We start from the raw sequence: 105,137 nt of genomic DNA, 5'->3' as shown, positions 1-105,137 counted from the left end.
ACTTCCTCGCAGCCGTTCTGCTCGCCGCCACCCGTCTATGGGCTAGGTTTGAGTCCACTACCTAGAGCCTTGAGGCCTGTTTCTTCCGAATTTGGATTGGCAGGTTCCGCGGCTTGCGCATACATTCGCGCACATATTTGAACTCGATATTTTGACAGCACTTGAAGATGGATCGACGCACATTTGTTCTCGCGGCCGGCGCCGTGCCGCTCTGGCTTTCGCAGGCTCTTGCGCAAACCTCCCGTCCCGCGATCGGTTTGCTGGCCAGTGGCTCGCCCGAGACCTTCGCCACCGTCGTCACCGGATTTCGCGAGGGGCTGAGCGCCGCCGGGCTGGCCGAGGGGCGCAATGTCGCGATCGAGTATCGCTGGGCGCAGGGTCAGTTCGATCGCTTGCCCTCGCTTGCCGCGGAGCTCGTCCAGCACCAGGTCGGCGTCATCGTCACGATGGGCGGCAATGTCTCGGCGCTCGCGGCCAAGCGGGCAACGTCCGCCATCCCGATCGTCTTCCTGACCGCGGATGACCCGGTGTCCTCGGGCCTGGTGGACAGCTTGAGCAGGCCTGGCGGCAACGTCACGGGGGTGACCTGGCTTGCGGCCGAACTCGGCGCAAAGAACCTGGAGCTGGCGAGCGAATTGTTGCCGAATGCCGCGACCATCGGTGTCCTCGTCAACCCCAACCGTCCGACCGCAGAGGCTCAGCTCGAAAGCGCCAGAAGCGCGGCCAAGGCGATCGGCAAGACCGTGCTCGCGTTCAAGGCGGGCAACCGGGACGACATCGACAAGGTGTTCGCGGATATCGGGCCGGCGCACGTCGATGCGCTGTTCGTCACGGTTGACCCGGTCTTCATCGTCAATCGCGTTCAGATCATCGAGTCCGCCGCAAAGCAGCGGGTGCCGACGCTGTATTTTCAACGCGAGTTCGTCGATCTGGGTGGCCTGCTGAGCTACGGCGCCAGCGCGCAGGACGCCTCGCGCCTCGTCGGAGGCTATGCGGCACGGATCCTGAAGGGCGCCAGGCCGGCCGATCTTCCCGTTCAGCGCTCGACCAAGATCGAGACCATCGTCAATCTCAGGACGGCCAGAGCCCTCGGCATCACGATTCCTCCGACCCTGCTGGCTCGCGCCGACGAGGTCATCGACTAGGCGGTCGGCCCCGCCACCGGTCCGGCAGACGCGGCATACAGTCCCTGTTCATCCCATGGAGGTGATCGAAATGGTGGCCTACGTGATTTTCGACGTCGAGATCAGCGACCCCCAGCAGTATCAGAGCTTCATGGTGGGCGTGAAACCCGCGCTGGAGGCGGCGGGAGCGCGATACCTGGCGCGCGGCGGGGCTCACAAGGTCTATGAGGGAGATTGGAATCCCCGCAGGATCGTCCTTTTGGAATTCCCGTCGGTTGCCGCCTGGGAAGGGTTTTACAAAGGCGCCACCTATCAGGGCCTGAAATCCATCCGGGACGCCTGCAGTTCCGCCCGGCTGGTCAGCGTGGAAGGCCTTTAGCCGAACCTCCTGGCGGGGCGGCGGGCCGGCCTGACCGCCGACATCCAAGCGAAGGTCGGATCACCGCGCACGTTGCCTGTCCTTGACCGTTCCGTTACAGTTTTATGACACGGTGCAGGCTTCCGGCTGCACCGGACGCTTAGCCGCCCTCTTTCCACCCTTGGGCCGGCCAGACGGCTAGGCATTACATTGTGCCGGACCAGCTGTTGCGTGTCGTCGATGGCGTCCGCGCCCAATCCAGGTCCTTCTGCCACCACCGCCGTGCTGGCGAGCGTCGCCGCGCTCGGCATCTGGCGGCTGCTTGCCGTCGCCGCGCCGCATCTGGCCGCGCTCGCGCTGATGTACCAGACCGAGACCGATTTCGGCTCGCGGCTCTCCTTTGCGCTCGCCTGGGGCATCCTCAACTTCTTCTGGATCACGCTGCTGCGGCGGCCGGCGCTGTCGGGCGCGCTGTCGCTGACCATGGTCGTGGTGCTGGTGCTGCTGTCGCGGCTCAAGCACGACGTCGTCCAGATGACGGTCAACTTCATCGACCTGATGATGATCGACCGCGACACCGTGGCGTTCCTGTTCACGATCTTCCCGAATTTGCGCTGGTCGGTCATCCTGGCCGGCCTCGTCACGCTGCCGCTGATGTATGCGCTGTGGTGGCTCGATCCGTTCCGCATCCGTCGCCTGCCTGCGTTCGCCTGCAAGCTGGCCTGCCTTGCCGCGCTGGTCGGCTATTCGCTCTATCATCCGGACGAAGCCTGGCGCGGCTATTACGACGATGGCTATTTGTCGAAATTCTTCCGCTCCGGCGTCAGCTCGGTCTCCGACTTCGTGCAATACGGCTTCATGGAATCGGCCGCCGCGAGCAACGAGCGGCTCAACGTGCCGCTGGTCGATTCCTGCCATCCTGCCGGACGCCGGCCGAACATCATCATGATCCATGATGAATCGAGCTTCGACATTCGCGCCGCTGATGGCATCAAGGTGCCGCAAGGCTATGGCAGCCATTTCAAGTCCTGGGACGGCAAGCAGCGCACGTTCCTGGCCGAGAGCAATGGCGGGCCGAGCTGGTTCACCGAGTACAACGTGTTGGCGGGGCTCTCCTCGCGCTCGTTCGGCCGCTTCGCCTATTTCGTGACCCGCATCGCCTCCAATCGCGTCGAGCGCGGGCTGCCGCTGGCGCTGCGCCGTTGCGGCTACGACACGATGTCGCTCTATCCCGCCTATGGCGGCTTCATGGCCGCCCGCAGCTTCCAGATGACGACGGGCATCGAGCGCTTTTTCGACTCCAAGGATCTCCACGCCAAGGACGTCGAGCCCGACAGCTTCTTCTACGGCAAGGCGCTGCAGCTGATGGGCCAGCAGCCGCCCAACAAGCCGCTGTTCACCTTCATCTATCTCGGTGCCAATCATTTCCCCTGGGAGACGCGCTTCCGCCCCGAGCTGCTGCCGAACTGGCGCGCGCCGGGCAACGTTGCGTCCATCGACGAATATCTGCGCCGGCAGGCGATGAGCGCCGAGCAGTACAAGGCGTTCGTCGCGGGCCTCAAGAAGACCTTTCCCGGCGAGCCCTTCCTGATCGTGCGTTATGGCGATCATCAGCCGGAATTTGCGCCCGCCATCCTCGAGCCCGGGCTCGACGAAGGCGCCATCGGCAAGAAGCTCGACGCCTACGATCCCCGCCTCTACGCGACCTATTACGCGATCGATGCCGTCAATTTCGAGCCGGTGAAGAGCGACGCCGTGATGGACACGATCGACGGCCCCTATCTGCCGCTGGTGATCCAGGAGGCCGCCGGCATCCCGCTCGACCCCTCCTTCGCCGAGCAGAAGGAGATCATGCTCCGCTGCAAGGGCATCTTCTACGGCTGCAAGGACGGCGCCGAAGCGCGCCGGCTGAACCGCCTGCTGATCGAGGCCGGGATGATCCGGGGACTGTAGACTCTCGCCTGGATCGCGGGCCGTCATTCCGAGATGCTTACCAAGCGGCGAAAAGCCGTAGGGTGGGCAAAGCGAAGCGCGCCCACCAATTCTTAAGACGTGGGCACGGCGCTTACGCGCCTTTGCCCACTCTACGAAATCCCGGCTACGAATCCCGACCTACCGCGCGCCCACCTTCTCCCACAGCCATCTCGCCACCGCATCCGGCGACGAGTTCGCGTCATTGCCGCTGGCGCGCAAATTCGCCTCGCGCATGGTGGCGATGTCGATCTTGCCGAGCAGCGGCCGGAGCGCCGCCTTGAGCCGCTCGTCACCGGCGCGTTTCGGCGCCAGCAGCAGGATCGCATCGTAGGGCGGGATCGCATGTTTGGGGTCGTCGAGTGCGACGAGGTCGTATTTCGCGATCAGGCCGTCGCTGGTATAGCCGGCGATGACGTCGACCTCGCCGCTGGCAACAGCTGCATACATGAAGTCCGGCTGCATCTGGCGCTGGGCGCGGAACGAGAGCCCATAGGCCTTTTGCAGCGCCGCCCATTCGGGGCGCGAGAAGAATTCGTAGTCGCCGGCAATCGACATCGTCGAGGCATGTGCGGCGAGATCGGCAATGGTGCGGATGCCGAGCGCCTCGGCCTTCTTCTTCGGCATCACCAGCGCATAGGCGTTCTCGAAGCCGAGCTCGCCGAGCAGGGTGATGTCATCCTTGGCCAGCGCGGTCTTCAGCTCCGCGACCAGCTCGGCGCGCGGCTTGATGTCGGTGCGATGCAGCTGGTTGGCCCAGAGCGTGCCGGAGTAATCGACATAGAGATCGATGTCGCCGGCCTTCAACGCCCCAAAGATCACGCTTGAGCCGAGGCCCGAGCGCGCCGTCGCGGACAGGCCCGCCGCCTGGAGGCGGTCCCTCATCAGCGCCGACAGCACATATTGCTCGGCAAACGTCTTGGCCCCGACGACATAGCCCTGCGACGAGCGCCCCATCGTCGGCACCAGTGTTGCCGCGACCAGCGCCGCGATGCCGATCGCGCCGAGCCCGGTGCGCAAGCGGCTGCGCTGGCGCAGGCCGCTCTCGATCAGGCCGAGCAGCTGGTCGACGGCGAGCGCGAGCAAAGCCGAAGCAAAGCAGCCGAACAGCACGAACACCCAGTTCTGGGTCTGCAATCCCGCGAAGATGTAATTGCCGAGGCTGGTCTGCCCGATCGGCGTCGACAGCGTCGCGGTGCCGATCACCCACACCGCGGCGGTGCGGATGCCCGCCATCATCACCGGCAGCGCCAGCGGCAGCTCGACCATCACCAGCGACTGCCGCGGCGTCATGCCGACGCCCTTCGCAGCCTCGATCAGCGCGGGATCGATGCCGTTCAGCCCGGTGATGCCGTTGCGCAGCACCGGCAGCATCGAATAGAGCGCCAGCGCCAGCATCGCCGGCAGGAAGCCGAACGCCGAGAACGATACGCCGAACCAGGCCAGCGTCACGGATGCGGCGAGCAGCAGCAGCGGATAGAACAGCGCGAGCAGCGCCAGACCGGGCACAGTCTGTACGGTGCTGGCGATCGCGAGCAGGATGGTGCGCGGCGCCGGGCGGTTGCGCGTCAGGATCGCCAGCGGCAGGCTGATGGCGAGACCGAGCGCGAGCGCGGCGAGGCTCACCCGCACATGATTGCCGAGATAATCGGGCAGATGCGTGAGCGCCTCGCCCCAGCGCGGATCGGCAAGGAAGTTCATGCCGCACCGCCCGTCGGCAGCAGCGCGTTCAACCGCTCGACCTGGCGGCGCGGTGTGCGCAACAGCTCGAGCACGTAGGAATCGGTGCTGTTCGAGAGCTCGGCGGGCGTGCCCTGCGCGAGCAGCTGTCCGCCGCGCATCACCGCTATGCGGTCGGCGAGGAGGATCGCCTCCGTCATGTCGTGTGTGATCATCACGGTGGTCAGGCCGAGCCTGCGATGCAGCGCGCGATAGTCGTCGCCAAGCGCGTCGCGGGTGAGGGGGTCGAGCGCGCCGAACGGCTCGTCCATCAGCACGATGCGCGGCTTCGCGGCCAGCGCGCGCGCCACGCCAACACGTTGGCGTTGGCCGCCGGAGAGCGCCTCCGGCAAGCGATCGCGATGCTCGGCGCGGTCGAGTTGCACCAGCGCCAGCAATTCATCCACACGCGCTGTGATGTCCGCAGCCGGCGCGCCCAGCAGTCTCGGCGTGATCCCGATATTGTCGGCGACGCTTAAGTGAGGAAACAATCCGCCGCTCTGGAACACGTAGCCGATCCGCCGGCGCAGCGCGACCGGATCGACATTCTGCACGTCCTCGCCGTCAACCGTGATGCTGCCGCCGTCGGCCTCGATCAGCCGGTTGGCGAGCCGCAGCAGCGTCGTCTTGCCCGAGCCCGAGCCGCCGACGATGGCCACGAACTCGCCCTCGGCCACGTCGAGCGACACGTCATTGACGGCCCGCAGCGAGCCGAAGCTCTTGGTGACGTGGGCATAGCCAATCATCGGCCTGGACGGCATCGGGCAGGGGCTCGCTTCGCTGCCCCGCCCGTGGAGGGAGGGGATCACCAGGCCATGCGTAGCACGCTTGGCCGGTTGATTGAACTTGGCCGCGCGAGCGGCTAAGGCATCAGGCGAAATTCGGAGGAAGCAGATGTCGACGCCCACGGCAGTGGCGCTGGAGGATGCCAAGGTCGCGTTCCGACTCGGGGACGGGCGGGTCTATACGGCGGTTGAGAAGGCCCATCTTGCGGTTGCCCAGGGCGAGTTCGTCGCCATTGTCGGCCCCACCGGCTGCGGAAAATCGACGCTGCTCAACGTCGCGGCCGGGCTGCTGAAGCCGGCCGCCGGCAGCGTCAGCATCTTCGACCGGCCGCTGGCGGGGCTGAACCGGGAGGCCGGCTATTTGTTCCAGGCCGACGCGCTGTTCCCGTGGAAGACCGCGCTCGACAACGTCGCGATCGGGCTCGAGATCAAGGGCACGCCGCGCAGTGAAGCGCTGCCCCGGGCGCAGCAATGGCTGACCTCGGTCGGCCTCGGTGCCTTCGCGAACCGCTACCCTCACATGCTCTCGGGCGGCCAGCGCAAGCGCGTGGCGCTGGCGCAGGTGCTGATCCGCGATCCGAAAATCCTCCTGATGGACGAGCCGTTCGGGCCGCTCGATGCGCAGACGCGCCAGGTGATGGGCAATCTGCTGCTCGACCTCTGGAGCGCCGACCGCAAGGCGGTGCTGTTCGTGACCCATGATCTGGAAGAGGCGATCGCGCTCGCCGATCGCGTCGTGATCATGTCGGCGGGCCCGTCCTCGCGCATCATCGGCGACTGGCGGGTGAGCCTGCCGCGACCGCGCGACATCTTCGAGGTGCGGCTCGACAAGCAGTTCCACGAGCTCCATCGCGAGATCTGGGGCGTGCTCAAGGACGAGGTGATGAAGGGCTACGCGCAATCCACCCAAGCGGCGGAGGCGGTCTGATGTCGCGCCCGACGCTGTTTGCGCTGCAAGCGCTGGTCGCGGTCGTCTGCATCGTGCTCTGGCAGGTGCTGACGACCGTCCCCGTATTCGGCAAGATCCTGCTGCCGCCGTTCTTCTTCTCCAACCCGCTCGACGTGTTCAGCCAGATCGTGAAATGGTTCTCGTCCGGCGTGATCTGGAAACATCTCGGCATCACGCTGGTGGAATCGATCCTGGCCTTCGTGATCGGGTCGCTCGGCGGCGTTCTCGTGGGCTTCTGGTTCGCGCGCCAGCCGCTGGTCGCCGCGGTGTTCGACCCTTACGTCAAGATGGTCAACGCGCTGCCGCGCGTGGTGCTGGCGCCGATCTTCGCGCTGTGGCTCGGCCTCGGTATCTGGTCCAAGGTCGCGCTCGGCGTGACGCTGGTGTTCTTCATCGTCTTCTTCAACGTCTATCAGGGCGTCAAGGAGGTCAGCCGCACCGTGCTCGACAACGGCCGCATGCTCGGCATGAGCGAGCGGCAGCTGATGCAGCACGTCTATTGGCCCTCGGCGCTGTCGTGGATGTTCTCCTCGCTCCACACATCGGTCGGCTTCGCCGTGGTCGGCGCCGTCGTCGGCGAATATCTGGGATCGGCCGCGGGGCTCGGCTATCTCATCCAGCAGGCCGAGGGCATGTTCGACGTCGCCGGCGTGTTCGCCGGCATGTTCGTGCTGTCGGCCTTCGTCATCCTGATCGACTATGGTGTCACGCTGGTCGAGCGACGGCTGCTGGTCTGGCGGCCGACCGCGTCGGACGGGCGAGGATAGTCGAATAGGGGCCCGCGCACCGGCGCGAGCCCGTTTTCCGAAGGCTCAATCCAGCAGCTTGGTGTCGTCGGGCGCCTGCGGCGGTGTCTTGATCGCAATCGCCTTGACCTGTCCGCTGATCGGCTTGGTGCCGCCATGCGGCGTGCCTTTCGGAATGATGACGAGGTCGCCCGGCTTCACGGTGACCTCCTTGTCGCCGAGCCAGATCGTGCCGGTACCGTCCAGGATGTACTGGATCTCGTTGGTGTTGGGATGCATGTGCTTGGGCACATTGCCGACCTGGATCGAGATGGTGGCACCGTCGGCGCTGGCGAACATTTTCGAGCGGTAGCCGACATTGTTGGCGGCTCCGAGGGCCTCGCCCTCCATCTCGCCGGTGTGGATGATCTGCGCGGTGATGTTCTCGGCGGCCAGCGCCGGCCGGAGTAGCTGGTTGGCGCCGCATCCGGCGGCGAAGGCGGCGGCGATCGACAGCCCGGCAACAAGGCGATTCATGGATGATCCTCCCCATCGATAATTATTGTTGTCTGGGCATGCTATTGCGTCGAATGGCCGATGACCAGTGCCTCCGGCAGCGCTTCTCAAGCCAGCCATGCTGCTCTATGGTGCCGCCGGCCGAACGGAGGAGACCAATGAAGAACACGATTGCCAGGCTCGCCGGTGCGCTGCTCGCACTGACGCTCACCACCGGATTTGCCGCGGCGCAAAGCAAGGTTACCATCGCGGTCGGCGGCGGCTCCTGCCTGTGCTATCTGCCGACGGTGCTGGCCAAGCAGCTCGGCGAATACGAGAAGGCGGGCCTCAATGTCGAGCTGGTCGACCTCAAGGGCGGCTCGGACGCGCTGAAAGCCGTGCTCGGCGGCAGCGCCGACGTCGTCTCCGGCTATTTCGACCATTGCGTCAATCTGGCCGCCAAGAAGCAGGAGCTGCAGTCCTTCGTGGTCTATGACCGCTATCCCGGCCTCGTGCTGGTGGTCGCGCCCTCGCGCACCAACGACATCAAGTCGGTCAAGGACCTTGCCGGCAAGAAGGTCGGCGTCAGCGCGCCCGGTTCCTCCACCGACTTCTTCCTGAAATACATGCTGAAGAAGAACGGCGTCGATCCCACCAGCGCCGCCGTGATCGGCGTCGGCCTCGGCGCTACCGCGGTCGCCGCGATGGAGCAGGGCCAGATCGATGCCGCCGTGATGCTCGATCCCTCCGTCACCGTGCTGCAGGGCAGCCACAAGGATTTGCGCATCCTCTCCGACACCCGCACCCAGAAGGACACGCTCGAGACCTTCGGCGGCGAATATCCGGGCGGCGCGCTGTATTCGACGGCGGCCTGGGTTGCCAAGCACGAGAAGGAGACGCAGGCGCTGACCAACGCGATCCTCGCCACGCTCGCCTGGATCCATTCGCATTCGCCTGAGGAGATCATGGCGAAGATGCCGGAGGAGACGGTCGGCAAGAACAAGGAGCTCTATCTCGCCGCGCTGAAGAACACGATCCCGATGTACTCGGAGACCGGCAAGATGGACCCGAAGGGCGCGGACGCCGTGCTCGCCGTGTTCAGCATCGGCTCGCCCGAAGTGGCCAACGCCAAGATCGACGTCAGCAAGACCTTCACCAACGCATTCGTCGAGCAGGCCAAGAAGACGACGGGGAACGCCAAATAGCAGACGCAAAGGCGTGATAATCGTCGTCTCATGACATCACCGATCATTCATCGCGTCACGACGCTCGATCTTGCCGTGCGGCCGCTCGTCTGGCCGTTCGCCGAGGAGCGTCGCGACGAGATCGCGGCGCACTTCGCCGAGAAGCAGCGCGAGCGTCCGAAGATCTGGAACGGCCGCGTCCTGCTCGGGCGGGATCCCGTGTTCACGGGCGGCCATTTTTCGTCGACCTATTTCGTGACCGATTTCGCAAGCTTCCTCGCCTGGCGCGACTGGGGCTTTCCCGGCCCCGCCGTGTTCAACGGCTTCGGCATGGGCGCGCTGCGCACGTCCGACGGCGCCTTTGTGATGGGCGAGATGGCGGCGCACACCGCCAACGCGGGCCGCATCTATTTCCCCTCGGGCACGCCTGATCTCGACGACGTCAGGGATGGCACGCTCGACATTCCCGGCAGCGTCGTCCGCGAACTCGAGGAGGAGACCGGCCTGACGGCGGCGGATTTTCAGGCCGAGCCGGATTGGCACTGCATCGTCAGCGGTCCCACGATTGCGATGATGCAGGTGCTCAACCTGGATATGTCCGGCGAGGAGGCGCGCGCCCGGATCGAGGCCAATCTCGCCCGCGAGGATGAGCCCGAATTGTCGGCCATCCATCTCGTGCGCGGGACGAGTGATCTCAGGCCGACCATGCCGCGATTTGTCACGGCCTTCGTCGAGCAGCAGTTCGCCTCGCGCTGATGCGCAAGGCTTGACATCCCTGCGCTCTGCCCATGTGATGGGGGCAAGCAAGATCAAGACGAATGCAATGCACAATCGTCCAGGGGAGGTTTTGATGCGCCTGCGCATGGCTGCCCGTTTGCTACGTGGGCTGTTGGTCGCGATATCGGCGACGGGCTTGGCGGTGTCCGCCAAAGCCCAGGACAGACCTCAGGACAAGAAGATCAAGATCGGTGTCGTCTTTGATTTGACCGGGCCTCTGGCCGGCGGCGGCTCCGAGCTCAACTATGTCGGCACCAAGATCATCCTCGACCATTTCGCCAAGACCGGCGTCGAGGGCTACAAGATCGAGGCGGTCTATGCCGACGCGCAAAGCAAGCCCGACATCGCCATCAACGAATCCGTGCGCCTGCTCGAGCAGGAGAAGGTCGACATGGTGCTCGGCTTCTTCTCCTCGGCGCAATGCGTGCCGGTCGCCGCCCGCGTCGAGCAGCTCAAGAAGTTCATGTGGATGACGACCTGCATCTCGTCCGCCGTGTTCAACGAGAAGGGCTACAAATACGTCTTCCGCCCGCAGGCCAGCGGCGACCAGTTCGGCATGATGACGATGGACTTCATCGCGCAGAACGCCAAGGAGAAGTTCGGCAAGGAACCGAAGGATCTGCGCGTCGCCATCATCCACGAGGACGGCGCCTATGGCGTCGACGTCTCCAAGGGCAACGAGGCCGGCGCCAAGAAGGCCGGCTTCAACGTCGTGCTGAAGGAAGGCTATTCGGCGACTGCGCCCGACCTCTCCGCGCTGGTGACCAAGCTCAAGCGCGCCAAGCCCGACGTCATCTTCCACACCGGCTACAATCCGGACATCACGCTGCTGCTGCGTCAGGCCCGCGAGCAGGGCCTGAAGTTCGGTGCGCTGATGGGGCATGGCGCAGGCTATGGCGTCTATGAGAAGCTGAAGGAAGGCATGGGGGCCGACGCCACCTACATCTTCAACACCGACCCGATCTCGATCTGGCTCGCCAACCAGAAGACCATGGATTCGAAGCTCGCGCCCGTCATCAAGATGGTCGGGGAGGAATTCGACAAGATCAAGCCGGGCGTTGCCATCCGCTCCGCCCATGTCGGCATCGGCGCGTCCAATACCTATGTGTTCATGGCGGATGTGCTGCCGCGGGCGATCAAGAAATATGGCGGCGTCGATCCCGAGGCGCTGCGCAAGGCGGCGCTCGACACCGACATCCCCGAAGGCGGCACCATGCTCGGCTTCGGCGTGAAGTTCTACGGCGAGGGCACGCCCATGGCCGGGCAGAACGAGCGCTCGTTCCCCGTCGTGATCCAGTATCTCGAGGACAAGTCCCATGTGGTGTGGCCGAAGAGCCAGGCGCAGCGCGAGGCCGTGCTGCCGCTGCCGAAAGGCACCACCTACAGCAACCAGTAGCGGCGGGGGGCCCTGGTGCTGGAGGTCAGCGGGCTGGTGAAGCGGTTCGGCGGCTTCACCGCCGTCAACAACGTGTCGTTTCGGGTCGACCAGGGCGAGATCCTCGGCCTGATCGGCCCCAACGGCTCCGGCAAGAGCACGATCTTCAACATGCTCTCAGGCACGCTGGCGCCGACGTCGGGCTCGATCCTTTTCGGCGGCGCCGAGATCGCGGGCCTTGCGCCGCACCGGATCATCAACAGCGGCATCGGCCGCACCTTCCAGATACCGCGCCCGTTCCGCCGGCTGACCATTTTCGAGAACGTCGCGCTGGCCGGCTTCTACGGCCAGGGCCGCCATAGCCGCGTCAAGGCCGAGGAAGCGGCCGAGCGCTCGCTCGCCATGGTCGGCCTGCCGACCGATCGCCACGCCAGCGTCGATGGCCTCGGCGCGGCCGGGCTGAAGAAGCTCGAGCTCGCCAAGGCGCTTGCGACCGCACCGAAGCTGCTGCTCGCCGACGAGAGCCTCGGCGGCCTCGACGAAGCGGAGATGGGCCAGGCCGCCGACATGCTGCGCAACATCCGCGACGAGCTCGGCATCACCATCATCTGGGTCGAGCACATCATGGGCGTCTTGATGCGCGTCGTCGACCGCGTCATGGTGCTCGACCACGGCGAGAAGATTTCGGAAGGCCTGCCGAGCGCGGTCGCGGGCGATCCGCGCGTGATCGAGGTCTATCTCGGCACCGACGCCGAGACCACGCAGGCCGCGGCCGCCGAAGCGCGCCGCCGCGCGGGAGGCGCCTGATGCTGGAGCTTCGCGGCGTCAATGCCGGATACGGCACCTTCCCGGCACTGTTCGACGTCAATCTCGACGTCAAGGCCGGCGAAGCCGTCGGCGTGATCGGCCCCAACGGCGCCGGCAAGACCACCCTGATGCGCGTCATCTCCGGCCTGATCCGTCCCTCGCGCGGCTTGATCCGGATGGAGGGCACGGACGTCGTGGCAACGCCACCGCACAAGATCGTCAGCCTCGGCATCGCGCATGTACCGGAGAACCGGCGGCTGTTTCCGCAGCTCTCGGTCGACGACAATCTCAAGATGGGCGCCTTCATGAAGGAGGCGCGCGGTCAATACGCCGAGCGGCGCGAGGTCGTGTTCGACCTGTTTCCGCGCCTGAAGGAGCGGCGCCACCAGATGGCCGGCACCATGTCCGGCGGTGAGCAGCAGATGTGCGCGATCGGCCGCGCGCTGATGTCCAGTCCAAAGCTGCTGCTGCTCGACGAGCCCTCGGCCGGGCTCGCGCCGGTCGTGGTGCAGCAGGTGTTCGAGCTGGTGAGGCGGATTCGCGCCAGCGGGCTGACCGTGCTGATCGTCGAGCAGAATGTGCAGCAGGTGCTGAAAGTGGTCGACCGCGCCTATCTGATCGAGGCCGGCACGATCAGGGCGTCCGGCACCTCGGCCGACATGCTGGCGAGCGACACGGTCAGGGAAGCTTATCTCGGGGTGTGATGTTCATGCAGGCGTTCCTCGACATTTTCGACATCTACCTGCTGGAGGCCGTGATCAACGGCATCCTGCTCGGCGGTGTGCTGGCGCTGCTCGCGCTCGGGCTCAACCTGATCTTCGGCGTCATCGACGTCACCTGGATCTGCTACGCCGAGCTCGTGATGATCGGCATGTACGCCATGTATTTCATGGTGCAGGTTTACGGCCTCAGCTATTTCGTCGCCGCTCCCTTCACCATTCTGCTGGTCGCCGTGCTCGGCGCGGCGCTGCACTACCTCGTGATCGCGCCGCTCCTGACCGCGCCGCCGATCAACCAGTTGCTGGCGACCGGCGGCGTGCTGTTCGTGCTGCAGAGCTTCGCCACCGTCGCCTTCGGCATCGATTTCCGCAATCTCGGCATCCGCCTGCCGGTGCTGGCCTTCGGCGACATGAACTTCAGCTACGCGCGCCTGCTCTCGTTCCTGGCCGCGCTGGTCGGCATGGTCGCGGTCTATCTGTTCATGACGCGCACCTTCACGGGCACCGCGATCCGCGCCATCTCGCAGGACCGCCAGATCATGGCGCTGATGGGCGTCGACACCAGGCGGATCTACCTCATCACGTCAGCCATTGGCGGCGGGCTGGCTGGGCTCGCCGCGTGCTTGCTGGTGCTGCAGTATGACGTGCACCCCTTCGTCGGCCTCTCCTTCGGGCCGATCACCTTCCTGATCTGCGTGCTGGGTGGCCTCGGTAACTTCATCGGCGGCTTCATCGCCGCCTTCGTGTTCGCCGAGATCATCTCGCTCGGCGGCCTGTTCTCGGACCTCGAATGGGGCTACGTGCTGGCCTTTGCCTTCTTCATCGTCATGATGTTCATCCGGCCCGCGGGCCTGTTCGCGAGGCGCCGATGATCGGGCAGGGAAGGCTTGCGGCTTGGGGAATCGGGCTGGCGGCGCTGGTCGCGCTGCCGTTTCTGTATCGCGATCCCTATCATCTCCACATCCTCGTGCTGATCCTGATCTGGTCGTTCGCCTACACGTCCTGGTCGATGATGGGGCGGTTCGGCCTCGTCTCGCTCGGCCATGGCGGCTTCATGGGGATCGGCGCCTATGTCACCGCACTCTTGTGGAATCATCTGGGCCTCTCGCCCTGGATCGGCATTCCCATCAGCATGGCCGCGGCCGGCGTGCTGGCACTGATCGTCGGCTATCCCTGCTTCCGCTTCCGCATCACCGGGCATTATTTCGTGCTGGTGACGCTGGCGCTGTCGGGCATCGTGCTCCAGGTCATCACCGCGACGCGCGACTACACCGGCGGCTCGCTCGGCTACACGCCGAACCGTGCCTCCGGCAACAAGCTGCTGGCGCTGCAATTCGACGACAAGACCACCTGGTATCTGATTGCGCTCGGCGTCTGGCTGTTCGGCATCGTGGTCTGGCACTGGGTCGACCGCAGCATGGCCCGCTACGCGCTGGAGGCGATCTCGGAGGACGAGGATGCGGCGGCGGCCGCCGGCGTCGACGTCACCGCGGAGAAGCTGAAGATCACGCTGCTCAGCGCGCTGATGACGGCGCTCGCTGGCGCGATCTACTGCCAGTACCAGATGTTCATCACGCCCGACACGGTCAGCGGCATCGCGGTGTCGCTGCAGATGGTGTTCGCGGCCATCGTCGGCGGCCTGTTCGTCTCGCTGGGGCCGACCTTCGGCGCCATCATCACCATTCTGCTGGCCGAGACCCTGCGCATCGGCTTCGGCACCAAGGCGGTCGGCTGGGATAATCTCGTCTACGGGGTATTGCTCGTGCTTTTCATCATATTCCTTCCCAAGGGTATCCTTGGTAGCTTGCTCGACCGATTGAAGCCGCAACCCAAGGTGCCCCGCGCTCATGAGCAAGAAGCCGTCCAAATCGCTCGCCCAGGAGCTTGATCGCTACATCACGCCGTTCCGCCATGACGGGTCGGGCAAGTTCCACCTCAAGGACCACAAGACCAACGAGAAGGGCGATCTCGACAAGGAGAAGGCGCAGGAACTGCTCGACGCCAACAAGAAGCGGTTGATCGAGTTTCAGGAGAAGCTGTATGCCCAGGACCGCTGGTCGCTCCTGATCGTGTTCCAGGCCATGGATGCCGGCGGCAAGGACAGCGCCATCAAGGCGATCTTCGAGGGCATCAATCCGCAGGGCTGCGAGGTGACCGCCTTCAAGGCGCCGAGCAAGACCGAGCTCGACCACGATTTCCTCTGGCGGCACGCCGTGGCGCTGCCCGAACGCGGCCATATCGGCATCTTCAATCGCTCGCATTACGAGGAATGCCTCGTCACGCGCGTTCATCCGCAGCTTCTCGCCAATGAGAAGCTGCCGTCAAGGCTCGTCACCAAGAACATCTGGAAGGAGCGGTTCGAGGACATCGCCGCCTGGGAGCGCTACCTCTGCCGCAACGGCACCGTGGTGCTGAAATTCTTCCTCAACGTCTCCAGGGAAGAGCAGCGCCAACGCTTCCTCGATCGTCTCGAGGAGCCGGCCAAGCAGTGGAAATTCTCGATGGACGACATCAAGGAGCGCGCGCTGTGGCCGCGTTATCAGGCCGTCTACCAGGACATCGTCCGGCACACCGCGACGGCGCACGCGCCGTGGTACGTCGTGCCGGCCGACCACAAATGGTTCGCCCGCGTCGTGATCGGCTCGGTGATCAATGCGGCGCTCGAGAAGCTCGACCTGCGCTTTCCCCGTGCCGACAAGACCTCGCTGCGGGAGTTCGACGAGGTCCGCAAGGCGCTGGAGAAGGAAGGGAAGGGAAAGCGCTAAGGCGCCACGCTTTCCGATCCCGTAGGTCCCGTAGGGTGGGCAAAGGCGCGTCAGCGCCGTGCCCACGTCTTTTGACGTCGTGGGCACGCTTCGCTTTGCCCACCCTACGCGTTCCAGTGCAAGCCGCTAGTACCCGCGCGCCCACCAGTAGCAGAAGCGCTCCACATTGGCGGGAAGGGCGGTCTCGTAATTCCCCCATTTCTCGTATTTCGGCAGCTTCAACTCCTTCATCGCAGTGTCGAAGCACTTGCCGCTATCGGCGGCCTTCTTCACCTCGGCGGAGAGATCCTCCATGTAGGCGATGTGGTCCTCGACGTCTTTCTTGGTGCCGAAGCGGCCGCCGGCATAGGGATGGCCGGGGATCATCCGCTCCCAGTCGAGCGAGGCCAGCTTCTTCAGCGACGCGATATATTCCAGCGGCGAGGCGTTATCGGGGATGTTGCGGAATTGGACCTGCTCGATCGGCGCGAAATCGACCACGAAGACGATCTTCTCCTTCGGCAGCCGCATCACCAGCGAATTGTCGGAATGGTTGCGGCCGACATAGTTCAGCTCCAGCGTGGTGCCGCCGAGCGTGATGCTCTTCTTGTCGTCCACCACCTGATCCGGCATCACCACGTCGGCAAGCAGGGATTTCTGCTTCTTCAGTTCGAGGAAACGCTCCTTGGCTCGCCGATGCGCGACGAAGGTGGCGCCGAGATCCTTGAAGGGCTGGCCGCCTGCGATGTGGTCGTAATGATGGTGGCTGTAGACGACGTATTTGATCGGCTTGTCGGTGACGGCCTTGATCGCGTCGATATAGGGCTTTGCGGGACGCAAATAGGAGATCGGATCGGTCGCGATCACACCCTGCGGTGTCACGATGAAGATCGACTGATGGCCGCCATAGCGGAAGAGGTAGACGTCGTCGGTGCCGTCGACCTTCTTCGTCGAAGTTTGCGGCGGGCTTTGTGCGGCGGCGGATCCGAGTCCGGCCGCGAACGCGGCGAGCATGGTGAGGCAAATCGATATCTTCATGTCTGACTTTCTGGAAATGAACGCGGGCGGGAGAGGGCCATCCTCGCCATCACAAACGCTGGCGGGAAGAGATTATTCCGCTGCATTGAGTCGCAGGCCAGTCAGCTTGTCATGGCATGGCGCCCGCGCGCAGCAGCCTCACGGAACCTGTGGGTCCAATTGTGATCGCCGACCTGATTGATCCCGCTTGACAGTTTTGTGTCACAGGAGGAGCATGTTCGTGGTCGCCAACAAGCGACGCGCAACGTCCACCTCATGAGCAAGGGGAGGTCTATGACACCACCTCCGCAAACCCAGCCGCGTTAAGTGCGATGGAGCTCGTTCGGACTATCGCATAGCGGCAGAAACCGCGAACGGCACGCCGGGTACAGGTTTAGAGGGCCCCATCAGTGTGGCATGGCCCCTACCTGCCCGGCGCTGTATTTTGCATCACATCGATCGTGTCGGACGGCCGTGATGAGGCCGCCGCGCCGATGGCATTTTGACATCTCCGTTTCCTCCTCCTTCCTCCACACCGTCGTTCCGGGCCAATGCCCGGAACGACGGACGGGATCGCGTGTCGCTCGCATTGACGACCTCAGCGCACGCCTCGTCCTTCGAGACGCGCGCATGGGCGCGCTCCTCACGATGAGGCTCATCGGCTTGGTGCTTGCTTGAAACTGGCTGCCGAGCGCTCCGTCCTCATCCAGAGGAGCCCGCGAAAGCGGGCGTCTCGAAGGATGGCCGCAGCAAGATCGCGGGCAACGGGGCTTCGATCTCGCGGTTCCCCATCTTCGCGTTGCGGCAAATGCCAAGAGAATGTCGTCCCGGAGGCCAACTTCCGACACAGGCTCGGGGCGAATAACGGCCATCCGACATGACGCATGCGCTTCGGCGGTGTCTCGACGCCGCTGGCGCATGCAATTTTATTTCAGGGAATCCTCGTGTCGCATAAGCTTGCCTCGGCCTTCCTCGCCGCTCTCTTCCTCGCAATCTCGTCTCTCTCCGGCGTCCGCGCCGAGCCGGCCCGGCCGGCGACGAACAATGCTGCTGCGTTGTCGCCTGATGAAGCCAGGCGTGCGCTGGAGACGCTCCAGGACGACAAGAAGCGCGCGCAGATGATCGATACGTTGCGCGCGATCGCCAATGCATCCGGTCCGCAGCAGAATGCGCCGCCCGCGCCCGAACAGAAGTCGCCGATCCCGCTCGCGGCCGACGGTCTCGGTGCGCAGCTCCTGCTCACGGTGTCGGAGGAGATCGGCGAGATCTCGAGCGAGATTGCCAGCGTGGCGCGGACCATCACGCATTTCCCGGCGTTCTACTACTGGATCGTGCGGACCGCGAACGATCCGGCGGCCTATAACCTCCTGATCGAGATCGCCTGGAAGCTAGCATTGGTGGTCGGTTGCGCGCTCGCGGCCGAATGGGTGCTGTTCCGCCTGATTCGTCGCCCCGTTGCGTTCCTGGAGGGACGCGTGCCGCAAGCCGCGCACCTGCCGGCGCAGGTGTTGCCGATTGCCGATCCGCCGTCGTCGGTTGCCGACGTCACCCCCGCGCCCGAGTTGAGCAAGCGCCGCCACAGCCTCGCGCGCGTCTGGCAGGTCATGCTGCGGCTGCCCTACGTGCTCGGCCGTCTCGTCCTCGAACTGCTTCCCGTGCTTCTCTTCGTGGGTGTCGCGACGGCGCTGCTCGGCACGGAGATCGGCCAGCCCACCACCGTTCGCCTCGTCATCCTTGCGGTCGTCAACGCCTATGCGTTCTCGCGCGGGCTCATTTGCGTGGTTCGGGCGCTGGCGGGACCGTTCGGGCTGTTTCCGGTCCGCGCCGAGACCGCGGCCTATATCGAGATCTGGGCGCGTCGCATCGTCGGCGTCGGCGTCACCGGCATCGCCTTCGCCAATGTGGCGCTGCTGCTCGGCCTGCACCGCGCCGGCTATGCCGCGTTGCTGCGCATGGTGATGCTGGTCGTGCACCTCTTCGTCGTCGTCATCATCCTGCAATGCCGCCGTCAGGTGGCCGACGCCATCCGCGCACCCGCCGAGCGGCAGGGCATCGCAGCACGTTTGCGCAACCGCATCGCGGGCGTCTGGCATTATCTTGCCATTGCGCTCGATCTTGCGCTGTGGGCGGTGTGGGCGCTCAATATCCGCAACGGCTATTCGCTGCTGCTGCAATATTTCGTCGGCACCATCGCCGTCGCCCTGATCACGCGCGTCGCCATCATGGTGACGCTGAGCCTGATCGATCGCGGCTTCCGCATCAGGCCGGAGATCCTCCAGCGCTTTCCGGGCCTCGAGATCCGTGCCAACCGCTATCTGCCGCTGCTGCGCAAGATCGTCTCCGGCGTGATCGCCTTCATCGGCTTCGTGGCCGTGCTCGAGGTCTGGGGCGTGGATGCCATCGTCTGGTTCTATGGCGGCCAGATCGGCAGCCGGTTGATCTCGGCCGTGGTGACCATCGGCCTCGCCGTGTTCATCGCAGCGGCGATCTGGGAAGCCAGCAATGCGCTCTTGGACCGCCAGATCAACACACTGTCGCGCGACGGGCACTATGCCCGCGCCGCGCGCCTGCGCACCTTCCAGCCGATGCTGCGCACCGCGCTGCTCTGCCTGATCGCCACCGTCGTCGGCCTCACTGCGCTCAGCGAGATCGGCGTCAATGTCGCGCCGCTGCTCGCAGGTGCCGGAATCGTCGGCATCGCCATCGGCTTCGGCTCGCAGAAGCTGGTGCAGGATCTCATCACCGGGCTTTTCTTGCTGCTGGAGAACACCGTGCAGGTCGGCGATAATGTCAGCGTGTCGGGACTGTCGGGCGTGGTCGAGAACGTTTCCATTCGAACGATACGTCTGCGCGCGGGCGACGGCGCCGTGCACATCGTGCCGTTCAGCGCGGTCACGACCATCACCAATGCCAGCCGCGGCGCCGGCAACGCCTCGGTCAGCGTCAACGTCGCCTACAAGGAAGACACCGACCGCGCCGGCCAGATCCTCAAGGACATCGTCGAGGAGATGCGCCGCGAGCCGGAATTCCGCGCGCTGATCCGCGGCGACCTCGATCTCTGGGGCATCGACAAGGTCGACGGCGCGATGGTGTCGATCGTCGGCCAGATCCGCTGCACCGAGACCGGGCGCTGGCCGGTGCAGCGCGAGTTCAACCGCCGCATGAAGCTGCGCTTCCAGCAGCACGGCATCAATGTCGCCTCCGCAACCCAGACCATCCTGATGCATATCGCGCCGCCGGCCGATGGCGCCGCTAACCTGACGCCGCGGCGCGCGGCCGGATAAAGGTCAACTTACCGCTTGCCTCGGCCCGTCCGGCAGCATTCACTCACTCGCCAGCCCGCTGACGACATGCGGGCGCAATAAAGGGTGGGAGAGGCTGATGCGGGGGCTGTGGGCCGTGTTGCGCGGTCATGTAATCATCACTTGCGCGTTGCTTGGATGGGCGGCTTCGGCTGCGCCCGGCAATGCCCAGTCGTTTCCCTCGCGCCCCATCACCCTCGTCGTACCGTTCGCCGCGGGCGGTCCGACCGATACGCTGGCGCGGATCCTCTCCGAGCGGATCGCCGCCGAGCTGCACGCCACGGTCGTGGTCGAGAACGTGGCGGGCGCATCCGGCAGCATCGCGGGCGCGCGCGTGGCACGCGCGACGCCCGATGGTACCACGATCACGATCGGCCATTGGGGTACGCACGTGCTGAACGGCGCGATCTTCAAGCTGCCTTATGACGTCGTCACCGATTTCGAGCCTGTCGCGATGATCGCGATGGGCACGCAGCTCATCGTCGGCCGTAAGTCGCTCGAGGCGAACAATCTGAAGGAGATGATCGCCTGGCTGAAGGCCAATCCCGGCAAGGCCACCGCCGGGACGGCCGGCGCCGGCACGGGCGCGCATGTCGCCGGCGTCTTCTTCAGGGACAAGACCGGTACCGATTTCCAGTTCGTGCCTTATCGCGGTGCAGGGCCCGCGATGATCGATCTCGTTGCCGGCCAGATCGACATCATGTTCGACCAGGCGTCGAACTCGCTGCCGCACGTCAAGAGCGGAGCGATCAAGGCCTTCGCCGTGACCTCGCCGACGCGGCTTGCGTCAGCACCCGACGTTCCAACCGTCGATGAAGCGGGTTTGCCGGGACTTTATATTTCCTATTGGCACGGCATCTGGGCACCGAAGAACACGCCGAAGGAGATCGTCGCCAGGATCAACGCGGCGATCGTCGCCGTGCTTGCCGATGCGGCAGTCAAGCAGCGCTTTGCCGAACTGGGGCAAGAGATACCACCGCCCGACCAGCAGACACCCGCAGCGCTCGCCGCTTTCCAGAAGGCCGAGACCGACAAATGGTGGCCGATCGTGAAGGCGGCCAACATCAAGCCGGAATAGCTCGCGGCGTCAACCTTTGCGGCTCACGCAACTGCCAGTCGTTCGCGGCAATTTCGCTGCGGTGCGAGATCACAATCGACCCCTCAGTGTCTACGTCCTTGATCTCGATGGAGCGCTGGCCGACAATGCGCGCGGTTCAATGTGAAGCTTCTTTGGGGGAATTCGTGAATAGACCTGCCCGGGTCGTTGCCCAATCGACCTCGTCCAATCCGCCGCAAGGCATGGCGCTGCTGCGCGATCCCTTGCTCAACAAGGGCACCGCCTTCACGGAATCCGAGCGCGCCGCCCTCGGCCTGCGGGGCCTGCTGCCGCCTTGCGTGCTGACGATGGAGACGCAGGCTCAGCGCGTCCTCACCAATCTGCGCACGCTGCCCACGGATCTGGAAAAATATGTCGCGCTGAATGCGCTGCATGATCGCAACGAGGCGCTGTTCTTCCGCGTCGTCGTCGACAATATCGACGAGATCCAGCCGATCATCTACACGCCGACGGTCGGGCTCGCCTGCCAGAAATACGGCCTGATCTTCCAGCGGCCGCGTGGCATGTTCATCTCCTCGCGCGACCGCGGCCAGATCGCCGAGCTTCTGAAGAACTGGCCCTATCAGGCCAAGCTGATCGTCGTCACCGACGGCGAGCGCATTCTGGGACTTGGCGATCTCGGTGCCAACGGCATGGGTATTCCCGTCGGCAAGCTGTCGCTCTATTCGGCCTGCGCCGGCGTGCATCCGGAAGCGTGCCTGCCTGTTGTTCTCGACGTCGGCACCAACAACGAAGAACTCTTGAACGATCCCTATTATCTCGGCCTGCGCGAGCGGCGGCTCACGGGCGAAGCCTATGACAGCTTCGTCGACGAGTTCATGACGGCCGCGCGAAAGACCTTTCCGGGCGTGCTGATCCAGTTCGAGGATTTCGCCAATCATTCGGCGTTCAAGCTGCTGCATAAATACCGGGATGACGCCTGCGTCTTCAACGACGACATTCAGGGCACCGCGGCGGTGGCGCTCGCCGGCCTGTTCTCGGCGCTGCGTGTGAACGGCGGCAAGCTGAAGGATCAGAAGATCCTGTTCCTGGGCGCAGGCGAGGCGGCGACCGGCATCGCCGATCTTGTGGTGTCGGCGATGATGGCGGAGGGCGCGAGCGAGGCCGAGGCGCTCCGTCGCAACTGGCTGGTGGACTCCCGTGGCCTCGTCGTCGGCGGCCGCAACGGCCTCTCCGGCCACAAGCTGCGCTATGCGCACACCGGTCAGGCGCCGATCTCCGACTTCCTCACCGCGATCAAGACGCTGAAGCCGACGGCGATCATCGGCGTCGCCGCGGTCGGCGGCGCCTTCACACCCGAGGTGCTCAAGGCGATGGCCGAGCTCAACGAGCAGCCGATCGTGTTCGCGCTCTCCAATCCGACCTCGAAGGCCGAATGCTCGGCGGAAGATGCCTATCGCTACACCGAGGGACGCGCGCTGTTCGCCTGCGGCAGCCCGTATGATCCGGTGACGCTGAACGGGCGCAGCTTCGTGCCGCGCCAGGGCAACAACTCCTACATCTTTCCGGGCGTCGGCCTCGGCGTCATCGCCAGCGGCTCGAAGCTGGTGACGGACGAGATGTTCATGGCGGCCGCGCATACGCTGGCCGATTGCGTCGGCAAGGACGACCTCGCGCAGGGCAGTCTCTATCCGGCGCTGCCGCGCATCCGCGAGGTCTCGGTCCGCATCGCCGCGGCCGTCGCCGACGTCGCCTTCCAGCGCGGCCTCGCCGACGGACCGGCGCCCAACGACGTCAAGGCTCTGGTCCAGTCCCAGATGTACGAGCCGCATTACTGACATTGCTGAGAACAGAGATCGTCGCGGCCCGGCGATCGCATGGACCCGAGCGCGCGCCTCGTCCTTCGAGACGGTCGCTTCGCGGCCTCCTCGGGGTGAGGCTGAGCGGCATCGGTACGCGTTGACTCGAGTGCCGCGCACCCGGTCCTCATCCTGAGGGCCCGCCAACGGCGGGCGTCTCGAAGGATGGCCGCGGGGGAGGGCGCTCCCATATGCGATTGCCTCGCGCGCCCCCATATGCGACAGTCTGTAGCGTTACAAGAAGAACTCAAGTCGCAAGGTCAGATGCCATGGACGATCGCTTGCCCGAACTGGGCGACCTCGAGCACGAGGTCATGCAATTGGTTTGGGCCCATGGTCCCGTCACGGCCGAGATCGTGCGTGAACGTCTGTCGCGGCGGCTGAAGGAATCGACGGTCCGCACGGTGCTGCGCCGGCTCGAGGAAAAGGGCTATGCTCGCCATACCGTGGACGGCCGCACCTATGTCTACCACGCCGCCGAAGAGCGCGCGAAGGTGGCAGCCAAGGCGGTGCAGCGCATCGTCGACTGGTTCTGCAACGGCTCGCTCGAGGAGGTCCTCGTCGGCATGGTGGACAACAAGATGCTCGACCAGCAGCAATTGCGCTCGCTGGCCGACCAGGTTGCCAAGGCGAAGAAAGCGAGGGGAGTGAAGAAAGAATGATCGCAACTCTGGCGGAGGCGGCACTGCGCTCCCTTGTGCTGGGAGGCGTCGTCTGGTTCGGTCTCAACCTGTTTCGCGTGCGCAATCCGCACGTTCACATGACGGCCTGGGTCGTCGTGCTGCTGGCATCGCTGGCGATGCCCTTCGTGATGCATTGGCCGACGCTCACGATCAGCCGTCTGCCTGTGCCGGTCTCCGTGCCGGATGATGTCCTGCCGGCGGACCTTTCGATGCTGGAGACGCCGCAGTCCGCGCCGCTGGTCGCGCCCGGCATCGATGCCGCGCCGCATTTTGCCAGGCGCGGGCTGTCGATCCATTGGTGGCAGGTCGCCACCATCGTCTATGCCGGCGTCGCCGGCCTGCTGCTGCTGCGGCTCGCGATCGGTCTGTGTCTGACCTGGCGACTGGCGCGGGCGGCAAAGCCGGTCAAGGGCGTCGGAATGACCGGCGCCGACGTGCGCGTCAGCCGCGACATCGGCGGTCCCGTCACCTTCGGCTCGACCATTCTGGTGCCGCCGCAATTCTTCGGCTGGGACGCCAAGAAGCGCCTCGCGGTGCTCGCGCATGAGGGCGCGCATGTCGCCAATCACGATTTCTACGTCCTCCTGCTGGCATCGCTCAACCGCGCGGTGTTCTGGTTCAGCCCGTTCTCGTGGTGGCAGCTCGCGCGCCTTGCCGAGCTCGCCGAGATCATCAGCGACGCCGAGGCGATCGAGGTCATCGACGACCGGCTGTCCTACGCGGAAATCCTGCTCGATTTCGCCGGCACGGTGAAGCCGAGGCCGGTCGAGCTCGCGATGGCGCGCGCCTCGACCGTGCGTGCCCGCATCGAGCGCATCATCGCGGCGGCCGCCATTCCCGTCGCTGTCAGCTGGCGCAAGCGGGTCTGGATCGTCGCGGCGATCGTCCCGGCCGTCATCATTTCCGCCGGCATGATCGCTTATCGCGCGCCGGAGATTGCACCTGTCGCCGCGGATGCCGGGGAGGTGCCGGTCCAGCACTACCGGCCGTTCGTCAATTTCTACGCCATGGGTCCTGCCTCCGTGTTCGCCATCTTCCGCGAGGGCGACGACCTCTACGGCCAGCTCACCGGCCAGCGCCGTCTGCCGCTGACGGTCGCAAAGGACGGGACGGCATCCTACGCGGCCCCCTCGGGCGAGATCACGTTTACGCTCGATGCGGAGCGGCAGTCCTCGGAGTTGAGGCTGCGCATGAACGGCCGCGACATCCGCGCTGTTCGTGTCGCGGAGATGCCGGCGCCGGCTGCGGAGTCCGCGCCGCTCGATCAGTATGTCGGCTGGTACAGGCTGGCGCCGAACCGCGTGCTCACCGTGCGCCGCGACGGCGACCGTCTCTCGTTGCAGGAGACCGGCCAGGACGCCATGCAGGTGCTCGCCGAGGGCGCCGACACCTTCTCGTTCCGGGGCGATCATCTGGTGATCTTCCTGCGCGACGAGCAGGCGAAAGTGTCGCGCGTGCTGGTTCAGAGCGCGGTCTTCGGCGCTCGCCTTGCCGCCCGCGTTGACCCGGCGGTGGCCCAGGCGGTCGAGGCGGATTTCGCGCGCCGCCTGGCGACGGTTTCCGACAGGTTCAGGGAGCAGGTGCCGGCGGCCGGCAGCAAGGAGATGATCCTGCTCGGCATCGAGGGTTTGCGCCGCGGCACGCCGGATTACGATCGCATGAGCGCGCCGCTCGCGGCCAAGGTCCACCGTTATCTCGGCGAGATGCAAGCGACGTTCGTGGCGCTCGGCGGCGTGCAATCGATCTTCTTCCGCGGCGTCGGCCCCGGCGGTTACGACATCTACGGCGCGAAGTTCGAGAACGGCACGGCGGAGTTTCGCCTGATGATCGAGCCGGATGGGAAGGCCGGCGACGTGCTGTTCCGGGCCGACGGCAATGAAGAGCTCGGCGGCATCGTGCCTTGCGCGGATGAGGCGAGCGTTCGCGGCCGCGCCGGCACCTCGCCGATCCGGATCATGCTCTACAACGAGATGGGCGGCGACATCCAGGTCTACAATCTCGATGCGGACGGCAACCGCAAGACGCAGATCGTCAGGCCGAACATGACCTGGGCCACCACGACCACCGTGAACAATCCCTGGATGATCGCCGACAAGTCGGGACGCTGTCTGGAGATCGTGATGCCGGGCCGGCAGACCCGCTTCCACAATGTCGAGGCCTCGAATATCGGTGCGCATCCCGGTCGCGCCGCGCGCCGCGCCGTTCCGATCGCCAATGGCGAGGAGATGCTGCGCCGCTATATCGAGGGCGTCGGCAAGGGGCAGCCGGACTACGAGCGCATGACGCCGGAGGTGGCCGACATCACGCGTCAGCAATTGCCGTTCGACCAGGCCATCCTGGCGCGGCTCGGCGCGCTGCGTGCGGTCTCCTTCCGCGGCGTCACCGCGCTCGACAGCGACATCTACATCGCCCAGTTCGCCAACGGCTCGGCGGAATGGCGCATCGGCGTCAGGAACGACACGATCACGAAGATCGCGCTCGGGCCGAATTTCTAGCGACGCCGGAGATGTCGCAATCGGCCCTTGTCGGCCTCCGTCTTGAGTGTTACGATGCGTAGCATTACAACTCGTAGCCTAGAGCCGGGCATCCGCCATGAGCAACTCCGCAAGGGCCGACGCCGTGCTGGCGCTTCATCGCTTCGGGATGGGGCCGCGGCCGGGATCGATGGCCGCCCTCGGCAGCGACCCGCGCGGCGCGCTGATCGCCGAGCTCGACCGGCCGCTCGGCTTGACCGCCGCCGCCAGCCTTCCCGCCAGCGCGAAGGCCTATCGCACCGTGGCCGATGCCAACGCCCGGCGCACCGCGCGCGCCAAGCAGGCGCAGCAGCAGGCCAAGAAGCAGCAGATCGCCTCGGCTGCCGCGCCTGATCAGGCCGAGGCGCGGCCTGAGGGGCAGGCGCAGGGCTATGCGCAGGAAAAGGATGCGGCCGAGATGGCGGCGAAGCAGGCCGCCGACGCCATTCCCGATCCCGGCCGCCCGATCTATCTGCAGGAAGCCAAGCTGCGCACGGAAGCCGCGCTTTCCGCCGATCTCGGCTTTGCCGAGCGGCTGGTGTGGTTCTGGTCCAATCATTTCTGCATCTCGGCCAACAAGATCCAGAGCATGTCCGGCGCTTACGAGCGCGAGGCGGTTCGCGCCAACGTGCTCGGCCGCTTCGTCGATCTCCTGCTGGCCGTCGAGGGCCATCCGGCCATGCTGTTCTATCTCGACAATCTGGAATCGATGGGCGCGAACTCGACGGCCGGCATCAACCGCAACCGCGGCCTCAACGAGAACATCGCGCGCGAGATCATGGAGCTGCATACGCTCGGCGTGCGCACCGGCTACACCCAGGACGACGTCATCAGCTTCGCCAACGTCATGACCGGTTGGACGCTGGTGCCGCCGGGCGCCGATCCGCAGCATGGCGGCGAGTTCACCTTCAATCCGCGGCTGCACGAGCCCGGCGGCCAGACCGTGCTCGGCAAGCGTTACGAGCAGGAGGATGTCGAGCAGGGCCGTGCCGTGCTGCGCGATCTCGCCGCGCATCCGGCGACCGCGACCCATGTCGCGACCAGGCTCGCGCGCCACTTCGTCGCCGACGAGCCGCCGCCGGCGCTGGTCGAGCGGATGGCGAAGAGCTTTCGCGAAACCGATGGCGATCTCAAGCAGGTCGCGGTCGCGATGGTGTCGTCGGACGAGGCCTGGCGCGCACCGCCGGCAAAGCTCAAGCGTCCGAGCGAATGGGTCGTCGGCATGGTGCGCGCGACCGGCATCACGCAGGTCGATCCGGTGCTCTACACCGGCGGCCAGCAGCTGCTTGGCGAGCCGCTGTGGCGTCCGTCCGCGCCCAAGGGTTATCCGGATGACGAGGCGAGCTGGATCGACGGCGTCGGCCGGCGACTCGACGTCGCCAACAATTTCGCCGAGCGCGTCAGCGGCATGGCCGATCCGCAAGCCATCATCGAGGATGTCTTCGCATCCGAGATCGCGGGCGAGGTGAAGCAGGCGGTCGGCCGCGCCGAGAGCCGCCAGCAGGCGCTGGCGCTGCTGTTCATGTCGGCGGATTTCCAGAGGAGGTGAGCATGGGCATCGTCAATCACCTGCCGACGCGGCGCGAGCTTCTGGCCGGCGCCGGCGCGCTGTTCGCGTGGAGCCAGATGCCGCGGATCGCGCGTGCCGAGGGACGCGATCCGCGCCTGCTCGTCATCGTGCTGCGCGGCGCGCTCGACGGCCTCGGCGCCGTCGCGCCGGTCGGCGATCCCGACTGGATCTCGCTGCGCGGCGATCGCGCGCTGCTGCTGGACGGCAAGCCACGGGCTCTGCCGCTCGATGCCTTCTTCGCCCTCAACCCGGCGATGCCGAACCTGCATCGGCTCTACAAGAGCGGCAAGGCCGCGATCGTCCATGCTGCGGCGACGCCCTATCGCGAGCGTTCGCATTTCGACGGCCAGGACGTGCTGGAGAGCGGCTTCACGAGGCCCGGCGCGACCGCCTCGGGCTGGCTCAACCGTGCGCTGCTCGCCATGGAAGGGGACGGCCGCGTCGATCCGCGCGGCAGCCGCGCGCTCGGCATCGGCTCGGTGACGCCGCTGGTGGTGCGCGGCTCCGCGCCCGTGATGACATGGGTGCCGCAAAAGCTGTTGCCGGCGAGCGAGGACACGCAGCGCCGTCTGCTCGATCTCTATCAGCACACCGACCCGAAGCTCGCGACCGTGCTCCAGGCGCGCATCAAGCTCGCTTCGCTCAGCGCGGGACCTGGCACGGGCGAAGCGATGTCCGATGACCCGACGTTGGCGCCGCCCGGCATCGCGCGCGTGCGCGCCTACTTCGCCGAAGCCGCCGGCACCGCCGCGCGCTATCTCGCCAAACAGGACGGTCCGCGCGTCGGCGCCATGGGCTTTGTCGGCTGGGACACGCACATCGCCGAAGGCGCAGCCTCGGGCCAGCTCTACAATCTGCTCGGCGCGCTCGACGGCGCCTTCGCCGCGATCGAGAGCAACATAGGCGAAGCCTGGAAGGAGGCCGTCGTGGCCGTCGTCACCGAATTCGGTCGCACTGCGCGCATCAACGGCACGCAGGGCACCGATCACGGTACCGGCACGGTCGCGTTCCTGATCGGCGGCGGGCTCGCCGGCGGCCGCGTCATCGCGGACTGGCCGGGATTGAAGCCGGCGCAGCTGCTCGACGATCGCGACCTCAGGCCGACCACGGATCTGCGCGCCGTGCTGAAGGGGCTGCTCAGGGATCATCTGCGCGTCGAGGAGAACGTGCTGGCTGACGCGGTCTTCCCGGGCAGCGCCGACGTCAAGCCGATGGCAGGTCTCCTCGCCTGACCGCACGGCCCTCCGCAACCGGACCGGGTTCATGATGTGCACGCCGACACAAGTGGAGCTCGACTTTCTCGCCGGCCTGAAAACCGGCTGGTGGCGGCTGTATCGGCGCGAGCTTGCGCGGCTGCTCAAGGGCGAGGCTGACACCAACGAGCCTCAGCCTGATCCGCGCCCGGTCGCGTGGCGGGTCGTCTCCGGCTGATCTTCGCCGCCGCTGTCCCGATTCAGGACGCATCACTGTGGTGGAATCGTCACAGCTGACGCGAAACGGCGGCGGCCCCACGCCTGCTTTTGTTCCGACAAGGTTTGGCCCTCATTGCCCACCGAAAATCCGCCCCAGTTCGGAAGGGGCGTACCATGTCTTGCATTGCACGTACCGAAACTGCCCGGATTTCCCCCGCAGCCGCATCCCGGCTGCTGCTCGCCATCATCGCTGCCGCCTCGCTCGCCGCCTGCGCGCAATCGCCGGTCGGCCGCCAGAAGGCGGATCTCGCAACGACCAGCCGGCAGGCCGCGGTCGAGCGGCCGCATCGGGTGGCGGCGCTGCATCCAAGGCCGATCAGCCGGGCGCGCGCTCCCGAGGCGACGGGCGAGGCCAGGCAAGCCTCGCATGGCCTCGCCAGTTTCTATTCGGACACGGAGACGGCGAGCGGCGAGAAATTCGACCGCAACGAGCTGACCGCGGCGCATCCGAGCCTGCCGTTCGGCACCAAGCTGCGCGTCACCGACGTATCCTCGGGCCGCTTCGTCACCGTCAGGGTCAACGACCGCGGGCCCTTCGTCCGCGGCCGCGTGGTGGATATCTCGCCCTCCGCAGCCGAGGCGCTCGGCATGGTCGACAAGGGCATCACCAATGTCCGGCTCGACGTCGTGCAATGAAATGGAGACATCGCGTTCGGCTCGCCGCTTAACCGGCTGTTAGCGGCTTCTCAAGCACCATGCATGTCCAAACAATTTGGGGCTGTCGGGGAGGCGGGCGCTTGAACACGATCCAGTATCTCGAAGATCAGGCTGCGCGCGCCGAACGGCTCGCCAAACGGATCACGGATACGCTGACGATCGAAAGGCTCCTCGCCTTCGCCGACGAGCGCCGCCGCGAGATCGAGGTCATCGCCGGCAAATATCGCCGCGCATAACGCTTCCAAACCATGCTCTGAACGCATTCGTCCTTTCCGCAACACGCGGAACTTCTTTGCCTCTCCTGCGTCATCTGGGCAGTGGAGAAAGAGGAGGACACCATGGGTTTCGGACGAGGTGCTTTGCTTTGGCTGCTTGGCGTGCCGCTGCCGATCGTTCTGCTGCTGGCGCTGTTCTGGCACCATTGAGGTGACCGCACCACATGAAAAGCGCCGCAACAGCGGCGCTTTTCTGTTGCCCGCGCAAAGTGCGGCAACGCTCCTTATGAAGGGCGCCGCAGCGCTCTCTACGAATGACTCTCGACGAAATCGCTGAGATAGTCGGGCAGCGTCACGCCGTCGATATCGCAGCGTGCACGGATCTCGCCGGCGACATCGGTCGAGATGTCCTTCATCCAGTGCTCGAGTGTGTTGAAGGAAATCACCTTGATGGGATCGTTGAAGCAGCCGGCGACGAGCTCGCCGATCGTGGCGTCGAGATCGCTCCGCTCGACGCGGATCTCGGTCGCGCCGTCGCGGCGATCGATCACCACGAACAGGGTCTGGTCTGCGCCATAGGGCACGACGGGAGATGACAGGCCAGCTTCAAGCATCCTCAGGGCACTCGCGACTTGGCTTCCGATCCCCGTTAACGGGAAAAACCAGCAGAAGGTTCCTGCGCGATTTCGGAAAATGGCTTCAGAGGAATTCCCTCAAGCGCGCGAGCTCGAGGACGTGCTCGGGCGAGAGGATCTCTGTGACGAGCGGCGGCTGCGCGATGGTGCGAATCTCATAGAGGTGCCGGGTTGCCGCCGGCTTGTCCATGAACGCCGAGATGCACGCGTCGAGCGTGCCTTCGAAGACCTGGTAGGGCTCCCGGTCGGGCTGGCGCTGATTGGCCAGCGATGGCCATTTGTTCAGAACCGCAAGCGCACCGAAGTCGACCTTTGACTCCGCAACCACGTCCCCCATCGCCTCGCCTCACGCAAAAAAACGCCCCGGCACGCAGATCTCGCGCACCGGGGCCTACACCTTGTCGCTGCATCTCAATGCCAGCCCTCACAACGCTGCGGCCGGGAAAAGGTTCCCGGCCGCCTTGTCGTCATCAGCTCGCCGCGGCCGCGATTTTGTGCCCCGCGCTGGTCTGGCCGTGGCTGGACTCGTCGCGACTGATCCCGGGCGGAAGCCCGGCGAAGCGCCGCAAGGCCTCCGCCATCTGCACCCGGCCCGACACGCCCGTGATCACCACGTCGACCATGGTGAAGGACGAGTGGAAATGGCCGTGCGCCTTCAGCTGCTCGACCGGGACGCCCGCGGCGGCCATCGCCTCGGCATAGGCGATGCCTTCGTCGCGCAGCGGATCGAACTCGCAGGTCGCCACGAAGGCCGGCGGCAGCTTTTCGACCTTGCCGCGCAGCGGCGAGACGCGCGGATCGGTGCGGTCGACCGGCGAGCAGTAGATGTCCCAGAACCAGAACATCAGCGCGCGCGTCAGGAAATAGCCCGTCGCGTTGTCGTTGTAGGAGGGACGGTCGAATCTGCAGTCGGTGACCGGGCAGATCAGGAGCTGGCCGGCGATCTCGGGCCCGCCGCGGTCGCGCGCGAGCTGGCAGGTGACGGCAGCGACGTTGCCGCCGGCACTCCAGCCCGCAACCAGCACCGGGCCCGGCCTGCCGCCGAGTTCGGTGGCGTGCTCGGCGATCCAGCGCGTTGCCGCATAGCCGTCTTCCGCCGCCGTCGGGAAGCGATGCTCCGGCGCGTGACGATAGCCGACGCTGACGAACATCATGCCGGTTCGCCGCACCATGTCGCGGCAGAACGGCTCGTCCGACTGCTCGTCGCCGAGCACCCAGCCGCCGCCGTGGAAATAGACAACGACCGGATGCGGTCCTGGCGTTGCCGGCTTATAGACGCGGTAAGGCAGCGCGCCGCCGGTGACGGGCAGGGTGCCGTCGGTGATGTCGCCGATCGGCCGCCCCGCGGGCCGGCCCTTGTTGAACTCGTTGACGAAGGCCCGGGCGCCTTCCGCGCCCATCGACTCGATCGGCGGCAGGTTGAGGGTGGCCAGGAGGTTGAGCACCAGCCGCACGTCCGGCTGCAGGCGTACCACCTCGCCGTCATTGCATTGCGTGGCGCCGCCCGGGCCGGTGAGCTTGAAGCCGAGCATGCCGCGGCTGACCACCTCGTCGCAGATGCTCCGATAGGGGCCGACGCCGCCGGTATAGGGCATCAGACCCTGCACCTTGCCGGGCACGTTGGCGCCCGTGTACCAGGTGTTGGCGAGCCGGTGCAGCGTCACCATCGAGCAGTCGGCCATGTGCCTGGCCCAGCCGGCCTGCGCCGTCTCGGTCGGCTCCATCGTGGTGAAGCCGCCATCGCGCAAGGCTTTGAGGCGGTCGACGACCCAGTCGACATGCTGCTCGATCGACACCGCCATGTTCGACAGCACCGACGGGCTGCCGGGCCCCGTGATCATGAAGAAGTTCGGGAAGCCTTCCACCGTGAGCCCGAGATAGCTCTGCGGCCCATGGGCCCAGACGTCGGTGAGCGATTTGCCGCCGCGTCCCGTGATCGGATGCACGGCACGGATCGCGCCGGTCATCGCGTCGAACCCGGTCGCGAACACGATGACGTCGATGTCGATGTTGCGCTGGGCCGTGGTGATGCCGTTCGCGGTGATCGCCTTGATCGGTTCCTGGCGCAGATTGACCAGCGTGACGTTCGGCCGGTTGTAGGTGGCGTAGTAATTGGTGTCGAGGCAGGGACGCTTGGCGCCGAACGGATGGTCGTCCGGCATCAGCGCCGCGGCGGTCGCGGGATCCTTGACCGCAGCGCGGATCTTCTCGCGGATCAGGTCCTGGACGATCTTGTTGCCGTCGACGTCGACGGCCTGGTCGGCCCAGAGCTGCGTCAGGATGTGGACGAGGTCGCCGGCGGCCCAGGCGCGTTCGAACCGTTCACGTCGCTCGGCATCGCTCAATTGCCAGCTCACGACCGTCTGCTGCGGATAGGGCACGCCGGCCATCGACTGGCGCGCCTGCTCGCGATAGGCGGCGCGGTCGCTTTGCAACAGGCTCATGCGGTCCGACGGCGCCGGGCCGTTATGCGCGGGCAGTGCGAAGTTCGGCGTGCGCTGGAACACGGTCAGATGCGCCGCCTGCTCGGCGATCAGGGGGATCGACTGGATCGCCGACGAGCCGGTGCCGATCACCGCGACGCGCTTGCCCTTGAGATCGACGCCGCCGTGCGGCCAGCGTCCGGTGAAATAGATCTCGCCTTTGAAGTCCTTGACGCCGTCGATCTCCGGCGGCTTTGGCGCCGACAGGCAGCCGGTGGCCATGATGTAATGGCGGCAGGAAACGGGTGCGCCACTGCTGGTGGTGATGAGCCAGCGCTCGGCCGTCTCGTCCCACCTGGCTTCGGTGACCTTGGTCTTGAAGCGGATGTCGCGCCGGAGATCGTAGCGGTCGGCGACGAAGCCGAGATAGCGCAGGATCTCGGGCTGGGTGGCGTATTTCTCCGACCAGGTCCAGGCCGTCTCCAGCTCGGGATCGAACGTGTAGCTGTAGTCGATGGTCTGGATGTCGCAGCGTGCGCCGGGGTAGCGGTTCCAGTACCAGGTGCCGCCGACGTCGTCGGCCTCCTCGAGGGCGACGGCCGAGAAGCCGGCCTTGCGCAGGCGATGCAGCAGATAGAGGCCGGAGAATCCGGCGCCGACCACGGCGACGTCGACCTGCTGAGCGGTTCCGCGCTCCTCGGAGGCACGTGTAGCAACCATTGCGTCAGGCATGGCATTCCTCCCGTATGTTTGTTTTGCCGGCAGGCTATCGCTGCAGGTTCAGCTTGTCATCAGAGCAAGTGCAATCTTCGGTGGTTGTTTGCGGCGGCATCGTGGCCACGTGAATGTTGCTGCGCCACACGCATCGCGATGCACAATGGCCGTGGTCACCCGGGCTAATCATGCCCGATCCGGCTGTGTATGCTTGCGGTTACAAGCCACGCGTAGCGACCGAGCGTCATGCCAGAGTTGAGTGAGCGGACCAAAGCGAACATGGACGTCGTCCTGGAGGAGACGTGCCGCCAGCTGCCGCATGGCGGCGATCACGACAGCCGCAGGTTCATCGCCGAGCGCCTGATCGAGGCGGCGCAGGCGGGACACTCCACGCTCGGTGAGCTCGGCATCATCGCGCGGCGCGCGCTGGCGGAGATTCTCGCAAAGCGCGGCGAGTGAGCCGTCAGGCTTGCTTCGGGATGCGCCGCGGACATAACCTCACGGGAAATTTTCCGCGCATCGAAATGCCCAGAAGATGCGATCCCTGCTTGCGCTCATCGCGGCTTCCGCAGTCCTACTGCTTGCCGGCTCGGCCGCAGCCCAGCCGGTCGGACAGTTTCCATTCGCGCTGACGCGTGAAGGACAGATGCTCGGCGCCGTCGAAGGCGAGGTGGCGTCCTTCAAGGGGCTGGCCTACGCAGCGCCGCCGGTCGGCGCGTTGCGCTGGCGTCCGCCGCAGCTGGCGCCGGAAAGCTCGGAGATGCATACCGCCTACGCGTATGGCATGCCCTGTCTTCAGCCGGGCCGGCCTGAGACGAACGAGGATTGTCTCACGCTGAACGTGTTCCGCCCTTTCGGGGTCGACGGCCCGCTGCCCGTGATGATGTTCATTCACGGCGGCAGCTTCATCGGTGGCACCGCGAACGATCCGCTGTTCGACGGCGCAAGGCTTGCGCAGGCCGGCCTCATCGTGGTGACCGCCAATTACCGCCTCGGCGCGCTCGGCTGGCTGGCCGATCCCGCGCTGTCGGAAAGCGGCTCCGGCAATTACGGCCTGATGGATCAGATCGCCGCGCTGCATTGGGTTCACGACAACATCGCGGCGTTCGGCGGGGATCCCGGTAACGTCACGTTGTTTGGCCGTGACGCCGGCGCGAGGTCGATCGCGCTTCTGATGCTGTGTGCGCAAGCGCGAGGTCTCTTCCAGAAGGCCATTCTGCAATCGATCCCCGCGCGCGCCCGGTTGCGGTCGGCGCAGGAGGCGGAGACTGTCGGCCGGCAGTTCGTGGCGGTGTTGGGATCGCCGGCGGATGTGCGCGCCGTCGAACCGCGACGCCTGCTTGCCGCCGAAATTCGACTTCTGGAGACATCGCGGCGCAGCTTCGCGCCGATGCGGGATGGAAGTCTGGTGACCGAGGACATTGCCGCGGGCTTTGCGGCCGGACATCAAAGCCGCATTCCCCTGATCATCGGCTCGAACGACGACGAGACCGGTTTCGACAGCGAGCTCGACATCAAGGAGGAGGTCGCGTCGTCGGGCCTCACGAGCGATGAGCTGCGCAAGCTCTATCCCGACCTCGCCAGGCCTTCCGACCTAGCGGCACGGCTCTACACCGACAAGGTCTTCTCCGAGCCCGCACGATTGCTGGCCCGTCTGCACGCCGCGAGCGGCGCGGCAACCTTCCGCTATCGCTTCGCCTATGTCCCCGAGGCCCGGCGCGCAAACCCCGAGGGCGGGCGCGGGCGGGAGCTGCAGTTCATCTTCGGTGTGGAGGGGGTGCTGGGTGCGGGTATCTTCTCGCGCGGCGATCGCGAGGTCGCAAGCCGCATGCGATCCTACTGGATCAACTTCGCCAGGAACGGCGATCCCAACGGTCCCGATCTGCCGCGCTGGGATGGAGCCGCTGGCCGCGATCGCCTGCTGCTGATCGCGAACGATCGCATCGCGAGCGGCGATGATCCCCTGGCGGAGCGTCTCGACCGGCTCGCGCGCTAGCACGACGAGAATGAAGCGGGCTTAAGCCGCGAGCTCGACCCGCGGAGCCGGCGTCAGCCGGTCTTCCTCCAGATAGTCCACCGCGCCGTCCTTCTCGACGGCGTAGAACTGCTGGCCTTCGCGCGACTTGAAGGCGGCGCGGACGATGCCGCGGCGGCCCTTGTCACTGTTGACGACGTCCCCCAGCGCAAACTTCCTCATCTCACGTCTCACTTGTCTTCAGGCCGACTGCTTCGGCCACGGCCGGATTTTGGGCGGCAAATCGTTAACGACTTGCTAACCATGGCGGTTTGCCTATGCTCGCCGCCGGTTGCGCGGGAACTGGCGCGCCTATTGCCGACGAGACGAGCCCGATGACGCGATTTCCGACCCTGTTTCTGTCGCATGGCGGCGGCCCCTGGCCGTTCATGGAGGACAGGCGGGTGCAATATGCCCGGACCGCGGAGGAGTTCGGCCGGCTGCCGCAGCTGCTGCCGGAAAGGCCCAAGGCGGTGCTCGTCATCACCGGTCATTGGGAGGCCGATGCCTTCACCGTGTCGACCTCGGCGCATCCGCCGATGGTGTACGACTATTACGGTTTCCCCGAGCATACCTATCACCTCAAATACCCGGCGCCGGGCCGTCCCGAGCTCGCCGCGAGGGTGAAGGCGCTGCTTGCCGGCGCGGGCGTCGATTGTCGGGAAGATCCCCATCAGGGTTTTGATCACGGCACCTTCGTGCCGCTCGGCCTGATGTATCCGAACGCCGACATGCCGATCGTGCTGCTCTCGCTGAAATCTGCCTACGACGCGGCCGAGCACATCAAGGTCGGGCAGGCGATCGCCTCGCTGCGCGACGAGGGCATTCTGATCGTCGGCAGCGGGCTGACCTATCACAACATGCGTGGCTTCAACCGGCCGGAGTCGAGGCCGGTCTCCTACGATTTCGAGGCCTATCTGAACGAGGCGATCAGCAACCCGGATCCGGCCCGACGCAATGCGATGCTGGTGGATTGGGAGAACGCACCGAGCGCGCGTCTCGCGCATCCCCGCGAGGACCATCTGTTGCCGCTGATGGTGGCCGCCGGCGCCGCCGGCAGCGACGTCGGCAAGCGCGTCTTCGTCGACGAAGTCGCGAGCGTGGCGATGGCGTCGTATGTTTTTGGCGGCCGGCTCTGAATCGCGCGCCTGTCGGCCATCACAGCTTGCGACGAGACGGCGTCGATCCGTTTCGCCGTATCCGTTCCCAGCAATTGCTCATAGCGAGCCCGGACGGCGGCGTAACATTCGCACGTGCCTTCCTCCAGTCCCTCGGCATCCAGGATTCTGATCTTGCCGCGCGCGTACCGGATGAGGCCGGCCGCCTGCAGCGTGCGCGCCACCACGGTCACGCTCGAGCGTCGAACGCCCAGCATCTGTCCGAGATATTCCTGCGTGAACTGGAGCTGGTCGCTGCCGGATAGATCGCGCGCGCGCAGCAGCCAGCGGCAGAGCCGGGCCTGGACGCTGTGCGAGGCGAAGCACGCTGCGGACTGCTGGGCCTGGGCGTAGACGGCCTGCTCGTGCCGCATGAGAACAGCCAGCAGCCTGGAGCTCTGCAGTGCGGCCGTCTTCAGGGCGTCGATATTGCAGACGACGATGTTTCCGCCGAGTTGAACGATGCCGCGGCAGAGAGACATCCGCCCGTCCAGCGCGGCGGCGGCGCCGACGACGCCGTCGATGCCGACCATCGCGGTCTCGATCATCTCGCCGGTCGAAAGAGTCACGACGAGCGAGATGACTGCGCCGGCGGGAAAGTAGACGGAGCGGATTTCCTGATCGGCTTCGAACAGCAGGGAGTGCTGCTCGAAGGCGACTGTCTTCAGATGTGGCTCGAGAATCTTGAGATCGGCTTCGGAAAGCTGCCTCAATAAGAGGTTCTTCATTTGTCGCTCCCGGGGACAGGCGGGAGCGCAAAGAACTCTCAGCTATCGGTGCCTCATGCGGATATCCGATAATGCGACGACAGTAAGAGCTGTACCGCACATAGCGAGTCTTTTTTTACTGTGTCAGATTTTGACATAAGAGACGGCGGAGTGTCGTCGCTAAACGTCAGTAGGGCTCGCCCTTGTCTGCTGTCAGACAAGCAGAGGCGACGGCCTCACATGTCTCGGCGAGCAGTCGGATGCGATACAGGGGTTCTCTTCTCGAGCCCAGAAGCTCGATTCGCCATTCGGCATTTTCCCTGAGCCCGCAGCCGCGGGCGAGATCCCCGAACACTTTGGTCGTTTCGGTCCACGCCGATTCCACGTCCGCGATCTCGGCCAGATGCTCGATCGTGCCGCCGTCGCAGTTGGTAATCCGGAAGTAGTGGTTGGTCATGATGCGCTCCGAGCGGCAGCGAGGGATATCGCTTAGTCCAACCGGGCCCGCCGAATAATGTCCGGTAACGCACATAACGACCTTGGGCGCGTGTGCCGGCAAAAGCAAGTGAATTCGGGCAGACGATTCGAGATTGTTGCCCGCAAGAGTTGAGTCGTGACATAGAGGTGTTGGCGCGCGTCGATCATCCGCACGCAATCGTGCATATCTAGGCATTTTTTCCTGGTTCGTCGTCGCGCTGTGGTTGTGATCGTTGCAGTGCGAATTTCCGAAGAATTGGATAGTGTCACCAGATCCATTCCAGAACGCTTTTCTCAAGTCGCTTGACCCGGCCGACTTCGCGGCCATTCGCGGGCATCTGAAGGCTGTCGAGCTTCGGGAAGGGGCTTCGCTGATCGAGCTTGGCCAGACCGTCGTGTGGGCCCATCTTCCGCTCACAGCGGTCGTGTCTCTCGTCGTCGAGCTCGAGGCAGGAGAACGGATCGAAGTGGCGTTGGTCGGCTCCGACAGCATCCTTGGCACCTTCGGCGTATTGGGCGAACCCGTGGCACTGGTTCACGCCGTCGTGCTGGTGCCCGGTGCGGCCTTGTTGGTCGAGGCCGCTCGCCTGCGTGCTCTCGCGCAGCAGAGTGCGGCGTTTCGAGACAACCTGATGCGTCACAGCCAGGCGCTGTTCGTTCAGGCCCAGCAATCCGTGGGCTGCAATGCATCGCATACCGTCGAAGCACGGCTGGCGCGATGGCTGCTGCGGGTTCGGGATCTGTCGGGCTGCGATCGCTTCAAGCTGACGCAGGAATTGATGGCCGAGATGATCGGCGTCCGCCGCAACAGCGTCTCGTTCGTCGCCCACGCTCTTCAGCAGGCCAACATCATTCGGTTCAGCCGCGGTCACATCGAGATCATCAACGTTGACGAGCTCAACAGGGCGGCCTGCGAATGCTATCGCGCGGTGAAACTGCAATACAAGCGACTTCGTTTCTCGACCGGCGAAGAGCCCCGGGCATGACGAAGCTCAGCCGTATCTGAGCTTCATCACCAGGATGCCGCCGGCGAGCACCATGGTGACGGCGTTCGAGGCGATCAGCGGTGCATCGCCGGAGAGCAGTCCGTAGATCAGCCAGAGCGCCAGACCCAGCACCATGACCAGGAACATGCCGAGCGAGATGTCGCCGGTGGAGCGGGTCTTCCACACCTTGATGGCCTGCGGCGCGTAGGCCACGGTGGTGCAGGTGGCGGCGGCAAAGCCGATCAGCTTGATCAATAACGGATCCATGCCGGCTCTATAGCATGGATTCGACGACGGTCATGCCTCAGGCGCGGGCCGCCACGAGGTCGCGATACAGCGCGGCATAGTCGCCGGCGCGATTGCGCCAGGAGACGTCGGTCGCAAGGCCGCTTCGTTGCAGCCGGCGCCAGGTCGGCTTGTCGTGGAAGGCGGTGTTGGCCTTGCGCAAGCTGCCGGCGAGGGCATCGGCGGTCACGGGGGCGAACTTGAAACCGGTGGCGTCGCGGCCGGAGCCGCCGGCTTCGCCGATATCGACGATGGTGTCCTCGAGCCCGCCGACGCGCGAGACGATTGGGACCGCACCGTAGCGCAGCGCGCAGAGCTGGGTCAGGCCGCATGGCTCGAACCGCGAGGGCACGATCAGCGCGTCCGATCCGGCCTGCAGCAGATGCGCCAGGATCTCGTCATAGCCGATCACGACGCCGATCCGGCCGGGATTGGCGCGGGCAGCGGCCTGATAGCGGTCCTGCAGGTCGCGGTCGCCGCTGCCGAGCAGCGCGAGCTGCATGCCTTCGCCCAGGATGGTCGGAATGGTCTCGAGCAGGAGATCGAGCCCCTTCTGCCACGACAGCCGGCTGATGACGCCGAGCAGCGGCGCCTCGTCCGAGGAATCGAGGTTGAATTGCTGCTGCAGCACCGCCTTGTTGGCGGCCCGGAACGTGAGGTCTTCGGCGCCGTAGCGGTAGGCGATGTGCGCGTCGGTTTGCGGATTCCACACGTCGGTGTCGATGCCGTTGAGGATGCCGCTCAGCACGCTTGCGCGTTCGCGCAGCAGGCCGCCGAACCCCATGCCGCCTTCGTCGCTCTGGATTTCCCGCGCGTAGGTCGGCGACACCGTGGTGATGCGGTCGGCGAATTGCAGGCCGGCCTTCAGGAAGCTGATGCCGCCGAAATACTCCAGGCCGTGGACGTCGAACGCGCTCCAGGGCAGGCCGATCGATCCGATCAGCTCGCGCGCGAACTTGCCTTGATAGGCCATGTTGTGGATGGTCATCACGGTGGCGGGCCGCGGGCGATCGTCATAGTGCAGATAGGCCGGCGCGAGCCCGGCCTGCCAATCATGGGCGTGCACGACGTCGGGCACGAAGGCCGGCACGAGGCCGTGGCCGATGTCGGCCGCGACGCGCGACAGCGCGGCGAAGCGCAGGCCATTGTCCGGCCAGTCGACGTTCTCGGGGGTGACGTAAGGATTGCCCGGCCGCGCATAGAGATGCGGCACGTCGAGCACGAACAGGTCGAGCCCGTCATGGCCGCCCGCGAGCAGCCGTCCGGGACCGCCGAAATAATCCGGCCAGTGCCGGACCTCCGCAGCGCCCGACATCAGCCGCATCACGTCGGGATAGCCCGGCATCAGGGTGCGCATCTCGACGCCATGCGCCTTCAGCGCGGTCGGCAGCGCGCCGGCGACATCGGCGAGGCCGCCGGTCTTGACGATGGGGTAGACTTCGGAGGCGACGGCGAGGACGCGAACAGGCGTCATTTATCGATCCCGTCGAGCATCGCCTGCGTGATCAGCGAAATGCCCTGCTCGGTGGTGCGGAATCGCTTGGCGTCCAATTCGGGGTCCTCGCCGACGACGAGGCCCTCCGGGATCTCGACGCCGCGGTCGATCACGACGTTCTTCAGGCGCGCGCCGCGGCCGACATTGACGTAAGGCATGATCACGGCGTTCTCGACATTGGCGTAGGAGTTGATGCGCACGCCGGTGAACAGCAGCGAACGGCGCAGCGAGGCGCCGGAGATGATGCAGCCGCCGGAGACCAGCGAGCTCACCGCCTGGCCGCGCCGGCTTTCCTCGTCATGGACGAATTTCGCGGGCGGCGTGATCTCGGCGTAAGACCAGATCGGCCAGGCGCGGTCGAACAGATCGAGCTCCGGCACCACGTCGGTGAGGTCGATGTTGGCGGCCCAATAGGCGTCCACCGTGCCGACGTCGCGCCAATAGGCCACGTTGTTGCCGCCGGAGCGGACGCAGGAGGTCGAGAACTGGTGCGCAATGGCGCGGCCGTTCTTGACGAGGTAGGGAATGATGTCCTTGCCGAAATCGTGGTTCGAGTCCGGATCCTCGGCGTCGCGCTTGAGCTGGTCGAACAGGAATTTCGCGTCGAACACGTAGATGCCCATGCTGGCGAGCGAGACGTCCGGCTTGCCCGGCATCGGCGGCGGATCCTTCGGCTTTTCCAGGAACTCCTGAATCCAGCCGTTCTCGTCGATATGCATGATGCCGAAGCCCGAGGATTCCGCGCGCGGCATCTCCAGGCAGCCGACGGTGACGTCGGCGCCGCTGTCGACGTGCTGGCGCAGCATCACCTCGTAATCCATTTTGTAGATGTGGTCGCCGGCGAGCACGACGATGAAGCGGGCATTGTGCGATTCGATGATGTCGATGTTCTGGTAGACCGCATCCGCCGTTCCGACATACCACATGTTCTCGGAGACGCGCTGGCTCGCGGGGAGAATGTCGAAGCTCTCGTTGCGCTCGGGGCGGAAGAAGTTCCAGCCCATCTGAAGATGCCGGATCAGGCTGTGCGCCTTGTACTGGGTCGCCACCGCGATGCGGCGGATGCCTGAATTGACGGCGTTCGACAGCGCGAAATCGATGATGCGGGACTTGCCGCCGAAATAGACGGCGGGCTTGGCGCGCCGGTCGGTCAGCTCCAGGAGCCGGCTGCCGCGTCCGCCAGCCAGGACGAACGCCAGCGCCTGACGGGCGAGCGGCTCATTACCGACGGCACTCATGTCATCCTCCCACTTCCCCGCCCGGCGCAGGCCGAGGCCATTTGTCGCGAGAAGCCCCGCGCCCTTGGAACCGATAGTAACGGTACGAATAGTAAATCGTGAAGTCGGTTGTTGGTTGCGAACGCGGGAAGCTTAATGCTTTGCCTTGGCTGCCAGGCACGGAAATCGCGCCGCCCTCGATGGGGCGGAAGCTGGCACGCCAGCCCGTCTCGCAGGCCGGCGATCGCCGTGCAACGAGGCATGGACGAGACTTGTGCGCCGCACGCAAATCCGGCTCCCGAAATCCGGGCTTTGACTTGGCGCAAGGATGCCCGATCATGACACTGCGATCCTTTTCCAAGCGAAACGTCAGACAGGAGTTGAGACGATGAGGGTCTGGAAAACGGCAATTGCCTGTTCGCTGGCCGGCGTGGTCATCGCCGGCCAAATCCAGCAGGCGGGAGCGGCCCCGCTGCCGACCAACGTCGCGACCATGAAGGCGGCGGTCGGCGACGACGTCACCCAGGTGCATTGGCGCGGCGGCGGCTGGGGCTGGGGCATCGGCGGTCTTGCGGCCGGCGCCATCATCGGCGGCGCCATCGCCGCCGGCTCGCCTTACGGCTATTACGGCGGCGGACCGTATTATGGCGGCGGCTATGGCTACGGATATCCGGGCTACGGCTATGGTTATGCCCCGGCCTATTACGGCGGCTATGGTTACGCGCCGGCCTATCCGCGCTACTACCGGCCCTATCGTCCGTATTACGGCTATGGCTACGGCTACTACCGGCCGTACCGGGTCTATCACCGTCACTATTATCGCCGATATTGGTGAGCGCCTCGCTAGAGCGAGAGCCAGACGATCAGGCTCATGCAGGCGACATGCACGAGCACGATCGCGGCGAGATGCAGCGGCCCGGCCTTGAGCCTGAGCGTCCCGCCGCCTTCGCCTAGTTCGATCCGGCGGCCGCAGCCGTGAAGCTGCGGTCGACGGCCTTGCTGACGTCGAGCGTCTTCGGCAAAATGCCGTCGCGCGTCGAGCGGTCGGACGCTTGCTGGATTTCCCTGACCACGTTCTCGTCGATCACGATCGGGCTGGTGCGCTGCGCGGTGTCGGCCGACAGCAGCATGTCCTCGGGCAGCTTGGTCAGCTCTGCCGTGCTCCCCGCGTATTCGCCGATGTGATCCAGCGACCATAGCCGCGGCTTGTTCAACCGCTGCACCAGGTCCTGCACCGCCGCGCGCTTGGTGGCGATGGCGTTGTCGGAGGCGACGATGAGGATGATCGTCGGCGTCAGGCCTTCGCCGTCGGCGATCACCTGCGCCTTGTGGAGGTGAAGCAGGATGCGGGCCGCAAGCGCACGGCGCCGCGCGATGCATCGGCGAAAATCGTTTCGTCGTTCCCGCGCATGTCGATGGAGAGAATGACTTCGCTTCGCACCACATTCGAAATTCCATTTCATTGACGATGCGGCGGGCGCGCCGCATGATTTGCGCATCGCATCAACGCGGCGCTGAAATGCCGCCGGAACAAATTTCTCTCAACGCAGCTCCGCACGGAACATGCGCAACGTGAACCGTTGCGCAACCAGCGGAGCCGTGCCAGCGCAGGAGTGGGGACGAATGACCAACGACGACAAGCGCGGAAGATCGAGGCTCGATCGGCGCCATCTGCTCCAGGGCGGCCTTGCGGCGGCCTTCGCCGCGCCGCTCGGCGCGCTGGGCGCACAGGCCTTCGCGCCGCGCGGGATTGCGACCGGCGTCGACTTCTCGGAATTTCCGCTGTGCCGGACCGCGTCCGATGCGCCCGCGCTCTCCGGCGCGCCGCGCAAGCTGAAGCTGTCGTGGAATGCCGGCGCGGTGTGCCTCGCGCCGGTGCCTGTCGCCATCGAGCACGGCTTCTTCCAGAAGCACAATCTCGACGTCGAGCTCGTCAATTATTCCGGCTCCACCGACCAGTTGCTCGAGGCCATCGCGACGGGCAAGAGCGACGCCGGCCTCGGCATGGCGCTGCGCTGGCTGAAGCCGCTGGAGCAGGGTTTTGACGTCAAGATCGCCGCCGGCACCCATGGCGGTTGCATGCGCGTGCTGTCGCGCACCGACTCCAACGTGAGCAAGCTCGCCGATCTCAAGGGCAAGATCGTTGCGGTCGGCGATCTCGCCGGACCCGACAAGAATTTCTTCTCGATCCAGCTCGCCAAGCTCGGCATCGATCCGGTCAAGGACGTCGACTGGCGCGCCTATCCCGGCAATTTGCTCAACGTCGCGGTGGAGAAGGGCGAGGTGCAGGCGTTCCTGTCCTCCGATCCGCTCGCCTATCTCTGGCTCAAGGACACGCAGTACAAGGAAGTCGCCTCTAATCTCGACGGCGAATTCCGCGAGAAGAGCTGCTGTATCCTCGGCCTGCGCGGCTCGCTCGTGCGCGAAGAGCCTCAGGTCGCGCGCGCCATCACCCAGGCGCTGCTCGATGCCGCGATGTTCACCGCGCAGAATGCAACGGTTGCGGCAAGGTCGTTCCAGCCCTACGCGCCGAAGGCGGCCACGCTCGCCGATATCGAGGGCATGGTGCGCTACCACACCCACCATCACCATCCCGTCGGCGACGTGCTGAAGCGCGAGCTGAAGGCGTATGCCGACGATCTCAAGAGCGTGCAGGTTTTCAAGCCGAGCACCGACACGGCCAAATTCGCGGAGCGCATCTATGTCGACGTATTCGCTGTCTGACGGCCTCGCCTCCGGTGCGCCGCGTGTCTCGCGCGCGCCGCTGCTCACCGCCTGGGTGAAGGACTCCGGCGCCGGCGTGCTCGCCAGCATCGCCTGGATCGCCTTCGGCCTGTCCTGCCTGTGGTGGACGGATGTCGGTGACTGGTCGCGCACGCATTCGCTCGGCATCGCGGCCTTCGTGATCGCGGCCGTCGCACTGTTCGGCACCGTCGGTGCCGACTATCTGGGGTCGGCCGGCAAGGCGCTGCACAAGCGGGCGCCGTGGCTGGTCGCGCTCGGCGCGTTCCTGACCGTGTGGGAGCTCGCGACCGCGAAATTCGCCTGGCTGCCGCTGCCGTTCTTCCCGCCGCCGCAGGCGATCATCGAGGTCTACACCGACGATCTGCCAAAGCTGCTCGACAGCGTGTTCGCGTCCGTGAAGCTGCAGCTCGGCGGCTACCTGATCGGTGCGACGGTCGGCTTCCTGACCGGCGTCTCGATCGGCTGGTCGCGCGCGGTCGGCTATTGGGTGCACCCGGTGCTGCGCTTCATCGGCCCGCTGCCGGCGACCGCCTGGCTGCCGATCGCCTTCTTCACCTTTCCGTCGAGCTGGAGCGCCTCGACCTTCCTGATTGCGCTTGCGACCGGCTTTCCCGTCACGGTGCTGACTTGGTCCGGTGTCGCGAGCGTCAGCAACGCCTATTACGACGTCGCGCGCACGCTCGGCGCCAAGCCGTCCTTCCTGGTGCTGAAGGTCGCGATCCCCGCGGCGCTGCCGCACGTCTTCGTCGGCCTGTTCATGGGGCTCGGCTCGTCCTTTGCCGTGCTCGTCGTCGCCGAGATGATCGGCGTCAAGGCCGGGCTCGGCTGGTACCTGCAATGGGCGCAGGGCTGGGCCGCCTATTCCAACATGTATGCGGCGCTGATCGTGATGTCGCTGCTCTGCTCCGGCGCGATCACGCTGCTGTTTGCGATCCGCGACCGGCTTCTGGTCTGGCAGAAGGGAACCGTGAAATGGTAGCCACCGCTCTCGCCGAAGTCGTGACGCATCCCGCCGCCGGCGCCGCGCTCGACATCGAGCAGGTCAGTCACGCCTTCGACATCGACGGTGCGGAGTTGCCCGTCCTCAGCGATGTCAGCATCTCCGTCGTATCAGGCGAGTTCGTCGCGCTGCTCGGTCCCTCCGGCTGCGGCAAGTCGACCTTGTTGCGCCTGGTCGCCGGCCTCGACAAGCCCAGGGCGGGACGCTTGCGGGAAGACGACAGCCGCATCACGCGGCCGCATCCGTCCCGCGTCGTCGTGTTCCAGGATCCGACCTTGTTTCCCTGGCGGTCGGTCTGGGACAACGTCGCCCTGGGCCTCGAGGCCCAGGGCATTCTGAAGAGCCAGCGTCAGCGCGTCGACGACGCGCTCGACCTCGTCGGGCTGTCGTCGTTCCGCAATGCCTATCCGCACCAGCTGTCGGGCGGCATGGCCCAGCGCGTCGCGCTGGCGCGGGCGCTGGTCAACGATCCCAAGATCCTGATCCTCGACGAGCCCCTGGGAAAACTGGACTCGCTGACCCGCATCACCATGCAGGCCGAGATCGTCGCGCTCTGGCAGCGCAAGGGCTTTACCACGCTGCTGGTGACGCATGACGCCGAGGAAGCCCTGGTGCTCGCCAACCGCGTCATCGTGTTCAGCGACCGCCCGGCACGCGTGAAGGCCGACATCCGCGTCGACCGGCCCTATCCGCGCCATCGCGGCGATCCTTATCTTGCCGATTTGCGCCGCCAGATCCTCGGCCTGCTCGGACTGGACGCCACATGGTGACCTCGATCGCCAAGGGACGTCCGGCGCATCACGAACCGGACTATGTCGCCCGCGCCGAGGCGCTGGCCGAAACGTTTGCCGCGCGCGCGGCCGAGCACGACCGCAACGGCAGCTTTCCCTTCGCGAATTTTCGCGATCTCTCCGAGGCTGGCCTGTTGTCGTTGACCGTGCCGGCGGCGCATGGCGGAGCCGGCGCCGGCGCGCAATACGCGGCACGAATCATCGGCATCCTCGGCAAGGCCGATCCCTCGACCGCACTGGTGCTCTCGATGCACTATATCAATCATCTCGTGATGGCGCGCAGCCCGACCTGGCCGGCGCGGCTGTCGCGCAAGCTGGCGCGCGAGAGCGTGGAGGGCCTCGCGCTCGTCAATGCGCTCCGTGTCGAGCCGGAGCTCGGCTCACCCGCGCGCGGCGGCCTGCCGGCGACGATCGCGCGCCGCACCGAGACCGGCTGGCGTCTCTCAGGCCACAAGATCTATTCGACGGGCTCGCCGATCCTGAAATGGTATCTGGTCTGGGCGCGGACCGATGAAGCCGAGCCGCGCGTCGGTCAGTTCCTGGTGCCGGCGGGCTTGCCAGGGACGCGCATCGTCGAGACCTGGGACCATCACGGCCTGCGCGCCAGCGGCAGCCACGATGTCGTCTTCGACGACGTCGTGATCCCGCTCGATGCCGAGATCGATGTGCGCAGGCCCGCCGAATGGCGCGGACCCGACGCCACGCAGGCGACGGTCCACACGATCTTCGTCGCCGCCATCTATGACGGCATCGCCCGCGCCGCGCGCGACTGGCTGATCGCGTTCCTGAAGCAGCGCGTTCCCGCCAGCCTCGGCGCGCCGCTCGCGACCCTGGCCCGCGCGCAGGAGATGCTGGGCGCGATCGAGGCGCGGCTCGCCGTCAATGCGCGGCTGATCGAGACGTTCGCGCGCGACTTCGACGATGGCGTCCAGCTCTCCGCCGGCGAATCCAACGTCGTCAAGCTGACCGTGACCAACAATGCCGTCGCCGTGGTCGAGGACGCGCTGTCGCTGACCGGAAATCACGGCCTCAGCCGGACCAATCCGCTGGAGCGGCACTATCGCGACGTGCTGTGCGGCCGCGTGCACACGCCGCAGGACGATTCCACGCGCATCGGCCTCGGCCGCGCCGCGCTCGGGCTTTGACAGTTCAACAGGGAGACGATCATGTCGATCGAGTTCATCGGCTTCATCAGCAACAACAATTCGTCCGAGACCGTGGTCCGCGAAGGTCCGGTCCTCAATCCCACGCACATCGAGACCGTGGCGAAGGCGCATGAGAATGCCGGCTTCGACCGCGCGCTGCTGGCGTTTCATTCGACGACGCCCGACGCGCTTCAGGTCGCGCAGCACGTGCTGAGCCACACCAAGAAGCTCAACGTGCTGATCGCGCAGCGGCCGGGCTTCACCGCGCCGACGCTGCTGGCGCGGCAGTTCGCGGTGCTCGACCAGTTTTCCCGCGGCCGCGTCGCGCTTCACGTCATCACCGGCGGCAATGCCACCGAGCTCCGGCAGGACGGCAACACGCTCGACGACAAGGACGAGCGCTACGCCCGCACGTCCGAATTCCTCGACGTGCTCAAGCTGGAATGGAGCAGCGACAAGCCGTTCTCCTACAAAGGCAGGTACTACCAGGTCGAGAATGCCTTCTCGCAGGTGAAGCCGTATCGGCCCGAAGGCATCCGCGTCTATTTCGGCGGCGCCTCGGACGCGGCGATCGACGTCGCCGGCAAGCACGCCGACACCTTCGCGCTGTGGGGCGAGTCCTATGCCCAGGTGCGCGATGTCACCTCGCGCGTTCATAACGCGGCAGTGAGGCAGGGGCGGCCGACGCCGCGCTTCAGCCTGTCGGTGCGCCCGATCATCGCCCCGACCGAGAAGCAGGCCTGGGAGAAGGCGGAAGAGATCCTGGCGCGCGCCACTGCGCTGCAGGACAAGACCGGCTATCGCAAGCCCGCCGATGGCCATGCCACGGCCGGCGCACGGCGCCTGCTCGCGCTCGCCGATCAGGGCAGCCGTATCGACAAGCGGCTGTGGACCGAGATCGCAAAGCTCACCGGCGCCAACAGCAACACCACTGCGCTGGTCGGCACGCCCGAACAGGTTGCCGAAGTCTTCGGCGATTATTACGACCTCGGCATCAGCCATTTCCTGATCCGCGGCTTCGACCCCCTGATCGACGCCATCGAATACGGCCGCGAGCTGATCCCGCTGACGCGCGAGCTGATCGCCAAGCGTCAGGCCATTCGCGGCGAGGCGGCAGAATGATCCGCCTCATGCTGGCCGGCGTGCGCTGCTCGGTTCGCTTGAACTGGCGGCCGCGCAAACCACCTTGCGCGCCGGCGACCAGAAGGGCAATTCGCAGGCCGTGATGGAAGCGGCCGGCGTGCTCAAGGACGTGCCGTACAAGATCGAGTGGAAGGAGTTTCCGGCGGCCGCCCCGTTGCTGGAAGCGCTGAGCGCCTGATCAAGCAGAAGCTGGATGCGGTGGAGATCGTGGATCGCTCGTTTTCCGTTGCGATTGCGAACGCGGGATTGTAGCCGAGCCTCGTCCCGGACGCGCTGCAGCGTGAAACGCGGCTGCGCAGAGCCGGGACCCATGTCTCGCGGAATGTTCTCGGTTGGATGGGCCCCGGCTCTGCGGCACACCACGTCGTGATGCGCCGCGTCCGGGCACGAGATCTCACGAGCACTCAAGCATCCGTGAGCGGCAAGAACACGTTCCAAACCAGCCGGTTTTTCGAAACGTTCCTGCTGTATTCCTCAGCCTCGGCAACACCCTCATTGCTATTTGCACCGCACCTCTTGCGCCTCTCGGCACTCCCGCAAAATCAAACACACGACCACATCGGGAGACCGGCCATGGGCCTGCAAGAAACAAGAATCGAATCGCTTCCCTTCGTCACTGCCGAACTCAACTATCTCGCGCCGACATCTGGCAAGCCGCGCACCTACGCCTTCGATCCTCCGCCCGGCGAGCCCAAGAGCACGTCGTTGCCGGAGCCGCACCAGGTGCCGATCTTCGACGCGCGACTGATCGCGCACAATTTCTCGCTCGATCGCGAGGGCTTTGCGCTGCTGCGTCATCCGACCCGGGTGAAGGATTTCTACGACGAGGACGAGGTGAGGGCGGTCTACTATCCCGCCGTCGAAGCGTTCCTGCGCGCCACGCTGAAGGCCGACCGCGTCGTCATCTTCGACCATACCGTGCGCAAGCGTGTCGAGGGCGCGCCGGATATCCGCGGCGGCGGCCCGCGCCAGCCGGCGACGCGCGTCCATGTCGATCAGACCGTCGTCTCCGGCGCCAATCGCGTCCGCGAGCATCTGCCCGACGAGGCCGAGCGGCTGTTGAAGGGCCGCGTGCAGGTGATCAATCTGTGGCGGCCGATCCGTGGGCCCCTGCGCGACTCGCCTCTCGCCATGGCCGACGCCACGACGGTTGCGCCTGACGATCTCGTCGCTTCCGACCTGATCTATCCCAACCGGCGCGGCGAGATCTATTCGGTGAAATACAATCCGAACCACCGCTGGTTCTACGTCCCCGAGATGACGCCGGACGAGGCGCTGCTGCTGAAGTGCTACGATTCCGCCACCGACGGCCGCACGCGGTTCGGGCCGCATACCGCATTCGTCGATCCGACTACGCCGGCCGGCGCCGCGCCGCGCGAAAGCATCGAGGTCCGCACGCTGGTGTTTCACAGCTCGTAACAAAGTGTGATGGCCCTGCCGGCGTTCCCGGCAGGGTTCCCGGAACCAGAGGGAACACAGCCAAGTTTGCAGCGCCGGGCAGGGCCAACCGGGAGCGGTGCCGTGCGAGCGCAGATGATACTTTGTTTTTGCCTGGCCACTTTTTTGCTTTCTGCCTTTTCTGTCGCCCAGGCCGAAAGCGGGCTTGCGTCGTACTATGGATACGGAAAAGCCGGTAAAGGCGGCGAGCTGACCTGCGCCCATCGGACGCGCCCGTTCGGCAGCGTCCTCAGAGTGTCCTGGAGCGGGCGAACGATCCAATGCCGCGTCAATGATCGCGGTCCCTTCATCCGTGGCCGCATCGTCGACCTCTCGGTGCCGGCCGCCCGTGCGCTCGGCATGATGAGCGCCGGCGTGGTGCGAGTCTCCGTGGAATAGGCCGGCATGCGCGCTATAGTGCCGCTTGGAGCAAGAGGGGCGCTATGGCCAAGATCAGGGTGGGACTCGTCGGCTGCGGCTTCGTGTCGGAGCTGCATATGTATGCGTTCCGGCGCGTCTATGGTGTCGACGTCGAGGTCGCGGCGGTGGCCGCGCGCGGCGATCGCGTCGTCGAATTCGCGCGGCATCACGGCATTCCGCGCGTCTATCGCAGCTTCACCGATCTGATCGCCGACGGCGAGCTCGACGTCGTCGACATCTGCACCCCGCCCAATCTTCATGCGGAGATGATCGTCGGCGCCATGCAGGCCGGCAAGCATGTGATCTGCGAAAAGCCGTTCGCCGGCTATTTCGGCCGTGACGGCGATGCGCAGCCGATCGGCAAGCACGTGCCGAAGGCGCTGATGTACCAGCGCGTGATCGAGGAGATGGACAGGACGCGCGCCGCGATCGAGCGCACCGGAAAGCTCTTCATGTATGCCGAGGACTGGGTTTACGCGCCGGCAGTGACCAAGACCGCGGAGATCGTCAAGGCGACGAAAGACAAGATCCTGTTCATGAAGGGCGAGGAGAGCCATTCCGGCTCGCACGCGGCGCATGCCGCGCAATGGGCGATGACGGGCGGCGGCTCGCTGATCCGCATGGGCTGCCATCCGCTCTCGGCCGTGCTGTATCTGAAGCAGGTCGAGGCCAGGGCGCGCGGCGAAACCATTCGCGTCGCCAGCGTCACCTGCGATGTCGGCAACGTCACCGCCGGCCTCAAGCCGGAGGAGCGCGTCTACATCAAGGCCAATCCCATCGACGTCGAGGATTGGGGCACGCTCACGGCAACCTTCTCCGACGGCACCAAGGCGACCGTGTTCTCCGGCGACATGATCATGGGCGGTGTGCGCAACCTGATCGAGACCTACACGTCCGGCGGCTCGCTGTTCGCCAACATCACGCCCAACAATCACCTGATGAGCTACCAGACCAGCGAGGAGAAGCTCGCGAGCGTCTACATCACCGAAAAGGTCGACCGCAAAACCGGCTGGCAATATGTCTGCCTCGAGGAGGAATGGACGCGCGGCTACTTGCAGGAGATCCAGGACTTCATGGAATGCGTCGCCACAGGCCGCCAGCCGCTGTCGGATCTCGCGCTGGCCTATGAGACGATCAAGGTGAACTACGCCGGCTATTGGGCGGCGGAGGAGGGACGGCGGGTGGTGCTGTAGGACGCGCCGCGCCCTCGCTATTTTCCGATAGCATCGCAGGGTGGGCAAAGCGCAGCGTGCCCACGTCTTCCGTCCTGATCGAGGGAGATCGTGGGCACGGCGCGGTTGCGCCTTTGCCCACCCTACGATATCGAGCGCGTGGAGAGTGTCCCTCACGAATAGAGCGATGCTGCTAACATGCGCCGACGGCAATCATGATCGCGATCGACGCCGCATCGTAGGGTGGGCAAAGCGCAGCGTGCCCACGTGTTCCGTCCTGATCGAGGGAGATCGTGGGCACGGCGCAAGTGCGCCTTTGCCCACCCTACGATGTCTTTGCCCACCCTAAACGCGTGGAGAGTTTCCCTCACAAATAGAGCGATGCCGTCGCTACCAGGCGCCGACGGCGATCATGAGCGCAATCGTCATGCAGGAGAGGCAGGCAATCGACGCAGCATAGAATTCGGGTGTGTTCAAGAGTGCCTCCTGAAATCTGCTTGTCTACAAATGCAGGTACGGCAAAGGGACGGACGTTATTTCCTGACGCGAGTCCATTCCTCCGGGGGCGTCGCATCGGTTCTGTCGGCGCCATCCGGGTCGGAGAAACCGTCATCCGCCCCAAGGAGCTCGGGACGTTTGCCTGTGAGCAGAAGCTGCTTGCGCATTTCGGCAAGCCGGGCGCGGCAAAATTCCTTGTAGAGCAATTCGAATATGGCGGGCATCGTCACCCCCAACCGTTGAAACCTACGCTTTGAAATGCCTGATCCCTGCTGGGCGGCTTCGTCATGCGAGCCGGATTTGCGAGGCCGTCGACCAACGCTGGACGGGATCGGATGTCCGCCTTGTACGTGCCAAAACGAAGCGGGACTAATTACCTGGATCACACTTTAAGAGGTTTTTGTTTCAACAGGACTTCGTGTCACAACTTGTACGCGCCGCCTCGCAGCCGAAAATCCAACTATAGCGCGAATGCAATGACCGGTGGATGCAAGTGCGCTTGATTGCAACGTGTCAGCGCAATCGCACGTGAAAGCGATCTCACCGTATCGCCGCTACGCGACGAGCCCCCCTCTCCCGCAAGTGGGAGAGGGTGCACCGCCGCCGCCGCCCCTCACGTCCCGTAAGTCGAGCCCTTCGGCAATGGAAACACCGGGTCCTGCGTCCGGATATTCGTCGGCCACACCACCGAAATGTGCTCGCCGGCGTTCTGCATCACCACCGGCGTCGAGCGCTCGTTCTGGCCGGACAGCGGCGTGCCCGGCGGGAAGAATTTCACGCCGTAGCCCTGGATGGTGCCGCCCGCGGGGATGTCGACGTCGAGTGCTGCTTTCCGGATCGCTTCGGGCTCGAAGCTGCCGTACTTCTCTCTGGCGACCGGCAGCACGTTGTTGAGCAGCACCCAGGTCTGGTTGAAGCCCATCGAGCAGTGCGGCGGCACGTCGGTCGCGCCGGTCTTGGTCTGATAGCGCGAGACCATGGTCCTGATCAGGTCGCCCATGCCCGGCGCCAGCTTGGCGGGATCGAGCAGCTGCGCCGGCACCGGATCGATGTTGCAGAAATTGTCGATGTCGGCACCAAACGTGGCGCGCAGCTTGTCGAGCTGGCTGTAGCCCGCACCGGCCCCGAACAGCATCTTGAAGCGCAACCCGCTCTCGCGGGCCTGGCGCAGGAACAGGGTGATGTCGGGGTTGTAGCCGGCATGCGAGATCACGTCGGCCTTGGCGCGCTTGATTTTCGTGACGAGCACCGACAGGTCGGGAGCGGATGCCGAGTAGCCTTCGCGCAACACCACCTGGATGCCGGCCTGCTTGGCGTAGGCCTCGTCCGCGGCGGCGACGCCGACGCCATAGGGACCGTCCTCGTGGATCAACGCGACCTTGACGTCCTTGGGATCCATGCCGAGCTTGGCCTGCGCGTGCTCGGCGAGGAAGCCGGCAAAGGCCTGGCCGTATTGGTCGGAATGAATCTGCGCGCGAAACACATACTGCAGGTTCTTGTCCTTGAACACGGCGGTCGAGACCGCGGTCGTGATCCAGAGGATCTTCTTCTGCTGCTCGACCTTCGCCGCCATCGGCACTGCGTGGGCGCTGGAATAGACGCCGTTGATGATGTCGATCTTTTCCTGGCTGATCAGCCGCTCGGCTTCGTTGATGGCAACATCGGCCTTGCTCTGGGAGTCCACGGCAACAGGCACGATCCTGGTCTTGCCGCCGATGCCGCCTTTTTCGTTGACGAGATCGATGGCGATCTGCGCGCCGACCGAGGAGGCGACGGAGCCGCCGGCGGCGAACGGGCCGGTGAGGTCGTAGATCAGGCCGATGCGCAAATTCTCGGCCTGCGCCTGGGCCCTGGTCCAATCGAGGCTGAGCGTAGCGGCGGCAGCCGCCGTACCCTTCAGCAGCTGCCTGCGTGAAGTCGGCATCCTATCCTCCCTCAAAACCGTTTTATGATTGGTTGTTATTTTTTTGCGAAGTATGGGGAGGGGGATCGCGGAAAGTCAACATCGCGAAAGTCGAGGTCAGTCGTCGACTGCGCTGAACGCAATTGCGAAATGACGGCGCGGCCAGCTCGATCGCGCGCTACTGCTTCAACCGCCGCGCCAGATATGGCGCCGTCTTGCCGCCGGCCTCGGCGACCCGCTCGGGCGTTCCCGCCGCGACGACACGGCCGCCCTCGTCGCCGGCCCCGGGTCCGAGATCGATGATCCAGTCGCTGTGCGCCACGACGTCCATGTCGTGCTCGACCACGATCACGCTGTTGCCGGCGTCCACGATCCGCTCCAACTGCGCGATCAGCCGCTCGACGTCGCGCGGATGAAGGCCGGTGGTCGGCTCGTCCAGCACATAGAGCGTATGGCCGCGTTGCGGACGCATCAGCTCGGTCGCGAGCTTGATGCGCTGGGCCTCGCCGCCGGACAATTCGGTTGCGGACTGGCCGAGGCGGATATAGCCGAGCCCGACCTCGCGCACGACCGCGAGCGACCGGCTCAGGGCGGAATCGTCACCGAAGAAGTCGAAAGCCTCGTCCACGCGCATCGCCAATACGTCTGCGATGGATTTGCCGCGGATCTTCACCTCCAGCGTCTTGGCGTTGTAGCGCGCGCCCTTGCAGGCCGGGCAGGGCGCGTAGACGCTGGGCAGGAACAGCAGCTCGACGCAGACGAAGCCCTCGCCTTCGCAGGTCGCACAGCGGCCCTTGGCGACGTTGAAGGAGAAGCGGCCGGCATCGTAGCGGCGTGATTTTGCCTGCGGCGTCGCCGCGAACAGCTTTCGCACATGATCGAACAGGCCGGTATAGGTCGCAAGGTTGGAGCGCGGCGTGCGGCCGATCGGCTTCTGGTCGACGACAACGAGGCGGTTGATGTGGTCGAGGCCGGCAACGATCTTGCCGCCCAGTGTCTCGACCGTGGGCGCAAGGCTGTCGTCGTCTGCGTCCGTGGGGAGCGTATGGCCGAGATGTGCGGCCACGGTATCGACGAGGAACTGGCTGATCAGGCTCGATTTGCCGGAGCCCGACACGCCGGTGATGCCCGCGATGACACCGAGCGGGATGTCGACGTCGAGGCCGCGCAGATTATTGCGGGTCACGCCCCTCAGCTTCAGATGCCGCTTCGGCTCGCGACGGACCGCCGGCAGCTTCTTGCGGGGGCGGGCGAGATAATGCGCGGTGCGCGATTGCGCGATCTCGCCGAGCCCTGCCGGTGGCCCGCTGTAGAGGACGAGCCCGCCGCCGTCGCCGGCGTCGGGGCCGACATCCACCAGCCAGTCGGCATGCCTGATCACCTCGATCTCGTGCTCGACCACGAAGATCGAGTTGCCGGCGTGCTTCAATCGGTCCAGCGCCCGCAGCAGCGCCTCGGTGTCGGCGGGGTGCAGGCCCGCGGACGGCTCGTCGAGCACGTAGACGACGCCGAACAGGTTGGAGCGGACCTGCGTCGCAAGGCGCAAGCGCTGCAATTCGCCCGGCGACAGCGTCGGCGTGCTGCGCTCGCAGGCGAGATAGCCGAGGCCGAGATCGATCAGCACGGCGAGGCGCGCCGACAGATCCTCGCAGATGCGCCGGGCTACGACGGTCTTTTCCGATTTGTCCGCCGAGCCTTTTGCGAACGGCTTGATCACCTCGTGCATCTCCTTGAGCGGCAGATGCGACATTTCGGCGATGTTGCGCCCGGCGAACTTCACCTTGAGCGCCTCGGGCTTCAGCCGTGTGCCGTGGCAGGTCGGGCAGTCCCGCGTGATCATGAATTGCGCGACGCGGCGCTTCATCATCGCGCTCTCGGACTTGGCGTAGGTCTGCATCACGTAGCGCTTGGCGCCCGTGAAGGTGCCCTGATAGCTCGGCTCCTCCTTGCGGCGCAGGGCCCGCTTGACCTCGGCGGCATCGTAGCCGGCATAGACAGGAACGGTCGGCTGCTCCTCGGTGAACAGGATCCAGTCGCGGTCCTTCTTCGGCAGCTCGCGCCAGGGCCTGTCGACGTCGTAGCCGAGCGTCGTCAGGATGTCGCGCAGGTTCTGGCCCTGCCAGGCACTTGGCCAGGCTGCGACGGCGCGCTCGCGGATCGTCTTGGTGTCGTCGGGCACCATCGATGTCTCGGTGACGTCGAGCATCCGCCCGATGCCGTGGCAGGTCGGGCAGGCGCCCTCCGGCGTGTTCGGCGAGAACGCCTCCGCATAGAGCATCGGCTGCCCCCGCGGATAATCGCCGGCGCGGGAATAGAGCATCCGCAGCAGGTTCGAGATGGTGGTGACGCTGCCGACCGAGGACCGCGTCGTCGGCGCGCCGCGCTGCTGCTGCAGTGCCACGGCCGGCGGCAGGCCCTCGATGTCGTCGACCTCAGGAATCTGCATCTGGTGAAACAGCCGCCGCGCATAGGGCGACACCGATTCCAGGTAGCGCCGCTGCGCCTCCGCATAGATCGTCCCGAAGGCGAGCGAGGATTTGCCAGAGCCCGACACGCCGGTGAACACGACGAGGGCGTTGCGCGGGATCCTGACGTCGACGTTCTTGAGATTGTGCTCGCGCGCACCGCGGACCCGAACGAAGCCGTCGTCCTGCGTCGGGCTCCCGGTTTGTCTTGCTCGATCGTCCATCTCGCGCCTCCGCCCCGAATGAGGGGTAACGGCAAGATCGCAGGATGGGTCCTCCGAGGCCAGCACGCCGGTTCCGTTCTGCACAAAGCAACAAGGCCCGCCGCTGGCATCGCGACGGGCCTTGCAGGGGACGCGGGGCCGGGGGCCGGCCCGCCGGTTACTGCGACAGCTTCACGAAGTTCGGAAACTTCATCTTGCCTTCCGCGATCTTCTCCGGCCAGACCACGACCTGCTTCTGGTCCTGCCACTGGAAGACGAGACCGGTGACGGTGCCCGGGCCGGACTTGATGCCGTGGGTGAACTCGTCGTTCTTGCCGTAGAACTGGATCTGGCCGATCGTGCCCTCGTAATCGGTCTTCTCCAGCTCCGTGACCATCTTGTCGGGATCGGTCGAACCGGCGCGCTTGATCGCGTCGGTGATCATGTAGACCTCGTCATAGGCGGTGTAGCCGGTATAGGCCGGCGGCTGGCCGAACTTCGCCTTGAAGGCGGCCGCGAACGGCTTGGTCTTCGAAGTCACCGCGACGTCGGGCGTTGCGACCGCCAGCGAGGGGATGCCGTCGGCAGCGCCGTTGGTGTCCTTCCAGAAGGTCGGGCTCAGCGCCTGCGCGGAGATGCCGAACATCGGGATCGGCACCTGCTGGTTCTTCCACTGCACCGTCGGCTGCACGCCGACATGCGAGATGCCGGTCACGATCACGTCGGGCTTCTTGCTCTCGATGTTGTTGAAGATCGGCGTGAAGTCGGTGGTATCGGGCGAGAAGCGCACGTGCTCGACGACCTTCAGTCCAGCCTTGGGCAGGCAGGCCTCGTAGCCGACGTCGAGCGGCTTGGTCCAGGCGGCGTCCTCGCTCATGATCGCGACCGTCTTGAACTTGAGCTTGTCGACGAGGAGGTCCTTGGCGGCGTCGCAGACGAGCTGGGCCTGGGCCGCCGAGGTCAGATAGCCGTGGAAGGTGTACTTGTTCTTCTCATAGTCGTTGTGGATCGCCTTGGTGATCTCGTTCGACGCCGCACCCGGCGTGATCAGCGGCATCTTCAGCCGCGCTGCCCAGGGCTCCAGCGCCAGCACGACCTCGGAGATGTAGCTCGCGATCACCGCGGAGACCTTGTCCTCGCTCACCGCGCGCTGGAAAGCGCGCACGGAATCGGCCGAGGAGCTCTTGTTGTCGTAGGTGACGATCTCGACCTTGCGGCCGAGAATGCCGCCCTTGGCGTTGATCTCGTCGGCGGCGATCTGGGCGCCGCCCGGGGTCGCGGCGCCCGCGATCGACTGCACCTCGGCAATGACCCCGATCTTGATCGGGTCGTTCGACTGGGCATAAGCGGGCGCGGCAAGGCACAGCGCAAGCGCGGAGGTGAGCAGGCTGAGGCTCGGAAAAGATGGTCGCATGGTCGTTTCCCTTTCTATGCTTCTTCTTGATGTCGATGACTTACAGAAAATCGGCGCCGGCCTCGCTCGCGAAGCGGCCGGGATCGCCCTCCCAGACGATCCGGGCGTGTTCGAGCACGTAGACGCGGTCGGCATGCGGCAGGGCGAAGGTGACGTTCTGCTCGCCGAGCAGCACCGTGATCGCCGTCGTCTCCCGCAGCTTCGTCAACGCCTTGGACAATTGCTCGAGGATGACGGGCGCAAGCCCCAGCGTCGGCTCGTCCAGGATCAGGATCTGCGGCTGCATCATCAGCGCGCGGCCGATCGCCAGCATCTGCTGCTCGCCGCCGGAGAGCGTCTGCGCCATCTGGCTCTGGCGCTCCTTCAGGATCGGGAACAGCTCGAACAGCCAGGCGAGCTGTGCGGCGCGCTTGTCGTCGGCAAGGTGCTGGCCGCCGAGATCGAGGTTCTCCCGCACGCTCATCTCGCCGAACAGCTCGCGCGATTCAGGACACTGCACGAGGCCGCTGCGGGCGATTTTGGCCGGGCTGGTGCCGCGCAGCTTTTCGCCGCCGCGGACGATCTCGCCGCTATAGGGCAGGAAACCGGAGATGGTGTTGAACAGCGTGGTCTTGCCGGCGCCGTTGAGGCCGACCACCGAGACGAACTCGCCCTCGTGGACGTGGATCGAGACGTTCTCCAGCGCCTGGGCCTTGCCGTAGAACACGCTGACATTCTCGACCTGGAGCAGCGGCACCTTGTCCTTGAAGCTGGTCTCCGGCCGCGCATGGGTCTCGATGGCGCCGCCGAGATAGACCCGGCGCACCGTCTCGTTTCGCATGACCTCGTCGGCCTTGCCGGTGACGATCTCCTCGCCGAGATACATCGCGAGCACGCGGTCGACGAGCGCGGCGACGCTCTTGACGTTGTGGTCGACCAGCATCACCGCGCGGCCCTCGTCGCGAAAGCTGCGGATCAGGTCGGAGAAGGTGTTGACCTCGGCGCGCGTCAGGCCGGCGAAGGGCTCGTCCACCAGCACGACCTTGGGATCACGCGCGATGGCCTTGGCGAGCTCGAGCCGGCGCAGGTCGGCAAAGGGCAGCGTCGGCGGGCGGCGGTTCATCACGTTGCCGAGGCCGACGCGCTCGGCGATCCATTTGGCGCGCTCGACCAGCGCCTTGTCGGGAAACAGCATGAACAGGCTGTCCGGCAGCAGCGCGACCAGGATGTTCTCCAGCACCGTCTGCCGGTTCAGCGGCCGCGAGTGCTGGAACACCATGCCGAAGCCTTTTCGCGCGATCTTGTGCGCGGGCAGGCCGGCGACGTTCTCGCCCTCGAAGATCACCTCGCCCGCGGTGGGGCGCTCGATCCCCATCACGCTCTTCATCGCGGTCGATTTGCCCGAGCCGTTCGGCCCGATCAGGCCGAAGATCTCGCCGCTGTTGACCTCGAAGCCGAGGTTCTTCACCGCGGTCAGGCCGCCGAAGCGCTTGGTCAGGCCGCGGACTTCGAGCACGGCCCGGTTTGAAAGCCTCATATCCATCACGAGCGAGCCTCACGCGAGAGGGCCGCCCCGAGGAAGCCGCCGGGGAAGAACAGCACCACGAGCAGCGCCACCGCTGAGACGATGAAGGTCGCAAGCTCGCCGGTCGGGCGCAGGAACTCGCCGGCGACGATCAGGAAGATCGCGCCCAGCGCCGCGCCGAGCACGGTGCGGCGGCCGCCGAGCACGGCCGAGACGATCACGTTGACGCCGACCGCGACGTCGACGACCGTGCCGACCGAGGCGGTGCCGAAATAGAACACCAGCAGCGCGCCTGACAATCCGGAGAAGAACGCGGAGACGATGAAGGCGGCGAGCTTGTGCTTGACAATGTTGAAGCCGAGCGCGCCGGCCTGGACCGGGTCCTGGCCGCTGGCCTGCAGCACGAGCCCGATCGGCGATTGCGACAGGCCATAGAGGATCGCGGCGGAGATCGTCATGAAGCCGAGCGCGATCCAGTAGTTGGTGCCGGCATTGATGCTGATGACGTCGGGGATGGTGAGCCCGATCTCGCCGCCGGTGAGATCGGCGAACACCACGATGAAATTCTGCAGCATCAGCACGGCGACCAGCGTGGTCAGGCCGAAATAGGGGCCGCGCACCCTGAGCGCCGGCAGCGCCAGCACGAGGCCGGCGACGACGGAGGCGAGCGCGCCGAGCACGATGCAGGGATAGACCGACCAGCCGAACTGGGCGTTGAGGATGCCGGCGGTGTAGGCGCCGACGCCGATCAGGAAGGTCGGTCCGAAATTCACTTCGCCGGCAAAGCCGAACAGCAGATCCCAGGCCATGGCGAACACGCCGAAATAGAACGCGACGGTGAGCAGCCCGAGCACATAGCCGGAGACGTAGAGCGGCAGCGTCGCTGCGATCACGACGAGCGCGAGCGAGATGAAGAACAGGCGCGTGGTGAAGAAGTTCGACATCTCAGCGCCTCCCCAAGAGGCCCTGCGGCCGGATATACATCACGAACACGAGCAGCAGCAGCGCCGGGATGGTGCGATAGGCCGGCGAGACCAGGTAAGCCGTCAGCGTCTCGAGATAGCCGACCACGAAGGCCGCGATCAGCGAGCCGGAGACGCTGCCGAGGCCGCCGAGCACGACGATCGAGAACGCGCTCGCCGTCAAAGGGCCGACGCTATAGGAGCTGACGCCGAGGAACATGCCCAGCAGCACGCCGGCGATGCCGGCGAGGATGCCGTAGATCGCCCACACCACGATGTAGATGTTGGTGAGCTCGAGCCCCAGCAGCGTGACGCCGCGCGGGTTCATCGAGGCCGCCAGCACCGCCTTGCCGGTGCGGGTGCGGTTCACCAGCAGCCACAGCAGCGCGATGACGAGGCAGCACACGATGGCGGTGAAGATCTCGTTCTTCGGCGTCCGTACGCCGAGGATCTCGACCACGCCCTCGACGATCGGCAGCACGGTCTTGGCGTTGTTGGTGAAGAAATAGGCGATCACCTCCTGGATCATGATGCCCCACAGCAGCGTGCCCGTGAGGACGAAGATCTCCTTCTCCTCGTTCGGGATGCGCCGGGAATCCTGGATCGGTTTCACCACCGCGAAATAGGTGGCAAACGCCGTGAGGAGGGCGACGCCGACGCCGATCAGCGCGCCGGCATAGGTGCCGACATTGAGCACGCTGGCTGCGGCCCATGCCGCCACCGCTGCAGCGACCATGATGGCACCGTGAGAGAGGTTGAGCACGCCCGAGACGCCGAAGATCAGGGTGAAGCCGGTGGCACCGAGGGCGTAGAGAGCGCTGATGGCAAAGCCATCGATCAGGATCTGGAAGACTCGCATTGATGATTTGGCCGGGCAGTCCGGCTGCCGCTTGGAGGAAAAGGTGCTGTGCGCCCGCCATGCGGAAATCATTCCGGGCGAGGCCCGGATGGGTTCCGATCAGTTCGCGGGTCGGCTTGATGGAGTGCTCGGGAGACTGGCGTCAGTCCTGACGACGTGCTCCGGCGCGCCGGTCACGGCGGCGTCGAGCGAATTCGCAATGCAACAGAGAGTCTTTTCTTCATGTTGTTTCTCTCCTTGAACAAGCCTCTTGTGAGCTATTGGGCGCAACTATAGCGGCGAGGCTACTGTCGGCAAGTGAAACTGCGTTCAGGATTGTGAGAGCGAACTAAAGTCTAGCGCTGCGCAAATAGAGACATGCGCAGTCATGCAGATTTCGGCGACGCCCATGCGTATGCGGCCTGCACGCGACCGTCCGGATCAGCGCGCCTCAGACGATGAAGTCCCTCGCGTTGAGGTCGGCGGCGTGGATGCCGTCCAGCGTGATCGTGTCATTGGCCGTCAGGTGGATCACCGCATTGCCGGCGCCGTCGTCGCCGATCAAGTTCTTCAGCGCGGCCCAGCCGGCAAAGCCATAGGCGTGGACGTCGATCACGTCATGCTCCCGCGCCGTGCTGCCGCCGGCCTTGTTGCCCTGATCGAAATCGTTGATCACATCCTGGCCCGAGCCCGCGCTGAATACGAATAGATCGTTGTTCGGCCCGCCCCAGAGCTGGTCGTTGCCGCCCCCGCCGTTGAGAACGTCCCGGCCGCCGGTGATCGCGCCGCCCACGAACGGGTTGTAGGCTCGCGCATCGCCATAGAGAAGATCGCCGCGATCGCTGCCGTAGAGAATATCGTTGCCGCCCTGCGCATTGCCGGTCATCTGCGAGGCATCGCCGAACAGGGTGATGGACGTCGAGTCGGGGTTGCCGGCGACGGCTGCGATCAGAATGTCATTCCCACCACGGGCATTGTCGCTCATGTCCCCGCCATCACCGATGAGCGATGCGCTGCCGGACTGCGCGCCGACGCCGGCCGTATAGATGAGGATGTCGTTGCCGCCGCGTGCATCGCCGATCATGGACACCAGGGCATCGCCCGATATCGACGCGTTGCCGGAGGCGCCGGTCTGCGCCACGCTGACGATGTCGTTACCGCCTTGGCTATTGCCGCTCATCAGCGGTCCCGAATCGCCGCTGAACGCACCAGACGATCTGTCGCCCATCTCTGCCGTGATGAGGTCATTGCCGCCCTTGGCACTGCCGGTCATGGCAAGTTCGGCGTCGCCGGAGAGATAGACGTTCGCATAGGTCGCGTTCGAGGCGTCGACATGCAGCACGTCGTTGCCGCCGCGGGCTTGGTCGGACATGATCTGCGCGTCGCCGTCAAAGAACACGTAGGGCAGGCGCCCCTCGACCGTCGCGACCAGAAGGTCGTTGCCGCCATGCGATCGGCCGTTCAGGGTCGACTCGTCGCCGACAAACAGCAGGCTGCTGGGTCCGCCATCGACCGTTGCGACCATGATGTCGTTGCCGCCGCGGCCGTCGACCGGCAGACCGGCGTCTCCGAACGCGATCACGAGTTCCTCGCTTCCGACGCTGACGATGATGGTGTCGTTTGGCATATGGCGCATCGTGAAGACTCCCGGTCCGTGTCAGGCGCGGATCGCGCCGGGGCATCATGCCCGCGCGCCACGCTGCGGCTTTGCCGCATCGCGCATCATCTTTGGCTTGATGGCGGAGATTGGCCCACGGTGCAGCTTGATTGGGGCTGCGGAACCACGTCAGCGCGAGATCGTCGTCAAGTAGAGGTGTTTACCGCGATCGATCCGCAGATCGCGCGGCAGAAGGCGGTGCCGTAGGGTGGGCAAAGCGGAGCGTGCCCACGGTCCCGTCAATGCAGCACGAGATTGTGGGCACGTCGCGTTGCGCCTTTGCCCACCCTACGATAGCTGCGGAAGGGACGCCGGCCTTTCGTGCCGGCGCCCTGCCTGTGTCGTGGCTCAGCCTGGTCCTGCACCTTGCGTTGCCGTGAACACCGCATACAGCGATTGGCTCGCGGCCATGAACAGGCGGTTGCGCTTGGGGCCGCCGAAGGTGATGTTGCCGCACACTTCCGGCAGGCGGATGCGGCCGAGCAGCTTGCCTTCCGGCGACCACACCGTCACGCCGTTGTAGCCGACAGCGCGGCCGGCATTGCTGGAGGCCCAGACGTTGCCGTTGACGTCGCAGCGCAGGCCATCGGGCCCGCACTTCACGCCGTCGACCACGCAATCGCTGAACTTCTTGGCGTTCGACAGCTTGTTGTCGCCGCCGACGTCGAACACGAAGATCTCGCCCTTGCCGCCGGGGCCGGTATCGCCCGGGCCCTTGCCGGTGGAGGCGACGTACAGCTTCTTGTAGTCGGGCGAGAAGCAGAGGCCGTTCGGGTCAGGCACCTGCTCCTCTGTGACGACGAGGTCGATGCGGCCGGACGGGTCGATGCGATAGCAATTGGTCGGCAGCTCGCGCTTGCCCGGCGTGAAACCGGCCGGCTGTCCGATCTTCGGATTGAGCTTGCCGCCCGCATTGCTCGCGCCACCGGCGGCATCCGGCTCGCCTTCGTAGAGCTGGCCGCCATAGGGAGGATCGGTGAACCAGTAGCTGCCGTCGGGATGCGCGACGACGTCGTTCGGCGAGTTCAGCTTCTTGCCGTTGTAATTGTCGCAGAGCACGGTGGCGGTGCCGTCATGCTCGTAGCGCGTCACTCGGCGGGTCAGGTGCTCGCAGGAGAGCTGCCGGCCCTGGAAGTCGAAGGAGTTGCCGTTGGAATTGTTGGACGGTGTGCGAAACACGCTGACGCGGCCGTCGTCCTCGCTCCAGCGCATCTGCCGGTTGTTGGGAATGTCGCTCCACAGCAGATATCTTCCCTGCGCGCTCCATGCCGGGCCCTCGGCCCAGAGCACGCCGGTGTAGAGGCGCTTGATCGCGGTGTTGGGCTGCGCGAGATCGTTGAAGGAAGGATCGACCGCGATGATGTCGGGGTCCCAGAAATAGGTGGTGGGCGCGCCATGCGGGCCGAAATCGCGCGGTGGCGTGGTGATGGTGGTCGGCGGTGCGGCGGGTCCGGTCTGGGCCAGCGCCGGGCCGGCCACGGTCGCGGCGGCGCCGAGCGCGAGCCCCCGGACAAGTGTTCGTCGTGAAAGCGCAGCATCCTGCTCACGCGGCCCGTGGTCACGAGCCGCGTCGTCACGAGCCTCTTGGCGTGTCATTGCGTCCTCCCAATGATGTTCGCTGGCCGGTTGATCCGGCCGAGCGGAAGCGGAGGTTAATGCGGTCCGCGGCCGGTTGCGAGGGGTTGAATCGAAACCAATGCGCGATCGCAGGTCGCAATGTCGTCATATTCGAGTGCGCTCGCGCAGACTCTGTGTCGGAGCTTGGATGCGCGATCAGGAGGGTTTCGAGATATTCGCTGCCCCAGGGAAAATGCGTGCGGCAAAGCGCGGCATGCAACCTATTCTGCCCGGTTCGAGCCATGATTTCGCGCCGATTGCCCCGCATGAACCGTCCGAAGGCAAGGAACGGAGCAGAACGTGGGTGGCGTCATCGTATTGATCGTGTTGCTGGGGATCGCGTTCGCGGCCGGCTATTTCACGCGCGACTACATCTCCAGCAAACGACGTGCGGAGGCCCGCCGCTGGCGCGAATATGCCGAGCCGGATTGGCTGCCCGCCAATGCCGCCAACACCAACGAGATCGCGAGCGCCATCACGGCGCCGGTGTCCAACGGCGAGCTCGGCCAGATGCTCGATCGCTGGGAGACCAGGGCCCGCGCCCGTCGCGCGGTGTAGGCGAGGCAAGCCCGAGTCTCGTAGCCCGGATGGAGCGAAGCGAAATCCGGGGCCGCTCGCCCGGCATCTTCGACTCCCGGATTACGCTTCGCTCCATCCGGGCTACGGCACCGGCCCTGTGGTCGGCCCCGTGTCAATCCATCCGCGCAAAAATATTCCACTTTACCGAAATTCGGAATTGTCGTAGGTGTTGCCTATCCCGGCTCACCAAGAGGGGCGATCTCGTCGTCGTCTTGATCGCGAGCCGGGCTTGCGGTGGACGCGGCAGCGTCGGCACGAGATGGGACGGGCAGGGCGGGTAGTCCCTGTGAGCCCGGGACCTGCGTGCAGACGAGCGACGCTGAACGCGTACGGCAAAACCGTGTGGTCCTGGCCGTCGTTGCTACGGTCAAGCCTTTCGCGGAGATGTGCGCGAGCCCAACCGGGCGGACGGCATTGTCAATTCGCGGGGCGAGGGAGGCCAGAAGGAAAGTTCGGCTCCCGGGAGAGCACGGCATAAGCCGTCCGACCATCGCGCAGGGAAGGCCGAGTGATTGGCACCACCTGTATGCTGCTGTGCGGTTCTTCCTGCGTGTGCATTTCGCGCAGCGGACCGCGGGTGCGAGGTCAGCACCCGGTCTTCCCTGCGCCCTCTCGGCAAAGAGGGCGATGCGATCAAGCAAAGCTCGGGCGAATTGCGCCGCGAGGTCGTGAATGCATGTCTGTCAGCCGAGCTGCGTGCCAAAGGCGCGATGTCGTAGGGTGGGCAAAGCGCAAGCGTGCCCACGTCCTGTTGCTCATGGAGAAAGGTCGTGGGCACGGCGCAAGTGCGCCTTTGCCCACCCTACGGCACTTGCTGCCACCAGATACGCAGTGTCATCGCCCGGCTCGACCGGGCGATCCAGTATTCCAGAGGCCGCAATGATCGAACCGAGACACCGCGGCGTACTGGATTCCCGGCCTTCGCGGGGAATGACAGTTGTCACTTGGAGAAGCAGGCCATCGCCTCACACTCCGTCATTGCGAAGAGCCAGCGCCACCCTCCGCTCCCGTGCCCCGGACGCAGCGCAGCGGCCGGCGATGCGTCGCATCGTCCGGGGTGGTGCGCTGCAGAGCCGGGGGCCCACGCCACCGGTCGCCGTGCCGCCCCCGGCACCCGGCTCCGCGCCGCGACGCCTGCGCGCGGCGGCGCCGTGCAGAACCTGCGCCCCGCGCAATCAGGTCAACCACCCTGACCATCTTTTGGCGTTGCAGTTGCTGCCATTTCTCGTCTAGAAACGAGCACTGGGCCTCCCGGCAACCAACCGTCAACGGTTTTGTCCGAGGATTTGTGGGCTCAAAAGGGTCTGGCAATGCTGATTCGCGGCCAAATCGATGGGATTTCGGGGGAGGTGGCTCTGGCCGCCGCCACGATCCCGGCCGCGCTGCTGCCCACCCTGCTTCTTGGCGGGCTTCTTCTTAGCTGCCCCTGAGGGCCGGCTGGGCGCCATGCGCCTGGGCGCTCAGGGGTTGGTCGAGATCACCGGACACCTCAAGCGCCAGGGACGAAAACAGTCTGAACGGCGCAAAAGCTCAAAAGGAATTTGAAATGGCCACCGTGAACAAGTCCGAGAAGGACCGCGTCATCATTTTCGACACCACGCTGCGCGACGGCGAGCAGTGCCCCGGCGCCACCATGACCTTCGAGGAGAAGCTCGAGGTCGCCGAGCTCTTGGACGATATGGGCGTCGACGTGATCGAGGCCGGCTTCCCGATCACGTCGCAGGGCGACTTCGAAGCGGTGAGCGAGATCGCGCGGCGCTCCAAGAACGCCGTCATCGCCGGCCTGTCCCGTGCCCATCCCGCCGATATCGACCGCTGCGCCGAGGCGGTGAAGTTCGCCAAGCGCGGCCGCGTCCACACCGTGATCGCGACCTCGCCGCTGCACATGCGGGTGAAGTTGAACAAGACGCCGGAAGAGGTGCTCGATACCTCGGTCGCGATGGTGGCCCGTGCCCGCAACCAGATCGACGACGTCGAATGGTCGGCCGAAGACGGCACCCGCAGCGAGATGGATTTCCTGTGCCGCATCGTCGAGGCCGTGATCAAGGCCGGCGCCACCACGGTGAACATCCCCGACACCGTCGGCTACACGGTGCCGGAGGAATACACCCACTTCATGAAGACGCTGATCGAGCGCGTGCCGAACTCGGACAAGGCCGTGTTCTCCGTGCATTGCCATAACGACCTCGGCATGGCCGTGGCGAACTCGCTGGCCGGCATCGTCGGCGGCGCGCGCCAGGTCGAGTGCACCATCAACGGCATCGGCGAGCGCGCCGGCAACGCTGCGCTCGAGGAGATCGTGATGGCGATCAACGTGCGCAACGACAAATTCCCCTACTGGAACAAGATCGACACCACGCAGCTGACCCGCGCCTCCAAGGTGGTGTCGGCGGCGACCTCGTTCCCGGTCCAGTACAACAAGGCCATCGTCGGCCGGAACGCGTTCGCGCACGAGAGCGGCATCCACCAGGACGGCGTGCTGAAGGACGCTTCCACCTACGAGATCATGCGGCCCGAAATGGTCGGCCTGAAGCAGTCCTCGCTGGTGCTGGGCAAGCACTCCGGCCGCCACGCCTTCGTGCACAAGCTGGAGGAGATGGGCTACAAGCTCGGCCCGAACCAGCTGGAAGATGCGTTCACGCGGATGAAGGCGCTGGCCGACCGCAAGAAGGACATCTACGACGAGGACATCGAGGCGCTGGTCGACGAGGAGATGGCGGCCTCGCACGACCGCATCAAGCTGACCTCGCTGACCGTGATCGCCGGCACCCATGGCCCGCAGCGCGCGACCATGAAGCTGGACGTCGACGGCCAGATCAAGATCGAGGAGGCCGAGGGCAACGGTCCGGTCGATGCGGTGTTCAACTGCATCAAGCGCCTGGTGCCGCACGAGGCCAAGCTCGAGCTGTACCAGGTCCACGCGGTCACCGAAGGCACCGACGCGCAGGCGGAAGTGTCGGTGCGGCTGTCCCAGGACGGCCGCTCGATGACGGCGCGCGCGGCGGATCCGGACACGCTGGTGGCCTCGGCCAAGGCCTATCTCGGCGCGCTCAACAAGATCGTCATGAAGCGCCAGCGCGACACCGTGACGGCGGCTGCGGCGAACTGACGAGCGAAGCTCGTCATCCCGGGGCGCCTCGAAGAGGCGAACCCGGGATCTCGAGATTCTCAGGTGCGCAGTTGCGCACCGGAGTTCGATGCTTTGCATCGCCCCGGAATGACGGCTGAAGGGATACCTGCCCTGCTAACGGCCAATAGCAGCGCCAGCCGCCTGCTTGTATGGATGCTGTCGGCAAAAGCATTGGCTGCCCGCGCGCGGGCCGCCCAAATAACATCAGGGAGAGATTATGCGCACCTTCGCGATCGCCGCGTCCATCGCGGCACTGGCACTCGGACTTGCCGGGCCGGCCTCGGCCCAATCGCCGATCATCATCAAGTTCAGCCACGTCGTCGCCACCGACACGCCGAAAGGCAAGGGCGCGGAGAAGTTCAAGGAGCTCGCCGAGAAGTACACGAACGGCAAGGTCAAGGTCGAGGTCTATCCGAACTCGACGCTCTACAAGGACAAGGAAGAGCTCGAGGCGCTCCAGCTCGGCAGCGTGCAGATGCTGGCGCCGTCCAACTCCAAGTTCGGACCGCTCGGCATCCGCGAGTTCGAGGTGTTCGATCTGCCCTACATCCTGCCCGACCTGAAGACGCTGCGGAAGGTGACGGAAGGGCCGCTCGGCACACGGCTGCTCAAGCTGCTGGATGCCAAGGGCATCACCGGCCTTGCCTATTGGGACAACGGCTTCAAGCAGATGAGCGCCAACAAGAAGCTGGTCACGCCCGCCGACTACCAGGGCGTCAAGTTCCGCATCCAGTCCTCGCGCGTGCTGCAGGCCCAGTTCAAGGCGCTCGGCTCGCTGCCGCAGGTGATGGCGTTCTCGGAAGTCTACCAGGCGCTGCAGACCGGCGTGGTCGACGGCCAGGAGAACACCTGGTCGAACATCTATACCCAGAAGATGCACGAGGTGCAGAAGTACATCACCGAGACCAATCACGGCTATATCGGCTACGTCGTGATCGTGAACAAGAAGTTCTGGGACGACCTGCCGGCCGACATCCGCGACCAGCTCACCAAGGCGATGAAGGAAGCGACCGATTTCGGCAACGCGCAGTCGCAGAAGGAAAACGACGACGCGCTCGCCGAGATCAAGAAGAGCGGCAAGAGCGAGATCATCAAGCTCACGGCGGAGCAGAGCGAGGCGATGCGCAAGGCGATGGAGCCGGTCTACAAGGATGCCGCCGGCCGCATAGGCCAGCCGCTGATCGACGAATTCCTCAAAGAGGCCAAGAGCACGACGAACTGAGCACTACGAACGGATCAAGTCGAACGATGAACGAAGGCTTCCGTGCGCGCTGCACGGAAGCCTTTTTGTTGCGAATGATTTCCGGGTTGCGAGCAGCGGTAAAATCGCGCGTTACATCTTCGTAAGGACGCGTTCCCTGTCCAAGTTGTAAGTTGCGTGTCAGCCGCATCGCGCCCATCTTCATGGACGTCCTTCCAGAGGAGGTTCGGATGAAGAAGTTCACCATCGCCGCCATCGCCGTGCTCAGCATCGCCGGCTCTGGCGCGGTCTATGCTCAATATCATCGCCCGTGGATGGAGCACATCCGCCACATCCGCATGAACCCGGAGGATCGCGCCGCCCTCGTCGACGCGCGCATCGCCGCCGTCCATGCCGGGCTGAAGCTCAATGCCGATCAGGAGAAGCTGTGGCCGCCGGTCGAGGCCGCCGTGCGCGACTTCGCCAAGCTGCGCATCGACCGCGCCAACGCGCGGATGAACGCCGGCCCCGGCGATGCCGGCAAGGATGCTGCAAAGGATTCCGACAAGCCGGAAGATCCGGTCGCCCGCCTGCGCCAGCGCGCCGAGGACATGGGCGCGACCTCGGCGGCCCTGAAGAAGATCGCCGACGCCGCCGATCCGCTCTACAAGACCCTGGACGAGGGCCAGAAGCGGCGCCTCGCCGTGCTGACCCGTCACCGCGGCCCGTTCGGCGGCGGCGAAGACGGCCCGCCCCGCCACTTCATGGAGCGCGGCATGGGCGGCCGCATGATGGACCGCGGCATGGAGAACTTCCATCACGACCGTTTCGACCGCGATGGCGGCCCTGACCGGGACCGCGAGGGCCGGCTCTGAAAGAGGCGGGGTTTTGCCGGGATTACCCCCGGAATTAACCTTGGCGAAGCCGCTGGAATCCAGCGGCTTTTCGCTTTTTGGGGACTGTGGAAAAACCTTCGCCGCATCGCTTGCCAGACCCGGATCGCTTTGCTAAACGACCGACCTCGCAAGGCATTGACCGCCTTTCGGGCGCATAGCTCAGTTGGTAGAGCAGCTGACTCTTAATCAGCGGGTCCCAGGTTCGAGCCCTGGTGCGCCCACCAAGCATCCCCTTCAAGTCGTTGACTAAACCGCTTGGCGATCCTTCGCGAGAAGACGGCGTGACAGCGCCGGGGGCAGATCCGGACCAAAGTCCGCGAACATCGAGTCCTTGCCTCTTGCCGTCGTGGGCGCGATCGTCCGGTCCATGAAGATCTTCATCGCTTCCGACCTCCACGGCGAGATGGGCTCGCACGGCTACAACGTCCCGGAAGGACTCGACTTCGACGTTGCGGTCTTCGCCGGCGACGTCCACCACGCCTATCGGGCCGTGAGCTGGCTGACCAACCAGCGCGCGCTGTGGGGCAAGGAGGTGATGTTCGTCGCCGGCAACCACGAATATTACGGAAGCGTGCTCGAAGATGCCGCGGCGCTGATCAGGGACAAGGCGCGCGGAACGAACGTGAACTTCTTGGACGCCGACGCGGTGCCGGTGATTGGCGGCGTCCGCTTCATTGGCTGCACGATGTGGACGGATTATCGGTTCGACGCCGACAGCCAGGCACATGGCCTGCACGCAGGCCAGTTCATCAACGACCACATGTTCATAAAGACCACGCCCGGCGCGGAGTGTCCGGCGCCGTTCACTCCGAAGGAGGCCTACCGGCGCCACCTAGCGGAGCGCCGCTGGCTGACGGATCGGCTCGCAGAGGCGCATGACGGCCCGACCGTTTGCATCACGCATCACGGGGTACATCCAGGGTCGTTGCATCAACGCTACGCCGACGACGGAGCGATCAACGCCAGCTTCATCAGTGATCTGTCCGATATCATCGAGGAGCATCAGCCCGAGCTCTGGGTCCATGGTCATGTCCACAACAGGCACGACTATGTCGTCCCGGGGACACCAACCAGGGTGGTCTGCAACCCGCTTGGGTACTCCCATGAAGACTCTGGTTTCATCCCCGACCTCGTCGTCGAGCTCCCGGACTGGACCCCACGCCCGCGCCTCCGTTAGTCGCCCTTGCGCTTCGCATTTTCTGCGGTCCGAAATAGAGGCCTCGCGTTATACCATTTTCGCGAGAATGGTATAACCCGCCATCACACGCTCTCCATTGCTGCCTTCAGTCCCGCCGGCGTCGAGCCGACGATGTCTGGCTTCTCGACCCAGCACAGGCCTCGGCCTTCAAGCGTCAACAGCGCGTAGCCGGGGTCGATGCCCGGGATCTGCGGCACGACATCGGTGGCGTGAAATCCCTGGCCGTCCGGCGAGCGCTCGGCGACGAAGCGCAGGAGCTCGCGCTGATACCCGGTGAGGCGGTACGCCATCATGATGCTTGTTTCCACAATTCGATGCTCTCGTTGTCGCAGAGGTCGTACAAGCTCATGTCCCGAGCTAGGTAGCTTCCGCGCGTTGTGTGGGTGAAGCGGAAGCCGTGCTGGCGCCATCCGGCCCGCTCCGCAGCGGCCTTCGCTTTCGCGATGTGGACCCCGGTGGCGCTGTCGTAATCCACCCAGCCATCGTCGGCGCCGACCGTGCACGTCACGGCGTCGATCTCCGGCGCTGGCGGCGGCGTCATCGACGAGCTGTCGAACAGGCGGCGGTCGGCGGGCATCAGGTTTCCTTCCTCGATGGCTTGGTTACGTGCTCCATCATCATGGTGCGCGCCTCGCCAGATGTGATCACGCCGTCGATCCACCATTGGAGGATCTCCTGCACACGCTCCGACGCGGCGCCGCCCTCCATCGCAGTGATCGCGATGGCGTTGCGCGCCGCCTTCAGGCGGCCTTCACGATCTCCGGACATCAGGCGCAATCTCGCTCTCTCGCGCGGAGCATCGCCGCTGCCCCGGCAAGGACGAAGCGAAATTTTCGGAGGCGTCCCAAATTCTTCTTTCCGGTCCCAAATCCTTCTTTTGGGTGCCCGGATGTCCCAATTCCTTCTTCAGAAAACCTACAAAGGAATGGGAAGCTAAGCCGTCTTAGGTATCTTTACGGAGACCGCCACTGGGCCTCAGTTAGGACGGCGACGCGCGCTCCGCCGAGCGCTTCCGACACCGCGCGCTCGACGACTTCTGAGTGAACAACTTTCACTACAGCCACCAGAATCCGTCCTCGCAGAGCGCCCATTCCAGGTCCTCGTCGATCCATAGGACCTGTTCGGTGAATTGCGGCCACGCGCCGTCGTCGTCGACGGGCCAGCCGGCGATCAGCATGTGCGGTCGGCTGGCGTGGCGGCTCGGCCAGAATTCCCAGCGCGCCATCGCTCGCTGCGGGAACCGCATGTCGATCTCGTCGGCCTTCGGCCGCCATCCCGTCTGCAGGCGCTCGAGCAGGCGTTCCATCAGGGGCGTCATTCGTTCTCCTCGGAGCCCTTCTTCAGCAGCGACCGCATCACGTTCCGCACGATCACCTCGCCCGCGATCGATTGCGCGCGGGCCTCGTCCCCCAGGACGTAGCGCTTGGCCTCGTCGACGGTGAGGAACTTCCAGCTCCACTCGTCCTGGATCTGGCCGCCGGCCGCCGCGACGGCGTCGATCAGGTCGCACAGCGCGGCCTTTTGCTCGAGGCTGTCCTTATGGAACAGCGCGCTTCCATGGTGCGTCCCGATGGATTCGTAGCGTTCGAATGCCGCCTCGACGGCGGGTGTGCGCATCCGGATCGACTTCAGCGAGCCCCATTTCAGAGAGAGGTAGTCGGCGTCGCTCATCGGCGCTTACCTTTCGCTTGCAGATCGATCATCTTCGGCGGCCCGATGATCATGGTCACGACGGCCTCGCCCTCGACGTGCCGCACCGTCGCGACATCGAGCTTCTCTGAATCCTTGCGCGTCAGAACGAGCGCCTTCGCCCGCTCGCGCAGGAGCTCTTCGATCTCCGCCTTGGCGAAATGCACCTGGAAAGCGCGATAGACCTCAGGCATGGCGGCGCCCCCTCGCGGCCGGCGCCGGCACGCGCGACCTGCCGGCGTCAGCCAGGCGCCGTCGCCACGGAAGCTCCGACAGCTCGCCAACCACGACGGCAAGCAGCGCGACGACGGCGAACGCGATCAGGTAGGCGGTCACAGGTCCACTCCGTCGATTGGGATCTCGTCGCCGCGCTGCTCGCCGAGCATGTAGAGGCGGTGCGCGCTCCTCGCGAAGCGGCCCTTGCGATCGAACCAGTGGATCGCCGCCGTGCGGATGTCCTCCCCGTCGTCGTAGTCCGGGTGCCGCTTCGCCTGGCCGCGCACGACCAGCTTGAACTCCTTGCCGATCCGCCTGACCTCGGTGGTCCAGTTTTCGATCACCGGCGCGCGTAGCATCTCGAAGGGCGACGGCTCCTCGCCCAAGCTGTAGGCTTCGAGGTCGCGTGCCAGGTCTTGCTTCCAGCCGCTGTTCGACATGCTAGTGCCTCATCTGGCAGGCGTCGCGGGCCTCGAGGGTCGCGAGCACGATCTTCTGTAGCTTGCGCAAGCTGAAGCCAGCACGCTCCCAGGCCTTCGCCATGACCCGCAGCTCGTCGGGCGCGAACGGCGCCACGGCGCCGGCCCATTCGTCGCCCTCTTCGAGTAGCATGTCGTCGACAATGGACGCCGCCAGCAAGGGCAGGTCGACTAGTTGCGGCGCCGGAACGCGAACGATGCGGAAGCGGTCGCGCAAATAATCGGGCAGCACCGTGACGTCGTTGGCGGTGCAGATGAAGCTTACCCAATCGAGTCGAAGCTCCGCATCAAGGCTCTGGTCGCGATAGCGCGCGGCAGTCTCACGCTCCAGGAAGGGCGCCAGAGACGTCATCAAGGAACCATTCTGCGATCCAGCCCGCGTGCATTTGTCGATCTCGTCGATGAACACCAAAGGATTCGCGGTGCGCGACTGCAGCACGGCGCGCGCCGGCACCGAGGCCTCGGTATTCGACCAGCCTTTGGACGTTCCTCCGAACTGTCCATCGGCGGAGGTCGCGGCGTCATAGCGGTACTGGTGCTGCAGGCCCACCGCGGCGGCCCATTTGCGAACCAACCTCGACTTGCCGCAGCCTGGGCTGCCCGACAAAATGGTCGCGCGCAATTTGATGGGCTCGCCTTCGCGCAAGTCCTTGAACAGCACGGACAGCGCGGCCGACGCGTGCGGAAACTCATGCCCGAGACGCTTCCGCGCCTGGTCGAGATTGCGAGCGCAGACCAGCGGCAGCTCCTTGTCGAGGATCTCGGCGAATGGCTTGTTGTGGTTGTTCAACCGCGTAGCCTTGGCCGCCGGCATCACTGTGAGAGACGGGCCTGGATACGGCGTCCGAAACCACTTGGCCACGTCGACCGGCTCGAACGGCTTCACGGGCTCCAGCGCGGACTCCTTCTCGATCTCGCCCGCGAGCACGGCGACGGTCACAGCGAACATCGAGCGCTTCTCCCGGACGTAGTCGCCGGCGCCGGCGGCCCACCAGATCCTGAGGCGCTCGCGTACGTCGACATCAAGATCAGCGTCGAGATCGGCGGCGTCGAGCGCGTACTGGAGCTGCGGAAGCACGGCACGGAAGCCCGGCGGATAGCTGGGGCGGCACGCCAGCATGCTCCACGCCAGCGCCAGCGCTCCGGCATCGTGGGTGCCGAGCGAATAGAGGGCGTCGACGGTCTCGCGGATCTCGACCTGAACGGCCTGGCGGTCGCCGCACACGTCGAGCAGCCGCTGCGCGCGCGCCTCGCCGATGACCGACTCGGAAAGCTGGTGCAGGACTCCGAAGGCATCGTCCCAGCAGCCGACCAACAGCAGATTGAGGGCAGGGTGCCCCGAAGGCGGCGGCGGGCGCCGGCCGCCGTTCTCGGCCCGGTCCTCGGCGATCAGGCGCAGCAGATCGGCGGTGCCGCTGCGCTTCTTGGCCCTCGACGAATCCTTGGAAGCCATGTATCACCTGTGCCAAGTTGCCACCATTGGGTATCTATGTGCGCACAAAGATGCGCTAAAAGCAAGGATTTAGCAGGATCATGGTTACTGGATTCCCAAAGAACAGAAAGCTTCGCCGCAAGCCGGGGCCCGCCACGCGCGGCGATGACGAGAACCGCTCGGAGCGCATCACGCTCCGAGCGCATGACGACCTACTCAAGTTGTTGTCGCTGCGCGCCGACGAGTCCGGCGTCTCCCGGTCGCACTACATCGAGCGCCTGCTCATCCGATGGCTGACCGCAGACCCCCGCAACCCGCAGCTCGACGCCATGGGCCGCATCAAGCCGGGGACGACGCCGTACGACATGCGGAGCCGGGATCCGCTGAAAACAGCCGACAGATGGCAGCGGTTTTCCACCGCCCACGAACTTCTTTTCGGCATGGCGCCCCCGCGCGACTGGTTCGAAGATGCCGATTCCTACTGGCCCGCGCCGCACGGCGGACATCTGGAGCCGGAGGGCGAACACTCCGATCCGAACGAGCGAGACATCGATCAGTCGCATCGCCTGAAGCGGAAATAGGCGCGGCGGACGTTTCTAGATTCCGACGTTACAAGACTCGAATTGTCGTTCGAGAAAACATCGCTTTCTCAAGCGGTTGATTTTTAGAGCTACAGCGCAGATGCCGCCATATCGACGTTCCTAGACTTGAATTGTCGCCCGAACGTCGGCCCACAACATTTCGAGTCTAGAAACGTGACCCGGCCCGGAATCGAGTCCGGGTCCGGACTCATTTCCGCGTTCCTGGCGTGTCTCCGAGGCCGCGGCGGGCGCCGCTGCGGCCCTCCGGCAAGGATTCGCGAGTGGCGCACGTTGGTGCCTTTACGCTTGCGGGCGTCCACTATATGCTGTCCAGTGGATCGACCGACAGCATGGACACAGCACCGACCATTTCCGGATCCTTGACGCCTGCGCACGTCCGCGCGGGCGGCGATTTCATTCGCCGCGTTCCCGGATTCGTGCTCGTCGAGCGGCCGGACCAGACCGAAGCCGGCCCGTCGCCGGCCGAGCTGGTCGAGGGCATCGTCGGCGCCGTCAAGGAATTCAAGGACGAGAAGGCGAAGCGGAAACCCAAGCGTCCGCCGCCCGGTCCCCGCAAACACGGTCCCGGCACCGAAAAGCGCGACCCGAAGCAGCGCACCGCCGCCCATTTCGATGCGCGCTACGACGAGGTTTCCAAGGCCCGCGACGAGGACGCCGAGCACCGCGCCACGCTGACGGAGAAGCGCGAACAGGCCCTCGCCGACGCCTGCGCCGCTTGCGGCATGACGCTTTCCGAGGCGCGCCGGCGCGGGTTCGAGGGCGCCGAAAAGGCCGTCCGCGAGGGCCGCGCGACCCCCGAGCAGATGAAACTGGTCTATCGCGTCGAGAGCGGGATCGAGTTCGCCAAGCGCCGCGCCGACGAGTCGACTAGGAACCAGCGCGGCGAGTTCGTCTGGCCCGGTGGCGAGGTCACGGCCGGATGCTACCGCGCCCCGTTCCAGAAACGCGGGTTCAAGAGCAGCCTCCACCATCACTACCGCCGCTTCGCCGCGTCCTGCGGCCGTGCCTTCCGCCGCAATCTGCTCGCCGGCGACAAGAAGGACGGGTGCTGGCGCCACGTCCGCAAGATCAACGCGCTCGACCGGATCTATGTGTTCTTCTCGGCCGTCTGCCACGATATCTGGCGCGTGGATATCGACCGCGATTTCGAGTCCTACGAAGCCTTCCGGGCCTGGATCGAGCACGTCGTCGAGGAGCACGACCTTCCGTGCCGGCCGCATATCGTGGACTGGATTCCCGACGAGCGCCGCCCCGGTCGCGTGATCCGGCCACACCTGTATTTCATCCTGCCCGACGGCTCCGAGGTCTGGCCGCATTCGCCGCCGCGCCAGCACGACATGCTCAAGGCCGTCATCAAGGCGACCCAGGAAGCATTCGGCGGCGACCGCGGCGGCAACGCGCATCCGTTCTCGGGCAAGAACCCGCTGTCCTGGCTCGTCGAATCCAGGATCGTAGAGCCCGAGCGCATGCCGACCCTCGGCGAGTGGTACGAAGGACTCGGATCGCCGTTGACGCCGACCGGCCCGCTGCCGGGTCTGCTCGCCGCCGCCAAGGAAGCGGCGTCGCTCGGCGAGGAGTCCGGCGGCTGGTTCCCGGTCGTCCGCGAGGCCGGATTCGCCATGGCAAAGACGCTGCATCTGGCCGGCAAGAAGGTGACCGCCGACGCGATCGCGGCCGAGATCGCCGACCAGCTCACGGACACGCTGCGGCCGACCGGCGACCAGATCGCCACGCTCGCGAAGCTCATCCAGCGCGTCGCCGACTTCACGGCCCGCACCTTCGACTCGAGCAAGATGGATGCGAAGGGCCGGCGCCGGGGCGCAGCTGCGCACCTGATCGAGCCGACCATGACGAAGGAGCAGCGCGAGGCCGTCGGCGGCGCCTTCTCCGGCCCCGTCCGCATCGACAAGACGGTCGAGGCCCTCGCCGAGGCGATGCGGCTCGACATGATCTGCGGCCGGACCCCGACCGTCGATCTCGTCGCCGCCAAGGGAATCCGCTGCCGCAAGACGGTGCAGAGGCACTTCGAAGCGGCCTATGCCATTGCGAAATCAAGGATTCAGGCCGAAAAGGGCAATGGTGGCAGGTCCAAGGAATTAAGGGCCCTGTTTCGGAGTGGCGGTGGCTCGCCTGCCTTCACCCCTGGTCCCGGCCAGGCCGACCCCTGCCAGGCCGACCGCGATTCCGGCCAGGCAGCCGCCTGCGAAGCCCCGTTGACCGACCCACCGTTGACCGACCCACCGGAGGTACCAGCACCGGCAAGCACGGCCCAAACCATCGACTACGCCGACGACGACGTCGCGGAAGCGATGCGCAGCCTCGCCGCGGAGGCATGGAAGCGCTTCACGGAGACTGGCAATTGGCCGGAACGGTCGAAGACCAACCAAGACACGCTCCGTCGCATCGAGCGTGCGAAGCGTCGGCGCCTGCGGCCCTCCGAAGTCCGCGCCGCGACGCTGGCCCGTCAGCCGGGATCGCTCCTCGCGGCCTTCATGGCCTCCGGCATCAAGACCATCCACCGGTCGATCAAGGATCCGGTGCTCCGGTCAGTCGTGGCATAGCCCTCAGGGCCTCCGGCTCATCGCCTTCAACCTATCACTGATCGTCGAAGACCCCGGGGGCTCTGACTGCAGGGCCTTCGGCGCGCCGACCGCGAAGCCTCCGGCCACTCGACGATCCTTCGATGGGTTGACCCTTGCGGAGCTGCACCGGATAACCACGGGCGAAGCCGATCGTCTGCCGGTCGGTAGGGACGAAGGACGCAAGATGGCAAAGCTTCGCAGGAAACTGACTCCGGAGGACGTCGACCTGATCCGTGAAATGGACGAGGCCCGGGGCGCGTATTTTCAGCGTGACCCGGACAGGCCGGACAGCGTGTTCGTGAAGCCGAGTCGACGGCGCCAGCCAATCGAGGTCAGCCGGGCCAAGGCTAGACTCAGGACGGCGCGCTGGCGCTCGGAGCTAGACCGGCGCCGGGCACCGACGGTAGAACAAGTCGGAATGGCGCTGGCGACGGCGCTGGCGACCACGACATGGTCGGATATGTGGACATCGCTCGACTACGACCTCCTCAAGCGAGCGCTCGCGGACCTTCAGGCGAGGGGCTTCTCGATCGATGAGGCGCGTCGCACGCTGCGCAGGCTGCGGGTCAAGCTTGTAGATCCTGGCGACCGGGCCGGCGAAGCCGACGAGTCCTGCGGGCCCGAGGGGCGCTGGCTGCCATTCTGATTGAAGTCTCGGATAATCGAACGCTCCCCGCCGATGGTGAACAGGGCGATGGCGGAGGAGGCGGAGAGAGTGGGACTCTCTTCCCCAGAGCGCCGGAGGCGCGAGAACCGCCGAAAAACAAGGATTCCTAAAAGGGCCGGTTGGTTTTTGTGGCCACCGCTGTGTACCACCTGTTTAGCGCTTCGGACGTTCAATCCAAGCCATTTTCGAGGCGGTCGAGGATCGTAGGATCGGATCACAGGAGATTCTCGCGAGGGGCGGAGACACTTCGCGAAGTCGGATTAGCGGCCGCCCTAAGCCCGCCTTCGCGGCCGGAGACGGTTTATGCTAGTTATCACGGGACCAAGACAGCGACGGCCCGCCTTGACAGCCACGACCATTGCCGACCCGCAATCCTTCATCCGCGCCAACACCCGGCTGCGGTCGGTGCCGCTGGTGCCGGAAATCGCGGTCTTCCTCGCCGATGAATCGGTGCCGATCTGGCAGCAGACCGAGGACGAGCTGAACGAGGCCGGTCTCCCCCCGCCCTTCTGGGCCTTTGCCTGGGCGGGCGGTCAAGCGCTGGCTCGCTACGTGCTCGATCACCCCGTTACCGTGCGGGACCGGCACGTGCTCGACATCGCTTCTGGCTCTGGACTCGTCGGCATCGCGGCGATGAAGGCCGGCGCGGTCGGGGTGACAGTGTCTGATATCGACCCCTTCGCGATCGCGGCGGCCGAACTCAATGCGGAGGTCAACCTGGTCCACCTCACGTCGTGCGGCGAGGACGTGCTCGACACTCAACCAAACGGCCGATGGCAGACCATCCTCGCGGGCGACATTTTCTATGAGGGGGACACCGCGACGCGTGCCTTTGCATTTCTGGCCGACCATGCGCGCGCCGGTGCGACTATCTTGATCGGCGATCCCGGGCGCACTTTCCTTCCGAAGGCAAAGCTTGTCCGACTCGCCGACTATCGCGTACCGGTGACCCGCGATCTAGAAGACGCCGAGATCAAGCATACGGCGGTTTGGACCATCTCGCCGGATTGTCTGTAAGTTGCATTAGCCGGCGTTAGTCGTGCTCTCGATGAACAGGCGCGCAACAGCTCAAGCACCATCAGAAGCTCGGCGAAGCGCCGACGTTGGCCTCAGCGCCTTTTCGCCTGCGAGTACGACTGTATTTCTTCTTGCCCTCGACGTTCGGAGCGCGAGACGCGAAGGGTCAGAGTCCACAGTAAACACTTGTCATAGCGAGCAAATCTCGCCCCGCCTTCGCATCATGGAACAAAATGCCGGAACTTGGGTTAAGTTCATTCCGTTCCCTATGCGCAAATCCGCATCCCAGAAAAGTCTACTGACCACCGGCATTTGCTTGCCATAAGCTCTGAGTCAAGAAGGCATCACCCAGTGACCGAGTTGGATGACGGCTATCTTGAAGAGTGTGCCGCAGAGCCCATTAAGATCCCGGGAGCAATTCAGCCTCACGGCGCGCTTTTGGTGGTCGAACCTGAAACCCTGAAGATATTGCAACAGAGCGCGAACGCTCGCCGACTGCTTGGGTTCGATGTCCGCAATGACGCGTTGCTCTCTGCTTATGAGGAAGCGACCACGCTTTGCGAGGAAATCCGTGGGTGGTTGTCGGGAGGCGAAAACACGCTTTTCTACCTGGTTGCAGTCGGATCGCAGCAGCTTCAGCTCACCGCCCACCGCAGCCCCCAAGGACTCTTGTTGGAATTCGAACCACCGCCGCGGCCAGGCGAGTCGACGCTGGATGGTCTTTACCCGCGGTTGCGGGACTTTCTGGACCGCATATCCGGTGCCCACGATATTATTAGCATCGCTGAGGAGGTGGCCCGCGAGGTGCGGGCAATCACCCATTTTGATCGAGTTCTCCTTTACAGCTTCGACGGTAACGGCGACGGCACGGTTTTGGCCGAAGACACGAATAAAATTCTTCCTTCCTACCTCGGCCTTCGATTTCCCGCATCCGATATTCCCGCTCAAGCGCGGGAGCTCTATCGCCTGAACAGGATCCGGCTCATTCCTGACGCCAGCTACGATCCGGTCGAGATCGAACCCTCGATCAGTCCCCTCAACGGACTGCCGCTTGACCTGTCGCAGGTGGCGCTGCGCAGCGTTTCGCCCGTTCATCTCGAATACATGCGCAACATGGAGACGGCGTCGTCGATGTCGATGTCAATCATCGTCGACGGTGCGTTGTGGGGGCTCATCTCCGGGCATAGCCGCGCCTCTCGGATGGTCAACGCGCAGATCCGCACCGCATGCGACATCCTCGCTCAAGTCGTGTCGCTGCAGATTGGCTCGCGCCTGAAGGCAAGCAGTGCCGCGGAACGCCTTGAGCTGAAGAGCGTGGAGACGTCGCTGCTCAGCAAGCTTTCGGTCGCGACTTCGTTTCAGCGCGGGCTGGTAAACAATCCGCACGAATGGCTGCGGCTTGTGGATGCGGAAGGCGCTGCAGTTGTCGTGCAGGGCGGCATACTGACGACCGGTCAGACGCCGAGCGAGCGCCAGATACGTGATCTGGCGACGTGGCTCTTCGAGGCCGGGCACGACGTATTGGAAACGAATTCGCTGGCTTCGATATGGTCGGGCGGCGAGTTCTTGAGCGAAAAAGCCAGTGGTGTGCTGGCGGTCTCCATCTCGCAGATCCGGGGCGATTACATCATCTGGTTCAGGCCCGAAGTCGTCAAGACGGTTGCTTGGGGAGGCGATCCCAACAAGCCTATGGAGAGCGGGGCCGGCCGGCTTCATCCGCGCAAGTCTTTCGACCTTTGGAAACAGCTTGTCCGTCAGCAGTCGAAGCCGTGGACTTCGGCAGAAGTGGAGAGCGCGCTCGGCTTCCGCGCGTCGATTCAGACTCTTGTGCTGAAGGCTGCGGAGGAGCGTGCTGAACTCACGGACCGGCTGGAAGCCGCCAACAAGGAGCTGGAGTCGTTTTCCTATTCGATTTCGCACGATCTGCGTGCCCCTTTCCGGCACATCGTCGGTTTCGCAGAACTTCTGTCGGACAAGGAGAAAGGGCTCGATCAAAAGTCGCGTCACTACATCGAAACAATTAGGGGCGCCGCCATCTCGGCAGGAAGGCTCGTCGACGACCTTTTGCATTTTTCCCAACTCGGGCGCTCTCAGCTTCTCAAGTCGAACGTCGATGTCGCCAAGATTGTCAACGAATTGAGGCATTCGTTGCGGACGGAGACCGAGGGGCGAAACATCGAATGGCAGGTAGGGGCGCTTCCAATAGGCTATGGCGACCCCGCCATGCTTCGTCAGGTGCTTCAGAACCTGCTTCACAACGCCATCAAGTATACGGCGCCGCGGGACCCGGCCATCATCACCATCTCAGGCCACGAAGACGCGAACAGCACGACTTATATCGTCGCTGACAACGGCGTCGGCTTCGAGATGAAGTACGTCGACAAGCTTTTTGGCGTCTTTCAGCGCCTTCATAGGGCCGAGGAATTCGAGGGGACTGGCATCGGATTGGCCTTGGCCAAGCGCATCGTCGACCGCCACGGCGGCTCAATTAGCGCCGAAGGCAAGGTAGGGGCCGGCGCCTCCCTCACTTTCACCTTGCCGCGCCCCAAAGATTTGAAGAAGAGGAGCTCTTAATTGCCGGACCTCAGACCGATTCTGCTTGTTGAAGACAACCCGCGAGACCTCGAGCTGACGCTGGCGGCGCTTGCGAAGTGCCAGTTGGCTAACGAGATCGTCATTGCTCGCGACGGAGCCGAAGCGCTCGATTACCTGGCCGCGAGAGGCAGCTTCGAAGGCAGGCCGCCCGGCGATCCGGCCGTTGTGCTGCTCGATCTAAAGCTTCCCAAAATCGACGGGCTGCAGGTTCTCGAAAAGGTCAAGAATGACCGCCACCAGCGCCAGATCCCCGTCGTGATGCTGACCTCCTCGAGAGAGGAGCGCGATCTGGTGAAGAGCTACGAACTGGGCGTCAACGCCTTTGTCGTGAAGCCCGTGGACTTCAACGCCTTCTTCGAAGCCATCCAGGATCTCGGAATGTTTTGGGCCGTGCTGAACGAGCCGCCTCCCCGCCCCTTCACCAACGAGGCCCAATGATGAAGCAAGAGCCTATCCGCATTCTGCTGCTTGAAGACAGTGAGATCGATGCCGAACTGCTGGCGGCGCATCTATCGAAGGCCCAATTGGGCTTCACACTCGACCGCGTCTACAACAGACGGGATTTCGTCGCGGCTTTGGAAGGCGGCGGCCATGACATCGTGCTGGCGGACTATTCATTGCCCGATTTCGACGGCCTCTCGGCACTGAACATCTCCACGGTTCTGCAGCCCGATCTTCCCTTCATCTTCGTATCGGGAGTCGTTGGCGAGGAATTTGCCACAAACGCGCTCAAGCGGGGCGCCACTGATTACGTGGTGAAGCGGAATCTCACACGGCTGTCGACAGCGGTAGAGCGTGCGCTCGAACAAGCCCGCCAGCGCGCATCGGCCAAGAAGATCCAAGATGCTTTGGCCCGCAGCGAAGTCAGCGCGCGTCTGGCGATGGAAGCGGCCAAGCTCGGCCTGTGGGACTATGATCCGGCGACGAGAGAGCTCAAGTGGGACGCCAGCGCGAAGGCGATGCTCGGCTGGCCGGTCCAGAAATCGCCGGGTTATCGAGACTATCTTGCCGCCTGTCATCCGGACGACCGCGACCGACTTCATCAGGCTGTCCGCCAGGCGACGAAGTGGTCTCGCGAACACGATGGCACGTTCGGTGCGGAATATCGTATCTTCTCGGACGCCGGCAGCGAGCGTTGGGTAGCCGCCCGCGGTCAGGCATTGTTCGAAGAGAAGGAATTCAAACGCTTTGTCGGGGTCGTGCGCGACATCACCGAGGAACGCAGAGCGAAGAAGGATCTGGAAGACCTCACGACCGACCTGGAACGTCGCGTCGCGGAACGAACCGCGGAGCGAGACAGCCTTTGGCGGCTCAGTCCAGACCTGTTCGCCGTGATCGGACGGGAGGGACGATTGCGGCGCCTCAACCCGGCTTGGAGCACAATGCTCGGGTACGCCGAAGGCACCCTTACGGAGAGCATGTTCGATCTGTTGCTGCCCCCCGAAGAGCGCACCGAGGTGAAGCGACAGCTTGCCGATACGATCCGCGATCGCACCGTCGGTCGCTTCGAAAGCCGTATCCGCCATGCGAACGGCGAATGGCGGTGGGTCACCTGGAATGCGGCGCCGGATGAGGAAGCCATCTATCTCGTTGGACGCGACTGCACCGCCGAAAGAGCGGCAGCGACCGCGCTGGCTGAACGCAACGCCGAACTCGCCCGGCAGATCGAAGAGCGGGAGCGCGTCGAACAGACCCTCCGGCAGATGCAGCGGCTCGAGGCCGTCGGACAGCTCACCGCCGGGGTCGCTCACGATTTCAACAACCTTCTTACGGTCATCCTGGGCAACATTGCTTTCGTGGAGAAGCGGTTCGACAAGCCGGAGCGCGAGCAGGACGTCCGATCGCGCCTCCAATACATGCGGACCGCGGCTGAGCGAGGAGCCACACTTACCGCCCAGTTGCTGGCGTTCTCGCGGCGCCAGAAGCTCGAGCCAAAGCCCGTCGACCTGAATGAAACCGTGACCGGGATGAGCGAGCTTCTGCAGAGCACGATGAAAGGCTCAATCCGGATCGAAACCGTGTTGAAGAGCGACCTAGCCCCAGCACTCGTTGACCCGACCCAGATCGAATTGATCATTCTCAATCTGGCCATCAACGCGCGGGACGCAATGGAGATCGGCGGCGCGCTGACCGTCGAAACCAGTCAGGCGGTCGTCAAAGAACCGCCGGCCAGGCCGGCCGACCCGCCTCCGGGTGATTACGTGGTCCTGACGGTGAGCGACACCGGTACCGGCATTCCTCCACATGTTCTCGACCATGTGTTCGAGCCGTTTTTCACCACAAAGGAGGTCGGAAAAGGTTCAGGCCTTGGATTGCCGCAAGTATTCGGGTTCGCCAAGCAGTCCGGCGGTGGCGTGAAGATCAGGACGGCTACAGGGGAAGGTACCAGCGTTAGCGTCTATCTTCCTCGCGCCGCCAATGTCTCCCAGGCCCCTGGGCAGACGCCGAAAAGCGAGACCGCGTCAGGCCGGGCCTCCGCCAAGACAATCCTTCTGGTCGACGACGACAGCGCCGTTCGCGAGGTGGTCGGCGTGATGCTCGAAGAGCTGGGGTACTCCGTTGTCAGCGTGGGTAGCGGCGCCGCCGCCTTGGATATCCTTGCCGGGCCGGAGCATTTTGACGCTCTGATAGTGGACTACGCCATGCCGGCGATGAGCGGCGTGGAGGTTGCCAAGAAGGCACATGGACTCCGACCGCATCTTCCGACTCTTTTTGCGACCGGCTATGCCGACCTCAAGGCTCTTGAAGAGATCCATCACGCGAGGCTGATAAGGAAGCCGTTTCAGGAGGAAGAGTTGGCGCGCCGGCTCCACGAAGCATTTGCCGAGTTCGACGATCCCAAAATCGTTCGTCTGCGGGGCGCCGGCTAGGTCATGGTCGGCAAAACCTTTCTATCTTGCCTGAGATGCACCTTTGGAGATCGACATGCCGCTGCGGCTGCTGGTGGTGGAAGACGAAAGCTTAATTGCCATGATGATAGAAGACATGGCCGAAGAACTGGGCCACGAAGTCGTTGCCAAGGCGACTAATGTCCCACAAGCAACGAGCTTGATCGACGCTGGCGGATTCGATGTAGCCCTCTTGGACGTCAACCTCGCCGGCGAATTCAGCTATGGTCTGGCCGAGATGCTGCAGACCAGGGACGTCCCATTCTTGTTCACGACAGGCTACGGAGCAGGGATCGAGGAAGAATGGCGAAATTGCAAAATCCTGCAAAAGCCGTTTGCAGAGGATCAGCTCAACGCTGAACTTGTCGCGTTCGAGAAAGGGTGAAGCGGCGCCTTGTCGTGGTATTTGACACGCGCGCCCGGTATGTTTTCGCAGAAATCGTAGTCTGGCGCGGAAAATCTCGGCGTCAGTGGGACTCTCTTCCCCCTTCGCCGCGATTGTGTGAAAATCCGCGGAAAACAAGGATTCATGACCACCCCTGTGTACCACCCGTTCCGCGATTCAGGGTGTCATTCTCAGTCGATTTCGAGGCGCTTCAGGACGCCAATCGATCGTCGCTTGTCGTCCTGGAGAGGGTGAAGTCCAGGCTTTCCCCTTCACGTCGCGAGCGACCCGCAGGGCCCGTCCGACAACAGCCTTGCTTCTGCATCGCACGGCCCGGCGTTCTAAGTCTCTCCTAAGTTAGAGAGCGCAAAGGCGACGAGGAGGCCGACGACAACGAGCAAGCCGGCCAGCTTCTGTTCGCCTTCGACCGCTTCGGGCACCATGGTGTTCACCACCATCGTCAGGAGAGCGCCCGCAGCGACGGCACTCACGGCAGCAACGACCTGAGGGGAAGCTCCGCCAAGGAAAGCCGCTCCCGCGGAAGCAGCAAGCCCGGAGAGGACGGCGATCGTTGCCCAAAGGCCAAAGATGTAGAGCCGGGAGCGACCCGCGGTTCGCATGCCGAGCGCACTGGACAGTCCTTCCGGGAAATTGGACAGGAAGATAGCTGCCAGCATAGCGAGGCTGATGCCTTTCCCGCTCAACAGCCCGAGCCCCAGAACCACGCTTTCCGGAACCCCGTCGAGGAGCGACCCGATTGCGATCGCCAACCCTCCGCCTTGGCCGGCGTTCGCCTGCTGGTCCCCGGACCGTTTACGTGAATGCGCGCCTGCTCGAGAGACCGCCCAATCGGCAAGGGCATACATTGCGGAGCCCGCAACGGCACCGGCGACGATCGGCCAGATCCCGCCTTCCTGATACCCGTCCTCCAACAGGTCGTAGGCCACGGCCGAGATCAGCACGCCGCAACCGAACGACATGATCCCCGCGGTAACGTACCGAGGCATTCTGAGGACGAATGCGACGGCTGCTCCCAGGAGCAGCGATGAGGCACCAAGCAGCCCCCAAAGGCCGGCGGTCAACCAGATCGGCATCGGAGCACCAGCTATGTTTCGCGACCTGGGGGCGGCGAGACCTGGCTTGCGCTCTTCTCCCGCGTCTTACTTGCCTTCTTCACCGCCGAGCGGCGCTTCAGAACCGATGTCAGAGCGCTCGCCATCTTGCGCGCGATCTTACCTGCAGCCATTGCCCGTGCGCCATTTACCAAAGTTCGATCCTCCAATTGCTGCGTAAGCGATGCGACCAGCGGTTCTCGTTGGGATCATGACCCTGAGGCTTTGCCTAGCCTCCGCTTGCGAAGCCGGGGAATAGGGTCATGCCGCCGTCGATGAACAGGGTGGCGCCGGTGACGTAGTCGGCGGCGTCGGAGACGAGCCAGGCGACCGCCTGCGCGATGTCGTCCGGCTCTCCGATGCGCTTGTAGGGCACCAGCGTCATCAGGCTTTCGTACGCTTCCCTCGTCTCCCAGGCGCGCTGATTGATGGGCGTCCGGATGGCGCCGGGTGCGATGCCGTTGACGCGGATGCCGATGGGGGCGACTTCCTGCGCGATGCTTCGCATCATCTGCATCACGCCGCCTTTCGATGCCGCGTAGTTCGCGTGGCCCGCCCACGGAATCTCCTGATGGACCGAACTCATGCAGACGAGCTTGCCGGCCGCGGCCGAGATGTCACCGACGATGCCCCGTCTTTTGAATTCGCGGACTGCCTCCCGGGCACATAGGAACTGGCCGGTGAGATTGACGCCGATCACCTTATTCCACTGATCGATCGTCATCTCATGGAGGGGCGCGTCGCGCTGCAGTCCGGCGTTGTTCACCACGATGTGCAACGTGCCGAAATGATCGATGGCACGGGCGAACATCGACCGGACGTCATCCTCGTTGCTGACGTCCGCCTTGATTGCGATCGCTTTTCTGCCCCGGGCCTCGATTTCATGAACGACTTCTTCGGCTGAGACGGGATCCACGACATAGTTGACGACGACGTCGGCGCCGGCCGCGGCCAGCCCCAGCGCGACCGCGCGGCCGATACCTGAGTTGGCGCCGGTCACCAGCGCAGGCTGCCCTTCCAGGGTCACGGGAAAGCGGGCCTGCGGTCGCAAGCGCTCGCCCGGGCTTGCCGGAGCGGCCGGGTCGGTTGAATTCACTGTCATGGCGGACCTCCTAGTCGGAGCGCGCGGCTTCATCTCCCTCGCTGGGGAGGGCTCTCTTGCTACCGCGGTGCTCCGAGGGTTTTTCGCGGTGGGTGAGGTTGTGGGCGGTATTGACGAGGGCTATGTGAGAAAAGGCCTGCGGAAAGTTTCCGACCAAGCGCCGCCGCGAAATGTCGTATTCTTCCGATAGCAGGCCGACGTCGTTGCGAAGCGCGAGAAGCCGCTCGAACAATTCCTTGGCCTCGGCGTCGCGGCCGATCAGATGGTAGGCATCCGCCAGCCAGAAGCTGCAGGCCAGGAACATGCCTTCCCCCGGCGGCAGACCATCCTTCGTCGCACCCGTATCGTAACGCCGGACGAAACCGTCCTGGAGCAATTCCCGTTCGATCGCCTGGATCGTCGAGATCACGCGAGGATCCTCGGGTGGCAGAAAGCCCACGGCCGGGATCAGCAGCAAGCTCGCGTCGAGTTGCGGCTCGCCGTAGACCTGGACGAAGGTTTTGCGCTCAAGGTCGTAGCCGCGCCGGCACACCTCGTCGTGGATCGCGGCTCGTTGCGCTTCCCACTCCTCGACGCGGCCCTTCATGCCGAACTCGGCAGCCGACTTGATGGCCCGATCGTAGGCGACCCACGCCATGATCTTGGAATACGTGAAGTGTTTCGCGCCGCCCCGGACCTCCCATATGCCCTCGTCCGGCTGGCTCCAGATGCTCTTGAGATGGTCGAGCAGCGCGCATTGTACTGCCCAGGCGCGCTTGTTCTCGCGGAGACCGCCGCGGCGCGCCTGATATAGGGCGTCCATCAGCTCGCCGTAGACGTCGAGCTGAAGCTGGGTGTGCGCCGCGTTTCCGATCCGGACGGGCTTGGAGTTCTCATATCCGGAGAGCCACGGGACTTCCCACTCGGTCAGCCTGCGTTCGCCGGTGACCGCGTACATGATCTGGAGCTGCCGCGGACTTCCCGCGACGGCGCGGACGAGCCAGTCGCGCCAAGCGCGCGCTTCGTCGAAGAAGCCCGCGCCCACGAGGGCCAGTAGCGTCAAGGTGGCGTCACGTACCCAGCAGAAGCGGTAGTCCCAATTTCTCGAGCCTCCGATCTGCTCCGGCAGCGACGTCGTAGCGGCGGCGACGATGCCGCCGCTCGGCCCGAACGTCAGCGCTTTGAGAGTTATCAGGGATCGCTGGACCGCCTCCGAATATGGCCCTGCCGTCTTGCAGCGGCTGGACCAATTGCGCCAGAAATCCTCTGCCTGTTTCAGAAGAGACGCAGGGTCCTCGGGAGCGGCGGGATCCTGGTAGGATATCTGATGGGAAAGCACGAAAGCCACGGTCTCGCCGCGCGCGACCGAGAACGAGCCCACAGTTTTCATGGCTTCGCCGCGCATCGGCACCGCGGTCCTGAGCAGTAGCATCGACGCGCCCGCGACCATGCTGACCGCTCCGTCCTCAAGGCGGCTGACCCAAGGTACGCTGGTCCCGTAGTCGAAGCGCGCGACAAGTTCGCTGCGCATCTCGACCTCGCCCTCCAGTCCTTCGACGATTCTGACGACCTTCGAGAGATCCGTCTTAGGCGGCATGAGATCGATGAGGCGGACCCGGCCGCAGTCGGTCGTAAAGGTCGTCTCGAGGATCAAGGTGCCCGGTCGGTAGCGTCGTTCGCTGCTCGAGCGAGCCTCGGGGCAAATCTTCCAGTATCCGTTGTGCTCATCGCCGAGTAGCTTCGCGAAGCAGCTGTCCGAATCGAAGCGGGGGACGCAGAGCCAGTCGATTGACCCGTCGCGCCCGACCAGACCCGCAGTCTCACAATCGCCGATCAAGGCGTAGTCTTCGATCCGAGCCATGCTGGGCATCCAACCGGAACGTTTGCCCTCCAGTTCCGCAGATCCCATTGCGGACGTTCATACTTTCGACTGAGGCTAGTGGTCGATGCGCCTTACGGGGAACCCGCGAACCTCTTCGCCCGTTCTCTCAAAATCGGAGGATCTCATGCGTGATAGGCGGAAGAAAACGGAAGGCGGCACCGCCCGCTTCTTCGGCGAGTTTGCTACCCGCACCTCGCAGGCTGCGGGGCGCGCGTCGACCTTCGTGCTCGCGGCCCTGGTGGTCATCATCTGGGCAGTCACCGGTCCGTTGTTCGGCTATTCGGACACGTGGCAGTTGGTCATCAACACCGGCACCACCATCGTCACCTTCCTGATGGTCTTCCTCATTCAGAATTCCCAGAACCGCGACAGCGCAGCCATGCAGGTCAAGCTTGACGAATTGATCCGCGTCGGGACGGCGCGAAACTCCCTTGTCGGTATCGAGCATCTCACGGACGAAGAGATCGAAGACCTGCGGGAGAAATGCGAATCGCGCGCCAAAGCGGAAAAAACGGCGAACGAGCGTGTGAAGACGACCGGACGACGGGCCCGCCGCGCCGCCGAGCAGGCGGCAAGTTAATCGCTGCGGCACCGAAGGGAGTTAGGTACTCGCCGGGCATTCGCGTAGCGAGCCGACGCTGAGTTGAACCGCTGCCTACCGATTTCTCGAATGGTCAGATCGGAGAGTGCGGCAGCATCGGTCACACCGCGCTGATGAAGTTCGAGCATCTTCCTTGCGACGACAGCGCACAAGGGCCCTCGCGATCGACGAGTTCGAGTTTTCGGAGAGCGGCCTTGAAGGCCAACTCGAGAGCGTTCCGCTATTCTGGCGCAATGGTGATGTCCGCGAGCAAGCGCGCAATAGGCATGGTTGTGCTCCACTTGGTGCGGGCGGGAGCGCAATCGGTCTCTCAGCCACCGACGCCTACGGGCAGAGCCTCGGCCAATGATGCTGGAAGTATGTACCTCTGGGACTATACGCGGGCCGTGGAACCCACGGGCCATGGTGATCGTTGCTTGGCCGCGGCAGCAGTAGCGAGGAGTACACGTGAACCGACGCCAGCTTGTTCAAGGGTCGGCGTTACTGCCGGCGATGCTACTCGCCTCGCGCAGCGGCTTCGCCGCTGCGTCGGACGAGACCTTTGGCCCGTCGACGGTGAGGGATCTTGCCCGTGCGATCGCAAGCAAGCCGTTCGAGGCGCCCGACGAGAAGCTGCCGGCCGGGTTGAAAGACCTGGACTACGACCAGTACCGTTCGATCCGCTTTTTGCCTGAGCGGGCCCTTTGGCGTGGCAAGAATCTTCCGTTCGAAGCGCAGTTCTTCCATCGTGGCTTCTTTTACAAGAACAGGGTGAATATCTTCGAGGTCGCGGATGGAAAGGTCGCCGAGATCAAGTACCGCAAGGCGGACTTTTCTTTCGGAGAGAAGGTCCCGGCGTTCGAGGAGACGGATCTCGGGTTCGCAGGCTTCCGCATCCATGCGCCCATAAACCGTCCCGACTATTACGACGAGGTCTGCGTATTCCTGGGCGCGAGTTATTTCCGCGCTGTGGCCAAGGGGCAGACGTACGGGCTCTCCGCCCGCGGACTCTCGATCGATACCGGCGAAGCCAAGGGCGAGGAGTTTCCGCTCTTCAAGGCCTTCTGGCTCGAGCGGCCGGCGTCGGGTGCAACCTCGATGGTCATCCAAGCTCTCCTCGACAGCAAAAGCTGCGCGGCAAGCTACCGCTTCACCGTCCGGCCGGGCGAAACCACGGTGTTCGACGTTGAAATGTCGGTCTATCCGCGCGTCGAAATGCAGCGCGCCGGTCTCGCGCCCATGACCAGCATGTTCTTCTACGGCCCGAACGACCGCAACGACATCGACGACTTCCGTCCGTCGGTCCACGATTCCGACGGCCTGGCGATCTTCAACGGCAAGGGCGAAAGCCTTTGGCGCCCGCTCAGCAATCCGCGCGATCTGCAGATCAGCACCTTTCAGGATCTCAATCCCCGCGGCTTCGGCTTGATGCAACGGGAGCGAAACTTCTTCGCCTACCAGGACATCGAGTCCAGCTTCGAAAAACGCCCAAGTCTCTGGATGGAGCCCATCGGCGATTGGGGCGAGGGCGGGGTCACGCTATTCGAGATCCCGACCAAGGAGGAGGTTCACGACAACATTGCCGCGTTCTGGCGGCCGAAGAACCCCCTGCAGGCCAAGGGCGAACACAACTACACCTATCGGCTGTACTGGGGCCCGGATAGCCCGAAGCCGCATTCGCTGGCGCGCTTCACGCGAAGCGGAATAGGGGCGCGGGGCGAGGATGCCCGCCTCTTCGTCCTCGATCTGGTCGGTGAGAACCTGAAGGGCATCGATCCCGCGGGCGTGAAAGGCGTGGTGACGGCGGAGAAGTCCGAAGTGAAGAACATCGTCACGCAGCCCAATCCCTACACCGGTGGCTGGCGGCTCAGCTTCCAGTGCCAGGTGAAAGGCGAGCCGATCGAGCTGCGCGCGTTTCTGACCGAGGGTGACAAGCCCTTGTCGGAAGTCTGGGTCTACCGATGGGCCCCCTGACCACGGCGACGCGACCGGTCGCCGGCGATATCGCGACGGAGCGCCTGCTGCCTCGCGAGACGCCGCTTCCGATGGCTCCTGGCAACCTCGGGAAGGCCCGGGTCCCCGACCGCGTTCCTGCGGCGGTGGGCTCCGCGATGGCTTGGCGCCGCGGCCTCATTCTGCTCGCGACGGCGGCGCTCACGGGCGCGGGCGGCTACGAGATGTATCGCGTGCTGGAGGTCGGCGGCGTCACCGTACTGGAAGCCATGGTGCTGGTGCTGTTCCTCGTTTTGCTCGCGTGGGTGGCTTTCTCGTTTGCCTCCGCACTCGCCGGGTTCTTCGTGCTGCTGACCCATCCGACCGCGGTAGTTGCGGAGCTGCCTGCGATCGTGAGCCGCACCGCCATGCTGCTTCCCACCTACAACGAGGACCCGCACCGATTGACGGCGCGGCTTCGCGCGATGATCGAATCCTTGGAGGCGACCTCGCACGGGGAGCTGTTCGACTGGTACGTTCTGAGCGACAGCACCGACCCGGACATCTGGGTCGCCGAGGAGAAAGCGTTGCTCGCGCTACGGCAGGCGGTGGGGACGCCGCGACTGTACTATCGCCACCGCGCCGACAACACGGCGCGGAAAGCCGGCAACATCTCCGAGTGGATCACGCGGTTCGGCGCCGTCTACGACTTCATGATCGTGCTCGACGCCGACAGTCTCATGAGCGGACAGACCATCGTCCGGTTGGTCCATGCCATCGAGGCCAATCCGACCGCGGGGCTCGTCCAAACGCTCCCGATGGTGGTCAACGCGCGAAGTTTTTTTAGCCGCGTCCAGCAATTCGCGGGCCGGCTGTACGGGCCGATGATCGCCGCCGGCGTGGCCTGGTGGCACGGCTCGGAAGGCAACTATTGGGGCCACAACGCGATCATCCGCGTGAAGGCGTTCGCGGAAGCGGCGGCGCTGCCGCAGCTTCGGGGACCCAAGCCGTTCGGCGGGCACATCCTCAGCCACGATTTCGTCGAGGCCGCGCTGATGCGGCGGGCGGGGTGGGGTATCTACATGCTGCCGACGCTCGGCGGAAGCTTTGAGGAGGTGCCGCCTTCGCTGCTCGATTTCGCCGCGCGCGACCGGCGCTGGTGTCAGGGCAATCTTCAGCATCTCGCCGTGGTGCCCGCTCGCGGTCTCCATTGGGTATCGCGCCTGCATTTCATGGTGGGGATCGGGGCCTATCTAACGGCGCCGCTGTGGCTGCTATTCCTGCTGCTGGGGATGCTGATCTCGCTCCAGGCCCGCTTCGTGCGCCCGGAGTATTTTCCCAAGGGCTTCTCCCTCTTTCCGACCTGGCCGGCCCAGGATCCCGTGCTCGCTATTTGGGTGTTCGTCGCCACGATGGGACTGTTGTTGTTGCCGAAGCTGCTCAGTCTGGTCGTCGTTTGGACGCGGAGCCCGGTGAGGCGCCAATTCGGCGGCGCGTTGCGGACCTCGGCCGGAGTTCTCGCGGAGATCGTCATCTCTGCATTGATGGCGCCCGTAATGATGATCTTTCAGTCGATCGCGGTCGTCGAGATTCTGGCCGGCCGCGATGCCGGATGGCAGACGCAAAGACGAGACGACGGCACTGTGGAGCGCCGCGAGCTCTATCGGAAGTACGGCATCCCGACCTTGTGCGGCGTTGCGATGGCCGCAAGCGCCTACGCCGTTTCGTTGCCACTTTTGCTCTGGATGTCGCCGGTGATCGTCGGGCTGCTGTTCGCTGTTCCTATCGGGGCGCTGACGGCCAGGCCGTCGTCCGGCAAACTGTTCGCCACCCCTGAAGACCGGGAGCCGCCTTCAATCCTGCGCCGGGCCAACGAATTGAGTGCGGCGGCGGAGGTCGGCATCAAACCCGCTCTCACGGAGCTTCGCGAAGCCCCCGAGCTGCTGGCCTTTCATGTCGCCCAGTTGCCGCCACCGCGCGCTGCCAGGCCCGATACCGTAGACGCCAACCTGGCGGTCGGACGTGCCAAGGTGGATGCCAGCGAGACGTTCGAGGAAGCCGCCGCGCATCTGTCTTCGCGCGAGGTCTTCTCGATATTGAATGACGCCTCGGCGCTCTCGACCGTGCTGCAGAAGGGATGACCTTACCGAGTGCCTGGCGGACCACGCTCTCGGGGCTCGAGCCAATCCTTGATCCGAGCCGACTTCCCGCGCTCTCGCCTCCGACGTTCGGGAAAATATGGCAATTCTCCTGCCTCTTTCCGGAACCTTGCCATCATCTGCGGGTTCTCGCATGCCGCATCTGGCGGCGAGGAGAACAACATGAACAATCTTCTAGTGACGACGGCCCTGGCCGCGCTGATCTCGACGGGCGCGATGGCGCAGTCGACGGTCGTCACAACCACCGGCACCGGTCACTCGGCCGCCGTGCAGATCGAGCCGGAATACCGCACCAAGATCCGCACCTACGTCACCGAGCACAAGGTTCGTCCGGTGCAGCAGAAGATCGTGGTCGGCCAGCCCGTCCCGCGCGAGGTCGAGCTCGAGGCGGTGCCCGCCGATTGGGGTCCTTCGCTCAGGAAGTACCGCTATGTCTACTCGGGCGAGCGCGTGATGCTGGTCGATCCGTCGACCCGGACGGTCGTCCAGGAGATCGACTGAGCATTCTAGCGCGTCGCTGATCGCAGCGGCCCGCCTCCCATCCGCCGATACCTTGATTTCCCATTTCCGAGCGGCCATCCATGCCGATCATTCGTTATTTCGTCTTCGTCGGCGGGTTCCTGCTGGCGTTGCTCTTCGCTGCGGATCGGTACCTGCCCGCTCCGGTAGAAGCCGCCGCCGTGGCCGACCCCGACAGGACCATCATCCGGATAAAATCGGCGAGGAGCCTTCCGGAGAAAATCGTCTTCGACACCAGCCAGCGCGCCGAGGTACCGATGATCGCGCAGGCCGATCCGATCCCGGAAGAGCTGCCGCGGGAAGTGCGAGAAGCCATGGCCGCCATGCCTGCCGCACCATCCGGCGAGGCCCAGAAGGAAGAGCCGGCCCACGTTGCGGCGGTCCTCACGCATCCGAAGCGGTCGGCAATGCTGCGGAAGCGGACACCCGACCGCCGTCTCGCCTTCGAGCGCGCCGATGCGACTGCCGGCGGATCGTGGTGAGCGGAAAGCCTGGGAGAGGGTCAAAGAAGGGGACCGAAGGAGCAGCTTTGCAGCCGGGTGGGCTGCTCGCACGTGGGGGCCGTTCATGCTTGGGGCGGGGCGGTTAACTTTGTTGAATTCGTCGCAAAGCTATTCCGCGGTAAGCTAACTCTTCCTGCGTTGGGGGTTTCCATGTTCGATCCGGCCACGACCGCGCTCTTGCGCGCCGTATCCGACGAGGTCTGCGAAGACGTCTCGCGCCACGAAACCGCGGCGCGCACCCATGTTGCTTCGAGGATTCTGGAAGCGGCGACGAACGGCGACAGCTCGCCGGAGAAGCTGAAGCAGGTCGGACGCGCGGCCCTCCACGACGCTCCGACCATGTGGCGATAGGTCGAGGAAGGCTGGGGTGAACTTCCAGGTCACCGTGCTCAAGATCCTGGTGAGCTATCCCGACGGGTTCGCCGTCATGGTCGATCTCAAGCGCGACATGGCGATCCTGGCGACGAGCGGGCGCGACTGGGCCGAGCGGACCAAGCGCCTTGCCGCTCGCGTGCCGGAGCTCGACATCTTCTCGCAAGGATTGGTCGAGCGTCTGAATGGCGGATGGCGGATCACGGAGAAGGGCCGTGCCGTGCTGGGGTTCATGGAAGCCAAGCCTGCCGAGACAACGACGGAGAGCGCTGCGCCCGCCGTGGAGCCGCCGGCTTCAAGTCCAGCGGCGTCCACACCTCTCGCCGCCAGGCGCTCCGGCCGAAGCCAGCGCCTGCAGCGCCGTCGTGCGGCACGCGAGCGGGCCCGCGCAAAAGCTTGCTGAACGCCCGCTTGTGCGTTGAGGCACGCGCTCGGGAAAAACTGGAAACTTTGCCGACTGTGTCGAGTTGCCAGCGATCGGATCGGTCGCCGGGAGCGCAGAAATGGTTGACGATGTCGTCTTGAAGAACGCCTCGGAGACCCCCTGGAACGTGTACCGCGCTCGGCGCCCCGACGTCGGCGCTCGCGACAGCCGACGCTGTTTGCTGGAGCGCCATCTGCACAGGAGATGGGAAGAGCGCCAGGGTGATACCGGAGAGCTCGCCAGCTTCGGGATCGCTTACCTGCACCGGCTTCCCAGAGACGAATGTTGACGTGCATGAAAATGCTATTGGCACGCGCAGCCATCGGAAGCACAAGGCCCGGTTGGACGCTGCTCGCGATTTCGTTTCTGATCTCCGCGATCATCGTGATCGGCTTGCGCATCGTGTTCGGAGCCTAGCTCGATGCGGATCGCCCAGCTTGCCCCGTTGGCCGAGAGCGTCCCTCCGAAGCTGTACGGAGGCACCGAGCGGGTGATCGCCTGGCTGGTAGACGAGCTCGTCGATCGCGGGCACGACGTGACGCTGTTTGCGAGCGGCGACTCGAGCACGAAAGCCAAGCTCCATGCCGTGTGGCCGCGCGCGCTACGCCTGGGGCGGAAAGGCGTCGATCCGAACGCCGCCTGCGCGCTCTTGATCGAGGCCATCGGCGAGCGCGCGCGCGATTTCGACGTGATTCATTCTCATGTGGATTGGTTGCCTCTGCCGGTCCTGGGCCGCACTGGAGTGCCGTTTCTGACGACCATGCACGGGCGGCTCGACCTTCCGGGGCTGCCCGATGTGATCGGCACTTTCCCGAAGGCTCCTTTTGTCTCGATCTCGGACAACCAGCGGCGTCCGCTCCCGGACGCGAATTGGATCGCGACGATTCCGCACGGGCTGCCCAAGGATCTGTTTCGTCCCTCCTACGAAGCCGGATCGTACCTGGCCTTCCTCGGGCGGCTGACGGCGGAGAAGGGGCCTGAAGCAGCGATACGCATCGCGCGGGCGGTTCAGATGCCGCTCCGGATCGCCGCCAAGATACCCCGGGCCGAAACGGCCTACTTCAAGAAGAAGCTCGAACCCGAGATCGATGGAGAGACGGTCCAGCTCATCGGCGAGGTGGACGAACTGCGGAAGCAGCCGTTCCTCGCCGGCGCCTCCGCCTTGCTGTTTCCGATCGATTGGCCCGAGCCCTTCGGCCTGGTGATGATCGAGGCGATGGCATGCGGGACGCCGGTGATCGCCTATCGCTCCGGATCGGTGCCGGAGGTCGTGGAGGACGGCGTCACCGGATTCATCGTGGACGGCGAGCAGGAGGCGATCGAAGCAGTCGAGAAGGTCATCCGCTTGGACCGACGAAGGGTCCGCGCCCGCTTCGAGGAGCGCTTCGTCGCGAGCCGAATGGCGAAGGAATACGAAGAACGATATCGCGAGCTGGTCGCTGGCAGGTAGCGCCTCCGAAGGAATCGTTCGGCCGAAACAAAACGGCCCGCCCGGCGTACCGGACGAGCCGCTCGTTAAATCGGCCTGCGATCAGTGCTCGGTGCAAACCTTGGTGGTCTTTACGGCGGACTCGGCCTCCGTCTTGGTCTTGTAGACGCCGTTGCCCACCACTGTCGTGGTGGTGGTCGTCGGCTTGGTGTCGACGACGGTGCATTTCTTGGTCGTCGCATCGCGGACGATGTAGAACTCGGCGGCACTGGCGGCCTGGGTGCCGAGAGCGAAAGCGGCGAGCGCGCCGCACACGACCAGCTTCTTCATGGAGTTCTCCTCAAGCAGTTGTAAAGTGGCTATTGCTAACGAGGCGGACGCGGCAGAAGTTCCACTTTTTCCCGGTCTGGAAGCCATGATGGAACCGCTTTCAGGTGGTCTGCTTGCCCCCCTTGATGACCTGAAATCGCGGTCCGGCCAGCCTGTTTGGCGGCACGACAACCGGCTCGAAATCCGTGTCCTGTCCTTGCGCGCCCTTGCAATTTGGGCAGACGAAGAGGTGCGCGATCATCGTCGTGGGATTGTCCCGGACGAGTTCGGACCGAAACCATTTCATTGTTACACGGCAATTTGGACAGCTAGGATTGCCGACGTCCCCCAAGGAATGCCTTAGTCGTTTCATCGGCCGCCCCGCCGCTCGGCATTTGGTAAGTCGTAGCACCTCGGACGTGGCGCGAATGTATCAAAAGACACAGCGGGCCACGGTGCCATGGAGATCGTGTGGGAGCGGCGTTCGCACGACGGGCGGGCGGGCGACGCCGTCTTGGTGAACGCGTGCTTGCCCTTCCGCGAAGCAGCATCTCTAGCCGCCGGGCAAATCGCAAGCTCGATCTCGCTGCGGATTGCCAGATTTTCCCGGCTGGAACCGAAGGCGGCGCCGAGGGTTGATCGGCGTCCACATTTGGGAGGTTTCAGATGAACAAGCGTTTATTCTTGGCCACGACCGCTGCGGTTGCCATCGCGACTTCGGCATTCGCGCAATCGTCTCCGAGCACGTCGAGCTCCACTCCGTCCGCAACGCAGCAAAAGGACTCCACGTCGACGCCGTCCTCTTCGACGTCGACGCCCTCGAATTCGTCGGGCTCGGCTCAGACCACTCCCTCCAGCAACTCGGCTCAGAGCCTGTCGCCGTCATCGACCAACCAGACCTCTGGTAGCCCGCCGTCCAATTCCGGGTCAGGCACCAACACCACCCAGGCGCCCGCCTCGGGCAACTCGACGAACCAGGCCCAGACCAATCAGCCGACGAACCAGTCCACGACGCCGTCCAACCAGGCGCAGACCAACTCGCCGTCTGGCACGACGCAGAGCGCCAATCCGCCGGCTTCCGGCACCAACCAGGCGCAGTCGCCCTCGGGTAGCGGCTCGACCAATACCGCGCAGCAGCCGAACAATCAGCAGAACACGGCGGATCGTTCGTCGAACACCAACGTGAATGCGTCGGTGAACATCAACGACCAGCAGCGGACCCGGATCAGCGCGTCGATTTCGCACCTGAACGTGCAGCCCCTCACCAACGTGAACTTCTCCTTGTCGGTGGGCACCGTCGTCCCGCGCGACATCCGGCTGCAGCCGCTGCCGGCCGAGGTCGTCGAGATCGTGCCGCAGTATCGGGGCTACAACTTCGTCCTGGTGAAGGACGAGATCGTGATCGTCGAACCATCGACCTACAAGATCGTGACCGTCCTGCCGTACTCGGGCCGTTCGACCGCGTCGGCGCCGGCGCGCACCGAGCAGCGCAAGGTGACGTTCAGCGACCGTGAACGCGAGGTCGTCCGCAAGCACGCCAAGGCGCGACCGGTCGAGCGCGAGAAGCGGGTGACCACCGGCAGCTCGGTCCGGACCGAGATCCGGACCGGCGAGCGCGTGCCGGAGGGCGTGGAGATCGAGGCCTTCCCGGAGGAGGTCTATCGGGATGCTCCGACCCTTCGCGAGTACCGGTACATCAACCGGGACAGGCGCACCTACATCGTCGAACCTCACGAGCGTCGCATCATCGAAGAGATCGATTGATCTCGCAACCGAAGGAGAAGAACCATGAAAACCATCGTGTTGGGAGCGCTCACGGCGACCCTGATGGCAGCGTCGGCGAATGCCGCCCCGCTCGCCCCTGCGGCCATCGCATCGGCCGAGCTCGGTGCCACCGAGCAGGTCAGGCTCGTTTGTAACGAGTACGGTCGCTGCTACCGGACCCGCGGCCCACGCTACGTCCAGCGCTACTACGGCGGGGACGACGGGTACGTGGTCCGCCGGAGCTACGGCTACTATGGCGGCCCCGGCTACTACGACCGCGGCTACGGCTACTATGGCGGTGGGCCGAGCATCGGTTTCAGCTTCGGTACCCGGAGCTGGTGAACTACGAAAGGGCCGCTCTCGAGCGGCCCTTTCTCCGTCGGTTCCTGTGGGGATGATGAGATGTCGGCTGTTGCGAAGCTCCTGGCCCAGAAAGAGCAGTTGCTCGCGCGCCTTGAGACCGATCCGGGTCCGAACGAACGGGCCGAGATCCAGGCGTTGCTTTCAAAGATCGAGACGGCGCTGAAGCTGCTCGGCAACACCGCTGCCGCGGTCGACGAGTAGTGGTCGGCGAGCGATTTCGCTGAAGCTCTCCCGAACAGATAGCCTGCCGGTATGAAGGCCCCAGCTCTAGGGGGCTATGAGCTGGGGCCAGTACCGGGTTCGCCCCTAGGGCAGGGGCGTTGGGAAAACTTGGCAGCCAAGCCTTCGTTCCTGCGTGAAGGAAGTTTGGATCTTCGCGCATCCACACCCGCTGAAGTTCCGGACGTGCGGCCGCCGGTTGATCGCTAGGTCGGGGTGCTCGCCTCGTCTCGCCGAGCTCCTGGACCACCCGCACGATCTCGTCCGGGTGGAAGGGCTTTCTCACGATACGGCTGCCTTGGACCGGGCGAGGCGGGACCGGCGAGAAGCCGGTCGCGTAGACGACCGGCAAATTCGGGTACTGCTCCCGATAGCGCTCCGCGATCTGCCACCCGTCGACCTGCCCGGGTAGCCTCACGTCGGTGATCAGAACATCCGCGACGCGGCGGTCGCACCAAGCGAGCGCTTCCTCTCCCGTGCTCGCATGGATCACGTGATAGCCGGCCTCGCGCAGGGCATCGACGACGAATTCGCGGATCAGAGGATCGTCTTCGACGAGAAGTACGCTCACTGGGGGCTCTTGTGGATTTAGTGTCTCACATTCGAACGGCGCAACGTTGCGGTCGTTCCCGGCTCTGATGCAGCTTGCGAGAGCGCTGGGCCCGTGGCCTGGAGCAGACGCGCCGTAGTGAGGAACGGGCATGCGTGGCTGCGGTTCTCTGTCCATGAACAGGCTCTTCCCTCTCGTCCTGGAGCATGGGCTTCCGACAGTAGCCAGGTACGCCATTTCGGCGTGCATCATGCTGGGCTGCGCCGTCCTGCAGATGGCACTGCAGATGCAGACGGGGTCGCCGGGATATTTCCTGCTGCTTCCCGGTGTGTTTCTCTCGGGCCTCGTCTTCGACCGCGGCTCTGGAATTTTCGCAGCCATCATCGCGGTCGCCATCGGGGCCTACGTCGGCTATGCCAGCAACAACGGCATGGACTACTTGGCGACTAACGCTCTCTTCGCCATCACCGCAGCCGGAACGGCCGCCGTCGCCGAATTCCAACGCTCCGAGCTGGGGCGGGTGGTTTTGGCCGACAAGACGAAGGCCCTGCTGCTGCAGGAGATGGCTCACCGGACGAAGAACAACCTCGCAATCCTTGGCGGTATGATTAGGCTGGAGGCGAGACACGGCGGTTCGGAAGTCGCGGCCGCGCTGGAGGCCACCGCGCGTCGCCTGCAGGTGATGGCGGAGGCCTACGACCATCTCTCGCCAAAGCGGGATTCGAACTCCGTGAACATGCGCTTTTTTTTGAACAACGTCGTGGAAAAGGTCTTCCAGTCTTTGGCGCCTCCCGGGCCGATTGCATTTCAGGTGGTCTGCGAGGACATCGACCTGGCCAGCAGCCATGCGCTCGCGATCGGCATGATCACGAACGAGCTTGTCACGAACTCGCTGAAGTACGCTTTTCCCGCCGACAGGCCCGGCCACATTGCGGTCTCGTTCGCAAGTGGAAGCGGCATCGAGCTGTCGGTTTCCGATAACGGAGTCGGTCTGCCCGAGGGGGCAGAGCCCGGCGGATTGGGGTCGCGCATCGTCCAGTTGCTCGCCCAGCAGCTGGAAGGTGAAACTTCCTATGAACGGCTTGATCCTGGCCTCAACGTCCGGGTGCGGGCGAACCCGCGATAGCAGCGCGTTCGGCGAGCGGTCGCTGTCGTGGTGGGCTCTTTGAAGAAGGCAACGAACACATCGGTCGGCTTTGCCGGCAGAAGTTCGCCGTAGCAGCCCGGCATGCACACCGGCACCGCCGCCGCCGCGTCGGATCGAGACGCCGAAATGGGAGTGACGACATCGTCTTGCCACGGTCGTGTTCGTTCATGGCTGTTTCTGGCATCAACACAAGGATGCTCGAAATCCACACAGCCGGCGACCTGCAAGAATTTCTGGGCCGCAAAACTCTCGCGCGACACGTCCCCGGGACGCCGATAGCAGAAAAAAACTTCGCAAGATCGGGCGGCGAGTTCTGGTCATCTGGGAATGCGAGATCCGTACCCGAGATCTGCTCGCCGCCAAACTGAAGCGCTTCTTGGATAAGTCAACCCTGACTCTCATCCGGTGAATCGCACCTCCTGAAGGCCACAGGGATAAAGGCGGTCCTGCGATCGAGCGCAACTCGCATATCGCGGCACACCACGCATGCAAGGCTTTTCGAAAGTTTGCGGATGGGCTGCTGCCTGGAAGGCTTTTTCCGTGCGAGCAGGGAAAGCGACCAGTGGACCCAGTGGAGGCAGATGATACAGGGCCGGCGGCCAAGGGGACCGACTGGACGGCCGAGCAGGTCACCATCGCAGTCGCTAAACTATTTCCTGATGCTCGGACGCGAACGAGCCACCGACAAGATTGGCCGAGCACTACCGGCGGCTGGAGCGGGAGGTGGGACGGTCGGAGAAGTCGATCGAATGGAAGCAACGTGTCGGCTGTTCTGGAGTGGCTCGGGATCGCCTGGATTCCGGGCCTGTTGCCCACAATTCGCAGGACTCCCTGTCGCAGTCCGTCGAGGTCCGGTTGGGTCTACATCCGAAAATTGTAACGGACCCCGTGCCGTTGAAGCCGCGCTTCACGTCGTCAGTGACTGGCCAGAAGCAAAAGAGTCTGCCGGCCTTGAAGACGTTCGCCACCCTATAAGAAATGCTAAGCCTTGTGGAACTTAAGTGTCTAATTGATATGAGCTATTTGGAATTATCGCGGCAGAGTGTTGCAAGCCGGCTACAGCAACGAGCGAGGGAAAGGTTAAGGTGTGCTCGGCAGTGGGGGTACGCGTGTCGTGCTTTCAACTCTTTTTCGGGGAGACACTTTAGTGAGAAGACTTCTGATGACAACGGCCGGGGCATTGGCGCTCGGTCTATCGCCTCCGGCCAGCGCGGCAGATCTGGCTGCGCGTCCCTACACGAAGGCACCTCCAATGGTCGCCGCGATCTACGACTGGAGCGGCTTCTACATCGGCGCCAACGGCGGTTGGGGCTCAAGTCGCAACAGCTGGGATTCGGTTGCCCCGTTCCTGGTGGGCCCCGAAGGTTCGCACGACGCAACGGGCGGCGTTGCGGGTGGTCAGATCGGCTATCGCTGGCAGACTGGAACATGGGTGTTCGGCCTCGAAGCGCAGGGCGACTGGGCTGACCTGCGAGGCAGCAACTTGAGCACGCTCTTCGGACCGGGCTTCCGTAACGAATCGCGGATCAATGCGTTCGGTCTGTTCACGGGTCAGCTCGGCTGGGCCACCAACAACGTCCTGTTCTACGTCAAGGGCGGTGCTGCTGTGACCGACAATCGAAACCGGATCTACTCGACTGCGACTGGCGCCTTGCTTGCCAGCACCGGCGATGACACCCGTTGGGGCGGTACCGTCGGCGTAGGCTTTGAATACGGCTTTGCCCCCGGCTGGTCGGCTGGTGTCGAATACGATCATCTGTTCATGCAGGATCGCACCCTTACCTTCACAACCCCCGCGGGCGTTGCATTCGGTGCGGATCGCATTCGTCAGGATGTCGACCTCGTCACGGTTCGCGTGAATTACAAGTTCGGCGGGCCCTCTGCCGGACGGTACTGACCGCAGCTTTCTCATATCCAGTAAACTGGCCTGGCCGCATTTGCGGTCGGGCCTTTTTCTTCATCATTTTGTTTTCGCTTCTTGATTGTCTTGAACACCAATGAGCGCCCGCCTGAAAGGCGATGAGGTGGAGTCCGCTGTGGGTCAAAAGTGGCCTCCAGTCGGCATGGCCGTGAAGGTCAGCTAGGGGCCGATTCTGTTGAAAAAGGCGGCTGTTGCGACGCAGAGGGATCAGTGATTCAGTCTGTCTAATTGGCAG

The 105,137-nt window shown here is 64.8% G+C and carries 99 protein-coding genes, 1 tRNA gene and 4 pseudogenes; 67 read left to right on the top strand and 37 right to left on the bottom strand.

What is annotated here, in order from left to right; translation table 11 throughout:
- Nucleotides 1–167 precede the first annotated feature (167 nt).
- The 3 genes from CO669_RS30320 (at nucleotide 168) to CO669_RS30310 (ending at nucleotide 3,435) form a co-directional block, all read left to right on the top strand.
- Nucleotides 168–1,145 (top strand): ABC transporter substrate-binding protein, encoded by a 978-nt coding sequence (locus CO669_RS30320; protein WP_097665344.1) that lies wholly within the window; start codon nucleotides 168–170, stop codon nucleotides 1,143–1,145.
- Nucleotides 1,146–1,200: 55 nt separating this feature from the next.
- Entirely contained in the window at nucleotides 1,201–1,503 is a 303-nt protein-coding gene (locus CO669_RS30315) for a DUF1330 domain-containing protein (protein ID WP_245444577.1), read from the top strand.
- A 219-nt stretch (nucleotides 1,504–1,722) separates the two neighbouring features.
- On the top strand, nucleotides 1,723–3,435 hold the full coding sequence (locus CO669_RS30310; protein ID WP_097665324.1) for a sulfatase-like hydrolase/transferase: 1,713 nt from the start codon (nucleotides 1,723–1,725) through the stop codon (nucleotides 3,433–3,435).
- A gap of 159 nt (nucleotides 3,436–3,594) precedes the next feature.
- Here CO669_RS30310 and CO669_RS30305 read toward each other — a convergent pair whose 3' ends face one another.
- Both CO669_RS30305 and CO669_RS30300 read right to left on the bottom strand, forming a co-directional pair.
- Nucleotides 3,595–5,154: a glycine betaine ABC transporter substrate-binding protein gene (locus tag CO669_RS30305; protein ID WP_097665312.1), complete on the bottom strand. Its 1,560-nt coding sequence runs from the start codon at nucleotides 5,152–5,154 to the stop codon at nucleotides 3,595–3,597.
- A complete protein-coding gene (locus CO669_RS30300) occupies nucleotides 5,151–5,933 on the bottom strand; it encodes an ATP-binding cassette domain-containing protein (RefSeq protein WP_097665308.1) in 783 nt (260 codons plus the stop codon). The genes CO669_RS30305 and CO669_RS30300 overlap by 4 nt, the downstream gene beginning before the upstream one ends.
- Nucleotides 5,934–6,066: 133 nt before the next feature.
- Here CO669_RS30300 and CO669_RS30295 point away from each other — a divergent pair, with 133 nt between their 5' ends.
- Complete coding sequence (locus CO669_RS30295) at nucleotides 6,067–6,885, top strand: ABC transporter ATP-binding protein (RefSeq protein ID WP_097665285.1); 819 nt, start codon at nucleotides 6,067–6,069, stop codon at nucleotides 6,883–6,885.
- Nucleotides 6,885–7,673, top strand: a complete 789-nt coding sequence (locus CO669_RS30290; RefSeq protein WP_097665268.1) for an ABC transporter permease — start codon at nucleotides 6,885–6,887, stop codon at nucleotides 7,671–7,673. The genes CO669_RS30295 and CO669_RS30290 overlap by 1 nt, the downstream gene beginning before the upstream one ends.
- Before the next feature lie 45 nt (nucleotides 7,674–7,718).
- Here CO669_RS30290 and CO669_RS30285 read toward each other — a convergent pair whose 3' ends face one another.
- Nucleotides 7,719–8,168 carry a cupin domain-containing protein gene (locus CO669_RS30285; protein WP_097665261.1) on the bottom strand — a complete coding sequence of 150 codons (450 nt, stop codon included), beginning with the start codon at nucleotides 8,166–8,168 and terminating at the stop codon, nucleotides 7,719–7,721.
- Nucleotides 8,169–8,305: 137 nt separating this feature from the next.
- Here CO669_RS30285 and CO669_RS30280 point away from each other — a divergent pair, with 137 nt between their 5' ends.
- From CO669_RS30280 to CO669_RS30245, 8 genes are all read left to right on the top strand, one after another.
- On the top strand, nucleotides 8,306–9,331 hold the full coding sequence (locus CO669_RS30280; protein WP_198964341.1) for an ABC transporter substrate-binding protein: 1,026 nt from the start codon (nucleotides 8,306–8,308) through the stop codon (nucleotides 9,329–9,331).
- A gap of 30 nt (nucleotides 9,332–9,361) precedes the next feature.
- Nucleotides 9,362–10,066: an NUDIX hydrolase gene (locus CO669_RS30275; protein WP_097665201.1), complete on the top strand. Its 705-nt coding sequence runs from the start codon at nucleotides 9,362–9,364 to the stop codon at nucleotides 10,064–10,066.
- 94 nt (nucleotides 10,067–10,160) lie between these two features.
- The gene (locus tag CO669_RS30270; protein ID WP_097665409.1) at nucleotides 10,161–11,483 is read left to right on the top strand and encodes an ABC transporter substrate-binding protein; all 1,323 of its coding nucleotides are present in this window, start codon (nucleotides 10,161–10,163) and stop codon (nucleotides 11,481–11,483) included.
- Nucleotides 11,484–11,498: 15 nt separating this feature from the next.
- On the top strand, nucleotides 11,499–12,269 hold the full coding sequence (locus CO669_RS30265) for an ABC transporter ATP-binding protein (protein WP_097665191.1): 771 nt from the start codon (nucleotides 11,499–11,501) through the stop codon (nucleotides 12,267–12,269).
- Nucleotides 12,269–12,973, top strand: a complete 705-nt coding sequence (locus tag CO669_RS30260; RefSeq protein ID WP_097665187.1) for an ABC transporter ATP-binding protein — start codon at nucleotides 12,269–12,271, stop codon at nucleotides 12,971–12,973. Before CO669_RS30265 ends, CO669_RS30260 begins: the two co-directional genes overlap by 1 nt.
- A 5-nt stretch (nucleotides 12,974–12,978) precedes the next feature.
- A complete protein-coding gene (locus CO669_RS30255) occupies nucleotides 12,979–13,860 on the top strand; it encodes a branched-chain amino acid ABC transporter permease (protein WP_097665406.1) in 882 nt (293 codons plus the stop codon).
- Complete coding sequence (locus tag CO669_RS30250; protein WP_097665170.1) at nucleotides 13,857–14,876, top strand: branched-chain amino acid ABC transporter permease; 1,020 nt, start codon at nucleotides 13,857–13,859, stop codon at nucleotides 14,874–14,876. The genes CO669_RS30255 and CO669_RS30250 overlap by 4 nt, the downstream gene beginning before the upstream one ends.
- A complete protein-coding gene (locus CO669_RS30245) occupies nucleotides 14,836–15,753 on the top strand; it encodes a polyphosphate kinase 2 family protein (protein WP_097665161.1) in 918 nt (305 codons plus the stop codon). The genes CO669_RS30250 and CO669_RS30245 overlap by 41 nt, the downstream gene beginning before the upstream one ends.
- 126 nt (nucleotides 15,754–15,879) lie before the next feature.
- Here the strand turns inward: CO669_RS30245 and CO669_RS30240 are convergent, their stop codons facing one another.
- On the bottom strand, nucleotides 15,880–16,770 hold the full coding sequence (locus tag CO669_RS30240) for an MBL fold metallo-hydrolase (protein ID WP_198964340.1): 891 nt from the start codon (nucleotides 16,768–16,770) through the stop codon (nucleotides 15,880–15,882).
- A 923-nt stretch (nucleotides 16,771–17,693) separates the two neighbouring features.
- Between CO669_RS30240 and CO669_RS30230 the strand changes: the two genes are divergently transcribed.
- The 10 genes from CO669_RS30230 to CO669_RS36220 all read left to right on the top strand — a co-directional run bounded on the left by CO669_RS30230 (nucleotide 17,694) and on the right by CO669_RS36220 (nucleotide 30,098).
- A complete protein-coding gene (locus CO669_RS30230; protein WP_097665397.1) occupies nucleotides 17,694–20,033 on the top strand; it encodes a mechanosensitive ion channel domain-containing protein in 2,340 nt (779 codons plus the stop codon).
- A 97-nt stretch (nucleotides 20,034–20,130) separates the two neighbouring features.
- Complete coding sequence (locus tag CO669_RS30225; protein WP_097665144.1) at nucleotides 20,131–21,129, top strand: Bug family tripartite tricarboxylate transporter substrate binding protein; 999 nt, start codon at nucleotides 20,131–20,133, stop codon at nucleotides 21,127–21,129.
- Nucleotides 21,130–21,293: 164 nt separating this feature from the next.
- The gene (locus tag CO669_RS30220; protein ID WP_283806831.1) at nucleotides 21,294–22,946 is read left to right on the top strand and encodes an NAD-dependent malic enzyme; all 1,653 of its coding nucleotides are present in this window, start codon (nucleotides 21,294–21,296) and stop codon (nucleotides 22,944–22,946) included.
- Nucleotides 22,947–23,236: 290 nt separating this feature from the next.
- Nucleotides 23,237–23,629, top strand: coding sequence for a BlaI/MecI/CopY family transcriptional regulator (locus CO669_RS30215; protein ID WP_097665142.1), 393 nt, complete (start codon nucleotides 23,237–23,239; stop codon nucleotides 23,627–23,629).
- Nucleotides 23,626–26,145: a M56 family metallopeptidase gene (locus tag CO669_RS30210; RefSeq protein WP_097665140.1), complete on the top strand. Its 2,520-nt coding sequence runs from the start codon at nucleotides 23,626–23,628 to the stop codon at nucleotides 26,143–26,145. The genes CO669_RS30215 and CO669_RS30210 overlap by 4 nt, the downstream gene beginning before the upstream one ends.
- Before the next feature lie 97 nt (nucleotides 26,146–26,242).
- Nucleotides 26,243–27,712: a DUF1800 domain-containing protein gene (locus tag CO669_RS30205; RefSeq protein WP_097665138.1), complete on the top strand. Its 1,470-nt coding sequence runs from the start codon at nucleotides 26,243–26,245 to the stop codon at nucleotides 27,710–27,712.
- A gap of 2 nt (nucleotides 27,713–27,714) precedes the next feature.
- On the top strand, nucleotides 27,715–28,965 hold the full coding sequence (locus CO669_RS30200) for a DUF1501 domain-containing protein (protein ID WP_097665128.1): 1,251 nt from the start codon (nucleotides 27,715–27,717) through the stop codon (nucleotides 28,963–28,965).
- Nucleotides 28,966–28,996: 31 nt separating this feature from the next.
- On the top strand, nucleotides 28,997–29,164 hold the full coding sequence (locus CO669_RS36225; protein ID WP_198964339.1) for a hypothetical protein: 168 nt from the start codon (nucleotides 28,997–28,999) through the stop codon (nucleotides 29,162–29,164).
- Nucleotides 29,165–29,319: 155 nt separating this feature from the next.
- A complete protein-coding gene (locus tag CO669_RS30195) occupies nucleotides 29,320–29,841 on the top strand; it encodes a septal ring lytic transglycosylase RlpA family protein (protein ID WP_097665123.1) in 522 nt (173 codons plus the stop codon).
- A 101-nt stretch (nucleotides 29,842–29,942) separates the two neighbouring features.
- Complete coding sequence (locus CO669_RS36220; RefSeq protein ID WP_174718673.1) at nucleotides 29,943–30,098, top strand: hypothetical protein; 156 nt, start codon at nucleotides 29,943–29,945, stop codon at nucleotides 30,096–30,098.
- 287 nt (nucleotides 30,099–30,385) lie between these two features.
- On the opposite strand, the gene CO669_RS36215 is transcribed toward CO669_RS36220, so the two are convergent.
- The 3 genes from CO669_RS36215 to CO669_RS30180 all read right to left on the bottom strand — a co-directional run bounded on the left by CO669_RS36215 (nucleotide 30,386) and on the right by CO669_RS30180 (nucleotide 33,867).
- Complete coding sequence (locus CO669_RS36215; protein WP_198964338.1) at nucleotides 30,386–30,691, bottom strand: hypothetical protein; 306 nt, start codon at nucleotides 30,689–30,691, stop codon at nucleotides 30,386–30,388.
- Between the two features lie 85 nt (nucleotides 30,692–30,776).
- A complete protein-coding gene (locus CO669_RS30185; RefSeq protein WP_097665120.1) occupies nucleotides 30,777–31,049 on the bottom strand; it encodes a hypothetical protein in 273 nt (90 codons plus the stop codon).
- Between the two features lie 133 nt (nucleotides 31,050–31,182).
- Nucleotides 31,183–33,867 carry a flavin-containing monooxygenase gene (locus CO669_RS30180; protein ID WP_097665113.1) on the bottom strand — a complete coding sequence of 895 codons (2,685 nt, stop codon included), beginning with the start codon at nucleotides 33,865–33,867 and terminating at the stop codon, nucleotides 31,183–31,185.
- Nucleotides 33,868–34,128: 261 nt separating this feature from the next.
- On the opposite strand from CO669_RS30180, the gene CO669_RS30175 reads away from it, so the two are divergent.
- Together CO669_RS30175 and CO669_RS30170 are read left to right on the top strand one after the other, a co-directional pair.
- The gene (locus CO669_RS30175; protein ID WP_245444573.1) at nucleotides 34,129–34,308 is read left to right on the top strand and encodes a hypothetical protein; all 180 of its coding nucleotides are present in this window, start codon (nucleotides 34,129–34,131) and stop codon (nucleotides 34,306–34,308) included.
- A gap of 76 nt (nucleotides 34,309–34,384) precedes the next feature.
- Nucleotides 34,385–35,845 (top strand): carboxylesterase/lipase family protein, encoded by a 1,461-nt coding sequence (locus tag CO669_RS30170; RefSeq protein ID WP_097665086.1) that lies wholly within the window; start codon nucleotides 34,385–34,387, stop codon nucleotides 35,843–35,845.
- Nucleotides 35,846–35,866: 21 nt separating this feature from the next.
- On the opposite strand, the gene CO669_RS30165 is transcribed toward CO669_RS30170, so the two are convergent.
- On the bottom strand, nucleotides 35,867–36,046 hold the full coding sequence (locus CO669_RS30165) for a hypothetical protein (RefSeq protein WP_097665084.1): 180 nt from the start codon (nucleotides 36,044–36,046) through the stop codon (nucleotides 35,867–35,869).
- Between the two features lie 152 nt (nucleotides 36,047–36,198).
- Here CO669_RS30165 and CO669_RS30160 point away from each other — a divergent pair, with 152 nt between their 5' ends.
- Nucleotides 36,199–37,002 (top strand): DODA-type extradiol aromatic ring-opening family dioxygenase, encoded by an 804-nt coding sequence (locus CO669_RS30160; protein WP_097665382.1) that lies wholly within the window; start codon nucleotides 36,199–36,201, stop codon nucleotides 37,000–37,002.
- 131 nt (nucleotides 37,003–37,133) lie between these two features.
- Here the strand turns inward: CO669_RS30160 and CO669_RS36475 are convergent.
- Nucleotides 37,134–37,394 (bottom strand): annotated as a pseudogene (locus CO669_RS36475) (Crp/Fnr family transcriptional regulator); the annotation flags it as partial.
- On the opposite strand from CO669_RS36475, the gene CO669_RS36470 reads away from it, so the two are divergent.
- The gene (locus CO669_RS36470) at nucleotides 37,332–37,736 is read left to right on the top strand and encodes a hypothetical protein (RefSeq protein ID WP_245444581.1); all 405 of its coding nucleotides are present in this window, start codon (nucleotides 37,332–37,334) and stop codon (nucleotides 37,734–37,736) included. The pseudogene CO669_RS36475 and the gene CO669_RS36470 sit on opposite strands and share 63 nt — an antisense overlap.
- Nucleotides 37,737–37,914: 178 nt before the next feature.
- Here CO669_RS36470 and CO669_RS30150 read toward each other — a convergent pair whose 3' ends face one another.
- On the bottom strand, nucleotides 37,915–38,184 hold the full coding sequence (locus CO669_RS30150; RefSeq protein WP_143278766.1) for a hypothetical protein: 270 nt from the start codon (nucleotides 38,182–38,184) through the stop codon (nucleotides 37,915–37,917).
- Nucleotides 38,185–38,437: 253 nt separating this feature from the next.
- On the opposite strand from CO669_RS30150, the gene CO669_RS30145 reads away from it, so the two are divergent.
- Nucleotides 38,438–39,190 (top strand): Crp/Fnr family transcriptional regulator, encoded by a 753-nt coding sequence (locus CO669_RS30145; RefSeq protein ID WP_245444571.1) that lies wholly within the window; start codon nucleotides 38,438–38,440, stop codon nucleotides 39,188–39,190.
- 6 nt (nucleotides 39,191–39,196) lie between these two features.
- On the opposite strand, the gene CO669_RS30140 is transcribed toward CO669_RS30145, so the two are convergent.
- From CO669_RS30140 to glgC, 3 genes are read right to left on the bottom strand one after another with little or no spacing between them, the layout of a single operon-like run.
- Nucleotides 39,197–39,457 carry a SemiSWEET transporter gene (locus CO669_RS30140; RefSeq protein ID WP_097665080.1) on the bottom strand — a complete coding sequence of 87 codons (261 nt, stop codon included), beginning with the start codon at nucleotides 39,455–39,457 and terminating at the stop codon, nucleotides 39,197–39,199.
- Nucleotides 39,458–39,494: 37 nt separating this feature from the next.
- Nucleotides 39,495–40,949, bottom strand: a complete 1,455-nt coding sequence (glgA, locus tag CO669_RS30135) for a glycogen synthase GlgA (protein ID WP_097665078.1) — start codon at nucleotides 40,947–40,949, stop codon at nucleotides 39,495–39,497.
- Nucleotides 40,946–42,208 carry a glucose-1-phosphate adenylyltransferase gene (gene glgC / locus CO669_RS30130; RefSeq protein ID WP_097665076.1) on the bottom strand — a complete coding sequence of 421 codons (1,263 nt, stop codon included), beginning with the start codon at nucleotides 42,206–42,208 and terminating at the stop codon, nucleotides 40,946–40,948. The genes glgA and glgC overlap by 4 nt, the downstream gene beginning before the upstream one ends.
- A 367-nt stretch (nucleotides 42,209–42,575) precedes the next feature.
- Between glgC and CO669_RS30125 the strand changes: the two genes are divergently transcribed.
- A complete protein-coding gene (locus tag CO669_RS30125; RefSeq protein WP_097665074.1) occupies nucleotides 42,576–43,022 on the top strand; it encodes a hypothetical protein in 447 nt (148 codons plus the stop codon).
- Nucleotides 43,023–43,137: 115 nt separating this feature from the next.
- On the opposite strand, the pseudogene CO669_RS30120 reads toward CO669_RS30125, so the two are convergent.
- A pseudogene (locus tag CO669_RS30120) lies at nucleotides 43,138–43,515 on the bottom strand (type 2 periplasmic-binding domain-containing protein); the annotation flags it as partial.
- A 295-nt stretch (nucleotides 43,516–43,810) separates the two neighbouring features.
- On the opposite strand from CO669_RS30120, the gene CO669_RS30115 reads away from it, so the two are divergent.
- The 9 genes and pseudogenes from CO669_RS30115 to CO669_RS30075 all read left to right on the top strand — a co-directional run bounded on the left by CO669_RS30115 (nucleotide 43,811) and on the right by CO669_RS30075 (nucleotide 52,061).
- Nucleotides 43,811–44,911, top strand: coding sequence for an ABC transporter substrate-binding protein (locus CO669_RS30115; protein WP_097665072.1), 1,101 nt, complete (start codon nucleotides 43,811–43,813; stop codon nucleotides 44,909–44,911).
- The gene (locus CO669_RS30110; protein WP_097665070.1) at nucleotides 44,889–45,911 is read left to right on the top strand and encodes an ABC transporter permease; all 1,023 of its coding nucleotides are present in this window, start codon (nucleotides 44,889–44,891) and stop codon (nucleotides 45,909–45,911) included. Before CO669_RS30115 ends, CO669_RS30110 begins: the two co-directional genes overlap by 23 nt.
- On the top strand, nucleotides 45,905–46,702 hold the full coding sequence (locus CO669_RS30105) for an ABC transporter ATP-binding protein (protein ID WP_097665057.1): 798 nt from the start codon (nucleotides 45,905–45,907) through the stop codon (nucleotides 46,700–46,702). Before CO669_RS30110 ends, CO669_RS30105 begins: the two co-directional genes overlap by 7 nt.
- The gene (locus tag CO669_RS30100; RefSeq protein ID WP_097665055.1) at nucleotides 46,696–47,868 is read left to right on the top strand and encodes an acyl-CoA dehydrogenase family protein; all 1,173 of its coding nucleotides are present in this window, start codon (nucleotides 46,696–46,698) and stop codon (nucleotides 47,866–47,868) included. The genes CO669_RS30105 and CO669_RS30100 overlap by 7 nt, the downstream gene beginning before the upstream one ends.
- A 21-nt stretch (nucleotides 47,869–47,889) precedes the next feature.
- Nucleotides 47,890–48,990, top strand: coding sequence for an LLM class flavin-dependent oxidoreductase (locus CO669_RS30095; RefSeq protein WP_097665053.1), 1,101 nt, complete (start codon nucleotides 47,890–47,892; stop codon nucleotides 48,988–48,990).
- A 25-nt stretch (nucleotides 48,991–49,015) separates the two neighbouring features.
- Nucleotides 49,016–49,186, top strand: a pseudogene (locus CO669_RS30090) (ABC transporter substrate-binding protein); the annotation flags it as partial.
- Between the two features lie 398 nt (nucleotides 49,187–49,584).
- The gene (locus CO669_RS30085) at nucleotides 49,585–50,430 is read left to right on the top strand and encodes a CmcJ/NvfI family oxidoreductase (RefSeq protein WP_097665051.1); all 846 of its coding nucleotides are present in this window, start codon (nucleotides 49,585–49,587) and stop codon (nucleotides 50,428–50,430) included.
- Nucleotides 50,431–50,532: 102 nt separating this feature from the next.
- A complete protein-coding gene (locus CO669_RS30080) occupies nucleotides 50,533–50,847 on the top strand; it encodes a septal ring lytic transglycosylase RlpA family protein (RefSeq protein ID WP_097665047.1) in 315 nt (104 codons plus the stop codon).
- 44 nt (nucleotides 50,848–50,891) lie between these two features.
- A complete protein-coding gene (locus CO669_RS30075; RefSeq protein WP_097665043.1) occupies nucleotides 50,892–52,061 on the top strand; it encodes a Gfo/Idh/MocA family oxidoreductase in 1,170 nt (389 codons plus the stop codon).
- A gap of 512 nt (nucleotides 52,062–52,573) precedes the next feature.
- On the opposite strand, the gene CO669_RS30070 is transcribed toward CO669_RS30075, so the two are convergent.
- From CO669_RS30070 to CO669_RS30030, 9 genes are all read right to left on the bottom strand, one after another.
- A complete protein-coding gene (locus tag CO669_RS30070; protein WP_143278765.1) occupies nucleotides 52,574–52,762 on the bottom strand; it encodes a hypothetical protein in 189 nt (62 codons plus the stop codon).
- A 389-nt stretch (nucleotides 52,763–53,151) separates the two neighbouring features.
- On the bottom strand, nucleotides 53,152–54,462 hold the full coding sequence (locus CO669_RS30065) for an ABC transporter substrate-binding protein (RefSeq protein ID WP_097665024.1): 1,311 nt from the start codon (nucleotides 54,460–54,462) through the stop codon (nucleotides 53,152–53,154).
- A gap of 157 nt (nucleotides 54,463–54,619) precedes the next feature.
- On the bottom strand, nucleotides 54,620–57,130 hold the full coding sequence (uvrA, locus tag CO669_RS30060; RefSeq protein WP_097665021.1) for an excinuclease ABC subunit UvrA: 2,511 nt from the start codon (nucleotides 57,128–57,130) through the stop codon (nucleotides 54,620–54,622).
- 157 nt (nucleotides 57,131–57,287) lie between these two features.
- Complete coding sequence (locus tag CO669_RS30055; RefSeq protein ID WP_097665019.1) at nucleotides 57,288–58,523, bottom strand: ABC transporter substrate-binding protein; 1,236 nt, start codon at nucleotides 58,521–58,523, stop codon at nucleotides 57,288–57,290.
- A 40-nt stretch (nucleotides 58,524–58,563) separates the two neighbouring features.
- Entirely contained in the window at nucleotides 58,564–60,045 is a 1,482-nt protein-coding gene (locus CO669_RS30050) for an ATP-binding cassette domain-containing protein (RefSeq protein ID WP_198964337.1), read from the bottom strand.
- Complete coding sequence (locus CO669_RS30045) at nucleotides 60,045–60,971, bottom strand: branched-chain amino acid ABC transporter permease (protein ID WP_097664996.1); 927 nt, start codon at nucleotides 60,969–60,971, stop codon at nucleotides 60,045–60,047. The genes CO669_RS30050 and CO669_RS30045 overlap by 1 nt, the downstream gene beginning before the upstream one ends.
- Before the next feature lies 1 nt (nucleotide 60,972).
- Nucleotides 60,973–61,848 (bottom strand): branched-chain amino acid ABC transporter permease, encoded by an 876-nt coding sequence (locus CO669_RS30040; protein WP_097664993.1) that lies wholly within the window; start codon nucleotides 61,846–61,848, stop codon nucleotides 60,973–60,975.
- A 430-nt stretch (nucleotides 61,849–62,278) separates the two neighbouring features.
- Nucleotides 62,279–63,463: a calcium-binding protein gene (locus tag CO669_RS30035; RefSeq protein ID WP_198964336.1), complete on the bottom strand. Its 1,185-nt coding sequence runs from the start codon at nucleotides 63,461–63,463 to the stop codon at nucleotides 62,279–62,281.
- Nucleotides 63,464–63,832: 369 nt separating this feature from the next.
- Nucleotides 63,833–65,080, bottom strand: coding sequence for an SMP-30/gluconolactonase/LRE family protein (locus tag CO669_RS30030; protein WP_198964335.1), 1,248 nt, complete (start codon nucleotides 65,078–65,080; stop codon nucleotides 63,833–63,835).
- Nucleotides 65,081–65,401: 321 nt separating this feature from the next.
- Here CO669_RS30030 and CO669_RS30025 point away from each other — a divergent pair, with 321 nt between their 5' ends.
- From CO669_RS30025 to CO669_RS29990, 6 genes are all read left to right on the top strand, one after another.
- Nucleotides 65,402–65,659, top strand: coding sequence for a hypothetical protein (locus CO669_RS30025; protein ID WP_097664987.1), 258 nt, complete (start codon nucleotides 65,402–65,404; stop codon nucleotides 65,657–65,659).
- A gap of 1,567 nt (nucleotides 65,660–67,226) precedes the next feature.
- On the top strand, nucleotides 67,227–68,789 hold the full coding sequence (locus CO669_RS30010) for a 2-isopropylmalate synthase (protein ID WP_097664970.1): 1,563 nt from the start codon (nucleotides 67,227–67,229) through the stop codon (nucleotides 68,787–68,789).
- Nucleotides 68,790–69,027: 238 nt separating this feature from the next.
- Nucleotides 69,028–70,032 (top strand): TRAP transporter substrate-binding protein, encoded by a 1,005-nt coding sequence (locus CO669_RS30005; protein ID WP_097664960.1) that lies wholly within the window; start codon nucleotides 69,028–69,030, stop codon nucleotides 70,030–70,032.
- Between the two features lie 209 nt (nucleotides 70,033–70,241).
- Nucleotides 70,242–70,865 (top strand): Spy/CpxP family protein refolding chaperone, encoded by a 624-nt coding sequence (locus tag CO669_RS30000; RefSeq protein WP_198964334.1) that lies wholly within the window; start codon nucleotides 70,242–70,244, stop codon nucleotides 70,863–70,865.
- Nucleotides 70,866–71,034: 169 nt separating this feature from the next.
- Nucleotides 71,035–71,110, top strand: a tRNA-Lys gene (locus CO669_RS29995).
- A gap of 143 nt (nucleotides 71,111–71,253) precedes the next feature.
- Entirely contained in the window at nucleotides 71,254–72,063 is an 810-nt protein-coding gene (locus CO669_RS29990) for a metallophosphoesterase (RefSeq protein ID WP_097664947.1), read from the top strand.
- 83 nt (nucleotides 72,064–72,146) lie between these two features.
- Here the strand turns inward: CO669_RS29990 and CO669_RS29985 are convergent, their stop codons facing one another.
- The 9 genes from CO669_RS29985 to CO669_RS29950 form a co-directional block, all read right to left on the bottom strand.
- Complete coding sequence (locus CO669_RS29985; protein WP_143278764.1) at nucleotides 72,147–72,377, bottom strand: hypothetical protein; 231 nt, start codon at nucleotides 72,375–72,377, stop codon at nucleotides 72,147–72,149.
- Nucleotides 72,374–72,661 carry a hypothetical protein gene (locus CO669_RS29980; protein WP_097664920.1) on the bottom strand — a complete coding sequence of 96 codons (288 nt, stop codon included), beginning with the start codon at nucleotides 72,659–72,661 and terminating at the stop codon, nucleotides 72,374–72,376. The genes CO669_RS29985 and CO669_RS29980 overlap by 4 nt, the downstream gene beginning before the upstream one ends.
- Nucleotides 72,661–72,861 carry an antitoxin VbhA family protein gene (locus CO669_RS29975; protein ID WP_143278763.1) on the bottom strand — a complete coding sequence of 67 codons (201 nt, stop codon included), beginning with the start codon at nucleotides 72,859–72,861 and terminating at the stop codon, nucleotides 72,661–72,663. The genes CO669_RS29980 and CO669_RS29975 overlap by 1 nt, the downstream gene beginning before the upstream one ends.
- 277 nt (nucleotides 72,862–73,138) lie before the next feature.
- Nucleotides 73,139–73,402 carry a hypothetical protein gene (locus CO669_RS29970; RefSeq protein ID WP_097664889.1) on the bottom strand — a complete coding sequence of 88 codons (264 nt, stop codon included), beginning with the start codon at nucleotides 73,400–73,402 and terminating at the stop codon, nucleotides 73,139–73,141.
- On the bottom strand, nucleotides 73,399–73,755 hold the full coding sequence (locus CO669_RS29965; protein ID WP_097664881.1) for an RNA-binding protein: 357 nt from the start codon (nucleotides 73,753–73,755) through the stop codon (nucleotides 73,399–73,401). Before CO669_RS29965 ends, CO669_RS29970 begins: the two co-directional genes overlap by 4 nt.
- Nucleotides 73,752–73,967, bottom strand: a complete 216-nt coding sequence (locus tag CO669_RS29960; protein WP_097664876.1) for a hypothetical protein — start codon at nucleotides 73,965–73,967, stop codon at nucleotides 73,752–73,754. The genes CO669_RS29965 and CO669_RS29960 overlap by 4 nt, the downstream gene beginning before the upstream one ends.
- Nucleotides 73,960–74,109 carry a hypothetical protein gene (locus CO669_RS35775; protein ID WP_158228805.1) on the bottom strand — a complete coding sequence of 50 codons (150 nt, stop codon included), beginning with the start codon at nucleotides 74,107–74,109 and terminating at the stop codon, nucleotides 73,960–73,962. Before CO669_RS35775 ends, CO669_RS29960 begins: the two co-directional genes overlap by 8 nt.
- Nucleotides 74,106–74,429: a hypothetical protein gene (locus tag CO669_RS29955; RefSeq protein ID WP_097664874.1), complete on the bottom strand. Its 324-nt coding sequence runs from the start codon at nucleotides 74,427–74,429 to the stop codon at nucleotides 74,106–74,108. The genes CO669_RS35775 and CO669_RS29955 overlap by 4 nt, the downstream gene beginning before the upstream one ends.
- Before the next feature lies 1 nt (nucleotide 74,430).
- Entirely contained in the window at nucleotides 74,431–75,921 is a 1,491-nt protein-coding gene (locus CO669_RS29950; protein ID WP_097664868.1) for an AAA family ATPase, read from the bottom strand.
- 80 nt (nucleotides 75,922–76,001) lie between these two features.
- Here CO669_RS29950 and CO669_RS29945 point away from each other — a divergent pair, with 80 nt between their 5' ends.
- The 8 genes from CO669_RS29945 (at nucleotide 76,002) to CO669_RS29910 (ending at nucleotide 86,636) form a co-directional block, all read left to right on the top strand.
- Complete coding sequence (locus tag CO669_RS29945) at nucleotides 76,002–76,481, top strand: ribbon-helix-helix protein, CopG family (protein WP_097664860.1); 480 nt, start codon at nucleotides 76,002–76,004, stop codon at nucleotides 76,479–76,481.
- 281 nt (nucleotides 76,482–76,762) lie between these two features.
- A complete protein-coding gene (locus tag CO669_RS29940) occupies nucleotides 76,763–79,063 on the top strand; it encodes a hypothetical protein (RefSeq protein ID WP_143278762.1) in 2,301 nt (766 codons plus the stop codon).
- A gap of 205 nt (nucleotides 79,064–79,268) precedes the next feature.
- Nucleotides 79,269–79,730: a hypothetical protein gene (locus tag CO669_RS29935; protein WP_097665353.1), complete on the top strand. Its 462-nt coding sequence runs from the start codon at nucleotides 79,269–79,271 to the stop codon at nucleotides 79,728–79,730.
- A gap of 363 nt (nucleotides 79,731–80,093) precedes the next feature.
- Entirely contained in the window at nucleotides 80,094–80,768 is a 675-nt protein-coding gene (locus tag CO669_RS29930; protein WP_035703259.1) for a class I SAM-dependent methyltransferase, read from the top strand.
- A 351-nt stretch (nucleotides 80,769–81,119) separates the two neighbouring features.
- Nucleotides 81,120–83,342, top strand: a complete 2,223-nt coding sequence (locus tag CO669_RS29925; RefSeq protein WP_050990944.1) for an ATP-binding protein — start codon at nucleotides 81,120–81,122, stop codon at nucleotides 83,340–83,342.
- Complete coding sequence (locus tag CO669_RS29920; RefSeq protein WP_028141937.1) at nucleotides 83,343–83,801, top strand: response regulator; 459 nt, start codon at nucleotides 83,343–83,345, stop codon at nucleotides 83,799–83,801. It begins immediately after the preceding gene.
- The gene (locus CO669_RS36465; protein ID WP_035703257.1) at nucleotides 83,798–86,233 is read left to right on the top strand and encodes a response regulator; all 2,436 of its coding nucleotides are present in this window, start codon (nucleotides 83,798–83,800) and stop codon (nucleotides 86,231–86,233) included. The genes CO669_RS29920 and CO669_RS36465 overlap by 4 nt, the downstream gene beginning before the upstream one ends.
- A gap of 55 nt (nucleotides 86,234–86,288) precedes the next feature.
- A complete protein-coding gene (locus CO669_RS29910) occupies nucleotides 86,289–86,636 on the top strand; it encodes a response regulator (RefSeq protein ID WP_028141938.1) in 348 nt (115 codons plus the stop codon).
- A gap of 341 nt (nucleotides 86,637–86,977) precedes the next feature.
- Here CO669_RS29910 and CO669_RS29905 read toward each other — a convergent pair whose 3' ends face one another.
- The 3 genes from CO669_RS29905 to CO669_RS29895 all read right to left on the bottom strand — a co-directional run bounded on the left by CO669_RS29905 (nucleotide 86,978) and on the right by CO669_RS29895 (nucleotide 90,690).
- Nucleotides 86,978–87,730 carry a ZIP family metal transporter gene (locus CO669_RS29905; RefSeq protein WP_028141939.1) on the bottom strand — a complete coding sequence of 251 codons (753 nt, stop codon included), beginning with the start codon at nucleotides 87,728–87,730 and terminating at the stop codon, nucleotides 86,978–86,980.
- A gap of 247 nt (nucleotides 87,731–87,977) precedes the next feature.
- On the bottom strand, nucleotides 87,978–88,844 hold the full coding sequence (locus CO669_RS29900) for a glucose 1-dehydrogenase (RefSeq protein WP_502694528.1): 867 nt from the start codon (nucleotides 88,842–88,844) through the stop codon (nucleotides 87,978–87,980).
- Nucleotides 88,845–88,860: 16 nt separating this feature from the next.
- Complete coding sequence (locus tag CO669_RS29895) at nucleotides 88,861–90,690, bottom strand: glycoside hydrolase family 15 protein (protein WP_308421700.1); 1,830 nt, start codon at nucleotides 90,688–90,690, stop codon at nucleotides 88,861–88,863.
- Nucleotides 90,691–90,835: 145 nt separating this feature from the next.
- Between CO669_RS29895 and CO669_RS29890 the strand changes: the two genes are divergently transcribed.
- From CO669_RS29890 to CO669_RS29850, 9 genes are all read left to right on the top strand, one after another.
- Entirely contained in the window at nucleotides 90,836–91,291 is a 456-nt protein-coding gene (locus CO669_RS29890) for a low affinity iron permease family protein (RefSeq protein WP_028141941.1), read from the top strand.
- A gap of 513 nt (nucleotides 91,292–91,804) precedes the next feature.
- Nucleotides 91,805–93,265 carry a glucan biosynthesis protein G gene (locus CO669_RS29885; protein WP_097664814.1) on the top strand — a complete coding sequence of 487 codons (1,461 nt, stop codon included), beginning with the start codon at nucleotides 91,805–91,807 and terminating at the stop codon, nucleotides 93,263–93,265.
- The gene (gene mdoH / locus CO669_RS29880) at nucleotides 93,253–95,364 is read left to right on the top strand and encodes a glucans biosynthesis glucosyltransferase MdoH (protein WP_028141943.1); all 2,112 of its coding nucleotides are present in this window, start codon (nucleotides 93,253–93,255) and stop codon (nucleotides 95,362–95,364) included. Before CO669_RS29885 ends, mdoH begins: the two co-directional genes overlap by 13 nt.
- A 180-nt stretch (nucleotides 95,365–95,544) precedes the next feature.
- Nucleotides 95,545–95,883 carry a DUF1236 domain-containing protein gene (locus CO669_RS29875; RefSeq protein WP_028141944.1) on the top strand — a complete coding sequence of 113 codons (339 nt, stop codon included), beginning with the start codon at nucleotides 95,545–95,547 and terminating at the stop codon, nucleotides 95,881–95,883.
- An 80-nt stretch (nucleotides 95,884–95,963) separates the two neighbouring features.
- Entirely contained in the window at nucleotides 95,964–96,383 is a 420-nt protein-coding gene (locus CO669_RS29870; protein WP_050990942.1) for a hypothetical protein, read from the top strand.
- A gap of 171 nt (nucleotides 96,384–96,554) precedes the next feature.
- Entirely contained in the window at nucleotides 96,555–96,755 is a 201-nt protein-coding gene (locus CO669_RS29865) for a hypothetical protein (RefSeq protein ID WP_028141945.1), read from the top strand.
- A 16-nt stretch (nucleotides 96,756–96,771) separates the two neighbouring features.
- Entirely contained in the window at nucleotides 96,772–97,179 is a 408-nt protein-coding gene (locus CO669_RS29860; RefSeq protein WP_028141946.1) for a hypothetical protein, read from the top strand.
- A 315-nt stretch (nucleotides 97,180–97,494) separates the two neighbouring features.
- Complete coding sequence (locus CO669_RS36570) at nucleotides 97,495–97,617, top strand: hypothetical protein (protein ID WP_256379450.1); 123 nt, start codon at nucleotides 97,495–97,497, stop codon at nucleotides 97,615–97,617.
- A 4-nt stretch (nucleotides 97,618–97,621) separates the two neighbouring features.
- On the top strand, nucleotides 97,622–98,650 hold the full coding sequence (locus CO669_RS29850; protein ID WP_028141948.1) for a glycosyltransferase family 4 protein: 1,029 nt from the start codon (nucleotides 97,622–97,624) through the stop codon (nucleotides 98,648–98,650).
- An 81-nt stretch (nucleotides 98,651–98,731) separates the two neighbouring features.
- On the opposite strand, the gene CO669_RS29845 is transcribed toward CO669_RS29850, so the two are convergent.
- A complete protein-coding gene (locus CO669_RS29845) occupies nucleotides 98,732–98,959 on the bottom strand; it encodes a hypothetical protein (RefSeq protein ID WP_028141949.1) in 228 nt (75 codons plus the stop codon).
- Here CO669_RS29845 and CO669_RS35770 point away from each other — a divergent pair.
- The 4 genes from CO669_RS35770 (at nucleotide 98,958) to CO669_RS36195 (ending at nucleotide 101,266) form a co-directional block, all read left to right on the top strand.
- Complete coding sequence (locus CO669_RS35770) at nucleotides 98,958–99,302, top strand: hypothetical protein (protein WP_158228804.1); 345 nt, start codon at nucleotides 98,958–98,960, stop codon at nucleotides 99,300–99,302. The genes CO669_RS29845 and CO669_RS35770 overlap by 2 nt on opposite strands.
- Nucleotides 99,303–99,604: 302 nt before the next feature.
- Nucleotides 99,605–100,702, top strand: coding sequence for a DUF1236 domain-containing protein (locus CO669_RS29835; protein WP_097664809.1), 1,098 nt, complete (start codon nucleotides 99,605–99,607; stop codon nucleotides 100,700–100,702).
- A 24-nt stretch (nucleotides 100,703–100,726) separates the two neighbouring features.
- Entirely contained in the window at nucleotides 100,727–101,044 is a 318-nt protein-coding gene (locus CO669_RS29830) for a hypothetical protein (protein WP_035703241.1), read from the top strand.
- A gap of 60 nt (nucleotides 101,045–101,104) precedes the next feature.
- On the top strand, nucleotides 101,105–101,266 hold the full coding sequence (locus tag CO669_RS36195; protein WP_193374107.1) for a hypothetical protein: 162 nt from the start codon (nucleotides 101,105–101,107) through the stop codon (nucleotides 101,264–101,266).
- Between the two features lie 274 nt (nucleotides 101,267–101,540).
- On the opposite strand, the pseudogene CO669_RS29825 reads toward CO669_RS36195, so the two are convergent.
- Nucleotides 101,541–101,987: pseudogene (locus tag CO669_RS29825) on the bottom strand (response regulator transcription factor); the annotation flags it as partial.
- A gap of 97 nt (nucleotides 101,988–102,084) precedes the next feature.
- Between CO669_RS29825 and CO669_RS36460 the strand changes: the two are divergent.
- The gene (locus CO669_RS36460) at nucleotides 102,085–102,960 is read left to right on the top strand and encodes a sensor histidine kinase (protein WP_081492397.1); all 876 of its coding nucleotides are present in this window, start codon (nucleotides 102,085–102,087) and stop codon (nucleotides 102,958–102,960) included.
- Between the two features lie 1,183 nt (nucleotides 102,961–104,143).
- A complete protein-coding gene (locus CO669_RS29810; RefSeq protein WP_035703233.1) occupies nucleotides 104,144–104,878 on the top strand; it encodes an outer membrane protein in 735 nt (244 codons plus the stop codon).
- Nucleotides 104,879–105,137: the final 259 nt, after the last annotated feature.

The organism is Bradyrhizobium sp. Y36, assembly GCF_002531575.1.
GTDB lineage: Bacteria > Pseudomonadota > Alphaproteobacteria > Rhizobiales > Xanthobacteraceae > Bradyrhizobium.
This window is presented reverse-complemented; position numbering and strand designations above follow the sequence as displayed.

Bases quoted from the DNA above. Each gene is read 5' to 3' on its own strand.
- CO669_RS30320 (WP_097665344.1), top strand. From the start codon at position 168: ATGGATCGACGCACATTTGTTCTCGCGGCCGGCGCCGTGCCGCTCTGG.
- CO669_RS30315 (WP_245444577.1), top strand. From the start codon at position 1,201: ATGGAGGTGATCGAAATGGTGGCCTACGTGATTTTCGACGTCGAGATC.
- CO669_RS30310 (WP_097665324.1), top strand. From the start codon at position 1,723: ATGGCGTCCGCGCCCAATCCAGGTCCTTCTGCCACCACCGCCGTGCTG.
- CO669_RS30305 (WP_097665312.1), bottom strand. From the start codon at position 5,154: ATGAACTTCCTTGCCGATCCGCGCTGGGGCGAGGCGCTCACGCATCTG.
- CO669_RS30300 (WP_097665308.1), bottom strand. From the start codon at position 5,933: ATGCCGTCCAGGCCGATGATTGGCTATGCCCACGTCACCAAGAGCTTC.
- CO669_RS30295 (WP_097665285.1), top strand. From the start codon at position 6,067: ATGTCGACGCCCACGGCAGTGGCGCTGGAGGATGCCAAGGTCGCGTTC.
- CO669_RS30290 (WP_097665268.1), top strand. From the start codon at position 6,885: ATGTCGCGCCCGACGCTGTTTGCGCTGCAAGCGCTGGTCGCGGTCGTC.
- CO669_RS30285 (WP_097665261.1), bottom strand. From the start codon at position 8,168: ATGAATCGCCTTGTTGCCGGGCTGTCGATCGCCGCCGCCTTCGCCGCC.
- CO669_RS30280 (WP_198964341.1), top strand. From the start codon at position 8,306: ATGAAGAACACGATTGCCAGGCTCGCCGGTGCGCTGCTCGCACTGACG.
- CO669_RS30275 (WP_097665201.1), top strand. From the start codon at position 9,362: ATGACATCACCGATCATTCATCGCGTCACGACGCTCGATCTTGCCGTG.
- CO669_RS30270 (WP_097665409.1), top strand. From the start codon at position 10,161: ATGCGCCTGCGCATGGCTGCCCGTTTGCTACGTGGGCTGTTGGTCGCG.
- CO669_RS30260 (WP_097665187.1), top strand. From the start codon at position 12,269: ATGCTGGAGCTTCGCGGCGTCAATGCCGGATACGGCACCTTCCCGGCA.
- CO669_RS30255 (WP_097665406.1), top strand. From the start codon at position 12,979: ATGCAGGCGTTCCTCGACATTTTCGACATCTACCTGCTGGAGGCCGTG.
- CO669_RS30250 (WP_097665170.1), top strand. From the start codon at position 13,857: ATGATCGGGCAGGGAAGGCTTGCGGCTTGGGGAATCGGGCTGGCGGCG.
- CO669_RS30245 (WP_097665161.1), top strand. From the start codon at position 14,836: ATGAGCAAGAAGCCGTCCAAATCGCTCGCCCAGGAGCTTGATCGCTAC.
- CO669_RS30240 (WP_198964340.1), bottom strand. From the start codon at position 16,770: ATGAAGATATCGATTTGCCTCACCATGCTCGCCGCGTTCGCGGCCGGA.
- CO669_RS30225 (WP_097665144.1), top strand. From the start codon at position 20,131: ATGCGGGGGCTGTGGGCCGTGTTGCGCGGTCATGTAATCATCACTTGC.
- CO669_RS30215 (WP_097665142.1), top strand. From the start codon at position 23,237: ATGGACGATCGCTTGCCCGAACTGGGCGACCTCGAGCACGAGGTCATG.
- CO669_RS30210 (WP_097665140.1), top strand. From the start codon at position 23,626: ATGATCGCAACTCTGGCGGAGGCGGCACTGCGCTCCCTTGTGCTGGGA.
- CO669_RS30205 (WP_097665138.1), top strand. From the start codon at position 26,243: ATGAGCAACTCCGCAAGGGCCGACGCCGTGCTGGCGCTTCATCGCTTC.
- CO669_RS30200 (WP_097665128.1), top strand. From the start codon at position 27,715: ATGGGCATCGTCAATCACCTGCCGACGCGGCGCGAGCTTCTGGCCGGC.
- CO669_RS36225 (WP_198964339.1), top strand. From the start codon at position 28,997: ATGATGTGCACGCCGACACAAGTGGAGCTCGACTTTCTCGCCGGCCTG.
- CO669_RS30195 (WP_097665123.1), top strand. From the start codon at position 29,320: ATGTCTTGCATTGCACGTACCGAAACTGCCCGGATTTCCCCCGCAGCC.
- CO669_RS36215 (WP_198964338.1), bottom strand. From the start codon at position 30,691: ATGCTTGAAGCTGGCCTGTCATCTCCCGTCGTGCCCTATGGCGCAGAC.
- CO669_RS30185 (WP_097665120.1), bottom strand. From the start codon at position 31,049: ATGGGGGACGTGGTTGCGGAGTCAAAGGTCGACTTCGGTGCGCTTGCG.
- CO669_RS30180 (WP_097665113.1), bottom strand. From the start codon at position 33,867: ATGCCTGACGCAATGGTTGCTACACGTGCCTCCGAGGAGCGCGGAACC.
- CO669_RS30175 (WP_245444573.1), top strand. From the start codon at position 34,129: ATGGACGTCGTCCTGGAGGAGACGTGCCGCCAGCTGCCGCATGGCGGC.
- CO669_RS30170 (WP_097665086.1), top strand. From the start codon at position 34,385: ATGCGATCCCTGCTTGCGCTCATCGCGGCTTCCGCAGTCCTACTGCTT.
- CO669_RS30165 (WP_097665084.1), bottom strand. From the start codon at position 36,046: ATGAGGAAGTTTGCGCTGGGGGACGTCGTCAACAGTGACAAGGGCCGC.
- CO669_RS30160 (WP_097665382.1), top strand. From the start codon at position 36,199: ATGACGCGATTTCCGACCCTGTTTCTGTCGCATGGCGGCGGCCCCTGG.
- CO669_RS30150 (WP_143278766.1), bottom strand. From the start codon at position 38,184: ATGACCAACCACTACTTCCGGATTACCAACTGCGACGGCGGCACGATC.
- CO669_RS30140 (WP_097665080.1), bottom strand. From the start codon at position 39,457: ATGGATCCGTTATTGATCAAGCTGATCGGCTTTGCCGCCGCCACCTGC.
- glgA (WP_097665078.1), bottom strand. From the start codon at position 40,949: ATGACGCCTGTTCGCGTCCTCGCCGTCGCCTCCGAAGTCTACCCCATC.
- glgC (WP_097665076.1), bottom strand. From the start codon at position 42,208: ATGAGTGCCGTCGGTAATGAGCCGCTCGCCCGTCAGGCGCTGGCGTTC.
- CO669_RS30125 (WP_097665074.1), top strand. From the start codon at position 42,576: ATGAGGGTCTGGAAAACGGCAATTGCCTGTTCGCTGGCCGGCGTGGTC.
- CO669_RS30115 (WP_097665072.1), top strand. From the start codon at position 43,811: ATGACCAACGACGACAAGCGCGGAAGATCGAGGCTCGATCGGCGCCAT.
- CO669_RS30110 (WP_097665070.1), top strand. From the start codon at position 44,889: ATGTCGACGTATTCGCTGTCTGACGGCCTCGCCTCCGGTGCGCCGCGT.
- CO669_RS30105 (WP_097665057.1), top strand. From the start codon at position 45,905: ATGGTAGCCACCGCTCTCGCCGAAGTCGTGACGCATCCCGCCGCCGGC.
- CO669_RS30100 (WP_097665055.1), top strand. From the start codon at position 46,696: ATGGTGACCTCGATCGCCAAGGGACGTCCGGCGCATCACGAACCGGAC.
- CO669_RS30095 (WP_097665053.1), top strand. From the start codon at position 47,890: ATGTCGATCGAGTTCATCGGCTTCATCAGCAACAACAATTCGTCCGAG.
- CO669_RS30085 (WP_097665051.1), top strand. From the start codon at position 49,585: ATGGGCCTGCAAGAAACAAGAATCGAATCGCTTCCCTTCGTCACTGCC.
- CO669_RS30075 (WP_097665043.1), top strand. From the start codon at position 50,892: ATGGCCAAGATCAGGGTGGGACTCGTCGGCTGCGGCTTCGTGTCGGAG.
- CO669_RS30070 (WP_143278765.1), bottom strand. From the start codon at position 52,762: ATGCCCGCCATATTCGAATTGCTCTACAAGGAATTTTGCCGCGCCCGG.
- CO669_RS30065 (WP_097665024.1), bottom strand. From the start codon at position 54,462: ATGCCGACTTCACGCAGGCAGCTGCTGAAGGGTACGGCGGCTGCCGCC.
- uvrA (WP_097665021.1), bottom strand. From the start codon at position 57,130: ATGGACGATCGAGCAAGACAAACCGGGAGCCCGACGCAGGACGACGGC.
- CO669_RS30055 (WP_097665019.1), bottom strand. From the start codon at position 58,523: ATGCGACCATCTTTTCCGAGCCTCAGCCTGCTCACCTCCGCGCTTGCG.
- CO669_RS30050 (WP_198964337.1), bottom strand. From the start codon at position 60,045: ATGGATATGAGGCTTTCAAACCGGGCCGTGCTCGAAGTCCGCGGCCTG.
- CO669_RS30045 (WP_097664996.1), bottom strand. From the start codon at position 60,971: ATGTCGAACTTCTTCACCACGCGCCTGTTCTTCATCTCGCTCGCGCTC.
- CO669_RS30040 (WP_097664993.1), bottom strand. From the start codon at position 61,848: ATGCGAGTCTTCCAGATCCTGATCGATGGCTTTGCCATCAGCGCTCTC.
- CO669_RS30035 (WP_198964336.1), bottom strand. From the start codon at position 63,463: ATGCGCCATATGCCAAACGACACCATCATCGTCAGCGTCGGAAGCGAG.
- CO669_RS30030 (WP_198964335.1), bottom strand. From the start codon at position 65,080: ATGACACGCCAAGAGGCTCGTGACGACGCGGCTCGTGACCACGGGCCG.
- CO669_RS30010 (WP_097664970.1), top strand. From the start codon at position 67,227: ATGGCCACCGTGAACAAGTCCGAGAAGGACCGCGTCATCATTTTCGAC.
- CO669_RS30005 (WP_097664960.1), top strand. From the start codon at position 69,028: ATGCGCACCTTCGCGATCGCCGCGTCCATCGCGGCACTGGCACTCGGA.
- CO669_RS30000 (WP_198964334.1), top strand. From the start codon at position 70,242: ATGAAGAAGTTCACCATCGCCGCCATCGCCGTGCTCAGCATCGCCGGC.
- CO669_RS29990 (WP_097664947.1), top strand. From the start codon at position 71,254: ATGAAGATCTTCATCGCTTCCGACCTCCACGGCGAGATGGGCTCGCAC.
- CO669_RS29985 (WP_143278764.1), bottom strand. From the start codon at position 72,377: ATGATGGCGTACCGCCTCACCGGGTATCAGCGCGAGCTCCTGCGCTTC.
- CO669_RS29980 (WP_097664920.1), bottom strand. From the start codon at position 72,661: ATGCCCGCCGACCGCCGCCTGTTCGACAGCTCGTCGATGACGCCGCCG.
- CO669_RS29970 (WP_097664889.1), bottom strand. From the start codon at position 73,402: ATGACGCCCCTGATGGAACGCCTGCTCGAGCGCCTGCAGACGGGATGG.
- CO669_RS29965 (WP_097664881.1), bottom strand. From the start codon at position 73,755: ATGAGCGACGCCGACTACCTCTCTCTGAAATGGGGCTCGCTGAAGTCG.
- CO669_RS29960 (WP_097664876.1), bottom strand. From the start codon at position 73,967: ATGCCTGAGGTCTATCGCGCTTTCCAGGTGCATTTCGCCAAGGCGGAG.
- CO669_RS29955 (WP_097664874.1), bottom strand. From the start codon at position 74,429: ATGTCGAACAGCGGCTGGAAGCAAGACCTGGCACGCGACCTCGAAGCC.
- CO669_RS29950 (WP_097664868.1), bottom strand. From the start codon at position 75,921: ATGGCTTCCAAGGATTCGTCGAGGGCCAAGAAGCGCAGCGGCACCGCC.
- CO669_RS29945 (WP_097664860.1), top strand. From the start codon at position 76,002: ATGGTTACTGGATTCCCAAAGAACAGAAAGCTTCGCCGCAAGCCGGGG.
- CO669_RS29935 (WP_097665353.1), top strand. From the start codon at position 79,269: ATGGCAAAGCTTCGCAGGAAACTGACTCCGGAGGACGTCGACCTGATC.
- CO669_RS36465 (WP_035703257.1), top strand. From the start codon at position 83,798: ATGATGAAGCAAGAGCCTATCCGCATTCTGCTGCTTGAAGACAGTGAG.
- CO669_RS29910 (WP_028141938.1), top strand. From the start codon at position 86,289: ATGCCGCTGCGGCTGCTGGTGGTGGAAGACGAAAGCTTAATTGCCATG.
- CO669_RS29905 (WP_028141939.1), bottom strand. From the start codon at position 87,730: ATGCCGATCTGGTTGACCGCCGGCCTTTGGGGGCTGCTTGGTGCCTCA.
- CO669_RS29895 (WP_308421700.1), bottom strand. From the start codon at position 90,690: ATGGCTCGGATCGAAGACTACGCCTTGATCGGCGATTGTGAGACTGCG.
- CO669_RS29890 (WP_028141941.1), top strand. From the start codon at position 90,836: ATGCGTGATAGGCGGAAGAAAACGGAAGGCGGCACCGCCCGCTTCTTC.
- CO669_RS29885 (WP_097664814.1), top strand. From the start codon at position 91,805: ATGCTACTCGCCTCGCGCAGCGGCTTCGCCGCTGCGTCGGACGAGACC.
- mdoH (WP_028141943.1), top strand. From the start codon at position 93,253: ATGGGCCCCCTGACCACGGCGACGCGACCGGTCGCCGGCGATATCGCG.
- CO669_RS29875 (WP_028141944.1), top strand. From the start codon at position 95,545: ATGAACAATCTTCTAGTGACGACGGCCCTGGCCGCGCTGATCTCGACG.
- CO669_RS29870 (WP_050990942.1), top strand. From the start codon at position 95,964: ATGCCGATCATTCGTTATTTCGTCTTCGTCGGCGGGTTCCTGCTGGCG.
- CO669_RS29865 (WP_028141945.1), top strand. From the start codon at position 96,555: ATGTTCGATCCGGCCACGACCGCGCTCTTGCGCGCCGTATCCGACGAG.
- CO669_RS36570 (WP_256379450.1), top strand. From the start codon at position 97,495: ATGAAAATGCTATTGGCACGCGCAGCCATCGGAAGCACAAGGCCCGGT.
- CO669_RS29850 (WP_028141948.1), top strand. From the start codon at position 97,622: ATGCGGATCGCCCAGCTTGCCCCGTTGGCCGAGAGCGTCCCTCCGAAG.
- CO669_RS35770 (WP_158228804.1), top strand. From the start codon at position 98,958: ATGGAGTTCTCCTCAAGCAGTTGTAAAGTGGCTATTGCTAACGAGGCG.
- CO669_RS29845 (WP_028141949.1), bottom strand. From the start codon at position 98,959: ATGAAGAAGCTGGTCGTGTGCGGCGCGCTCGCCGCTTTCGCTCTCGGC.
- CO669_RS29835 (WP_097664809.1), top strand. From the start codon at position 99,605: ATGAACAAGCGTTTATTCTTGGCCACGACCGCTGCGGTTGCCATCGCG.
- CO669_RS29830 (WP_035703241.1), top strand. From the start codon at position 100,727: ATGAAAACCATCGTGTTGGGAGCGCTCACGGCGACCCTGATGGCAGCG.
- CO669_RS36195 (WP_193374107.1), top strand. From the start codon at position 101,105: ATGTCGGCTGTTGCGAAGCTCCTGGCCCAGAAAGAGCAGTTGCTCGCG.
- CO669_RS36460 (WP_081492397.1), top strand. From the start codon at position 102,085: ATGCTGGGCTGCGCCGTCCTGCAGATGGCACTGCAGATGCAGACGGGG.
- CO669_RS29810 (WP_035703233.1), top strand. From the start codon at position 104,144: ATGACAACGGCCGGGGCATTGGCGCTCGGTCTATCGCCTCCGGCCAGC.